We start from the raw sequence: 115,343 nt of genomic DNA, 5'->3' as shown, positions 1-115,343 counted from the left end.
GCCTGGTTGACGACCGCGCCCATCAGCTCGCCGCCGGCCGAGCCGCCGGAAGCGGAGATGCGGCCGGCCGCCGTGTAGCCGCGCTCCACCAGGCCGCGGGCGACGTCCACGAAATCGTTGAAGGTGTTTGTGCGCTTTTCCAGCCGGCCGTCATGGTGCCACTGCTGGCCGAGATCGTCACCGCCGCGGATGTGGGCGATGGCATAGGCAAAGCCGCGGTCGAGCAAGGACAGGCGCTCGGTCGAGAAGCCGGGCGGGATGGCATAGCCATAGGCGCCATAGGCGTAGAGGTGGAGCGGGCGGCTGCCGTCCAGCGGGAAGTCGGCGCGGTGAACGACGGACACCGGGATCGGCGTGCCGTCGCGCGCGGGGATGGTAAGGCGGGTGGTGCGGTATGCGGCCGCATCGTAGCCGGACGGGATCTCGTCCACCTTGAGGACGGTCTGCGTGCCGGACGCGACGTCATAGTCGGCAACGGTCGACGGCGTGACCATGGATTCATAATCGAGCCGCAGCCGGTCCACCGCCCATTCGGGATTGTCGCCGAGTCCGGCGGTGTAGCTGGTTTCGGGAAAGGCGATGCGCCGGCCCTCCGCAGGGCGATCGTAGCGGTGGAGCGCGATCTGATCGAGGCCGGCCTCGCGCCCTTCCACCACGAAGAAGTCGCGAAAGGCGGAGACGCCGGTCATGTAGAAGTCGGGCGAGGTCGCGATGAGTTCCCGCCAGGTGCCCGGATCCTCGACGGTGGCGGTCGCGAGGCGCCAGTTGGGGCCGGTGTCGTTGGTATGAATGAGGAGCGTGCCGTCATGCTCCTCCAGATCATATTCGCGCCCGTCCTGACGCGCGGACACCAGGATGGGCGTCGCGCGCGAGTTGTCGGCCGGGATCAGCCGCAGCTCCGACGTGTCGTGATTGCCGACGCCGAGCACGATGTAGCGGCGGCTGTGCGTCATCCCCACGCTGACGGAGAAGCGCTCGTCGGCCTCCTTGTAGATTTCGATGTCCTGATCCGCGGGCGTGCCGAGCAGGTGGAGCCGGGCATTGTCCGTGCGCCAGTTGGCGTTGGCGAGGCCGTAGAACAGGCTGCGGTTGTCGGCCGCCCACACGAGCGACGACAGCGTGCCGGGAATGACGTCGGGAAGCAGCTCCCCCGTTTCCAGGTCGCGGATGCGGACGGTGAAGCGTTCCGACCCGTTGTCGTCGACGGCATATGCGAGGAACCGCCCGTTGGGGCTGATGTCCATCGCGCCGATGCGGAAATACTCCTTGCCCTCGGCAATCGCGGGGCCATCCAGGATCAGCTGATCGGGGCCGCCCGCGACCGGCCGGCGCCAGTATTTGCGATACTGCCCGCCTTCGTCGAACGACGACCAGTAGAGCCAGTCGCCGTCCTTCTGCGGCACGGACGCGTCGGCTTCCTTGATGCGGCCGCGCATTTCCTGGAACAGCGTTTCCACCAGCGCCTGGTGCGGGGCCATGGCCTGTTCGAAATAGCTGTTTTCGGCGTTGAGGTAGGCGAGCACGTCCGGATCGTCGACGGTGGGATAGCTCGCATCCTTCAGCCAGGCATAGGGATCCTCCACGCGGATCCCATGGCGTTCAAAGCTGTGGGGGCGCTGTTCGGCGACGGGTGGCGTGAGCGTCATGCTGTGTCCTTGGGCAAGGGCGGGACCCGCGAGCAGGGCGGCAAGGCTGAGGACGAGGCGCATGGACACTCCGGCGTCTGGCCCCGCGAGCGCGAGGTCGGTGGGGCTGCTGGCCTCGCGCGGGCGGCGGGCCTATGGATCGGCACATTTCCTAGGCCCGAGGTTTCATCCATGTCCACCCACGCCGACCGTCTTCGCGCGCTTCGTGACCAGCTTTCCCAGCAATCGCTCGATGGGTTCGTGGTGCCGATCAGCGACGAGCATATGAGCGAATATGTCGGCGGCTATGCGCAGCGGCTCGGCTGGCTGACGGGGTTCGGCGGATCGGCCGGGACGGCGGTGGTGCTGCCGGCGGAAGCCGCGATCTTCACCGACGGGCGGTACACGCTGCAGGTGCGCGAGCAGGTGTCGGCCGACCATTGGAGCTATCAGCCAGTCCCGGAGGTGAGCGTCGCCGAGTGGCTGAGCGCCCATGCGCCGGCGGGTGCGCGGATCGGCTACGACCCATGGCTGCACACGGCCGACTGGGCGAAGGCAGCGGGCGACGCGCTGGCCGCCAAGGGCGCGACCCTGGTCGCGGTGGAGCGCAACCCCATCGACGCGATCTGGGCGGACCAGCCCGGCCGGTCGGACGCGCGGCTGAGCGTCCAGGCCGACGAACATGCCGGAGTCTCCTCCGCGGCCAAGCGCCAGGACATGGCCGACTGGCTGAAGACCGAGGGGGCTGATGCCGCCGTGCTGTCGGCGCTGGATTCTGTCGCCTGGACGTTCAACGTCCGCGGCAAGGACGTGGACCGGACGCCGGTCGCGCTGTCCTTTGCGCTGGTTCGCGACGACGGCACCGCCGACCTGTTCGTGGCGCCGGACAAGATCGGCGACGACGTGCGCCAGCATCTGGGCAACGGCGTCAGGGTGCATGACATCGCCCGGTTCGAGGCGCATCTGCGCGGGCTGGCGGGGCGCACGGTGGCGGTCGACCCCGAACGGTCGGTGGCGGCGATCTTCTCGGCGCTGGAGGCGGCGGGCGCGACCGTGCTGAGGCGGCGCGACCCGTCCGTGCTGCCGCGCGCGATCAAGAACGCGGCGGAGCAGGCCGGGCACCGGGCCGCGCAGGCCCGCGACGGCGCCGCGATGGCGAGGTTCCTGAAGTGGGCCGCCGAGACCCTGCCCGGCGGCGGTGAGACGGAGCTGTCGGCGGCGGCGCGACTGGAGGCGTTCCGCGCGGAAACGGGCCTGCTGGAGGATCTGAGCTTCGACAGCATCTCGGCAACGGGCGCGCACGGCGCATCGCCGCATTACCGCGTGACGGAGGAGTCGAACGCCCGGATCGAGCCGGGCACGCTCTACCTGATCGATTCAGGCGGGCAGTACCGCGACGGCACCACCGACATCACCCGCACGATCGCGGTTGGCACCCCGACGGCGGAGATGCGGGATCGCTTCACCCGCGTGCTGCAGGGCCATATCGCGATCGACCGCGCCGTCTTCCCGGACGGGGCGCGGGGCAGCCAGCTCGACAGCTTCGCCCGGGCCAAGCTGTGGGAAGCGGGGCTGGATTACGGCCATGGCACCGGGCACGGCGTCGGCAGCTTTCTGGGCGTGCATGAAGGCCCGCAGCGGATCGCGGCATCGACCTATCCGGGCGGCGGGCCGGCCGAGCCGCTGCGTGCGGGCATGATCCTGTCCAACGAGCCCGGCTACTACAAGGCAGGGCATTGGGGCATTCGCATCGAGAACCTGGTGCTAATCGAGCCGCGCGAGATCGACGGGGCAGAGGGACGCTTCCTCGGGTTCGAGACGCTGACCTTTGCGCCCATCGACCGCACGCTGATCGACGCGGACGCGCTGTCGGGTGACGAGCGGATGTGGCTGGACGCCTACCATGCAAAGGTGCTGCAGCGGATCGGCCCGCTGGTGGATGCGGACACGCGTGCGTGGCTGACCGCGCAGTGCGCGCCGATCAGCGGGGACGGGGCGGCGTAGGCGCGTCGCCCGCCTCGTCTGGCGACGCGTCCCGATCGTCGAGCACGCGGTCGGGCGCCTTGCGCCGCCGCAGGTTGGCGCGCAGCGCGGCGGCGAGGCGATCGGCGCGGTCGCTGTCTTTCGTCATCCGCGTGACGTGGCCGGTCCGCTTTCGGTTGACAAGGGCGGACCCGCATCGCCATAGGCCGCGCTCGTTCCGCTCGCCGGACCGTGCTGCCGTAGCTCAGTGGTAGAGCGCATCCTTGGTAAGGCTGAGGTCGTGAGTTCAATCCTCACCGGCAGCACCATTTCTCAGTTGCTTAGCCCCGCCTTCGTTGTGGTGGGGAGGTTTTGACATCACCGAGCCATCGCGGGTCGGTGCTTTCCGTAACTCGTCCCCGGCGACCAACCGCTTCATTTTGCCGCAAGCAGGCGACTGGACGGCGTTGTTTATGTGGCCGGCGGTCTATTTGGCTTGTTGTAGGCGTACTAAATAGTTTTCCCGTGCCCGCGCTCGTAGCGATGAGTTAACGCGCCGCACACGAAACGGCGAAACGTTTCCAGTCGATCCGGGACGCGAACGCCCGCATGTGACCGAACGTCCGGTCGTCCGCGCGCTCAGGACAATATAGATTTCCGTCCGTGCCTCACCAGAAGCGCAGACGGCCGCCCAGGATGCCTTTGAGAAGCAAGTGATGCAGCCGCGGACTGTCGCGACCGCTCAGCAGGTGCGCGCCCAATCAGCGTTGATCACAGCCGCCGTGGCCGACCAGCCCGGTCCACAGATCCAGCGTCTCGCGTCAGTAGCGGTTCATCGCCGTCGCGATGGCGGCCAGCTTGGCCTCGCCCGCGCAGTTCAGCAGACCGAGCCGGCTGAGAGCCGCCAGATACCGCATGCCCCGATCATCCCAATGCGTATCGCATCGCGTGTCCAATAGGGCGTCGCTGGGGTCGCCAGCTGAACGAGATCGTGCATGACGCCCGGCTTCGATGGTCGAGCACAGGCGATCCGGCGAGGCAGGCTGCGCCGCTACCGGCTGCGATCAGCTGGCGGCCCGCCGCCTTCCGCGTCATCGAAGACGATATGAGCACCTCGCGGTGTTCGGGGCACACGAGCACCGACGGGAGCTGATGCGCGCGCATTCACCAAGGATCCGGGTACCTCGGCAGCATGTCGTCGACAAACGATCTGCAGAACCGTAGCCTGTCAGGCGGCGGCACGGCCGCCCAGCTGCGCAGCACACGGTGATGAAGGTGGCCGAGAGGGAAGAGGTCGCCGCTCACGCGATGGAGTAGCACCATAGGCAAGACGATCACCGAGGCTTCCTGGATCGAGAAGGCCGCATACGAACTCGGTATCCTCACCGGCCAGGACGGGGCGTGGTGCTTCCGCGATGCATCTCGTCACGCCGCGCAGGCGAGGCGCGCGGTTCCGGGGCTCGCCGGATACGAACCGCGCGCCACCATGCGCGAACTCTACTCCGAGAAGAACATTCGCCGCTCGCCCGCTCGCGCCGTTCGCCTTTCACCTCAGGGGAACTCTTCACATTTCCGGGGTAAAACCACACCGCCTCGCCATCCGCTACGATACCGCGCCGGGGGCGGCCACCGGTTTAAGATGACCGCTCAAGGCCGCGCGGTCTTCGTCGCAGATCGCGCGCGCGACCTCTTGGATGAGCCAGTCGATAAGCCCCGAGCGCCAGGCAGGCGGGCCGGGAACGGTGCGATCTGATGCAATCGATCATCAAATGTGTGTATCTATAGCATATGTCGAGGCGAATAGCGTCCGAACCTCTTAAAACTAGGTTCGAAATCGCGGCATCGTCGGCTATGCGTGTCGGCGTGACCTACGATATCCTTATCATCGGCGGCGGAATCAATGGCTGTGCCATAGCTCGCGAAGCAGCGCTCAACGGCGCCACAACCCTGCTCGTCGAGCGTGACGATCTTGCCAGCCACACCTCATCCGCATCGACCAAGCTGATCCATGGCGGCCTACGCTATCTCGAACATCACGAATTTGGGCTGGTCCGGGAGGCGCTGATGGAGCGTGAGCGACTGATTGAGGCGGCGCCTCATCTCATCCGCCCGATGGCCTTCGTGCTGCCGCACGACGATCGCGTCCGCCCCTGGTGGCTGGTCCGCGCGGGACTGCATCTCTATGATGCGCTGGCGTGGGGAACGCGGCTGCCGCGGTCGAGGGGTTTGCGCAAGTCCGATATCGCGTACCGTGCGCCGCTTCGCGGTGACCGCGGGGGCTTTGTCTATTTCGACGCTTTCGTCGACGATTCTCGCCTAACGCTTGCCAATGCGATTGACGCCACGGAGAACGGGGCCGACATCTTGACCCGCACACAACTTGTCAACGCACGGCGCGAGGAGGGGCGGTGGCATGCCCTACTGTCCAGCGGGCAGCATGTCACGGCGCGAACCTTGGTCAATGCCGCCGGCCCATGGGTCACCGACGCGCTCGCCCGGCTTGGCATCGAGACCCGCGCGCGCGCGCGCCTCGTCAAGGGCAGCCACATCGCCGTACCCAAGTTGTACGAGGGCGATCATGCCTATATCATCCAGCTTGCCGACCGCCGGATCGTGTTTGCAGTGCCGTGGCAGGACGGCTTTACGCAGGTCGGCACCACCGACATCGCCGTTAACAGTCCAGAGGAAGCGCGCATCGATTCGGGCGAGATCGCGTATCTCTGTGCGGCGATCAACGCTCACTTCCGCGCACAGGTCACGCCGGGCGATATCGTCGATAGCTGGTCCGGCATTCGCCCGCTCTATGACGACGGTGCGAACGAGGCCACGGCAGTCACGCGCGACTTCGTCCTCGAACTCAATACCGCCGGTCCCGCGCTGCTCAGCGTGTTCGGTGGCAAGATCACCACGGCACGGCAGCTTGCCGAGAAAGCCATCGCAAAGCTCGCGCCTAGCTTGGCGATTACGCCGCGCCTGGTTACCCGAGACCGGCCGCTTCCGGGCGGGGACATGGCCAGTTTCGCGGCTTTTCTGGCAGAGGTCCGGGCGCGCTACTCCTTCCTCGGCGACGAACGGTCCGAGCGGATGGCGCGCGCTTACGGCACGCGGCTTTGGGCCATGCTGGACGGGATCGAGGACGAAAGCATGCTCGGCCCCGATTTCGGCGCTGGCCTGACCCAAGTGGAACTGGACTGGATGCGGACCTATGAATGGGCTGCGACCGCCGCGGACGTCCTTGATCGCCGCAGCAAGCTCCGCCTTACCGCCGATCCCGCGATAGGCCGGCGGGTCGAGGGGGAGATGGCGATGCAGCGCGAAGCGGCCGATCGCGACCAGCCATGCGATCTGGCGCACGTAACCCCGATCTAATCGCCGCACCTGCCGTCGATCAGGATAGGCAGGTAAATTGCCGCGTCGACAGCTCAACTGATCGGTTGAGCGAATCAAAAGTCCGCTTGTGGTTCAGACAATCCGTAAGACGTCGCTCTTACACCTGCCTATACCATGCTCCGTGGATAAGCGGCCACTCGCCTCCGTCAACCTGATTGCCGTCGCACCGGCACGCGACATCCATCACCGCTGGTCGTTGGTCGTGAACCGTGACTTGTTCGGCACGATTCTGGTCGAGACGTCCTGAGGTCGAATCGGCAGTCGTGGCCGCCAGCTTATAAAAACTTCCCAGACGAAGCCGCCGCGCCGCGTTACGTTCATGGGTTGCTTGCCCGGCGGCGCACGGCCGACCACCGGCTAGGCGTGGGCTATGTCGATCGTGCAGGGTAGGGTGCCGCTTTTGATCTGCGCCGTGATCAAGTGTCGGATTGTCGCACGCTAGTCCTTTCTTACGCGATCACGTCAGTCGCAGTTTGACCTTCATCGACCGCCAGCACGATGCCCTGTCGAGAGCCAGCGTCAATATCGCTCTTCGACGTCGCGACGTCGGGCAAAGCGGATCACCCCAGCGCACCGACGGCGACCAATGATCGCCGCTCGATATAGATGTTGTCGACCAGTTCGGCAGCTGGCGTATATTCGCCGACCGTGTCGCACATTATCTGTCTTACGGCGCCCGGGTTGCCGGCATCCATGGCACGGCGCATCTCGCGCAGCCGCTCGTCCAGAAAGGTCGCTGGCAGGAAGCTTTCCACGGCCTTGCGGATACGGGGATGGGCAGTCACCATCGGCGCATCCTCTATCAATAGCTCTTCGTATAGCTTCTCGCCTGGCCGCAGTCCGATGAACTGCAGTTCGATGTCGCCGAACGGATTGGAGGCGTCGCGCACCGTCAATCCGGATAGCTCGATCATGTTGCGAGCAAGATCGACGATCTTCACAGGCTCTCCCATGTCGAGCACGAACACGTCGCCGCCCGATGCCATGGTGCCTGCCTGGATGACCAGTTGCGCCGCTTCCGGTATGGTCATGAAGAACCGGGTGATGCGTTCGTCGGTGATCGTGACCGGTCCGCCGTTCAGGATCTGCTGGCGAAAGAGCGGTACGACCGATCCCGACGACCCGAGCACATTTCCGAACCGTACCATCGATAGGCAGGTCGAACTCTCCTCCGAGGCCAGTGCCTGCAGAACCATTTCGGCAAGCCGCTTGGTCGCCCCCATCACGTTGGTGGGACGTACTGCCTTGTCGGTGCTGACGAGAACAAAGTGGCTGACCTCGTGTCTGATGCAGAGACGCGCGACCGTTTGGGTGCCGAACACATTGTTCGCTACGCCCTGGATGGGATTATGCTCCACCAGGGGAACATGCTTGTAGGCAGCTGCGTGATAAACATGGGTCGGCCGCCAGCAGGCTATGATCTCATCGACGCGCTGTTCGTCCTGAACCGATCCGAGCAAAGCGACCAGCTCGGTGCGGCCGGCGCCGTTATCGCCCGGAAGGGACGCCAGTGCGAGTTCGAGTTCGCGATGGATGGCGTAAAGCGCGTATTCGCTGTTGTCGAGCAGCAGCAGCTTGCCAGGCGCGGCAGAAAGGATCTGTCGGCACAGTTCCGATCCGATCGATCCGCCCGCACCCGTCACCAGGATCGTCCGGCCACGCAGATGTGCGTTCATGGCGTTGGTATCGGGGGTGACCACATCCCGGCCGAGAAGGTCGTTGATGTCCAGATTCGTGATCCCGTCATTGGGCAGATCGCCCAGCGCGAGGTCGATGATATCGGGAAGCGTCCTAATCCTGACATGGAGCGAGCGAAGCTTGCCGAGGATCTCGTTTCGACGCTGCTGCGTAGCCGAGGGAATCGCCAGAAACACCTCGTCGATTGCCAGCTTGCTGACCAGTTCCACCACCTTGTCGGGGGAATGGACGCTGAAGCCGGCGATCGTGGCTCCCTGAAGGCCCCGGTTGTCGTCCAGGAACCCGACTACCTTCATTTCGCGGCGGCTCGAGATCGCGGCAGCAAGTTGGCGCCCCGACACGCCGGCACCGTAGATCAGGACGCGCTGCAGCACCCGTCCATCACCGCGATCCAGCAATTCGCCCAGAAGGTGACGAGCGCCGATGCGCGCCATAACCATGAATACGAACAGGAGAACGGGTTGGATGATGCCGACGGTGCGCGGGACACCCGGCACGCTCCACACGGTGAATACGGCGAAGTAAATAAGGGCATAGACAAGCGATGCCCGCAGGATTTGGTTAACGCCGGTACTGTCGGCATGACGGAAGATCGGTCGGTAAACGCCTAGGGCGAAGAAGACTGGCAACGCGAACGCCAGCGCGCCGGCCACTGCCCAGAACGGATCGCCATAGAGTGGGGTCCAGATGCTAAGACGCAGGAAATAGGCGACCCATACCGCAAGGATGCAAAGACCGAGGTCCACACCGACAAGGAGGGTGCGCTTTGCCCAGCGGGGCAAGCTGATGATGAGTTGGGCTACGCTAATCAATCGCATGTCGACCCGGCAACTTTGCGTTCTGGAACTGATGGGCCGTCCTTACCGGCGCGAAGCATACTTGACCAGTCAACGGTACCGTCCGTACCGGCCGGTGCCATGCAACAGGATTCGGTGGGTAGCGGCGGCAAGCGGATGTTCGACCTGACGCTGGCGCTGCTGCTGGCGATCCCGGCAGCGCTGGCGTGCGGTCTGGCGGCGTTGGTGATCTGGTTCGACGATCACGCCAACCCTTTCTTCGTGCAGACACGTCTTGGCCGTGACGAGCGGCCTTTTCGGTTGGTCAAGTTGCGGACGATGCGGATCGGGACTGGCGATCGCCCATCTCACGAAACGGCACGGGGCAACATCACGCGGACGGGCGCGCTCATGCGCCGCACAAAGCTGGATGAACTGCCGCAGCTCTGGAACGTGCTTTGCGGCGACATGAGCTTTGTCGGACCCCGGCCCGGATTGCCAAGCCAGATCGAGCTGGCTGAAAGCCGGCGCCGGTATGGCGTCGACCGCCTGCTGCCGGGAATCACAGGCGTGTCGCAGGTGCGAGGACTCGACATGTCGACACCCGAACTGCTCGCACGGACCGACGGCGACTATCTTGGAGACTGGTCGGCGATGCGCGACATCAAGCTGTTGATCCGCACTGGACTGGGAAGCGGGCGTGGGGACGCGGCTAAGCTGTAATGCCTTAATGCCGGTCAGTGGCGCGCTTGCCATCCGACCGCTTTGAAGAGCGCGTCACGATCCGCTTCCAATTGTCCCGCCGCGACCTTGCCCTCCAGCAGTCGATCGATGCCGGGCACTGGCAGAAGGCGAGTCCTGCTCTGACCCAGAGCCCGCGATAAGGCGGCAAGGCTACCGTGCCGCGCCTCGACCGGGACGAAGATCTGTCCGGCTGCACGACGGAACACGCCGTCGTTCGCCGTGCTCAGGTGGATGCACAGGTCCGCCAGCGCATCGAGCGAGAGAAACCGGCGCGGCGCACGCGCCAGCGCAAAGGGTAGGGGCCATCCCTTTTCCACCGTCCGCGCGATATGCCGGACCGCGCCGCGTGCGCCGGGGCCGTACAGCGGCGGCAGGCGCAGGATCAATGCCGGCGTGCCGGGCGCGGGGGCCATGCCGACGGCCTCCATCGCGCGCTTTGAACGGGCGTATCGATCATTCCGTTCGGTCCGTTCGGCATAGACCGAACTCGCGGCCACGATACGATCGATGCCAGCACGCGCAGTAGCGGCCCTGATAGCCGTGATGACCGCAGCGGCAGACCCGACGTCCTGTTCCTGATAGGATTTGCGGTCGGCGCGATCGGCGAAGTGAAAGACGATGCCGCATCCGTCCAGCGCTTCCACCAGCGCATCGGCGTCGGCAAGGTCTGGCACGGTACGGACCCGTTTTCCCGCACGATCAAGGGCCGCACTACGACTGATCCCGATGACCGTGTGCCCGGCCATGCGGAGCGCCTGTGCCACATGCCCGCCCGCCAGACCCGTAATGCCCGTAATCGCTATCGTCGCCATCCTCGCGCTGTAGCGGCACCGTGGCGGGTCGGCAACGACTTGGGCTGTTGGCACAGCTTTGAGCCTCGACAGGAGGCCTCTTCTGTAGCTAGGGGCTCGACGTTCGGCGTGGATCGGACAGAAAAATGAAGCCAAACTCCCGTGGTGCTGAAGCCCGACGTTCTTCGGGGAAGTCGATCGGTGCGAACGGCCGCACAAACACTGGCGATTATGATCCCGAAACAGATAAGGTGCTGTAGTGTTTATGTTTGATGCGGACCTAATTGCGAAGTTCAGCGACAAAACCGCGACGATTGGGATCGTCGGTTTGGGCTATGTCGGGCTGCCGCTGGCGCTACGCTTCTCCGAAATCGGCTATTCCGTGCTCGGGTTCGACATCCATCCGGGCAAGGTCACGCGCCTGAACGCCGGCGAGACGCTGATTGAGCATATTCCATCCCGTGCGATCGCGGATGCAAGAAGCCGAGGCTTCGAGGCGACCACGGACTTTGCCCGGGTCGGAGAGGCCGACGCGCTGATCCTGTGCGTTCCGACGCCGCTCACCAAGCACCGGGAGCCCGACCTGTCCTTCGTCCTCGACACGATGGCATCGCTTCTGCCTCATCTGCGCAAGGGGCAGGTCGTGTCGTTGGAGAGCACGACCTACCCCGGGACCACCGACGAAGAACTCGGGCCTCGCATTGAACGGCAGGGGTTCACCCTGGGCCAAGACACCTTCCTGGTCTACTCGCCCGAGCGCGAGGATCCGGGCAATCCCGATTTCACCACCCATACAATTCCGAAGATCGTCGGCGGCCGTACGCCAGCGTGTCTGGAGGTCGGCATGGCTCTGTACGGCCAGGTGATCGACAGGCTGGTGCCTGTGAGCTCGACCCGCGCGGCCGAGCTGACCAAGCTGCTTGAGAACATACACCGAGCGGTTAATATCGGTCTCGTGAACGAGATGAAGATTGTCGCCGACAAGCTCGACATCGACATCCATGAGGTTATCGCGGCCGCCGCCACGAAGCCGTTTGGCTTCACGGCCTATCAGCCCGGCCCGGGCCTGGGGGGGCACTGCATCCCAATTGACCCGTTTTACCTGACCTGGAAAGCGCGTGAGTACGGCGTCCACACCCGGTTCATCGAGTTGGCCGGGGAAGTTAATTCGGCGATGCCCGATTACGTCATGATGAAAACCGCTGCTGCGCTCAATGATCGGCGCAAGCCGCTGAAAGGCAGCAAGGTCTTGGTCCTCGGCATCGCCTACAAGAAGAACGTCGATGATATGCGGGAATCTCCATCGGTCATCCTGATGGAAAAGCTGCGCGATTCAGGCGCAGATGTCAGCTATTCGGATCCGCACGTTCCGGTCTTCCCCGAAACGAGACAGCATCATTTCGAACTGTCGAGCGTGGAACTGACCCAAGACAACATCGCCGAGTTTGACTGTATCCTGCTGGCCACGGATCATGATCGTTTTGATTATGACCTGATCGCCAGCAAGGCCGCACTCGTGATCGACAGTCGGGGACGCCTGCCGATGGCGGCGAATGTCGTAAAGGCCTGATCGCGATGCCCAGCTATACTCCTGTCACAAATCACAAGGTTCGCTTCGCACTCGTCGGATGCGGGCGAATCGCCAAAAATCATCTCGCCGCGCTTGCGACCCATGCCGATGACGCCGAGTTGGTGGATGTGTGCGATACCGATCCCGCGGCACTGGCGGCGGCGGTGGATCAAAGCGGCGTGACTGGGCACAATTCGCTCGACGCCATGCTGGCAACCACCACCGCCGACGCCGTCATCGTGGCGACACCGAGCGGCTTGCACCCGAACCACGCGATCGCGATTGCGCGCAGCGGGCGGCACGTCGTGTCGGAAAAGCCGATGGCAACGCGCTGGTCCGATGGTCTGCGAATGGTGCATGAATGCGACAAGGCGGGCGTACGTCTGTTTGTCGTCAAGCAGAACCGTCGCAACCCGACGCTGCAGATGCTGAAGCGAGCGGTGGAGAGCGGGCGGTTCGGCCGAATCCATCTCGTCACCCTTAATGTCTTTTGGACGCGACCTCAGGATTATTACGATGCCGCCAAGTGGCGGGGCACCTGGGAGTTCGACGGCGGCGCACTGATGAACCAAGCCAGCCACTATATTGACCTGCTTAGCTGGCTGGTCGGTCCGGTCGAGAGCGTTCAGGCCTATTCGGCGACACTGGAGCGCCGGATCGAGGCAGAGGATACCGCCGTCGCCAGCTTGCGCTGGCGCTCGGGCGCGCTTGGCAGCTTGAGCGTCACGATGCTGACCTATCCAAGGAATCTCGAAGGCAGCATCACCATCCTGGGCGAAAAGGGAACCGCGCGGATCGGCGGCGTCGCTGTCAACGAAGTCCAGCAATGGCAGTTCACCGAGCCGCATCCGGACGACGAGGCGATTGCCGAAGTCAGCTATCAGACGACGTCGGTCTATGGTTTTGGTCACCCGCTCTATTATCGCAACGTCATCGACGTGCTGCGCGGGCAGGCCGAACCCGAGACCGACGGGCGATCCGGGCTGAAGTCGCTCGAACTGCTGACCGCGATCTATCGGTCGGCGCGTGATGGCGTGCGCGTTCCGCTGCCGCTGGAACGCGAGGAATGATCGTCCACGACACGGCGATCGTCGACGCCGGGGCCATCATCGGCGAGGGGACGCGGATCTGGCATTGGGTGCATGTCTGCGCGGGTGCCCGGATCGGGTCGGGCTGCTCGCTCGGGCAGAACGTGTTTGTCGCTAACGACGTCGTCATAGGCGACAATGTAAAAGTTCAGAACAACGTATCGGTTTATGACGGGGTAACGCTCGAAGACGACGTGTTCTGCGGTCCCAGCATGGTCTTCACGAACGTCTACAATCCCCGTGCCGCCGTTGCGCGGAAGGACGAGTATCGGCCGACGCGGGTCAGGCGCGGTGCCACGCTCGGCGCGAACTGTACGATCGTCTGCGGCGTGACGATCGGTGAACATGCGTTCGTTGGCGCCGGCAGCGTCGTGAACCGCGATGTGCCCGCAAATGCGCTGATGGTCGGTGTGCCGGCCCGGCGGATCGGATGGATGTGCGCCTGTGGTGTGCGCCTGCAAGGCGAGGGAGAGGTCCGCTGCGACTGCGGCGACACCTACACGATCAATACAGGAAATTGCGTGCGACATGGCTGACACCATCGAACTCATCGACCTCAAGGCCCAGTATCGCGCCTTGAAGCCCGCCATCGATGCGCGGATCGCTGCGGTCCTCGACCATGGTCGGTATATCATGGGCCCCGAAATCGCCGAGCTTGAGGATCGGCTAGCAACCTATGTAGATGTGCCGCACTGCATCGGCGTCGCATCCGGGACCGAGGCGCTGCTGATCGCGCTCATGGCGCTCGATGTGGGGCCGGGTGACGAAATCATCACAACGCCGTTCACTTTCGCCTCTACGGCGGAGGTCATCGCCATAGTCGGCGCGACACCGGTTTTTGTCGATATCGATATCGCCGACTGCAACATCGACGCGAGCCTGATCGAAGCTGCGATCACGCCAAAAACTAAGGCGATCATCCCGGTTTCGCTCTACGGGCAGTGCGCGGATATGGACGCGATCAACGCGATCGCCGAGCGACACGACCTGATCGTGATCGAGGATGCCGCGCAAAGCTTCGGCGCGGCGTACAAAGGACGCCGAAGCTGCGGCGTGTCGATGATCGGCTGCACCAGCTTCTTTCCTAGCAAGCCGCTTGGCTGCTATGGTGACGGCGGTGCAATATTCACCACTGACGTCGGTCTGGCGCAGATCATGCGCGAGATACGCGTCCATGGCCAGGCGAAGCGCTACCAGCACGACCGCATCGGGGTAGGCGGTCGGCTCGATACCATTCAGGCCGCTGTTCTGCTCGCCAAGCTTGACAGTTTCGACGCCGAAGTAGCCGCACGCATTGCGATCGGTGATCGGTACCTCGAGATGCTAGGCGCGATGTCCGGCGTACGGACGATCCGCGTGGCGGAGGATCGCACGTCGGTGTGGGGACAGTTCACGGTTCTGATCGAGGACCGGCAGCGCGTGGCCGGCGCGCTTGCCGCTGCTTCCATCCCCACCGCGATCCATTATCCCATCCCGCTGCACCGGCAGACCGCTTATGCCGGCATCAGTCGGATTGCCGGCTCCCTCGAGAACAGTGAGCATGCGGCGGCGTCCGTCCTGAGCTTGCCGATGCATCCCTTTATCGCCGCAGACGTACAGGCGCGTATCGTGGATGTCCTCGGCGGGGCAACGGCGCGCTGACGCTTCATATCATGCTGCGAAGCAGTATCTGGCGAACCCGCGAACTGATCCGTTCACCCTTTACGCGCAGCGTCGGCAGCATGATGGCATATACTGCCATCGGACAAAGCGTATACCTTCTGACGGGGCCTCTGCTTGGCCGTTTCTTCACGCCGGCTGAGTTCGGCTTGTACGGACTATTCTATACGTTCGCGGTGACTGCTGCCGGACTGATGTTCCTCAATTATGATTTTGCGATCCCTGCCGCTGCAAACGAGGATGACGCACGGCGGCTGACGATCGCGTCCGGGGCCATCGTTTTGATCGCCGTGCCGCTGATTGGCATTCTGCTCGCTTTGTTATCGTGGCAAGAGATTGGCGGGTTCGGCGATCTGCCGCCCTCTTGCGCCCTGCTGCTGATCGCCCTGTTGTTCGCTCAGGCCATGGTGCAGCTTTGCCAGAACTGGATGATCCGCGAAGACCGCACGATCGTGATCGGAAAGGCCAGCGTCACCTTAAACCTTGCTCGCGGCATTACCCAGGTGGGCACAGGGTTGATCGGGGCGTCCTGGGGCGGGCTGGCATCGGGGGAACTGGCCGGACGTATCGCAAACCTCTGGCATCTTGCGCGCTATCGGAAATGGCAAGGGCTCTACCTGGCCTGCCGGCGCTATCCGCGCGCAGATCTGCGTGCGACGCTGCATCGCTATAACCAATTTCCCCTGTTGCTGCTGCCATCGCAGACGCTGGACAGTGGTGTGGGCTTTGCTCAATCGGCAGCGCTCGCATATTTTTTCGGCCCGAGCGGGCTCGGCATATTCTTCCTGATGCGGCGAACGCTCGATTTGCCGGTTGCGTTCGTCTTTCGCAGCCTCAGCGACATCTTTTACGCCCGGCAGGCACGCGACGTGCGGTTCGCTCCCGATCGGGTCCGGCCTTTCTTTATGCGAAGCGTGCTGTTGCTGGCGGGGGCAGGCACGCTGGTCGGCGTGCCGCTGATGATCGCCAGCCCGGCGCTGTTCGCATTGATCTTTGGCCCCGAATGGCGTCAGGCCGGCGTGCTGGCGGCGATCATGGCACCAGCGGCGATCATGAACCTCGCGGTCGCCCCGGTTGCACGCGTTTTCGCGCTGACGACGAAGCCGCATCTGCGCTTCTGGTTCAGCGCCGCGAATCTGGGGGGCACACTGTTGGCGCTGCTGTCGGTGAAGCTTCTGGCGCTCGATCTCGTCGGCGCAACGATCGCTCTGTCGATCGCCACGTTCGTCGCCTACGTCGTGTATTTCGTGGCTGGCTATGTCGCCAGCGCGGCCTTGCTGCCGCCAGAGCCAGTCGCCGAGCAATGATCGGCAGGTGCGCAGGCGTCGACCGCTAGCGGCGCGGCGCCAAGCGATTGACGGTGCACGTTTGTGATCTCGATCGTCCGCCGGGCGAGCCGATCATAACTCAGTAGCGTGCGCGTCACGGCTTCTGCGGCCGCCGACATGCCGGAAAGGATGCCGGGATCGTCATGGCAGGCGGACAGAAACGCGGCGATCTGCGGCGCCAATTCCTGGGCGGGATCGAGGACATGGATATTGCCGCGGTTCATATAGCCGACATCCTGCCGGGCCCGGCCCGAGCCGCTGCCTTCGCTGACGACCAAGGGCAGGCCCATCCCGGTTGATTGCTGCCATAGCACCGACTGGCTGGCGGGGAAGATCGCCAGATCGCTCGCAGCCTGGTGGCGATAGACGCCCAGCCTGTCCTGCCATCCCACGAAATGCACGGACTTTGCCGGGATTTCCCGCAGCAACGTTTGGTAGCCGGGGTTTCCGGTAACGCTGCCGACAACGATGACGTGGATACGGGGATTATCCAGCAAGGCGACCGCCCGCAGGACTTCTTCGGTGCGCTTCAAAGGGGTCAGCTTGCCGCCGGTGAAGACGACCAGTGCATCGTCGGGAATGCCGAGCGCACGACGGATCGTCGTGCGGGCGCCGCTTTCATGCGTCGCCGCGACCTCGAGCATGTCGACGCCGAGCGGGAAAAGTTCGGTTTCGGTTGCTGGAACGCCGTACAGGTCAGCCAGGAACCGCTGTGACCCGGGTACGATCGGCAGGATTGCCGACAGGTGGGAACGGATACGCGCCAATACGAGGCGGCGGGAAAGACGATGCAGGAGTAAGCGTGACAATCGTGTCGCACCGGAATTGGAGAAATCTGCATGATAGTCCATGATTGCGCAGACTTCCGGGTTCTTCCGTAAATAGCTCAACCCTTCCAGCATATTCGGAATTATATCATGGAAATATAGCAGATCGGGGCTCTCAATATCGATTATTTTCCGGACGCTTTGATAGATAACGATCTTTTTCATTACGGTCATGCGGATGGGCATGCGGTAGATCCGTGCATAGCGCCCCTCCTCTATCGTTTGGACGTGCGGACTACCTTTCCCGGACATATAATCGTAAACGGACGTCGTCGCGCCAGCAATCACGACGACTTCGTGACAGAGGCTGCGGTAGTATTTCGCGAGCATGACCTCCTGATAGTCGAGTTCCTCGTTATAGAACTCGCACAGCATGACAATTTTCATTGAAAGTTTCCGATTACTGTGCGGCCAACGCGCTTTGGATGTCCCGGGCGAACATTGCCGGATCAAGCCAGCGCTGCGGTGGAATGGGGGCGTAGCGTGCAAGCAAGCCAGTCTCGGCAACGAGATGGTCTTCATCCACCGCGCGGTACGGCAGCTCGCCGAAGCCGAGCAGGGCGCGCGATACGCCCAGCGCGTCTGCGATCGTCTCACAGACCTGTCGAACGGATACGCCCATGCCGGTCCCCACATTCACCAACGCCGGCATTTCGGCATGACGGGCCAGCGCAATTAGCGTCGTGCATACGTCGTCGACGTGAACGAAATCCCTGACCTGGGTACCTGCGCTGAGCGGTACGCGCTGCCCTGCCGTCAATTCCTTGACGACGTGGGGGATCAGCCGGCGCGGCGCCTCGCCAGCTCCATAGACGCCGAAGAGCCGCGCCACGCCGATCTTGCGGTCGGTGATTTGCCGCAAAGTCATGGCCCGGTCGGTGGCGGCAGCCTTGGCAACACCATAAGCGCTGTTGGGGCGGCAGACGACGCGCTCGTTGAACCGGCCGGCATAGCCGAATTCCGCCATGCTTCCGGTGTGCAGCAATCTGCAGTGGTCGGGCATCGAGGCGGCAAGGTTGGTGACCATGCCGACGGCATCGGCAACATAGCGCCAGTCAGCCGTTTCCGGCGCGGATGGCCCTGCCGCCAGGTGAACGATATGCGTCGGGGAGAGTGGCTCCAGGGCGCGCCGCACAGCGCAGGGGTCGGTAAGGTCGGCATCGGAACGACGCCATCCGACCACGGACAGGCCGCTCGCGGCGAGGGTCGCGACAAGACGCTGACCGATGAACCCCGCCGCGCCGGTGATCAGCCACCGCTCGGTCACGCCGCGACCGATGCGTCATATTCGCGCTCGAGCCGCCGAGCGACGTGGTCCCATGTATAGTTCTCGGCGAACAGTTGCCGGGCAGCGATGCCCATGCGTTCCCAGGCCTCGCGGTCCTGCCGCAAAAACCACCGCAGTCCATCGGCAAGCCCCGCGATCGTCGGCTCAACCACCATGCCGGCGCCGGCATCCGCGACGACGGGCATGTGACAATAGCGCGTGATGAGAAGCGGACGGGCGTTCGCCAATCCCTCGATCAACGACATGGAGAAACCCTCGGCCAGGGATGGCATGACGAACAGATCGCACGCCCGGTACAGGAATTGGCTGCTCGGGCCGGTCAGCTCCGTCGTAATGATCATGCGTTCGCGGATCGGGCTGGCCGCAATGGACGTGCGGAGCTTCCCCTCATACGCCTCGTTCTGACGCAACCCCGCGATCAGCAGACCCGCATCGGGAAAGTCCGGGGCGACGCGGTCAAAGGCGGCAAGCAACAGGTCGATGCCTTTTTCCGGATGGATCCGGCTGCGGCAAAGCAGCGTGCGTGTCCAGCCTCGCTGGGCCGGGGCGGCTTCGAACAGACGCGCACGGTCGGCGCGGTCGAGTTCGGCCAGTCCCAGGTCGTCCGGTGCGCCATTGGGCACGAAGATCTGTCGCATGCGCGGCGACGGTATCCAGCTTTCGGCCGCTTCGGCTTCGCTGCCGAAGACGACCCCCGCCGCATGGTCGAGGAAGCCGTAGATGCCCAGAAGGTGCATTGCGGCGCGCTTCTTCAGAAGCTTGCTTTTGACGCGCTGCATCGCGCGGCGATCGAACACGCCATGGACGGACACGAAGTAAGGGACGCCGATATCGCGCGCGATCCGCCCGAGGGCGATCAGCATGGGATGCCAGACGGCGTGGATGTGCACCACATCCGCGGCGCGCACGAGCCGTTCGAACACCGCCCGGCGCGCCTTGCCGACGGCCAGCGGGCTGGCGCGCTCGTCGACGTCGAACACCAGCGCGATCCCGTGTTCGTCGAGCGCGGGCCAGGTATGGCGGACCACCGCCTCGTCCTCTGGATTCGCGGTGGTCAGAATGGTGACCCGATGTCCGCGTTTCGCCAGCGCTACCGCCGACCCCACGACGACGACGGGCGGTCCGCCGCCTCGCGGGTGCATGCCGTCGATCGCCAGCAGAATATCGAGCGGCCGGCACGCCGCGTCAGGCATGTGCGGGTTCCGTTTCGATCCATGGAGCGTCATCGGAAAAATCCGCGATCTGAGCCAGCGTCAACGCACGAAGGTCGGCGCTACCCTCGTGCCACGCACGAAACCACTGGACCGTCTTGCGCATCATCGTCTCGCAAGACCAAGTCGGTTGCCAGCCCAGTTCCCCGATCGCCTTGTCGCAGTTCAACGACAGCATGGCGGCTTCTTTCGGATGCCGGCCTGGCGATGCGGTCCAATCGCTAGAGCCGCCCCATTCCCGTGCAGCCAGCGCGACCAGCGCGCTGACGGAGCGGACGTCCTGGGCCGCAGGTCCGAAGTTCCAGCCTTCGCACCAACGATCCGCTTCGGGTCCCATAAGCCGCGCGGCGAGCAGCAGATACCCTCCCAGGGGCTCGAGCACATGCTGCCATGGCCGAGTGGCGGCGGGATTGCGCAGTTCGACGCGCTCACCGCGCGCGAAGGAGCGAATACAATCGGGAATGATCCGGTCGTCTGCCCAGTCACCCCCTCCGATAACATTGCCCGCTCGTCCGGAGGCAAGCTTTACCGGGCTCAGGGGGCCAAAGAAGCTCTGCCGCCATGACGTGGTGACCAGTTCCGTGGCGCCCTTGCTCGCGCTATACGGATCGCTGCCGCCCATCGGGTCGTTTTCGCGATAACCCCAGACCCATGAGCGGTTCTCGTAACATTTGTCGGAGGAGACGACGACGACCGCGCAGGCGGCATCGAGGGCGCGGACCGCTTCGAGCACATGGGCGGTGCCCATGACGTTGGTCGCCATCGTCTCGATGGGATCGGCATAAGAGCGTCGCACGATCGGCTGAGCGGCAAGATGGAGAACGACATCCGGCCTGACTTCGAGGAACCGGCGACGCACGTCGTCGGCGTTGCGGATGTCGCCGATGCGATGGTCGACGATCGCCTCAACCCGGCAGGCCTCGAACATGGACGGAGCAGTCGGCGGCGGCAGTGCCAGCCCGTATATCTCGGCGCCAAGCTCGGCGAGCCACAGCGCAAGCCAGCTTCCCTTGAAACCGGTATGCCCGGTCAGCAGCACGCGCTTGCCAGCGAATGCCGCGCGCAGATCGGCGGTGGGCGAGATGCTCACCGCCACGGCACGTCCGCCTGCTTGGCGAGTCGGTTGAGCAGTTCCCAGTCGCGCATCGTGTCCATGCACTGCCAAAAGCCCTGATGCCGATACATCATGAGTTCGCCGTCCGCTGCCGCTTGTTCCAGCGGGGCGCGTTCCAGCATCGTTTCGTCCGCCAGCGGGCCGGCGCAGTAGCGATCGACGAACGCTCTTTCGAGAACCATGAATCCGCCGTTAATATAGCGGTCCGACTGATCGGGCTTTTCCATCATGCGAGTGATCTGATCGCCCTCGAGATGCAACTCGCCGAAACGTCCGGGCGGGATGACGCCGGTGATCGTCGCAAGCTTGCCGTGGGCGCGGTGGAAATCCAGCAGTGCCGACAGATTCACATCGGACAGCCCGTCGCCATAAGTGAGAAAGAACGGCGCATCGTCGTCGAGATAGCGCGTTACTCGCGAGATACGCCCTGCCGTCATGGTCTCGGCGCCGGTATCCGTCACGAGCACCGACCAGTCGTCGTGCTGCTCGCCGATCAATTCCACCGCGCCCGTTGCGGTATCGACGCGGATATCCGCCCCACGCATGCGGTAGTGGAAGAAATAGTCCTTGATACGTTCGCCCAGATGACCGACGCAGACCACGAAATCCCGGTGTCCCTGACGGGCGAAGCTGTCCATGATATGCCACAGGATCGGACGCCCATCGACAGGCACCAGGGGCTTCGGCAGGACCCCTTGCGTGACTTCGCCAATCCGGGTTCCTTGCCCACCACACAAAAGCACGGTTTTCAAACCACTTTCCCCGACGGTCCGTACGCGAGCCGCTTGCCTTGCCTTCTGACAGTCAGAACGGGGCAAATGGCATGTTCGCTTGATAACCCCGCAAACCCTGGATGACGAGGCGCTCTCGCGCATAATGAACGCCGGTCGTGCTGACCAGCCCCGTGTAACGACCGATTATCTGACGTCGGGAGGCCCCGGCCGGCGCCGCTTCGGGGCGCAGGCCGTACGTTTGCGATGACGGCAAACCTCATGACCCGGGTGCGGAAAGTTGCTAGGCGCGCGGTCGGCCGGTTTCGTTTTTGGCCTGCATCTTGGAAAGTGGCACCTGATGATGATCGATGCGCCAGTCGGGACTTGCGCTCCCGTTCCTCGCGGACGTTGGTGGCCGTGATCAACGAGCTGTCTCGCCGCGACACGCTGGGATTGGCTGCCGCTGTCCCATGCACGGGGGTCGCCGGTGCCTCATGCAGCTCGGCGCAAAACGTAAAGCCGGAGACGCCACGTGTATCGGTGACGGCGTTCGGAGCAAAGGGAGACGGGCTGAGTGATGACGCGCCCGCGTTCCAGGCTGCGCTTGATACCGGCGCCGACGTCTTCGTCCCGGCCGCGACGCGACATTATCGTCTCACGCGCACCCTTGCGACGGCGCGAGCCGGACAGCGCCTGTGCGGCGAGGGGGCCCGGTCCCACCTGGTCCAGACCGGATCGGGCGAGAACGCGACCGTGCTTGCACTCGCCCACGACCACGCCAGCGTTGTCGACATGCGGATCACGCCCGGCACAGCCACGCAAGTCCTGAACGAGGGCTGGGGCGTCACGATCGCGGGTGTGCGGCATTGCATGGTGGCGCGATGCCGGTTTGACGGCATGCGCCGTGGGGGCGTCCTGCTCTTGGACGGTGCGGCGTGCCTTGTCCATGATAACAGCTTCACCGACAGTGTCGTGCCCGCTGATGGAAACACGCTTCAACAGAATATGGGTTATGACATCCTGATCGCGGGAAGTTCGTCGCACAATGTCGTGCGCGACAATCTGTGCGTCAGCGGTTGCGGCACTGGAATCGGTTGCCAGACCGTTGCCGACGGCAAGACGCAAACTGGTAACGTGATCCGGTCCAACGTGATCAGGGATCACCCCTGCTACGGCATCATGGTCTATCTGAGCGGCAGCAAGGGAGGAATACGCGGCATCGTCGTTGCCGGAAACACGATCGACCGGATCTCGGGCTCCGTGCGGACACCCGAACGCACCATCTTTTATGGCGCCGGCATCTATATCCAGACCGCCAATGATTTTCTAATCGAAGGAAACCGCTTAAGCGCCACGAACACCGACCGGCGGCTGCCAATGTCGGGCAGCGCCGTGCCCGCTGCGATCGCAGTCAGCGGGTATGGCAACGGCATAGTCGCGAACAATATGATTCGCGACTGCTGGGACGGAGTCGCATCCATCCAGACGACAGTGCGCGTACCCGATGGCGAAGGAACGCTGATTACCGGAAATGTCATCAGCGACTGCGATCGCACCGGCATCAACCTTTCGGACTGCGCGGCCGCCAGCGTTTGCTCCAATCGCCTGACAGCCAGAGGGGATGCGGCAATGCATGGCATTTTTGTTCGTCGAACCAGCGCAGCCGCCCGCATGGGAGAGTTCATCATAAGCGATAACGTCGTACGAGACTTTCATGCCGGTATCGAGGTCGAGGGTGCGGCGATCGAGCAGACTTCCATCACCGGAAACACCGTCATGAACAATCGCGGCTACGGCATCGCTACCGCAGCAACCACCAGCATTGTCGCAACGAACATCGTTAGGGGCAGATACGGCGTGGCCATCTCCGCCAATGCGCGGCGAGGGTGGTGTCGTGACAACGTCCTGGAAGTGACTGATGTGGCCGTGATCGACGACTCCGGCAGCGGGGTGACAACGTTCGACAATCTCATCCCGTCTCGAACCGGCAGTGTAAGTACCGGATTGGCATTGCGCGAGAGTGCCGATCAATCGGCTGCCAAGCGGTGGACGTTCTGGCCCGCGAATACACCGATCCGTGATCTCGGCATCGGATATGAAGGACAGGAGCGGACAATTCTCGTCCAGGGCGCGGTCCAACTCGTTGACGGTCAGATCGTTTCTCGTGGACGTATTCCACGGACGCTCGTCGATGGAGAGGTTGTCAGCTTCGTCTACTTGGCTGGTCGATGGCGGGAGACGAGCTGACGTCCTTCATTCGGGGGCGGCGACTTATGTCTGGCAGTACTGCGCGTCAAGAGATCGATAAAATATGTACGATGCTAATTACAACGTGATCACTCCCCAAGCAACGCGTTGGCATCATAGTGCCTTGGCCAACTGTGTCGTCGGTGTGCTGTACTTGGTTACTTTTTCTCACATATACGAAACGTATATTAGCCCGACATGGGGATATACCGGCTTGGTGTACCGGCCATTAACCTATACCGAATTCCTTTTTCAGGTTGTTCTGGTCGCTATTACCTCGTTTTTCCTTCCCCCAAGAATCGACAAGCCTTCCGGATTAATCATCTGGCTTTTATATGCCTTTGTCTTCATGCCGACAACGGCAATGACGTTCATGATCGGATTTAATACGTCATCATTTTATGCTAGCGGATTGGTCGCCTTGGCGGCGTCAGTCATTGTGTGTTCTATTGTATCGACTAAATCTCCGGTACCATCCGTCGTATCGGAAAATATATCAGAAGCTTTCACTAATTTGATGCTATTCGGCTTCATTGTCGTCGCGCTGGTTTTGTTCGTCGTATACCGCGACATCCTGTCATTCGCAGCGATCGACGATGTGTACACGCAGCGATTTGCGGCATCCGATCTAGATAGCGGGGCGCTCGTCGGATATTTTAGGACTTACTTTACATATGTTTTCAGCCCTGCACTGATAGCCATCGGTATCACGCTGAAACGGAAACGCTGGATGATACTTGCAGGTGTTGGGGGATACATATTTTCGTATCTGATCGACGCCAGCAAGATATCGCTGGTGATACCGCTCGCGATTCTCGTCTTCAGTCTCATGAAATCTAGGGGTCTGGAAAGCACGGCATTCTTCACCGTAGGGATCGCAATACTTGCTGCAGTCGCGTCCCTGTTTACGGAATATTCCTCGCTCATAAGGTTTATCGTGGATCTCGTGCTTCTACGATCTATTGCCATTCCCGGACAGACATTCAGTCAATATTATGATCTGTTTTATAACAGAGGGTATACCTATTGGAGCAATACCAAAATCATAAACTTGGTCATTCCGCCGCCTGGTGATTTCAAACTGGACCCGATGTGGCCAAATTTGGGGACCATCGTCGGAGCTGAGTTCTATGGTGCCGATAGCCGTATGAACGCAAATGCCAATCTGTTCGTGGGCGAGGGGATTGCGGCCGCAGGTCCGATCGGCGTGCTGGTGATCGGACTTGTGCTCGCATACTGGCTACGCTCGCTCGACAACTTCAGCCAAAAATGGCCGGCCACAATTTCGATGACCGTGATGGTGCCTATCGGTCTAGGATTGACCAACGTGCACCTTACCACGTTGTTGCTATCCTTTGGCGGGCTGTTCTGGCTAGTGGCATTCAAGACAGGGCTGGCCAAAAGAAAACGCCTATAGGCATTCGGTTATCATTGGGGGCAACCCACCTGATTCCGCGGAATCTAATAGATTACAGTCGGAGAGTGTTATGATCGAAAGAATAAAGGCGGTAATCAGGCCTATCCTGCGCCCGCCTGTGCATGCCGTTGAAGTCAAGCGGCCTTACAAGGTGTACGGCACAGAATATGGTGGCTGGCCGCTGATAGACGGTTCTGTAAACGAGCGTTCGACGATCCTGTCCGTCGGCCTCGGCGAGGATATCTCGTTCGATCTTGAAGTCATCGATCGGTTTGGCTGTGTCGTTCATGGTTGCGATCCGACCCCCAAGTCGCTGGCGTGGCTGTCCTCCCAGAATCTACCCGCAAAGTTTCATGTGCACGCATTGGGGCTGGGCGAGGTGGACGGACCGGCCGCCTTCATTCCCCCTGCAAATGACGCGCACGTCTCTTTCTCGGCGACGCGTGGTAAGGGGCAAGCGGGGATGCGATCGAGATCGATGTCTGCACCCTTCCCACGATGACCGACCGGGTCGGGGTGGATCGTCTCGACGTATTGAAAATGGACATCGAGGGATTCGAATACGGCGTCATTCGTCAGATGGTGGCTTCGACCATTCGTCCAGCTCAGATACTGGTGGAGTTTCACCATCGCATGTACGGCTATCGCCCGGAAGATACCCGCCGTTCGGTGGAGATGCTGCAGGGAGCCGGATATCGCATTTTCTACGTATCGCCGGGGGGGCACGAATACGGCCTGGTGCTTATCGACGGCGCGTAGCGCGGGCACGGATCGGGCGAGGCCCAATCTGCGCGGCTACGCCGTTCCGCGTCGTCTAACGTATTTGCCATCGCGCGGACTGCGGCTATGGGATGCGCACAAGCTCGGATTCAAAGCGATCTTCTATATGACGCATGCCCCGTCGACGCGCCAATACCAGATCTGCGCGAACTGCATCATGGACACCAGCGACTCCGGCATCGTCTTCGACGATCGGGGATGGTGCGACTATTGCAACAACTACTACGACAACATCGTCCCCAACTGGCATCCCGACGCGCAGGGCGAGCGGGAGATCATGGCCCAGGTCGAGCAGATGAAGCGCGACGGCAAGGGGCGTGACCATGACTGCCTGATCGGTTTGAGCGGCGGCGTCGACAGTAGCTACGTCACGTATATCGCCAAGGAAAAGTTCGGGCTCCGCCCGCTCCTCTATCATGTCGATGCGGGATGGAACTCGCAGCAGGCCGTCAACAATATCGAGAAGCTGGTGGACGGCCTCGACCTGGATCTGTTTACCGAAGTCGTCGATTGGCCCGAGATGCGCGATCTGCAACTTGCCTTCTTCAAGGCGAACGTTCCGCATCTGGATACGCCCCAGGATCACGCGTTCTTTGCCGGCCTCTATAACTTCGCCGCAAAAAACAACGTGAAGTATATTCTTACCGGTGCTAATTATTCCACAGAGTGTGTGCGAGAGCCGCTCGAATGGCATTACCACGCCTCGGACCTGCGGCAGCTGAAGGATATTCATCGCCGTTTCGGCACGCGCCCACTCAAGAAGTTCCCGTTAGCCGGTATTTTCAAGTTCAAGGTCTGGTACCGCTTCGCCAAGGGCGTTCGCGTGGTCAAGCCGCTCAATTCGATCCCCTTTCACAAGGAAGAGGCAATGCAGGAGCTGGTCGATAAGTTCGGCTGGCAAAAATACGCGCACAAACATTATGAATCGCGATTTACGCGCTTCTATGAAAGCTATTGGCTGCCGACCAAATTTGGATACGACAAGCGTCGCGCGCACTTCTCCAGCCTAATCCTGACCGGCCAGCTGAGCCGGGATGATGCGCTCGCGAAGATTGCGATCCCGGCCTATGATCCTAATACGATTGCGGAGGATTTCGAATTTATCGCGACCAAGCTCGGGATCACGGTTGAAGAGTTGCGGTCCTATCATGGGGGTCCGAAGAAGACGTTCCGAGATTATAAAAACGACATGACGCTGATGGATCTTGGCGCGAAGGTGCTTCGTGCCGCCGGCGTGCAGCGAGCGATCATCCGTTGATCTCGATCATCGATTATGGGTTGGGGAACGTCGGCGCGTTCGTCAACATGTACAAGCGAATGAACGTGCCGGCCAAGGCCGTCCGCACTGCGGACGAGCTGGCCGACGCGACGCGCATCGTACTGCCCGGCGTCGGCGCGTTCGATCACGCGATGGATCTGCTTGGGCGATCGGGCATGCGTCCGCTGCTCGAGGAAAAGGTTATTGGCGACAAGGTGCCGGTGGTCGGCATTTGCGTGGGCATGCAGATCTTGGCCGACACCAGTGAAGAGGGGCAGGGGCGCGGTCTTGGGTGGGTGCCTGGCACGGTGCGTCACTTCCGCTCGATGCCGACACCCGCCGACTTGCCGCTGCCACATATGGGATGGAACGACGTCGCGCCGACGAACGACGGCGGTCTGTTCAACGGGCTGGAGCAGGACGCGCGCTTCTATTTCCTTCATTCCTTCTATTACGAACCCGCCGACTCAGCCGACAGCGCGGCGAGCGCGAGCTATGGCTCATCGTTCGCCTGCGCGGTGCGGCGCGACAATGTGTGGGGCGTGCAGTTCCACCCCGAGAAGAGCCATCACTTCGGTGCGATGCTTCTGAAGAATTTCGCGGAGCTTTGAGCCATGCTGCGTCCGCGCATTATACCCTGCCTGCTGATTCACGAAGGTGGGCTGGTGAAGACCGTCGGGTTCAAGGACCCGAAATACGTCGGTGACCCGGTCAACGCGGTCAAGATCTTCAATGAGAAGGAAAGCGACGAACTCGTCGTGCTCGATATCGATGCGACGGTGAACGGTGTCGAGCCCGATTTCGCGGTCATCGCGCATCTGGCCGCCGAATGCCGGATGCCGCTGTGTTATGGCGGCGGCGTGCGTAACGCGGCGCAGGCGAAACAGATCATCGGGCTTGGCGTCGAAAAGGTCGCGATCAGCGCCGCCGCGATCGAACGACCCGAACTGATCAGCGAGATTGCCGCCGAGATCGGTAGCCAGAGCGTGGTGGTCGTGATCGACGTCCGCAAGAAGATGATGGGCGGCCATGAGGTTCGCACACATAACGGAAAGAAGGCGCACAAGCTGGATCCCGTCATGTTCGCGCAGGAAGCGGTACGGCTCGGCGCTGGCGAGATCGTGGTCAATTCGATCGACCTCGACGGGACGATGAAGGGCTATGACCTGAAGCTCGCAAGACGCATCCGTGATGCGGTACGCGTGCCTGTGACGTTCCTGGGGGGCGCCGGCTCGCTGGCGGATATCGAAGCGCTTATCCGTGAAGTCGGCGTCGTCGGCGCGTCGGCCGGCAGCCTTTTCGTGTTCAAGGGCACCTATCGGGCTGTACTCATAAACTATCCTAATCCGGATACCAAGGAACAGATGGTGCGCGCCGCGCTCGCCGCCTGACAGAGGATCTTCATGTTTGACGACAAGACCCTGCTCATCACCGGTGGGACCGGTTCCTTTGGAAACGCCGTACTGCGGCGCTTTCTCAACTCGGGGCTGCGCGAGATCCGCATCTTCAGCCGCGACGAGAAGAAGCAGGACGATATGCGCAAGCTGTACAATAGCCCGCGGATCAAATTCTATCTGGGCGATGTGCGTGACGAGCGCAGCGTCGGGCCGGCGATGCGCGGCGTCGATTACCTGTTCCACGCGGCGGCGCTGAAGCAGGTGCCGAGTTGCGAATTCCACCCGATGCAGGCGGTTCGCACCAACGTGCTGGGTACCGAGAACGTCCTGTCCGCCGCGATCGCCGCCGGCGTCGAGCGGGTCGTCTGCCTGTCCACCGACAAGGCGGTCTATCCGATCAACGCCATGGGCATCAGCAAGGCGATGATGGAGAAGGTGATGGTCGCCTCGTCGCGCAATCTGGAGGGAACCTCGACGACGATCTGCGGCACGCGCTATGGCAATGTCATGGCGTCGCGCGGTTCGGTCATTCCGCTGTTCGTCGATCAGATGATCGCGGGTCGTCCGATCACGATCACGGACGGTGACATGACACGCTTCATGATGACGCTCGACGATGCGGTCGAACTCGTGCTGTTCGCGTTCGAAAACGGGTCCAACGGCGACATCTTCGTGCAGAAGGCGCCGGCGGCGACCGTCGATACGCTGGTCGCGGCGTTGAAGGACCTGCTGGGCAAGCCCGGGCACGACGTCCGCACGATCGGCACCCGCCATGGCGAGAAGCTTTTCGAAAGCTTGCTGAGCCGCGAGGAGCGCGCCGTCGCCGACGACATGGGCGACTATTTCCGAGTGCCGCCCGATGGCCGGGACCTCAACTATGACAAGTTCGTCGAGAAGGGCGAAGAGCGGCTGAGCCATGGCGAAGAGTATAATTCGCACAACACCCACCGCCTCGATGTCGAGGGGATGAAGGCGCTGCTGCTCAAGCTGCCGCTGATCCACAAGGTGATGAAGGGCGAAGCGGTCTCCGAGGATGCCTACGCATGAAGGTGCTGGTCACCGGCGCGCGGGGGTTCGTCGGCCAGAACCTGACGGTGCGGCTCGGCGAGCTGGGGCACGAGGTGCTCGCGATCGGCCGCGAGGCGGATGACGTGGCCTGGATGCTGGCGGCGCGGGATGCCGAGGCCGTCATCCACCTGGCCGGCACCAACCGCCCGCTCGATCCGATCGAGTTCGAAACCGGCAACGTCGGCCTGACGCAGCGGCTGTGCGACCTGCTTGCCGAAGCGGGCAACACCGCGCCGGTCGTGTATGCCTCCTCGATCCAGGCGGCGAACGACAATCCCTATGGCCGCAGCAAGGCGGCGGCCGAACAGGTGTTGCTCGAGCATGCGCAGGCGACGGGCGCGCGCGTGGCGGTGTTCCGCCTGCCGAACGTGTTCGGCAAATGGGCGCGGCCCGACTACAATTCCGCCGTCGCGACCTTCTGCCACCGCATCGCTCGCGGCGAACCGATCGAGATCCACGATCCCGCCGCGCCGCTGCGGCTCGTCTATGTCGATGATGTGATTGACGCGTTCCTGCCGCTGCTGGGCGGGGCGTTCGAGACGGGTCACAAGGACGTGACGCCGGTCTATGGAACGACCGTGGGCGAAGTCGCCGACCTGATCCGCGGCTTTCCCGCGAGCCGCGACACGATGGTCACGCCGCGGGTCGGCACGGGCCTCGTCCGGGCTCTCTATTCGACCTATCTCAGCTATCTGCCGGTCGATACGTTTCATTATGATGTGCCGATCCACGCCGATCCGCGCGGTCGTTTCGTGGAGATGCTGAAGACGCCTGACAGCGGGCAATTCTCCTACTTCACCGTCGGACCGGGGATCACGCGCGGCGATCATTATCATCACAGCAAGGTCGAAAAATTCCTCGTCATTTCCGGGAAGGCGCATTTCGGCTTTCGTCAGATCCAGACCGGGGAAACCCACGAGATCGTGGTCGATGGCAGTGAGGGGCGGATCGTCGAGACGATCCCGGGCTGGACGCACAACATTACCAATGTCGGCGATGGCGAGATGGTCGTCATGCTGTGGGCGAACGAGATTTTCGACCGCGCCCGCCCCGACACGATCGCCATGAAGGTTTGAGGCGCTCATGAAGAAATTGAAGGTCATGACGGTCGTCGGCACGCGGCCCGAGATCATCCGTTTGTCGCGCGTACTGGCGGCGCTCGACCGGACCTGCGACCATGTGCTCGTCCATACCGGTCAGAATTACGACTATGAACTGAGCCAGGTGTTCTTCGACGACCTGGAGTTGCGCAAGCCCGATCGGTTCCTGGAAGCCGCCAAGGGCAGCCCGTCGGCGACGATCGGCAACATCCTGATCGCGATGGACGAGGTGCTGGTGGCCGAGAAGCCCGACGCGCTGCTCGTGCTGGGCGACACGAACAGCTGCCTGTCGGTGATCCCGGCCAAGCGCCGGCGGGTTCCCATCTTCCACATGGAGGCGGGCAATCGCTGCTTCGACGCACGTGTGCCCGAGGAAACGAACCGCCGGATCGTCGACCACACCGCAGACATCAACCTGACCTACAGCACCATCGCACGCGACTATCTGCTTGCCGAAGGGTTGCCGCCCGATCGCGTCATCAAGACCGGTAGCCCGATGTTCGAGGTTCTCCATCACTATATGGACCGGATCGATGCGTCGGATGTGCTCGACCGCCTTGGCCTGACCGAAGGCGAATATTTCGTCGTCAGCGCGCACCGCGAGGAGAATATCGAGTCCGACCGTACGTTCTTCCGTCTGGTCGATATCGTCAACGATCTGGCCGAGCGCTACGACCGGCCGATCATCGTCTCGACCCACCCGCGCACCAAGAACCGGATCGACGCGGCGGGTGTCTCGTTTCACGCCAACGTCCAGCTCGGCAAGCCGCTTGGCTTCCACGATTATGTCCGGCTTCAGAAATCGGCCAGGGTCGTGCTGTCGGACAGCGGCACGATCACCGAGGAATCGTCGATCCTCAATTTCCCCGCGATCAACATCCGCGAGGCGCATGAGCGGCCCGAGGGAATGGAAGAAGGCACGGTGATGATGACCGGCCTCAGCCTCGAGCGCGTCCGTCAGGCGATGACGATCCTGGAAAGCCAGGCACGCGGCGACACCCGCGACCTGCGCCTCGTCGCCGACTATTCGATGCCGAACGTGTCCGAGAAGGTGGTGCGCATCCTGCACAGCTACACGGATTACGTGCGCCGCGTGGTGTGGCGCGACTACGCCTGACCCTGGATCCACACGATGCGCATCCTGATTGTCAGCCAGTACTTTTGGCCAGAGAATTTCCGGATCAATGATCTGGCCGAGGAGCTGTCGCGCCGCGGCCATGATGTGACCGTGTTGACCGGGCGGCCCAATTATCCCGAGGGTCGGGTCTTTGCCGACTATCGTGCCAATCCGCAGGACTATACCAGGTTGGGCGACGTGGCCGTAATCCGCGTGCCGATGCTCGCACGAGGATCCTCAAGCATTCAGTTGATACTCAACTATCTCAGTTTCGCGGTCAGCGCGACACTGCTGGGCATGTGGAAGCTGCGCGGGCAGCGCTTCGATGGGATCTTCGTCTTCCAGATCTCGCCGATCACCGCTGCGCTTCCCGCCATCGCGTTGCGCCGGGTCAAGCGCGCTCCGATGCTGATGTGGGTCCTCGATCTGTGGCCCGACACGCTAGCGGCGATCGGAGTCGTGCGTTCACCACGCCTGTTGTCCTTGGTCGGGCGATTGGTGCGTTACGTCTATGATCATTGCGATCGCATCCTGGTTCAATCGCGCGCCTTTACCGACAAGGTCGCGGCGCTTGCCGGCGGTGCGGAGCGAATTCGCTACTTTCCCGGTTGGGCGGAGAGCCTATTCGACGGCGAGACGGCCGCCGAGCGGGCACCGGAACTGGCCGCCTTTGACGATGATTTTAAGATCCTCTTCGCCGGCAACCTTGGAGAGGCGCAGGATTTTCCCGCGATCATCGCCGCCGCCGATGCCCTGCGCGATACGCCCGGTCTGCGCTGGCTGATCGTCGGCGACGGCCGCGCGGCGGTGCAAGTGCGCGAGGAAATCGCTCGGCGCGGGTTGCAGGACAAGATTGTGCTGCTCGGCCGGTTCAATCTTGAGCGGATGCCATCCTTCTTCGCAAGCGCGGATGCGCTGTTGGTCACGTTGCGTAAGGAGCCGATCTGGAGCCTGACCATTCCCGGCAAGGTCCAAAGCTATCTAGCCGCCGGAAAGCCATTGCTCGCGATGCTGGACGGTGAGGGAAGCAGGGTGATCGAGGAGGCAAAGGCCGGACTGGTCGCACCAGCCGGGGATGGTCAGGCACTCGCCGCGCAAGTCCGCCGCTTGATGGCGATGAACGAGGGCGAGCGCGCCGCGATCGGGCGCAACGGCATCGCCTATGGCCAGCGCGAGTTCGGCCGTCCGCAAATGGTCGACGCGCTCGAGAACTGGATTGTGGACTGTCGATTCGGATCGCCGCGTGCGTCTTCGTTTTCAGCGCGCTAGGGGTCGGTCTTGCCGTCGACATCGCGTCCGTCCGCCCGGTTCTAACCTAGTCTTGCCCTTGTATTGCTAGGACTGCTGCTCGCCGCGCTGTGAATTGCGGAGGCGCGTCGCGCGGCGACGTCCTCGGGCAGGTCGTTGTACGGACGGTCGCGTGGGCCATGCTGATTGCCTTTTGCGTATTTGGGAGCCAACGGTCGCCGATCGCGCGGCCAGTCGCCTGGATGCTGGGCGCGGCATTGATACTCAAGTTGGTGCAACTCATACCGCTACCGCCGGCTTTGTGGCATGCATTGCCGGGACGGCGCTGTTGTCACAGGCGACGGCGGTGAGCGAGCAGCCTCAACCGTGGCAGGTCACGCCCCGGGGCAGCGGCGAACGCGGCCGCCTCTTTGGTCATGCCTTTCGCGCTCTTGGCGGTAGTATCCGGGTAGGTCCACGGAGCAGTATTGGCTGCCGGGGTCCGAATGATGGATGAGCCCTTCGGGCGGACGCCGCATCACGATGGCCCTGCGCAAGGCGGTGAGCGCGAGGTCGCGATGCAGCCGGTGGCTGACCGCCCAGCCAATAACACGGCGGGAGAACAGATCGATGACCACCGCCAAATAGAGCCACCCCTTGCACGTCCAGACGTGCGAGATGTCCACGCCCCATTTCTGGTTGGGCGCCGTTGCAGCGGAATCCTGGTCGATGATATTGGGCGTGATCGGCCAGGCATGCTCGCTGTCGGTCGTCCGCTTGAACCGCCGCTTCTGGCGACCATGCGGGCCGTTCTCGCGCATCAGCCGCGCCGTCCGCCTTCGTTCGATGGCGAAGCCGTCATCCTGTAGCTCGCGTGTCATGCGCAGACTGCCATAGGTGCCGTTTGACAGCGCAAATGCCGAGCGGACATGTGCCAGCATCACCATGTCGTCGCGCCATCGGCCGCTGGCCGGCCGGTTCCGCCAGGCGAAATAGCCGCTCTGGCTGACACCGAGCATGTGACAAGGGCGGTCTACGGCGAAGTTCTTTTTCGCCTGATCGATGAGCTGGAACCTCATCGACTTCCCTCCCGGGCGAAAAAAGCGGTCGCCCGCTTCAGTATGTCGCGCTCCTGCCGCAGGATCTCGTTCTCCGGGCGAAGCCGCTTCAGTTCGGCAGCCAGATCTGCCTGCGGCGCTGCGTCGAGCATCGCCGCCAGCCGATCACGACAATGGCTGATTCAGTGCATCAGCGTCGACCGGCCGATGCCCAGGTCCTCCGCCACCGCACGCTGCGTGCGCCCGCTGGTCGCCACCAGCCGCACCGCCTCGTCCTCAAACTCCTTCGTGAACCGTCGCTGCTTCGTCATCGAGTTCGCCTTTCAGCTCAGGGGAACTCACCACTTTTCCGGGGTAAGTCCGTGGTGCGAACGTTTTCTATCTAAAGCCGCGCTTTGTTCGTGGACGACCTCCGCGTCCAGTGCTCAGCTTTGTGACGCGCGCGGCGCTGATGGGGCGGGGGGTGCGCTGCCGTCGAAGCCGCGGGCCCGGGCCCAGGCGGCGGCGGCGGTGCGGCGATTGACGCCGATCTTGGCGTAGATCCGCGCGACGTGGTTGCGCACGGTGTTGCCGGCGACGCCGAGCGTCCGCGCGATGGTCTTGTCGTCCAGCCCGCGGCAGACCAGCGCCAGCACCTCGCGTTCCCGCGCGGTGAGGTCTTCCAGCTGCGCGCCGCCGATCTCGTCCTGCGGCGCCCGCAGGCGGGCGAGCTTTTCCATGATCGAGCGGCTGAACCAGCTCGTGTCCTTCATGACCGCCTCGATCGCCTCGACGAGCTCGGATTCGGTCGCCTTGCGCTGCGTGATGTCGTGGAAGGCCCAGAGCACGCAATCGTCACCGCCGAGCGTGATGGCTTCCGTGGAAACCAGGCAATCGATCTGGTGGCCGTCATGGCCCGCCACCCGCGCCTCGTGCCCGCGCAGATCGCGCCCGTCGTCGATCGCGCGTTCGATGGCGGAGCGGGCACCTTCGTCCGCCCAGAGGCCGACGTCCGCCAGCGCGCGGCCGATGATGTCGGTCGACGAATAGCCCGTCATGGCGCTGAAGGCATCGTTGACCTCGCACAGGCGGTGTCCGTCGCGCGCGCCGATCGCCATCGCCACGGGCGCCATCTTGAAGGTGCGGGTGAAGCGTTCCTCGCTGTGCCGGAGAGCCGCTTCCGCCTTCCTGCGGGGCTCGAGGTCTGCGAAGGTGAACAGCATGCAGGGCTGGTCGCCGAGCTCGATCGGCTGACCGGCGACGATGACAAGCTTCGTCCCGCCATTCGGCAGCTCAAGCTCCGCTTCCATCTGCGGGATCGTTCCGCCCTCGCACAGACGCTCCTTGGCCAGATCGCGGCGGTCGGCGTTGCGCAAGACGTCGATGTCGTAGACCGTGCGGCAGAGCACCTGATCGCGGATGTGGCCGGTCATCTCCAGGAAGCCGTCGTTGACCTTCACGAAGCGAAGATCGGCAAGGCGGCAGATGATGGCGGGCGCGGGGTTGGCGTTGAACGACTGTTCAAAGCGGTCCTCCGCCTCGATCAGCGCCGACAGGTCCTGGATTATGAGAACGGCGCAGCAGCTGTCGTCGTTGTCATGATCGTCGAGCGACAGGCCGCGCACCTGGTGCACCCAGCGCGGCTCCGCTTCGCCGGCCACCGTGACCTCGACAATGACATCGGAGAAGCGCTCACCCCCGACGGCGCGCTCCATCGGGTAATCGGCGGGAAGCAGGCGGTGGTTGTTCCGGTACCGAAGCTTGAAGCGGTCGCGATAGTCGGCGGTGGTCCGGCCGAGCTCTTCCATCGTGGTGACGCCGTGCATGGCCAGCGCCGCGCGGTTGGCCCAGAGGAGGCTGCCGTCGGGGTCGATCAGGATCACGCCCTCATCGAGCCCCGAGACGATCTGGCTGAGGTGGCGGAGCTCAGGCGTCTCTCGGAGCGACTTGAGCGCGGTGGTCATGGGCATGCGGAACGCCGAGGCCGGTCAGGCGATCAGGGAAGCACGCCGCAGGCTGCCGCGGCGGCGCCGACCTGCACCGGAACCTCCGGATCGTTGATCTCCGATGCGACGCGCACGAGATCGCCAACCGTCAGGCGGGACGCATCGGGATCGTCACGGCGATAGGCGGCGGCGGCGCGGCCCAGCTGCTGCAGCTGACCGAGCGACAGGTTGCGTTGAAGGCGATCGCCCACGCACTCCGCGCGCACCGGCTCAATCCCGTAGCGCTGCAGGCCGGTCGAGATCTGCGTGGAAGGCGACGCGCAGGCCGCAAGCGCGACTGCGGCGGATGCGGCGAGCAGGATGTTTCGCAAGGCGTTCTCTCCCGGTGGCTCGCGGCTTTTTTGCCGACAGCCAAGCCGAGATAACCTCGATCAAGTCAGCCCGTTCCTGGTATCTTTGTCCGGTCCGACTGGTTGTCTTCTACCAGATAGGCTTCCGCCCGCAGCGCATAGAGCGTGGCGAACCGCTGATGGAGCGACCGCTTCGCCGGATCGTCGCACCGGCTGGCGAGAGCCGCGTGATCCGAACTCCGCCGCAGAAAATAGTCGCGCTCTTCGCCCGGCGTGCGGGTCACCCTGACTTCATAGTCGTCCATTCGCCGGGGATTAGGGCAGCCGGCAATGGTCGACCATGGTGCAAAAGCACCCATGATGTGGGTGAACGGCACCGGTCGCGGGCTGCGGCCGGTGCCGTTCGCACGGCCCCTGGTTCAGGTCGCCGGCTTCTTGCCCGCGACGGCCGCGAGCAGCGTGTCGAACGAGGCGACGAACGCCGCCACGCCTTCAACCGCCAGTGCCCCGGTGACGCTGGGCAGATCGAGCCCAAGGCGGTCGGCCTGGGCCATCACGTCGCGGGCATCGTCCACATCGGCGGTGAGCGTCGGGGCGACCGTGCCGCGCTCGCGGAAAGCGGCGAGCGTCGCCGGCGGCATGGTGTTGACCGTTTCCGGCCCGATCAGCTGATCGACATAGAGCGTGTCGGGGTAGGCCGGATCCTTGACGCCGGTGGAGGCCCACAGGAGGCGCTGCGGCTGCACGCCCTTTGCCACAAGCGCCTGCCAGCGATCGGACGCGATAAAGGTCTGATAGTCCGCATAGGCGAGCTTTGCATTGGCGACCGCCACCTTGCCGCGCAGCGACGACAGCGTGTCGGCATCCGCGTCGCCGGCGGCCACGCGCCGGTCGATCTCGCCATCGATGCGGGCATCGATGCGGCTGACGAAGAAGCTGGCGACCGACGCGACGCGGTCGCGCGGGCGCCCGGTACGGACGCGCTCTTCAAGGCCGGCGGCATAGGCCTCCAGCACGCGGGCATAGTCCTCGCGCGAGAAGAGAAGCGTGACGTTGACGTTGATGCCGTCGGCGATCGCGGCGGTGATCGCCGGAGCGCCCGCGCGCGTGCCGGGGATCTTCACCATCAGGTTCGGGCGGTCGACCGCCGCCCAGAGCTTGCGCGCCTCCGCGATGGTGCCGTCCGTGTCGTCGGCGAGGCTGGGGGACACCTCCAGGCTGACATAGCCGTCGCGCGCGTCCGTGCGGTCGTAGACCGGGCGAAGGATGTCGGCGACACGGACGATGTCGGCGACCGCCAGATGCTCGTAGCGATCGACGGTCGCGGCATCCGGGTTGGACCGGTCGAAGGCGGCGAGCGCATCGTCATAGGCGGTGCCGCCGCCGATCGCCTTTTCGAAGATCGACGGGTTGGACGTGACGCCGGTCACGCCGTCCTCATCGACCAATGCCTGGAGCTTGCCGTCCTCGACGAAGCGGCGCTCCACGAAATCGAGCCAGGGGGCGGTGCCGGCGGCGGCCAGCGCCTGAAGCCTGTTCATCACGTCGTCTCCAGAAGTTCGCGGGCGACCCTCAGCAGATTGTCGACCGTAAAGCCATATTTGTCCTGAAGCTTCGCGATCGGCGCGGACGCACCGAAGGTCTCCATCGTGATGGTGCGGCCGCCGAGGCCGACATAGCGGTGCCAGCCGAAGGACCCCGCCATTTCGATCGCGATCCGCCGTGTGACGCCGGCAGGCAGCACCGATTCGCGGTAGCCGGCATCCTGAAGCTCGAAACGGTAGATGCTGGGCATCGACACCACGCGTGCCTTGATTCCGTCCGCCGCCAGCCGCTCATAGGCGGCGACCGCCAGCGACAATTCACTGCCCGTCGCGATCAGGATGACGTCGGGCCGCTCGTCGCCGCCCGCCAGCACATAGCCGCCGCGGACAAGGCCGTCGGCGGGCGCATAGCGATCGCGATCGAGAGTCGGCAGCGCCTGGCGTGAGAGGATGAGCGCGGTGGGATGGTCGTTGCGCTCCAGCGCCGCGCGCCAGGCGGCGGCGACCTCGTTGGCGTCGCCGGGGCGGATCACGTCCAGACCGGGAATGGCGCGCAGCGTTGAGAGATGTTCGATCGGCTGGTGGGTCGGGCCGTCCTCCCCGACGCCGATCGAGTCGTGCGTGAACACCCAGACCGCAGCCAGCTGCATGATCGCCGACAGCCGGATCGGCGGGCGCATATAGTCTGCGAAGACGAGGAAGGTGGAGCCGTAGGGCCGCAGATGCGACAGCGCCATGCCGTTGGCGACCGCGCCCATGCCATGTTCGCGCACGCCGAAGTGCAGGTTGCGCCCGCCATAATTGCCAGCGGCAAAGGAGGGCTGACCTTTGATGTCGGTCTTGGTGGATGGCGACAGGTCCGCGGATCCGCCGACGAGCCATGGCAGGCGCGCGGCGATGGCGTTCAACACCTTGCCGCTGGCATCGCGGCTGGCGATGCCCTTCTCGTCCGCGGGGAAGGAGGGGATGTCCGCGTCCCAGCCGTCCGGCAGGCGATCAGCGAACAGCAGGTCGAGTTCGGCTGCAAGCTCCGGATGAGCAGACGCGTAGCGGCCACGAAGCGCGTCCCACGCCTCCCGGCCCGGGGCGCCACGATCGGCCATGCGGGCGCGAACATGGTCGGCCACGCCGTCCGGGATGTGGAAGTCGACATCCTCCGGCCAGCCGTAGGCGCGCTTCGTCGCGCGGACATTGTCGGGGCCGAGCGGTTCGCCATGCGCCTTTTCGGACCCGGCGCGCGGGCTGCCCCAGCCGATCACGGAGCGGACGATCACCAGCGTCGGGCGATCATCCGTCTTGCGGAACGTGGCAAAGGCGGCGTCGAGCGCGTCGACGTCGTTCGCATCCGCGACATGCAGCACCTGCCAGCCATGGCCTTCGAACCGCCTGGCCACGTCCTCGTCAAAGGCGAGCGCGGTGTCGCCTTCGATCGAGATCTGGTTGCTGTCATAGATCCAGCACAGGTTGGAGAGGCGCAGATGCCCGGCCAGGCTCGCCGCCTCGGCCGCGACACCCTCCATCAGGTCGCCGTCGCCGCACAGCGCATAGACGTCATGGTCGAAGATCGGGAAGCCGTCGCGATTGTAGCGCGCGGCCAGCCAGCGTTCGGCCAGCGCCATGCCGACCGCGTTGGCCACGCCCTGCCCGAGCGGGCCGGTGGTCGTTTCGACGCCGGTGGTGTGGCGATATTCGGGGTGGCCGGGCGTGCGCGACCCGAGCTGGCGGAACTGGCGCAGGTCATCGAGCGCGAGCGCGGGCTTGCCGGTCTTGGTGCCGTCGGCGTCGATCTCCTCAATGCCGGCCAGGTGGATGAGGCTGTAGAGCAGCATGGAGGCATGACCGACCGACAGCACGAAGCGGTCGCGATTGGGCCAGTCGGGCGTCGCCGGATCGAAGCGCAGGAACCGCGTCCACAGCGTGTAGGCGACCGGCGCCAGCGCCATGGGCGTGCCGGGATGGCCGGAGTTGGCGGCCTGCACCGCATCCATGGACAGGACGCGAATGGTGTCGATCGCCAGCGCGTCGAGATCGCGGTCGGGCATGGCGGGCTCCAATATTTGTGGGCCGCCCGCCACCGGAATGGCGGGCGGTAGGATGTCGTCAGCCGTTGAAGCGGTTGAGCAGGTTCTCGATCCGCTCCTGCCGGCCGGAACGCGGCTTCGCATCAAGGTTGCGGGTGATGGCGAGGTCGGCGATGCCGGCGAGGTCGAGGCCGGCGATTTCCTGCCCGATGCCGGCGTCCCAGCCGGCATAACGCTCCTGCTTCCACTGATCGAGGCGGCCATCCTCCACCAGCGCGGCGGCGTTGAGGAGGCCGCGCGCGACCACGTCGATGGCGCCGACATGACCGTAGAACAGGTCCACCGGATCGATCGACTGGCGGCGAACCTTTGCGTCGAAGTTGAAGCCGCCGGTGGTGAAGCCGCCCGCCCGAATGATCTCCAGATTGGCCAGCGTCATTTCCTCGACCGAGTTCGGAAACTGGTCCGTGTCCCAGCCATTCTGCGGGTCGCCGCGATTGGCGTCGATCGAGCCGAAGATGCCGAGCGCGCCGGCGGTGGCGATCTCATGCTCGAAGGTGTGGCTGGCTAGGGTCGCGTGGTTGGCCTCGATGTTGACCTTCACCTCGTCCTCGAGCCCGTAGCGCTTCAGGAAACCGTACACGGTGGCCGTGTCGAAGTCGTACTGGTGCTTGGTCGGCTCGAACGGCTTCGGCTCGATCAGGATGGTGCCGGTGAAGCCGATCTTGTGCTTGTGCTCCACCACCAGGCTGAGGAAGCGGCCGAAATTGTCGAGTTCGCGCTTCAGGTCGGTGTTGTGGAGCGACTCATACCCCTCGCGACCGCCCCACAGGACGTAGTTGGCGCCGCCCAGCCGGTGCGTCGCCTCGAGCGCGGCGCGGACCTGCATCGCGCCCCAGGCATAAACCTCGGGGAAGGGGCTGGTGGCCGCACCGGCCATGTAGCGCGGGTCGGAGAACAGATTGGCGGTGCCCCACAGGAGTTTCACGCCGGTGTCGCCCTGCAGCCGCTCCAGGTGGTCAACCGCCTCTCCGAAGTGACGGCCATAGTCGCTGACGTTGGTGGCGTGCGCCATCACGTCCACATCGTGGAAGCAGTAGTAGGGCACGCCCAGCCGCTGCACGAAATCGAACGCGGCCTCGCGCTTCACCGCCGCGCCGTCGGGCGTGTGCGCGTGGGCCGCCCAGGGGCGGTCGAACGTGCCCGGGCCGAACACGTCGGAGCCGGGCCAGCAGAAGGTGTGCCACATGCAGACGGCGAAGCGGAGATGGTCCTCCATCCGCTTGCCGAGCACGACCCGATCCTTGTCGTAGAAGCGGTAGGCGAGCTCGTTGGCGCTGTCCGGACCTTCGAACTGGATGGGCTGGATGTCGGAGAAATAGTTGGTGGCCATCAGGCGCTCCTCGGAGTGATGCGGGAATAGGCGTCGGCAAAGGCGGCCTGCTTGGCCGCGAGGCGGTCCACCAGCGCCGGATCCGGTGTGATGGTGCGCGACACGGGCGGAGGCGCGCAGACGGTTGCGGGGTCGCCGCCGTCGACGGCAAGCTGCGCCAGCCGCGCCGCGCCGAGTGCAGGCCCGACCTCACCGCCCTGGAGATAGACAAGCTCGACATCGAGCGCCGCGGCGATGATGCGCCCCCAGTAGCCCGACCGCGCACCGCCGCCGATCACCGACAGCCGGCGGACGTCCGTGCCGGCTTCGCGAAGGGCGCCGAGTCCGTCGGCGAACGCGAAGGCGACGCCTTCCAGCACCGCTGCGGCAAGCCGGTCGGCGTCCGTGTCGTTGTCGAGCCGGAGAAAGGCGCCGCGCACTTCCGGATCATTGTGCGGCGTGCGCTCCCCCGAAAGGTAGGGAAGGAACAGCTCCGGCCCGTTGCCCGGTCCGGCGCGCTCCGCCCGCTCGAACAACTCGGCCGCGCCGGCCGCGCCGGTGAGGCGCGCGACCCAGTCGATGCAGGATGCGGCCGACAGATGCACCGACATCTGGTGCCAGAGGCCGGGGAGGGCATGGCAGAAGCTGTGCACCGCACGATCGGGGTTGGCGCGGAATTGTTCGGTGGCGACGAAGATGACGCCGGACGTGCCGAGCGACAGCAGTGCATCGCCGTCGCGAACCACGCCGACGCCGACGGCGCCCGCCGCATTGTCGCCGCCGCCTGCCGCGACCGGCACCTGCGGCATGCCCCATAGGGCCGCCACATCGGCGGAAAGCGTCCCGGTAATCTCCGTGCCCTCGTAGAGGCGCGGCATCTGCGCTTCGGTCAGGTCGCAGGCGGCGAGCAGCTCCGGACTCCAGCGCCGGGCTGCGACGTCGAGCCAGATGGTGCCGGCGCTGTCGGAAAGGTCGGACGCGCGGTCACCGGTCATGCGGAGCCGGACATAATCCTTTGGCAGCAGCACGGTTGCGACGCGGTCGAAGACATCCGGCTCGTGCGCCTTCACCCACAGCAGCTTTGGCGCGGTGAAGCCCGGCATGGCGATGTTGCCGGCGATCTGCCGCAGCGCCGGCACCGCCTGTTCCATCGCGCGGCCTTCGGCGCCGCTGCGCCCGTCGTTCCAGAGGATGGCGGGGCGCAGCGGCACGTCGTCCGGACCAAGCAGCGTCGCGCCGTGCATCTGCCCGGCCAGCCCGACACCGCGCACCGATCGGCGGACGGCGGGATCGATCGCCTGCACGGCGGCCACTGTCGCCTTCCACCACGCCTCCGGATCCTGTTCGGACCAGAGCGGCTGGCGGCGCTGGACGGTCAGGGCGGCGGTTCCCTGGCCGACCACCGTGCCCGCCTCGTCCAGCACCACCGCCTTCACGCCGGAGGTGCCGATATCGATCCCCAGGAACATGGACCGTCAGTTCCGGAAGGGATTGACGGTCTGGATCGTGCCGTCGGCGTTGAAGCGCAGCTCCGTCATCTTGGCAGAGCGGAGGTGATTGCGCTGCGACAGCTGGGTGTCGTGGTAGAACAGCCACCAGCGGCCATCCCATTCGACGATGCTGTGATGGTTGGTCCAGCCCTGCACCGGCTCCAGCACGAAGCCGGTGAAGCGGAACGGACCATAGGGGCTGTCGCCGATCGCATAGGCGATGCGGTGCGTGTCGCCGGTTGAATAGGTGAAGTAATATTTGCCGCCGCGCTTGAAGGTCCAGGCGGCCTCGAAGAAGCGCCGTTCATGATCGCCGCCAAGGATCGGCTGGCCGGACTGATCGAGCAGCTGGATCTCGCGCGGGGCCTCCGCGAACTGCTTCATGTCCGGCGTCATGCGCGCGACGCGGGGCGCGATGGCGGGACGATCGTCCTGCCGCAGATCGGTGTCGCCGACAGATGCATCGTAGCGGTTGCCCTGCCAGCGCTGAAGCTGGCCGCCCCAGATGCCGCCGAAATACATGTAGCTGCCTCCGTCGGTGTCGGTGAACACCGACGGATCGATCGAGAAGCTGCCGCGGATCGGCTCCGCTTCCGGCGTGAAGGGGCCGGTCGGCGACTGCGACGTCGCGACGCCGATGCGGAACACGCCGTCGCGGTCGTGCGCCGGGAAATAAAGATAGTAGGTGCCGTTCTTGTACGCGGCATCGGGCGCCCACATGCGCGCCGACGCCCAAGGCACCTGCGCCACGTCGAGCGCGACCGGGTGCACCGTCACCGGGCCGCCGGGCCGATCCATGCTGAGCACATGATAATCGCGCATGGCGTATTGCGAGCCGAGATCGTCGTCCGGCACGCCCGTGTCGATGTCATGGCTGGGGTAGATGTAGAGCTTGCCGTTGAAGACGTGAGCCGACGGATCGGCGAAGAAGAGGTCGCGGACGAGCGGTTGCGCCAGATAGCCGCGCCCCGGCACCGCGGCCGGATCGCCGACGGCCGGCGTCGTCGCCGGTGCGGTCGCCGGTGCCGATCCGGCATCCGCCGTCATGGCGCAGCCCGCCAGGAGCATCGCGCAGCCCGACAGCGCGCCCAACAGATGTGACTTCATCGCCCTTCTCCTCTCCAGCCCTCATTGATCGGGGCAATTCCGCTTCGGCAGCGGTTCGTTAGCGCTACCTTTAAGCAGGCTTCCTCATCACGGCAAGCATGTCCCGTCGCTGCGCGGCTTTCAGGCTTGTGAAAACCGGCAGCCTTGCTGCACAGCGAGACATGACCGCCCGAACGTCGCGACGCCGCAGCACCAGCCCCCGCATCAGCGACGTGGCGCGCATGGCCGGCGTGTCGCCGATGACGGTGTCGCGGGTGATCAACGGCGAAGGCAGCGTCCGGCCGCAGACGCGCGAGGCCGTGAACGAGGCGATCGCGGCGCTGCGCTACACGCCCAATCCGGCGGCGCGCAGCCTGGCGGGCGGCGAGCAGCTGCGCATCGGGCTGTTCTACAGCAATCCCAGCCAGGGCTTTTTGAGCGAGTATCTGCTCGGCAGCCTCGACCAGGCGCGCACCAGCGACGTGCAGATCATCGTGGAGCGGTGCGACAGCGAGGACATGGCGCTGGATACCGCCCGCCACCTGGTGGGGGCGGGGGTCGACGGCGTGGTGCTGCCGCCGCCCTTGTGCGAGTGCCAGCCGCTGCTGTCCTTCCTGGCGGAAGCGGGCGTGCCGACGGTGACCGTCGCCACCGGCGGCACGGAAACGGGAGCCAAGGCCATCGGCATCGACGACCGCGCAGCGGCGGCGGCGATGACGCGCCATGTGCTGTCCCTGGGGCACCGGCGGATCGGCTTCATCTGCGGGGACCCCAATCTGACAGCGTCGGCGAACCGGTTTGAAGGCTTCAAGGACGGGCTGGCGGAAGCCGGGCTGGAGCTGGAGAGCGAACTGGTGGTGGAGGGCCTGTTCACCTACCGATCCGGGCTGGACGCGGCCGAGCGGCTGCTGGGGCTGGACGAGCCGCCGACCGCGATCATCTCGTCCAACGACGACATGGCGGCAGCCACGGTGGCGGTGGCGCACCGGCTGGGCATGGACGTGCCCGGCGACCTTACCATCAGCGGATTCGACGACACCACGCTGGCGACCGCGATCTGGCCCGAGCTGACCACCATCCGGCAGCCGATTGCGCACATGGCGCGGCTGGCCATCACATCGCTTGTCGCGCGGCTTCGCGACCGCACGGGCGACTGGGCGCAACCGCAAGAGCTGCTCGACTACACGCTGGTCCGGCGCCAGTCGGACGCGCCGCCACGGCGGCGACCGCGCACATCGGCTTGACCGCCCCCGGAAAGCTGATAGCGATACCATCTGCATAGCGGATCGGCCATCCTTCCAGGCTCGGAAGGCAGAACAGACCAGGCCGACCGTGACGAGGGAGAGAGTTCATGGATATGGCGCTGCAGGGCGGGCAATCACGCGTAAACTACGCCTTCATCACGCTGATCGTCATCGTGGCGACGATCGGCGGTTTCATGTTCGGCTATGACAGCGGCGTCATCAACGGCACGCAGAACGGGCTGGAAAGCGCGTTCGAGCTCGGCAGCCTCGGCATCGGCGTCAATGTCGGCGCCATCCTGGTGGGATCGGCGATCGGCGCGTTCGGCGCGGGACGGCTGGCCGACCTGATCGGACGGCGCAACGTGATGATGTGGTCGGCCGTGCTGTTCCTGGTCAGCGCGATCCTGGCCGGGGCGGCGGGAAGTTCCGCCGTCTTCATCATCGCCCGCATCATCGGCGGCCTTGGCGTCGGCGCGGCGAGCGTGATCTCCCCCGTCTATATCTCCGAAGTGACGCCGGCTTCGATCCGCGGGCGCCTGTCCAGCGTGCAGCAGGTGATGATCATCACCGGCCTGACCGGCGCCTTCGTCGCCAACTTCGCGCTCGCCCGGCTTGCCGGTGGGTCCACAGCCGACTTCTGGCTGGGTTACGAGGCGTGGCGCTGGATGTTCTGGCTGCAGGCGATCCCGGCAATCATCTATTTTGTGGCGCTGCTCTTCATCCCGGAAAGCCCGCGATACCTGGTGGTGAAGGGGCGCGAGGAGGAAGCCGAGCGTGTTCTGACCCGCCTGTTCGGCCGGGACGAGGCGGTTCGCAAGGTCGGCGAGATCCGCCAGTCGCTCGCTGCCGACCAGCACAAGCCGCGGCTGTCCGACCTGATCGACAAGACCACGGGCCGGATCCGGCCGATCCTGTGGGCGGGTATCGGCCTTGCCATCTTCCAGCAGTTCGTCGGCATCAACGTCGTCTTCTACTATGGCGCGGTGCTGTGGCAGGCCGTGGGGTTCAGCGAGGACAACGCGCTGCAGATCAACATCCTGTCCGGCGGCCTGTCGATCGCGGCGTGCCTCCTGACGATCGCGGTGGTCGACAAAGTCGGGCGCAAGCCGCTGCTGCTGATCGGGTCGGCGGGCATGGCGGTGACGCTGGCGGTGGTCGCCTACAGCTTTTCCACCGCGACCACGGCGGCCGACGGTTCGGTGTCGCTGCCCGGATCGTTCGGGCTGATCGCGCTGATCGCCGCCAATCTGTACGTCATCTTCTTCAACGTCAGCTGGGGCCCGATCATGTGGGTGATGCTGGGCGAGATGTTCCCCAACCAGATCCGCGGATCGGCGCTGGCGGTGGCGGGCTTTGCCCAGTGGATCGCCAACGCGCTGATCAGCGTCAGCTTCCCGACGCTGGTGACCTGGCCGGGGCTGGCAGTGACCTATCTTGGTTATGCGATCTTCGCCGCGATCTCCTTCTTCTTCGTGCGCGCGATGGTGCACGAGACCCGGGGACGCGAGCTGGAGCAGATGGTCGGCTGATCCCGCGATCCGTCGCAAACAGGAAGGCCGCGCCGGGCGACCGGCGCGGCCTTCATGCTGTTCGGCACGGGTGCGATTGCCGATCGATCAGCCACGCCGTCAGGCTGGCAGCGGCGCGGCGGCCTCCAGACTGGCGTTGATCGCGTCGCGGAGCGGCTTGGCGCGGAACTGCGCGTCATAAGGGCAGGGGCGGCGCGGCGCGCCATCGCTGCGGGCCTCGAAGCCCTCGATCCAGCTGTAGCGATCGCACATGCCCCAGGCGAGCACGTCGCGCAGCTGCGGGTAGGCGAGCATGACGTCGAGATAGGCGCGGGCATAGCCGGCGACGACCCTGTCCCGCACGGCCGGATCGGCGGGCAGGTTGTTGTCGCGCACGTCCAGCTCGGTGATCAGCAGCCGGTAATCCATGGCGACCACGGCATCGACGAAACGCCGCCAATCGTCCGTCAGCGCCGCCGCACCACCGTCCGCGGCGTCCGATTGCGTCACCAGATGCGACTGGATGCCGAGTGCGTCGACCGGCACGTCGCGCTCCCGAAAGCCGCGCAGGAGCCGCAGGACGCCGTCGCGGTGCGCGCCGTTGCCGGGCTCCCAGCTCATATAGTCGTTGTAGACGAGCTCGGCCTGCGGTGCAGCCGCGCGCGCGGTGCGGAAGGCGAGGTCGATGGTCGCCTCCGCGCTGCCGATCGCGCGGGACAGCGGCGTATCGTAGAGGCCGCCGTCGTCGGGGCGTACCGCCTCGTTCACCACGTCGTAGCTGGGGATGCGGGTGCCGTAGCGCGCGCAGACGGTGTCGATATGGTCGACGATCAGGCGACGCCCCTCGGCCGCCGGATCTGTCCCGAAGGAATGGCTGAACAGCCAGCGTGGCAGCCATTTGTCCTGATGCCAGAGAAGATTGTGGCCGCGCATCACCATGCCGCTGGCATCGGACCAGGCCATGATCGCGTCGAACCGATCAAAGGCGTAGCGGTCCGCGGCCGGGCGGAGCGCCTGCCACTTCATCTCGTTCTCCGCAACGAGCAGCGTGCAGTCCCGCTTCAATAGCGCGGCATAGGCGGGGTTCGCGAACGATCCGCGATCGGCACCGGGCCGCCCCCAGGCGACCGCGGAGCCGAAGCGGCGACCCCGCGCCGAGGCGGTGGCCGCCAGCGACCCGGGCGCGGCGGGAACAGGCCCCGCCGCGCCAGCGGGCGCGATGCCGCCGGCGGTCGCACATCCGGTCAGCGCCAGGCCGCCGAGGAACGCCAGACCCTGCCGCCGGTCGAGGAGCGGCAACGATGCGACGGTGGCGCCGTCCACGATCAGCCCCGCTTGCCGTCGACCAGCCGCTCAATCCCGAGCGGATTGGCCTCCTTCAGCGCGGGAGCGAGCAGATCATCCGGCAGGTCCTGATAGGCCACCGGGCGCAGGAAGCGGTCGATGGCGAGGCTGCCGACCGACGTGGTGCGCGGATCCGACGTGGCCGGGAAGGGACCGCCGTGGACCATGGCATGCGCCACCTCCACGCCCGTGCCGAAGCCGTTGACGAGGATGCGGCCCACCCGGCGCTCCAGCCGCGGCAGGAGCGTGCGGGCGGCATCATGGTCGCCTGCATCCATGTGGATGGCGGCGGTGAGCTGCCCTTCCAGCGCATCGATCACCGCGCGCATCTCGTGAAGGTCGGCGCAGCGCACGACGAGGGAGGCGGCGCCGAAGATCTCGTCCTGAAGCGCATGTTCGGCAAGGAAGCGGGGTGCGTCCGTGACGAACAGGGCCGCCTGGCAGCTGTGGGCGTGACCCTCCTGACCACGGGCGACCGTTTCGACAGCGTCCGACTTCGCGATGGCGGCGACGCCGGCGCGGTAGGCATCCGCGATGCCGGGCGTGAGCATGGTCGCGGCGGGGAGCGCGGACAGCGCCTCGGCGGCGGTCGAGACGAAGCGGTCGAGCGGCTCGCCGGCGAGCGCCAGCACCAAGCCGGGATTGGTGCAGAACTGACCGGCGCCGAGCGCGAGCGATTGTACGAAACCGCGGGCGATGGCGTCGGCGCGGGCGCCGAGCGCCTCGGGAAGCAGCAGGACCGGATTGATCGAGCTCATCTCACCATAGAAAGGGATCGGCTCCGGCCGATCCTGCGCCATGCGCCAGAGCGCCAGGCCGCCGCGGCGCGAGCCGGTGAAGCCGACCGCCTTGATGCGCGGATCGGTGACCAGCGCGCCGCCGATCTCGTACCCTGTGTCCATGACCAGGGAGAAGACGCCCTCCGGCAGGCCGGCGCCGGCGACCGCGTCGCGGACGGCACGGCCGACCAGCTCCGACGTGCCGGGATGCGCCGGGTGCGCCTTTGCGACCACCGGGCAGCCGGCAGCGAGCGCGGAGGCGGTGTCGCCGCCCGCCACGGAGAAGGCGAGCGGGAAGTTGGACGCGCCGAACACGGCGACCGGGCCGATCGCGATCTTGCGCAGGCGAAGGTCCGGGCGGGGCTGCGGCTGACGATCGGGCAGCGCCGGATCGATCCGCACGTCCAGATGCCGGCCATCGCGCACGACCTGAGCGAACAGCTTCAGCTGACCACAGGTGCGGCCGCGCTCGCCTTCCAGCCGCGGGCGGGGGAGCCCGGTTTCCGCCATGGCGCGCTCGATCAGCGCATCGCCGAGCGCCATGATGTTGTCGGCGATCGCCTCCAGGAAGGCCGCGCGCACGTCCGGTGCGGTCTCACGGTAGCTGTCGAAGGCATCGTCGGCGAGCGCGCAGGCGCGATCGAGCTGGTCGCGGGTGGCGCCGCGATAAACCGGATCGAGCGTCTGACCGCTGGCGGGATCGATGGCGTGGAGCTCGCCCGCGGTGCCGGCGACGGCATCGGCGCCGATGAACATGTCGCCCCTGATCTGAGTGTCCATGATGAAATCCTTTCGTCAGCGAGGGGGGCGGCGCTCGAACAGCGCCAGCGGGATGGCATCGGCGATCGCGCGGTAACCTTCGGCGGAGGGGTGGAGCCCGTCTCCCGAATCAAAACGCGCGAGCAGCCGGGTGGGGTCGGCGGGATCACGCATCAAGGCATCCAGGTCGACCACGGCATCGAACCGGCCGCTGGTGCGGATCCAGCGGTTGATCGCCTGGCGATCGGCCTCCGACGCGGGGCCCGGATGATAATAGGCGCTGGCGCCGTAGGGCGGGATGGTTGCGCCGATGACCTGGATGCCGTGGGCATGGGCACGATCGACGATCTGCCCGAAGCCGCCGATCAGGCCAGCGACCAGCGCCGCGTGCGCCTCTGCGGAGGCGGGAGCGTCGCGGGTCAGCGTGCCCAGATCGTTCACGCCTTGCAGCAGGATCAGATAGGCGGCGCCCGGTTGCGCGAGCACGTCGCGTTCAAGCCGCGCCAGCGCGCTTGGACCGAGCCCGTCACGCAAAAGCCGGTTGCCGCCGATCCCCATGTTGAGGACGGCCACGTCCCGGAGCGCGGGACGGGACTGGAGGCGTTCCGCAAGCCGGTCGGGCCAGCGTCCATTGCCGTCCGTGGTGGTGCCGTATCCGTCCGTGATGGAGTCGCCGAGCGTCACCACCGCCCGCGCGTTCGGCCCTGCATCGACCAGCAGGGCGGCGAGCTGATACCAGCGGGTGATGGTCCGCGCGTCCGGAAGGCGGGCGGCGGCGACATGGTTGCCGGACGCCAGATAGGATGTGGCGCGCGCACCGGGGTGGCCGGTCTGCCGCGCCGGCGGATCGGGCAGGTGCAGGCTGACGGCAAGGCTCGACAAGGCCTGGACCGGCATCGCCACGGGGTCAGACAGCATCTGCGCGCCGGCCGGGATCGTCACGCTCGGCCTGCCCGCGAAGAGGATCGGCTGACCGCCGGCCACGATCGCGCCGCCGGGCGCGGCGGGCGCGAGATGGGCGGCGCCGACCGTGAGCGGCGCGTTGCCGAAGCTGTTGGACAGGAGCACGCGGACGGCCCTCCCGCCGACAGTGACCCGGACCACCTGGCGCAGCGTCGCATCGTTCAGCAGCCGGGGTTCGAGCGCATTTTCCCCTTCCGGGATCATCTGCGCGCTCGCCCAGCCCGCGATCCAGCGGGCCTGCGCCTGCGCCGGAACGACAACGGCGAGCAGAAGGGCGGCGGCGGTCGCCAGCCTCCAGATGCTCATGATGCCGGCCATGCTGATGCGCCTCGCTGCCCGCTTTCCGGTAGCGCTAACGCTCATGATGCAGCGCGGGTGTCAAGCGCAGGGGCGGAGGCACGGAGGTAATCCACGAAGCGGTCGTGCGCCGGCATCGCCGCGGCGGTTCGCGAGTAAGCGTCGGCAAGGCCGGCGAGGGCTGCGAGCACACGCTGGTCGTCGAGCGAGTCGACCAGCGGGTCATGACCGCGCGGCCAGATCCCTTGGCCGGTGAGCACCGCCACCCAGCTCGCGACCGAGAACAGGTCGTCATCGTAGCGGAACAGGCGACCCTTTTCCCGGAAAAGGTTGATCCGGCTGGCGAGGCTGTCCGGGACGGCCATCGTCCGCAGCGCGTCCCAGAAGGGTTCGCCGACCCGGCCGTTCGCCTTGTAGTGGAGGATCACGAAATCGCGGACGGCATCGAACTGCGCCGTCATCAGCCGGTTGTACTCGTCCACCTCAACAGGCGCGAAGCCGCGGTCGGGGAACAGGGCCAGCAGCTTCTGGATGCCCGACTGGACGAGATGGATGCTGGTCGATTCGAGCGGTTCGAGGAAGCCGGCCGACAGGCCGATCGCAACCACATTGCGGTGCCAGAAGCGGGCGCGTCGACCGGTGCGGAACGACAGCGGACGGGGATCGCCGAGAGCCGGTCCGTCAAGGCCGGCCATGAGCATGCCGGCGGCCGCGTCCTCGTCCAGATGCGCGCTCGAATAGACGAGGCCGTTGCCCGTGCGATGCTGCAACGGAATGCGCCACTGCCAGCCCGCGGTCCGCGCAGTGCTGCGCGTGACGGGCAGCAGCGGATCGCGCCGCGCGCTCGGCACCGTCACCGCCCGGTCGCACGGGAGCCAGTGGGACCAGTCCTGGAACGGCACCGCCATGGTCCCGCCGAGCAGCAGGCTGCGAAAGCCGGAGCAGTCGATGAAGAGATCGCCGTCGATCAGTCGGCCGTCGGCGAGGCGGAGATACGTCACATGCCCGTTCTCCCCATGCTGATCGACGGCGGCGACACGCCCTTCCACGCGGCGGATCCCGCCTGCCTCCGCAACGCGACGCAGATGGGCGGCATAAAGGCCCGCATCGAAGTGATAGGCGTAGTTGAGCTGCGAAATGGGAAGCGAAGGGTCGGCACGCGGGCGATCGAACCGCGCGTCATCGGCGGCGACCGCCGACATCCAGTAGCGTTGAAGCGGCCCGACGTCCGGACGGTGGCGATGCTTCAGCCAAACCTGGTGGAAGGGCACCCCGCTGAAATCATGGCCGGGATCGCCAAAGGGGTGGAGATAGCGGCCGTCCCGGTCACCCCAGCCACGGAATTCGATGCCAAGCTTGAAGGTCGCGCCGGTCGCGGCGACGAAGCCAGCCTCGTCGACGCCGATGCGGGCGTTGAAGGCGCGGATCGGCGGAATGGTCGCTTCGCCGACGCCGATCGTGCCGATGTCGTCCGATTCGACGAGGGTGATGCGGCGCCGGCCGTTGGCGAGGACATGGGCGGTCGCCGCCGCCGTCATCCAGCCGGCGGTGCCCCCGCCGACGATGACAACATGGTCGATGGGGGCAGCCAGGGTCAGGGCCGATCCCCCGCCATCCACGCCGCCATCCAGGCGAGCGGCGCGTTCCAGTTGATCGCGACCTCGTTCATCGAAAAGGCGCGCGCATCGTCCCGCCAGCATTGCTGGGCGGCGCAGCGGCCGCGAAGCTCCTTTGCGACATCGTCGCTCATCGCCTGGTTATTGGGTCCGCCGGACAGGACGCCGGGCGGGGGCGGTGGATAGCTGGCGTCGAGCTGGCGCGCCCAGAAGCGGTGATGCGGGTTCTCCATCCGCCGCACACCGTAGCCGGTGACATAGGACATCCCGAGGGGGTTGGCGCCGAGCAGATAGTCCATGACCGCGATCGCCGGCCGCTCAAGCGCTTGATCGCCCGTCCAGCCCGCCGCCATGGCAAGGATCATCGCCCGGTTGAGCAGGTTGCTGTTCGATCCCCATTGATAACGGGTGCCGGCATAGGGGATGCCGACCGCGCTGGTCGGCGCCTCCGCTGCCCAGCGGCGCGCCGCGTCCACCAGCATCGTTCGCGCGGTCGCGGCGTCGCTGTCCGGCCCCGCAACGGCGATGCTGATCAGGCCGAGCGGGGCGACCGATGCCCAGCCGGGCTCCGCCGCGATCGGCTGTCGCCAGAAGGGCGATTGGCGCACGACGGCGGCGAAGCGCGCATCACCGGTGGTGGCGAAGAGTTCGGCCGCCGCCCAGAAGCGCTCGTCCGATAGATCGCCGTCGCCGTAGCTGCCGCTGCCGGCGAAATCATGCGCGAGGATGCGCGGATTGCGCTCGGCCGCATTCCAGGCGGCGACCGCGGCGGCGCGGCAGCGGGCAGCGAAGGTGGGATCGAGGTCACGCCACACCCGTGCACATTGTGCGGCGGTCGCCGCGAGGTTGAGCGTGGCCGCAGTCGATGGCGGATAGAGGAAGCGCGGCTGCGGATCGCGATCAGGACGCATTGGAAGCGCCGTCCAGGCGACATCCGCGACCTTGTGATGCGCCATCCCACCTGCTTCCACGGTGGAAAAGCGGAGCGGTGCGGTGCCGGGGGCCTGATCGACGGGCAGGCTCAACCGCGTGTCGGCCGGCACCTGCATCGCCAGCATGAACTCCATCTGCCAGCGCGCATGGTCCAGCAGGTCGGAGACGCCGTTTCCAGCCTCCGGCAGCGGCAGCGCGCCATCTGCGACGGGCAGCGCGCGGCCGCCCGCTTCGCTCCATTCATGCAGGTTCAGGAGCGTCCAGAGACTGATGCCACCGTTGACCACATATTTCCCGTGGTCGCCGGCATCATACCAGCCGCCGGTGACGTCGAGCGTGTATGCGCAACCGGGCCAGCGATTGCCGCGATCGTCGGTTCCGGAAAAGCAGGTCGCCCGCTCCGGCAGATGTCCGGCCGGGCGCGCCCATTCCGCCCCGCCGGCAAATGTCGCCTCGATCGGCGTACCGGCGCGATTCTGGTAGAAGAAGCCGAGCGCATCGCGGGCAAGCGGCGCGTAGAGCCTGGCGGGGCCGACCGCGAATGGTGCGCTCCGCTCCTCCCCAACCACCAGCCTGTAGTCGGCGCCCTCGATCGCGAGCGGGTCGAGGTCGATGCGGTGCAGCGGCACGCCCGCGGCCGCGTCGGGCGCAAGCGGAACGCTCTGCCCCGTCAGCACCGGCCGCCCGGCGTCGTCCACAACCGACCATCCGACCGGAGCAGTCGCGTCCGACTGCACAAACGCCCGCTTCGGAGCGTCTGCAATGTAGCCGAGCTGGTTGACGTGCAGCTGCGCTGCGGCGGGCGCGCACAGCAGCGATGCAGCGGCAAGGGCGAGCCCGGTTCTCACCGGGAAGCGCCGCTGTGCGCATAAACGCCGAAGACGGCACCCACGAAGCCGCCGGCATGCGCCGTGCTGAGGATGGTGGGGTCGATATCGTCGGCAAGCGTGCGCCATTCTGTTCCTGCCGCGCGCCACGCGAGCTGGTAGCGCCGGGCGTTGCCGGTGATACTGAGATCCACCGGTGTGCCGGGAGCGCCCGGGAGCGGGGCCGTCGCAAGAGTGCGGCCGGTTGCGGGATCGTCGCTGCCGTCGCGGAGAGCGGCGCGCAGCACGGGGCGGCCGCCGACATGGGCGATGGTCACCGAAAGCCAGTGATCGTCGCTCTGCAAGGCGACCAGGCCGGCCTCGTCGCCGTCACGCTCCGGCACGAAGCGCACCGTGGTTTCGGCAACGGCATCCCGGTGCTGCTGGCGACGCGCGAGGAAGGACGGGTTGCCGTTGTCGCCGAGCGCGGCGACGCGAGCCTGAAGATGCAAGGCGCCATCGCCGAGCCGGTACCAGCGTCCGTCGGGATTGCGCATCATCATCCACTCGGGCCCGAGTTCCGCATCCGCGAAGTCATAGGCGACGGTGAACGGGCCGTTCGTCGGGACGGAGCCTGCCGGGCTGCGCGGCAGGGCGGGGCGGGGGTGGACGGTGGCGATCGGCTCGCCCGGACGGGTGATGCGGGGCCACCCGTCGACCCATTGGACCGGCAGCAGGAAGGTCTCCCGCCCGGTGTTGTAGAAATCGCCCCGATAGGGCCGCACCGCCAGGAAGGTGGCCCACCAGTCGCCGTTCGGAAGCTGCACAAGATCCGCATGGCCGGCCGAGGTGATCGGGTTGGACCGGTCGGCCGCCAGATCCCTTTGCGTGAGGATCGGGTTTGCGGGGTTGGGCGTGTAGGGGCCGTCCGGACGGCGCGATCGAAGCGCCACCTGCGAATGGTTGACGGCCGTGCCGCCTTCCGCCGCGAGCAGGTAGTACCAGCCATCCTTCTTCAGGATGTGCGGGCCTTCGATCCAGATGGGGTTGGTGGAGGGGTCGACGCCGCCGTCGACCAGCACCTTGCGCGGCCCCGTCGTCTGCATCGTGGCAAGGTCGAACCGCTGGATCCAGATGGCGCGATGCCCTTCGTAGCGGGGCGTGCCTTCGGGCGGGCCGTTGTTCAGGATCCACGCGCTGCCGTCTTCGTCGAAGAAGAAGGATGGATCGATGCCGCCGCGCAGATCGGGCAGCCAGGTTGGATCGCTCCACGGCCCTGCCGGATCGGTTGCGGTCAGGACGAAATTGTCGCCGCAATCGACGCAGGTGTTGAGGATATAGAAGGTGCCGTTCCGGTGCTCGATGGTCGGCGCGAACACACCGCGCGACAGGCCCAGCCGGCCGAAATCAAGCTGGCCCGGACGGTCGATCGCATTGCCGATCTGCCGCCAGGTCACGAGATCGCGGCTGTGGAACACCGGGATGCCCGGAAAGTAGGAGAAGGTGGAGGTGACGAGGTAATAATCGTCTCCGACCCGGGTGATGCTGGGATCCGGGTAGAAGCCCTGGAGGATCGGATTGCGATAGTCGCCTGACCCAAGGGCCACCGTGTCGGTCGGATCGCTGCCGGAGTATGTGAAGCGGTCGAAGCTGGCGACCGGGCCGGGGCCTGCGGCATCGATCCCCGCGCGGTCGGCCGGAAGCGAGGCACAGCCGGCGGCGACAGACGCAAGCAGCCCGACACACAAAGATCTGAACATAATCCTCCCCGGGGCTCTGATGGCTCGGTATCGCTACCAATAGCGGCTGGGGACGATCGGTCCAGCGTTCACGTCGCCGCGCAGTTGGCGCGGATGAATTCGCGGTGGGGCGGCATGTAGTCGGCCGAGTTGTTGATCGCGTCGCGGATATGCGCCAGCCGCCGTTCCGTTTCGTCCCAGCTCATCATGTCGGCGACCGGATCATAGGCACGCGGCGCCAGCTGCTGCCCGAGCATCACGGCGAACCAGCTGGTGTCGTTGAACAGCTCTTCGTTCTCCCGGAACGTGCGGCCGTGGCTTTGGAAAACGCGCATCTTCTCGGCCAGTCGTTCCGGCACGGCCATGTTGCGGCAATGATCCCAGAAGGCGGAGTCGCGGCGCTCGGTCGCGTGGTAATGGAGGATCAGGAAGTCGCGGATCTCGGCATATTCGGTCGACAGGATCCGGTTGTAGCGATCGATCTCCGCAGGATCGAAGCGCCGATCCGGGAACATGGCGAGGAGGCGGGAGATGCCGCTCTGGATCAGCCAGAGGCTGGTCGATTCGAGCGGTTCCATGAAGCCGGCGGCGAGGCCCAGAGCGACGCAGTTGCGCACCCAGAAGGACGTGCGGTGCCCGGTGCGGAACGGCACCAGACGGGGATCGGCAAGCGGCTCCCCATCCAGGTTTTCGAGCAGCATGGCCGTTGCCTCGTCGTCGCTGAGGTAGCGGCTGCAATAGACATGGCCGTTGCCGACCCGATGCTGCAGCGGGATGCGCCATTGCCAGCCGGCCTTGCGCGCGGTGGAGCGCGTGAAGGGCGTCATCGCGTCGCTGCCGGCGCAGGGCACGGCGACGGCCCGGTCGCAGGGCAGCCAGTGCGACCAGTCCACAAAGCCGGTGCCGAGCGCCTTTCCGATCAGCAGCGCCCGGAAGCCGGAGCAGTCGATGAACAGATCGCCCCCGATCCGGGTGCCGTCGGCGAGCACCACAGCCTCCACAAAGCCGTCGCCGGGCCGCAGCGGCACATCGACGACGCGGCCTTCCTGCCGGACGACGCCGCGCGCCTCCGCGAACCGGCGCAGGTAGTTCGCGTAGAGGCCCGCATCGAAATGGTAGGCATAGGCGATCTCCGACAGCGGTGATCGGCCGGCGTCGATCGGGCGCATGAACTTGCCGCGGCTGGCAGCGGTCGCCTGCAGCGACCAGTCCTCGATCGGCCGGGTGTCGCCGTTGGCGCGTGCGCGCAGGTAGTAGGCGTGGAAGGACACGCCGCCCATGTTGACGCCGAAGCTGCCGAACGGGTGGAAGTAGCTGTGGCCGATGCGGGCCCAGTCGACGAACTCGATGCCGAGCTTGAAGCTGCCCTTGGTCTCCCGGATGAACTCGTCCTCGTCGATGCCGAGCATGCGGTTGAAGGTCGCCATCTGTGGGATGGTCGCCTCGCCGACCCCGACGGTGCCGATCTCGTCCGATTCCACGACGGTGACGTCGGCATAGTCCGGCCCCAGGATGCGGGCGAGGGTGGCGGCGGCCATCCATCCGGCGCTGCCGCCGCCGACGATGACGATGCGGCGGATACGATCGGGGGGAAGGGGCGCCTGGTTCATGGATCCTGTTCTCAATGGGTGGCCGCCACCGGCGGGAGATCGCGCACGGCCGCAACCAGGCGGTCCCGGACGCGGGCAAGATGCGCTTCGATCGCGGTCAGCGGAAGTGCCGCTGCGCGCGGCTCCTGCCGGCGGGGAGAGGCGGCGAACATGTCGAGGAGCCAGATCCAGTCGTCCTCGTCGACGGGCTCATCGTCGAGCATCGACACGCGGCCGCGGCTTTCGAACAGCGCGATCTTCGACAGCAGCGCATCGTCGGCGGGTGCCGCGCGGACCGCATCCCAGAATGGCTCGCCCCGCCGGCGGTTGAGCCGGTATGGCAGCTGAGAGAGGTCGCGCACCCGCGCATGCCGGCGGGATGCGACGCGGTTGAACTGGCTGGCCTCCGCCTGTCCGCCCGGCGTGGCGGGAAGCAGTGTCAGCAGCAGGTCGAGCGCATCAGCGGCGGTGGCGAGGGGAAGCGCGTGGAGCGGGTCCACCACCAAGGCGGCGGAGCCGAGCGCGACGACATTGCCCGACCAGGGACGGCGATGCGCGCCCGGGAGGAAGGGAGCCCCGTCCGCACCGAAGATGCTGGCGCCGATGCGCTGGGTCACCCAGCCATCGCCGGTCCATTGATCCACGGCCCAGCCGGCACCTTCCGCCCGGTGGATGGCGAAGGGTTGCGGCGCGCGGGGGGCGGCCGTGGTCCACGTCACCCGGTCGCACGGGAGGCGGTCGCGCCAGGGATCGAACCCGTCCCCGGCGACGCGATCGATCAGCCGGCGCTGTTCACCCGTGCAATCGACGTAAAGGTCGGCGCGAACCTCCGTTTCATCCTGGAGCCGGAGATGGTCGATCTGCCCGGTTTCGTCGATCCGAGCCTCCGCAAGCGGCGCCAGCAGCTCTACGGCTCGTGCCGTCGCGCGGGTGCGGAGCGCGGCTGCGAAGCGCGTCACCGACAGCATCACGCCAGGCGAGAGCGTTGACAGCGGAGAGCCGGGGTGCGGCGCAGGCGCGATGCCGCGCCCGGCGCGGGCGGCCAGCGCGGCCAGCGAGAAGTCGGCGCCCTGGGCCGGTCGGCCATCCGCCCGCCAGCGGGCGAGGATCTGATGAAAGGGGATGCCGTCGAGCGGTGCGCCGACATCGCCGAAGGACCAGAAGGCGGCGGTGCCGCGCCCCGACCAGTCGCGAAAGCCGATCCCCTGAACCCAGCCGGTGGCCGCTTCGCCCAGCGCATCGGCGACCGGACTGTCCGCCGCCAGCGCGCGTGCGGTCCACTGCGGAAGGGCGATGGCGCTGGGGCCGACCGGTCCAATCCCATGGTCGACGCTGCCAGCAGGAACGACGCGCACCCGGCTGCCGCCGACCGCAGCCGCCAGCCTGACCGCGGCCAGCCAGGCGAGAAGGCCGTCGCCGGCGATGATGATCGTGGGAGCGGCCGGCGCGATCATGCATCCGCCAGATGCGGAGGGAGGGAGGCAGCCTGGGCGACAAGCGCGCCGCGCCATGCCTGCGCCGACGCCGCGCTGTCCGGGACCGGGGTTCGGGCGGCGCGAGGGTCGACGGCATCGGGGATCATGCGCTGACCCAGGAAGACGGCCAGCCAGCTCGGTTCCAGGAACATGCCGTGGCGGTAGAGCGGAACAACACCGCGCGCGCGGAACAGCGAGATGGCTTCTGCCAGGCTGTGCGGCAGTTCCATGGTGCGGACATAGGACCAGAAGGCGGTGTCGTCCCGCTGCGTCGCGCAATAGTGAAGAATCAGGAAGTCGCGGATCCGATCATATTCGGCATCCATCAGCCGGTTGAATTCGGTCGCGTCGACCGGGTCGGGGCTTCCCGTCGGGAAAAGGTCGAGCAGCCGGCCGATCGCAAGCTGGACCAGATGGATGGAAGTGGACTCGAGCGGCTCCAGGAAGCCCGCGGCGAGACCGATCGCCACCGTGTTGCCGATCCACTGACGCCGGCGCTTGCCGGTGGTGAAGCGAAGCCGGCGCGGGTCGGCAAGCGGCGCCCCGTCAAGTTCAGCCAGCAGCGCCGCCTCCGCAGCGTCATCATCGGTGAAGCGGCTGGAATAGACATGGCCGTTGCCGGTGCGGTGGCGAAGCGGGATGCGCCATGCCCAGCCGGCGGCCAGGGCGGTGGCGCGCGTGTAGGGCGTGATGCCGCTGTCGGGCCGGCGCTCGCACGGGACGGCCACCGCCCGGTCGCAGGGCAGCCAGTGGCTCCAATCCTCATAGCCCGCGCCGAGCGCCCCTTCGATCAGGAGCCCGCGAAAGCCGGAGCAGTCGACAAAGAAGTCGGCGGCAAGCACGCGTCCGTCCGCCAGCCGCACGGCTGCGACATCGCCGCTGTCCTCGCTGCGGTCGACGGAGACCACGCGCCCTTCGGTCCGCCGCACGCCGCGACCTTCTGCATAGCGCCGGAGGTAACGGGCGTAGAGCAGCGCATCGAATTGATAGGCGTAGGAGAAGGTCGACAGCGGCGAGGCCGGATCGGTCGACGGATGCGCGAAGCGGCTGGTGCGCGCCATTTCGCACGGCAAGGAATAATGATCGAACGGGGCGGCCTGCCCGGCGTGGTGGAGCCGGACCCAGTGATGATGGAATTCGGCGCCATCGATCGGCGCGCCGAACACGCCGAACGGGTGGATATAGCTGTCGCCGATCCGCCCCCAGTTGCGAAACTCGATGCCGAGTTTGAAGGTCGCCTGCGTTTCCGACATGAAGTGGGCTTCGTCGAAGCCGAGGCTGGCGTTGAAGTGCCGGATGTGCGGCACGGTGGCTTCCCCCACGCCCACGGTGCCGATCTCCTCCGACTCGACGAGAGTGACGGCGATACCGGTATCAGCAAGCTTGTGAGCCAAGGCAGCCGCGGTCATCCAGCCGGCGGTGCCGCCGCCGACGATCAACACGGTCCTGATGCGATCCTGCTCCACGGGGCGCGAAACCTAGCGCACCGATGCACCCCGTCAACGGTCCCGAAATCGGGCGATGGTGTGAGTTCGGCAACAGTGCAGAAACTTTTCGCAGCGGGGCTTGATCGTCCGACCAGCTGGTTGGTAGCGTCACCATCAAATGCGCAACTCGGTGATGTTAGCGCTACAACGGGAGGGTGGATTGCTGAAGGCCGAACCTCGAGTCATGTCTCGTTCGCGCCGCGGCGCGATGTCCGGCCTGTGGTCGGGCTGTTCCGTGCTCGTCCTTGCGGGTGCTGGAGCCGGGACCCCCGCGCTTGCGCAGCAGGCGACCGCAGCCACCACCGCCCAGGCATCGCAGCCGCGCACGACGCCGCCGGCGCAGGGAACGACGGGCGCGAGCGGCGGATCGTCTGCCGAGGCGCTGGGGGTGACGCCGGCAACCTCGACGCCGCCGGCCGCGTTGACGGACGATGACGCCACCGCCTCCGAAGAGGACGTGATCGTCACCGGCTACCGGCAGTCGCTGCAGAACGCCCAGTCGATCAAGCGTGACTCCAACGTGATCGTGGATTCGGTCACGTCGGAAGACATCGGCGCGTTGCCCGACCGGTCGGTGGTCGAGACCCTGCAGCGCATCCCGGGCGTGTCGATCAGCCGCTTTGCCGCCGGCGTCGATCCCGACCACTTCTCCGTGGAAGGATCGCAGGCGACCGTGCGCGGCCTCACCTATGTGCGGTCGGAATTCAACGGCCGCGAGGCGTTCTCCGCCCTCAATGGCCGCTCGCTCGGCTTCCAGGACGTGCCGTCCGAGCTGCTCGGCGGCGTGGACGTGTTCAAGTCGCCGTCGGCGGACCGCATCGAGGGCGGCATTTCCGGCATCGTCAACCTGCGCACGCGCAAGCCCTTCGACAGCGCCAAGTCCTATCTCGCGGGATCGGCGGAGATCAATTACGGCGACTTCGTCAACAGGTCGGCCCCGACGCTGTCGCTGACCGGCAGCACGCGCTGGGAAACCGGCATCGGCGACATCGGCATCCTGGGCAGCATCGTCTACTCGCAGCTGTTCACGCGGAACGACCGCCTGCAGGTGTCCAGCTTCCGGACGCGCCCGGTGTACAGCAACGGCACGCGCACCGACGTGGTGCCGTTCGACGGCGCGACGCAGACCGGCAGCGGCATCTTCCCGCGCGGCGCCGTGATGGGCACGCAGGACTTCAACCGTGAGCGTTATGGCTATGCCGCCGCCGCGCAGTGGCGCAGCAACGACGGCTCGATGGAAGCGATCTTCCAGTTCCTCCGGTCGGACGCGCGCCAGTCCTGGACCGAGAACACCATCGAGATCGCGACGGACAACGTGACGGCAGCCGGCGACAGCCGCGCGCGCGCCGGCACCACCGTGTCGTTCGACGACGACGACCTGTTCGACCAGGGCCTGATCACCGGCCCGACCGGATGGCGCGCCGACCAGCAGACGGCACCCGGCACCGGCCCCAACCTGGCCGGCACGCGCACGCCCGCCTTCGGCCTCCAGTCGAACAACCAGTATCGCGGCCACGAGGAGCAGAGCGTCACCGACGACTATGGCTTCAACTTCCGCTGGGATCCGAGCGATCGGCTCGGCTTCGTGTTCGACTACAGCCATGTCGAATCGCGTGGCGAGGTTGTCGACAACGGATTGTGGACGTCGTCCTACCAGGACGTGTTCATCGACCTGCGCGGCAAGGACCTGCCCGAGGTGCGCTTCGTTGCGCCGCAGACCTGCGAGACGGTGGCGACCAACGCGCAGGGCCAGTGCATCGGAACACCGGGATCGTCGGCCAATTATCCCACCTATCTGGCAGGGACGAACGGCTTCCTTGATCCGGCCAGCACCTTCTGGCGCTCGGCGATGGACCATGTGGAGGAATCGTCGGGCAACTCCGACGCGTTTCGCTTCGATGCCGAACTGAGCTTCCCGGAAACCGGCTTCCTGCAGTCGATCCGCGCCGGCTATCGCTATGCCGATCGCGACCAGATCGCCCGCAACTCGACCTACAACTGGGGTGTGCTGTCGGAGCAGTGGGGCAATGGCGGTCCCGTCTGGCTGGACGAGCAGATCGGCGGCGCCGGCGCGGACCAGACCGGCCCCAACTCGCAGGTCGGATCCTACCGCTCCTTCATCTTCGGCGACTTCATGCGCGGGCAGGTGCCGTCACCGGCGCTCGGGCGGCTCTATTATTCCGGCCAGCCGGCGAAGGACTATGCGTCCTACATCGCCTTTGCGAAGAGCATCCGCGACGAGTGGCTGCCGGCGGGTTCGGTGCCGACCGGTGGAGCGACCGGCTGGGTTCCGCTTGCCGAGCGGCCGGGCGTGCTTGCGGGTTCGCCCTACCTGCCGGGCGAGGTGAACCCGATCGAGGAGATCAACAACGCCGCCTACATCATGGCGAACTTGGAGCAGGAGTTCGACAACGGCGTCCGCTTCACCGGCAACGTCGGCGTGCGGTACAGCAAGACCGAGCGGACCAGCGGCGGCTTCTTCCAGTTCGGCGGCACCGACCCGCTGACCGACGACGCGACCTGCCGCACGGCGATCCGGCAGATCGTGAATCCGCAGGCGGGCGAAACCCCGCCGACGACACCGACGGTGCCGGCGGGCTGCGCCTTCCTCTACAGCAATCCGCAGGCCCGTGCGGCGGCGCGCGCCTTCTCGAACGCGGCGGTCGAGCCGAACGATTTCGAGCTGAGCTACGACTATGTGCTGCCCGCGGTGAACCTGCGGCTTGAGGTCGGCGGCGGGGTGCAGTTCCGCGCGGCCTACTTCAAGGGGATCTCGCCGCCCAACACGACGCAGATCCGCAACTACTACCCGATCAGCATCGGCCCGCAGACGCCGCCGGGCGCGCAGCTGACGGTGACGCCGAACCTGGCGACGGACGATCCCAACGACGGGATCATCTCCGGCGAGGGCCAGGTGCGCATCGAGGGTGCGGGCATCCGCGCCGGGTCGCCCGACCTGTTGCCGGTGACTGCCGACAATTTCGACCTGACGGCCGAGTGGTATTTCGACGATGTCGGCTCGCTGACGCTCTCGGGCTTCTACAAGCGGGTGAAGGGCGTCGTCGTGTTCGCGACGGAGCGGCAGAGCTTCACCAACAACGGGCAGACCTTCGAAGGCGTGGTGACGCGCGAGATCAACTCGCCCGATACCGGAACCGTGAAGGGTGTGGAGATCGCGTACCAGCAGACCTACGACTTCCTGCCCGGCGCACTGGCGGGCCTGGGGTTGCAGGCGAACTACACCTATGTCGACAGCTCCGGCGTGCCGCAGCCGACGCTTGATCCGGGCGATCTCTCGGTCGCGGATGGCCTGGTGTCCAACGTCGACGTCTCGGGCTTCGGTCTTCAGGGCCTGTCCAAGCACACGGTGAACATCACGCCATTTTACGAATATGGCGGCGTGTCGCTGCGTGCGGCCTACAGCTGGCGGTCGCAGTATCTGCTGACCACCCGCGACGTGATCGTGCCCTACGACCCCGTGTTTCAGGAGGCGTACGGCCAGCTCGACGCATCGGTGTTCGTGCAGGTCACGCCGAACTTCCGCCTGGGTATCCAGGGCGTGAACCTGACCAACTCGATTACCAAGACCTCGGTCGCGGTGCAGGGGCCGGGCGGGGAGGACGACATCCGCATCATCCCGCGCGGCTGGTTCATGAACGACCGCCGCTTCTCGATGCTGGCGCGCTTCAACTTCTGAGGCGCGGCAGGGCACCTGCCCCCGGACGAAAAGATATGGGGCGTCGCCGAAGGGCGGCGCCCCATGTCGTTCAGGACGTGCCGCCGGCGGTCGCGTTCTGCCGCAGCGTCAGGAAGATGTTGGCGGTCAACCGCCCGCGCGCCGGATCTGCGGAGAGGCGTTCCGGCGATGCGATCACACCGGAATGCAGCAGCCGGCTGCGATAGACGGCGACGCGGTTGAAGGCCGCGTCGACCCGCCCGATCTCCTCGAACCAGCGGTCCGATCCCACCCGATACCCTTCCGGCGGATGGCCGCGCTGCTCGTCAGCCTGCGCGGTGTCGAACAGATCCTGCCGATCGGGCGCCAATGTCTCGAATCCGGTGGCACGATGTCGGAAGAAGGCGGTGCCGCCGAACTCCTCCCCACAAAGATAATGAAGGATTGCGAACTGAAGGGGATGATGCGTGTCGACATGCGGCACGCGCTGTGCGGGGACGAGCGTGTCCGGCGGCAGCGTCACCAGCGAGAGCGTGGCCTCGGCGCGACCCAGCCGCACGTCGCCCAGAGCAAAGACGTCCCGGATGAGCGGGAACAGGGCGAGAGCGACCGCCCGCACATAGGCAGGAGGCGCGGGCGCCCGGATGCCGGGATAGCCCCCGGCGGGACCATAAGCGGGCGTGTACCGCGCGACCGCCGCCGCCCGGATGAGCGGGGAAGGATCGGAAAGCAGCCGTTCGATCTTCAGCAGCTGCTCGCCTTCGCGACCAAGCCGAGTGCTGACCGGCGCAAGGGGAGCGATCGTCGTCAGACCCTGATCATCTTCCGCGTTGGACATGATCTTTCCCCGCTGCCACCATGCCCGGCCCTTGCGCGGGAGCGCTACCATGATAACGCTTTGACCAAGCGCGCAAAGGTCCGGCCGAGACCGGGGTGGCGCGGGAGGAGAGCCGTGGCAAGGCCGATCATCACACGGGTGCGACGATTGCTGATTGCGATGGCGGTGCTGTTGCTGCCTGCGGCCGCATCGGCGGAGGATGGCTTCCGCCTGTGGCTGCGCTACGCGCCGCTGGCCGAAGCCGAGGCTGCGGCTATTCGGCCGGCGCTGACCGCCATCATGCTGCCCCCGGAACCCGGGCCGGTCGCGGCCGTCGCTGCGGCCGAGCTGGAGCGAGGGCTGGCGGGCATGGTCGGTCGCGCGCCGATCCGCACCACGCGCCTGCAGGCGGGGACGATCCTGATGCTGCGGGAAGGCGATCCCAGGCTGCGCGAGGCCGGAGTCGACCTACGGGGACTTGGCGACGAAGGGTTCGTGCTGCGCTCCGCGAGCGTCGGCAGCGTGCCGGTGACCGTGATCGGGGCGCGAACGGAGCAGGGGCTGCTCTACGGCAGCTTCGGTCTTCTGCGTCACCTGGGGCAGGGGCGCGCGATCGACGTGCTGGACCTTCGATCGGCGCCGAAGGTGCGCCTCAGGGTCCTCAATCACTGGGACAACCTCGATGGGCATGTCGAGCGTGGCTATGCCGGCGATTCACTCTGGGACTGGTGGCTGCTTCCGGATTGGCGCGACCCGCGGCTGACGGATTACGCCCGCGCCAACGCATCGATCGGCATCAATGGGACGGTGCTGAACAACGTCAATGCCAGCGCCGAGATCCTGACGCCCCGCTATCTGGAGAAGGTCGCGGCGATTGCCGATATGCTGCGCCCGTACGGCATCAAGGTGTACCTCTCCGCGCGCTTTTCCGCGCCGATCGAGATCGGCGGACTGCAGAGCGCCGACCCTGTCGACCCCGCCGTCGGAAGATGGTGGGCGCAGACGGCGAATCGCATTTACGCCCGCATCCCTGATTTCGGCGGTTTTCTCGTCAAGGCCAACTCAGAGGGGCAGCCGGGCCCCGGCGATTATGGCCGCAGCCATGCCGAGGGCGCGAACATGCTCGCCCGGGCGCTCGCACCGCATGGCGGGGTCGTTATGTGGCGCGCCTTTGTATATTCGGAGACCGACGCGGCGGACCGTGCCAAGCAGGCCTATGCCGAGTTCCAGCCGCTCGACGGCCGGTTCGACGACAATGTCATCGTGCAGGTGAAGAACGGCGCGATCGACTTCCAGCCGCGCGAGCCGTTCCACCCGCTGTTCGGCGCCATGCCGCAGACGCCGCTGATGCTGGAGCTGCAGATCACCAAGGAGTATCTCGGCTTCGCGACGCACATCGCCTATCTCGGCACGCTGTTCGAGGAGGTGCTGGATACCGACACGGGCCACCCGGCGGGCACCGTCGCGGATGTGGTGGCGGGGAGCGGACAAGGCGATCGGCTGACCGGCATCGCAGGTGTCGCCAACATCGGCGACGACCGGGACTGGAGCGGATCGACCTTCAATCAGGCGAACTGGTACGCGTTCGGGCGGCTCGCCTGGGATGCGGCGCTGCCGGCCGACGAGATCGCCCGGGAGTGGGCGGCGCAGACCTTCTCACCGCGGGCCGAAGCAATCGCGCCGGTGACCGACATCCTGATGATGTCGCGGGAGGCGGTGGTTGATTACATGACGCCGCTGGGCTTGGCGCACCTGATGGCGACGGACCATCATTATGGACCGGGACCATGGGTCGGCGACCTGGCCAGGCCCGAGTGGAACCCGACCTACTACCATCGGGCAGACCGGGAGGGGATCGGCTTCGATCGCTCGGTGACCGGCAGCAACGCGGTGTCGCAATATGCACCGGCGGTCGCGCGGCGCTTCGGCGATCCGGCAACCACGCCGGACAACCTCCTCCTGTGGTTCCATCATCTTCCTTGGGATCATCGGCTGTCGACGGGAGAGACGCTGTGGGCCGGGCTGATCGCCCGCTACGATCGCGGGGTTGCACGCGTGGCGGAGATGGACCGCCTGTGGAGCCGGACAAGGCCGTTCGTCGATGCGGAACGCCATGCCAAGACGGCGACGTTCCTGGACATCCAGGCGAATGAAGCGCGGTGGTGGCGGGATGCGAGCGTCGCCTATTTCCAGTCGGTATCCGAACTGCCGCTGCCGCCCGGTGCGGCGCCGCCGGCGCACAACCTCGACCACTATAAGTCCCTGACCTTTCCGCACGCGCCCGGACGCGGCGATTGAGGAGCCGTCCATGACCCCCGCCAAGCCCTTCCGATCGCGCGACTGGTTCGCCGATCCCGTCCGGTCCGACATGACGGCGCTCTACCTGGAGCGCTTCATGAACTATGGCGTGACGCCCGAGGAACTGCGATCCGGACGGCCGATCATCGGCATCGCCCAGTCGGGAAGCGATCTCAGCCCGTGCAATCGGATCCACATCGACCTCGCACGGCGGGTCCGTGACGGCATCCGCGACGCAGGCGGGATCCCACTGGAATTCCCGACCCATCCGATCTTCGAGAATTGCCGCCGGCCGACGGCCGCGCTGGACCGCAACCTGTCGTACATGACGCTGGTCGAGATCCTCTACGGCTATCCGATCGATGCGGTGGTGCTGACCACCGGATGCGACAAGACAACGCCGGCCGGCGTGATGGCCGCATCCACGGTCGACATCCCGGCCATCGTGCTGTCGGGCGGACCGATGCTCGACGGCTGGCACGAGGGCGACCTGGTCGGGTCCGGCACCGTCATCTGGCGGTCACGGCGCAAGCTCGCCGCCGGGGAGATCGACGAGGAAGAGTTCCTGTCCCGCGCCACCGACAGCGCGCCATCGGCGGGGCATTGCAACACCATGGGCACCGCCTCCACGATGAACGCGGTCGCGGAGGCGCTGGGCCTGTCGCTGACCGGCTGTGCGGCCATCCCCGCGCCGTACCGGGAGCGCGGGCAGATGGCGTACCTGACGGGACGACGCATCGTGGAGATGGCGTACGAGGACCTGACCCCGTCGAAGATCCTGACGCGCGATGCTTTCCTGAACGCCATCCGCACCGTGTCCGCGATCGGTGGATCGTCCAACGCGCAGCCGCACATCATGGCGATGGCGCGCCATGCCGGCGTGGACCTGGCGCCGACCGACCTGACGGAGCACGGGCACAAGCTGCCGCTGCTGGTCAACATGCAGCCGGCGGGCAAATATCTGGGTGAGCGGTTCCACCGCGCGGGCGGGGTGCCGGCGGCGATGTGGGAGCTGTTGAACCAGGGGCTGCTGGCCGGCGACTGCCTGACGGTGACAGGCCGAACGATCGCCGAGAACCTGGAGGGACGGGAAACGCGCGATCGCGAGATGATCCGCCCCTATGCCGATCCGTTGATGGCGGATGCCGGCTTCCTGGGTCTGAGCGGGAACCTGTTCGACTTCGCGATCATGAAGACCAGCGTGATCTCGCCCGCGTTTCGCCAACGCTATCTGGAGCGGCCGGGCATGGAGGGCGTGTTCGAGGCGCGGGCCATCGTGTTCGACGGATCGGACGATTACCACCACCGCATCAATGACCCGGCATTGCAGATCGACGAGGATTGCATGCTGGTCATCCGCGGATCGGGTCCGATCGGGTGGCCCGGATCAGCCGAAGTGGTGAACATGCAGCCGCCCGACCATCTGGTGAGGCGCGGCGTCCAAGCCCTGCCGACGCTTGGCGACGGACGTCAGTCCGGAACGTCCGACAGTCCTTCGATCCTCAACGTGTCGCCGGAAAGCGCGGTCGGTGGCGGGCTCGCCTGGCTGAGGACCGGTGACATCATCCGCGTCGACCTCAATCGGGGGCGGTGCGACGCGCTGGTGGAGCCGGCGGAGATCGCGCGCCGGCAGGCGGAGGTGCCGCCGCCGATCCCACCCAGCCACACGCCCTGGGAGGAAATCTTCCGCGAGAAGACGGGCCAGCTTGCCAATGGCGGCGTGATGGACATGGCGGTGAAATATCGCGGCATTGCGCGCCAGACGCCGCGGCACAATCATTGATGATCTGGGGCAGGGCGGGTCCGGACCCGCCTTGCTCCGTTGGGTCGTCCAGTTCTAAGCGATCGCCAGTTCGGTCGATTGCAGCGCGGCGGAGCTGTTGCCGGTCATGATCTCGACCGTGCCGGGTTCCACGACTTCCTGCATGGCATCGTTCCAGATCGCGAACGTCTCCGGCCCGAGGCGGAAGCGCACCGTCCGGCGCTCACCGGGAGCCAGGGTGACCCGCTGGAATGCCTTAAGCGTCATTACCGGCTGCGTGACCGACGCGGTCCTGTGCCGAATGTAGAGCTGCACGACCTCATCGCCGGCGCGGCGTCCGACATTGGCGACGGGAACCGACACCTCCGCGGTCCCGTCCCGCCCGATCCGCGCGGCGGCGAGCGTCGGCGCGCCGAGATCGAAACGCGTGTAGCTGAGGCCGTGACCGAAGGGGAACAGCGGCGATCCGTCGCTGAACAGGTAGCCACGGCGCGCGCTCGGCTTGTGGTTGTAGAAGAAGGGCGCCTGACCCGCCTCACGCAGCACGGTGACGGGGAGCTTGGCGCCGGGATTGATGTCGCCGAACAGCGCCTCCGCCATTGCGGTGCCCCCTTCCTGGCCGAGATACCAGCATTCGAGGATCGCGGGGGCACGATCCGCAATATTGACCCAGCTTGGTGGGCGACCATTGATCGCGAGGACGACCAGCGGCTTGCCGAGGCCGGCAAGCGCATCGAACAGATCGTCCTGCTGCGCCAGGAGACCCAGCGTGGCGCGGTCTCCGAGATGGTTTCGCGCAAAGCCTTCGCGGCTGGTCTGTTCGGTGTCGCCGATCGCCAGCAGGATCAGGTCGCTGTCGCGCGCGACGGCAACCGCCTCCTCGATGAGCCTGCGGTTGCGGACCGGGTCGGCCAGTTCGACCTCGTCGGCGGAGCGGTCTTCGCTGGTCGTGATGAAGACACCTTGCGCGTGGACGACTTCGGCGACGCCGTTCAGCCGCGCGCGGACCCCGTCAAGGAGGCTGGTTTCGACTTTCGGCACGGACGAATAGCCGCCGAGCCGCGTGACGGCGGCGTTGGGGCCGATCACGGCGACGCGGGAATGCGCGCCGGCGCGCAGCGGCAGGGTTCCGTCGTTCTTCAGGAGGCAGATGGAACGCCGCGCCGCCTCCAGCGCCAAGGCCCGCGCCTCGACGTCGCCGGTAAGGCGGGCGGCCAGCGCGGCATCGCCCATCGGCTGTTCGAACAGCCCGGCGCGGAACTTGAGTGCAAGCATGCGGCCCACCGCAGCGTCGATCTGGGCCATCGGCACGCGGCCGGCGCGGACCTGCTGGACCAACGTGCGGTAAGCGATGCCATCGGGGAGGTTCGAGTCGACCCCGGCCGCAAGCGCCAGTCGGGCGGCGGCGGGGCCATCGGCCGCGATGCCGTGGATCGTCTCCAGCTCCTCCACCGCGCCATAATCACTGACGATGAGTCCGTCGAAACCCCACTCGCCACGCAGCACATCGCCCAGCAGCCAGCGGTTGGCATGGCTCGGCATGCCGTCGATCTCGTTGTACGACGGCATCACCGCCGCCGCATGGGCGCGGCGGATGACCTCGCGGAACGGGGGAAAGAACGCCTCCCGCAGGTCGCGTTGCCCGCCGATCAGCGCAGGCGCGATGTTCTCGCCGGCCTGCGGCTGACCATGGCCGGTCATGTGCTTCAGCGTGGCGAAGACCTTGTCGGCGGCGAGACGGTCGATGCGGCCGACGCCCTGCAGGCCCTCCACCGCGGCGACACCCATTTCGGCGCACAGGTGCGGATCCTCGCCAAAGGTTTCCTCGATGCGGCCCCAGCGCGGATCGCGCGCAATGTCGACGACGGGCGACAGCACGAGCGGGATGCCGCGGGCGCGGACCTCGCGCGCGATCACCGCCTGCACGCGCCGCATCAGATCGGGATCGAAGCTGCCGGCGAGCGCGATCGCCTGCGGGAACATGGTCGCTTCGGTCGCCATGTAGCCGTGGAGCGACTCCTCGTGGAACAGGACGGGGATGCCCAGCCGCGTGTCCTCACGCGCCCAGCGCTGCACGGCGTTGACGAAGGCGACCGTTTCCGCCGGGGTGCGCCAACGCGCCGCCGTGCCGCCGGCTGCGGCACCGACGCCCGGGCCGCCGCGCTTGTCCGACGGCCGGGTGAGGTGGCCGATGCCGTGCGGCTGGCTGGCGGAGGCGCGCGCGGGATCGAAGTCGAGCCCGTCCATGATGTCGGCCTTGCCGGCCCACAAGGCCGTGAGCTGCGCGACCTTCTCTTCCAGCGTCATCCGCCCGAGCAGATCGGCCACCCGATCAGGCACGGGTGCATTGGGATTGCGATAGAGGGGCGGGCCGGCCTGTGCGCTGGCGGGAAGGGTGGGCGCGATCATCGCGATCGCGGAGACCGATGCCAGCTGCCGCAAGGCGCCGCGGCGCGTGTGTCCGACGCTCACGATGCGGGATGCCCGGATGATCCGGTGTCGGTCATGGTCGCTCCTTCGCGGATGCGTGGCGTGGGCAGGCCGGCGACGCCGGCGTCGAACGCGAACAGGTGCCCGGCATCCGGCTGCGCGGCGAGGGCGCTGTCATCGAGCCCCTTTCGCGCCGTGGTGACAAAGGCGGTCCGCAGGCCATCGCCGCCGAAGACGAGCTTCGTGACGTTGGCGGTCGGCAGCGGGACATGACCGATGAGCTGGCCGTCGGGTGAGTAGCGGCGCACCGCCCAGCCGCCGAACAGACCCGTCCACAGGCAGCCTTCGGCATCCACCGTCGGCCCGTCGGGATAGCCGGCCCCCTCTTCGATCTCCGTGAAGAGTTCGGGCGGGCCGAGCTGATTCGCTCCGCCGATCGGAACGCACCAGATGCGGCGGCCCAGCGTATCGGTGACGTAGAGGGTCCGACCGTCGGGCGAGACGGCCGGGCCGTTGGTGATCACCACAGGCGCAAGGCCGCTGTCGACCGGGGCGCCCCCATCGAGGCGGTAGATGCGTCCGCTGTGCTCGACCTCCCCATCGTCCATCGTGCCGAACCACAGCGTGCCGTCAGGAGCGACGGTGGCATCGTTCAGGCGATTGCCCGGTCGGTCGTCCTCGACGGGCGTGAGGAGGGTGAAGTCGCCGCCGGCGGGGTCGAAGCGGTGGATCGCCCCCTTTGTGCCGACCAGCAGGTGGCCTGCCTCCGACCGCAGCACCCAGCCGGGGGCGGTCGGCGCGGACCAGCGCGCCACGCTGTTGTGCGCGGGATCGAAGGAGAAGATCGCATCGCCCTTGATGTCCACGAACCACAGGCGGGCGGTGACATCGTCCCAGAAGGGCCCTTCGCCGAGCGTGGCGTCGACGGAAGCGACAACGGCGGGCCGGCCAAGCATGGCTCAGCGCCAGCCCGCGTCCACGAAGTAGTCGTGGCCGGTGCACATCCGGGCATCGTCGGAGGCGAGGAACAGCGCAAGCGCGGCCACGTCGGCAGGCTGGATGCGGCCATCCAGGCATTGACCGGCGACGATCTCCGCCTCGCCCTCCGGCGTGTACCATTTCATCTGGCGCGGGGTCTGCACATTGCCCGGGATGATCGAGTTCACGCGGATGTTGTCGCGGCCGAGGTCGCGCGCCATCGCCCGGGTCATGCCTTCGATGGCGGCCTTTGCCGTCTGATAGAGCACGAGGTCGGGAAGGCCGAGATGCCAGCTGATCGACCCGAAGTTGATCACCACACCGCCCCCGGCGCGGCGGATGGCGGGAAGCGCGGCCTGCGTGACGAAGAAGAGGTGGCGCAGGTTGACCGCCATGCGCTGATCCCAATAGTCGGGCGTCACCTCTTCCAGCGTGTGCCGGTCGTCGTTGGCGGCGTTGTTGACCAGGATGTCGATGCCGCCGAGACTCGTGTCCAGTTCGGCGATCGCCGGGGCGATGCCGTTGACGTCGGTGAGGTCGAGCGGGCGGAACACGGGCTCGTGCCGCGCGCGCGGCGACAGCCGCTCCACCAGGGCCTTGCTGTCCGCCTCCGCCACATCGACGAAGGCGACGCGCGCGCCCTGCGCCACGAAAGCCTCGACCAGGGCTGCGCCGATGCCGCTGCCGCCGCCGGTGATGACGACCCGGCGGTCCGCGAGGCTGGGATAGATGGCGGTCCGGGCGGACGGGGTGGGATCGAGCACGATGGTCTCCGGGGAAAGAGCGGTGTGGTGTCAGCCGGCGGGGAGCAGGCCGCGCGCGGCAAGGTTCCGCATCAGGTCGCCGATGCCCGACGTCCACGGCGCGGCGGCCTTCGACGTGGTCACCCGGTTCATCAGCGTGCCGAGCTGCAGGGTGGAGATGGTGACGACATCGCCGCGCTTGTGGGTGAAGCCGCGCCCGGGTTCGCCGCGGTCCTGCGTCGGCGCGAACAGCGTGCCCAGGAACAGCGCGAAGCCGTCGGGATACTGGTGCTCGCTGAGGCTCTGGCGGAGCAGATCTTGGGGCGGGCGGCTGATCTGGCTCATGCTGCTGGAGCCGGTCAGGACATAGCCGTCCTCACCTTCGATCCGGAGATCGACCTCAGCCGCCGCGACGTCGTCGAGCGAGAAGCCGTCATCGAACAGCCGCACGAAGGGGCCGATCGCGCAGGACGCGTTGTTGTCCTTGGCCTTGGACAGCAGGAGCGCGGACCGGCCCTCGAAATCGCGCAGGTTGACGTCGTTGCCGAGCGTCGCACCGACGGCACTGCCCTGGCTGTCGGCGAGCAGCACGACCTCCGGCTCCGGATTGTTCCAGGTGGAGTCGGAGCGTACGCCGACATCATCGCCCCAGCCGACCGAGGCGAGGACGGGCGCCTTGGTGAAGATCTCCGCATCCGGGCCGATCGCGACCTCCAGATACTGCGACCACATGCCGTCCTCGATGAGCTGCGCCTTCAGCGCCTGCGCCGCATCGGAGCCCGGCTTGACGGACGCGAGGTTGCCGCCGATCGCCTGCTCAAGCCGTGCGCGCACGGCGGCTGCAGCGCCCGCGTCGCCGCGCGCCTGCTCCTCGATCACGCGCTCCACCGCCGAGACGGCGAAGGTCACGCCGGCCGCCTTGATGCATTGAAGGTCTACCGGAGCAAGGAGGCGAAGGGCCGCGCCGTCGCCGGCGGCCAGCGGCAGATGCTCGAGCGGGCCGAGCAGCCGTCCCTGTGCCGGATCGAAAGCGCGCGCCTCCACCAGCATCGACAGCGTGGGGGCAGCGACGCTCATGTCGAACAGCTCGCCGCCGTCCACCAGCACGGGTGACGGGCCCTGCGCCGTCGCGATGCGCCCCAGGAAACGCGCCTGCCGCCAGTCGGCCGGAAGCTGATCGATCGAGAAGGCGGGCATCAGCGCCGCCCCGCATACAGGGCCGGAGACATGCCCGTCAGCATCGTCGCGCTCGCGACGCACCGCCAATCATCCATCATCCCCTCCATGGTCGTTAGCGCTAACCTAAGCTGATGCCGTCGGTGCCGTCCAGAGTGCAAATGAGCATGGCTCACGGTTGTGCCTGCCGTTCGGCCTCCAGCCGGTGCGCCGCATTGGCGAGCGCGATGTACATGGCGCCTTCGGGCACGACATATTCGTTCTCGCCCCAGAAGAAGGGCCAGTCGTCGCGGTTTTCTGGATAGTCCGGCTTCAGGATCAGCACGCCCGGGACAACCCCGCCCGGGATGAAGGAGAAGTCGGCGCGATTGCTGCCATAGGCGATCTCCTTCGACACCGCACCGACGCCGGATACGAAGGAGCGGTCTGACGCCGGATGATGGCCGTGGATGAAGTCGAGCGCGCGGGTGACGGGGCCCGCATCGACGATGTCGGGGAAGGCGCGGTGAAGCGCATATCCGGTGAGCCCGAAGCCGAGCACGCTGCCGCTGCCCGCCCAGCTGCCGTCCGTGATCGGAACGCCGAATGGATTGGCCTGCCTGAACGCCTCCGCACTCGCAGCCCAGCGGCGGGCTGCCGTCTCGACAAGCGCGCGGTAGTCGGCCGGCATGTGCGGCAGAGCCCGGACCATGGTGGTCGCGGTCATTCCGAAGGCTTCCGCCATGCCAGGGGCGAGCGCGCCGACGCGCTCCGCATAGCGACGGTCGCGCGTGGCGAGCAGCAGCTCAACAGCGGCGGTGAACTCCTCGACCTCCAGCGGACCTCCCGTGGTGTTGCCGTGGCGGAAGACGACGGGCCCGCGCGCATGCTCCTCGTCCCAGATCCGGCGCGCACGATCGAGGCAGCGGTCCGCGAAAGCGTCGTCGCGCCCGCGCCAGGCCCGCGCGGTCGCTGCGAGCGCGGCGGCGGAGCCATAGTCCAGAGCGGTGGACTTGCTGGTGAACGCCCAGCGGTCGTCCGGCGTCCCGCTGCGCGCGCCGCCCGCATCGACCACACGCTGGTAGGGTGCCAGCGCCGCGTCATAGACGAGGCCGTCGGTCTTGCTCGCTGCGTCGCCGAGATGGGTATACTGAGCGACGTCGGGCTCGACGATGCCGTTGATGGCGTGGCCGACCGCGTCATATTGCGCGAGCAGCTGCATGCTGCCGTGGCGGATCTGCTGAAGGATGTCGGGCGTGCCATCGGGCACGTGCAGCTCCACCCGACGGGTGTTCCAATCCACCGCGACCGTATCGCGATCGATGCCGAACTCTTCCCAGGTGTCCACCAGCTGGCGGATCACCTGATACTGCGTCTGGGTGCGGATGTCGAAGTCGCCGGCGTCCAGCCAGCCGCCGACCGCAAGGCCCGGAATGTGCTCACCCGGCGAGAAGCGTGTGTCGGTCGTCGGACCCTGACGGTAGAGGTCGATATGTTCGTGGTTGACGGGCGCCTGCCGCGCATCGTCGCGGTGCGGATCGCCATGCCACACGCGATACGCCTCGTTGACCGTCATATGGTCCATTGCAACCGGCAGGTAGACGTCGTTGCTGAGGTGCCACGAGGTGCCGGTCAGGCCGGAGGCGATCGGGAAGGGCGCGGTGCGCACGCCGCCATATTCCAGCATGTAGACGCCCGGCTGCGTCACCCGGCTGAAATCCACCGTCAGATAGCGGTAGCGCAGGTAATCGCCCCAGCGCGTCGCCGCCGGGATGGTCACCGGCGCGGTGCGCCCGTCGGCATCGACGCGCAGCAGGCGCGCCTCGCCCAAACGACTGTCGTCGCGGTCGAGCTCAACCGTCGCAATCTTCGTCGCGCCGGGTGCGTAGCCGACCTGCGAATGCGCGATCACGGGCGGTCGCAGCCATCCGGGCACGCTGTTGGCGTCGAGCGTCCATTGCAGCACGGTGCCGGTGCGGTCCGCCGGGATCAGCTGCCGAACGACATACCAGCCGTTGTCGGCTTGGTTGCGGCCGTCGAACATCATCAGTTCACCGTCAGCAGTCGAGATGCTGACATGGCGGGCCGGGTCCTCCGGCGCGAGCACGAGCCGGCGGCCGCTCGCAAAGGGGAGCGGCTCGGCGCCGGGACCGTCAGCGCGACCGCTGGCCGGGTTCCGCTCCGCGGTCAGCTGCATCGCGTCGGCGGGGTGGCGCGGGAACAGGCCGGCGCGACCATCCGCCAGGAAGCTGTGGTGCCAGTAGGCGGAGGGTACGAATTCCAGGTTGAGGCCGGCCCTGCCGACCATGGCGGCGGGAAGCGGCCGGTCGAGCACCACCGAGAGGCGGATGGCGGCGCCCTGCCGCTCCGCCCGGACGGTGTAGCTGAAGTCCGGATAGGCCATGACCGCCTCGATCAGGCCGGCGGCCTTGTCCACCCGGCGGCTGACGAAGCGGGCGGACGGATCCCACTGGCCAGGCGTCGCCGCCAGACGGACGTCGCCGTTGGTGGCGGTCCTCACCCCCTGCTGGATCAGCTCGACGCCGCTGATCTTGGCATCGGCGAAGAGGCCTTCGTTGACGTTCGAGAAGATCAGCCAGTTGACGCCCGGTGCCTCGAAATAGTCGCTTCGGTCGAGCCTGAGGCCGCCGTCCTGCGCCTGGGCGGGAAGGGCGACGGCGGCCAGAAGGGTGGCCAGCAGCAGGTGGCGAGCGGGCATGACGGTCTTCCCCATGCTGTTGATCAACTCTGTCGGTGGTGGCGCGCGTCAGGCGGCGGGCGCAAGATACCCGTGCATGCCCAGCCAGCGGGCGAACGCGTCGAACCAGCCGGTGCTGGTCGTGGTCTTCGGATACATGCCGAAGCCGTGGCCGCCCTGTTCATAGAGATGGAACTCGACGGGGCGCTCAGCCGCCTTCCAGCTGTCGATGAGTCCAAAGCCGCTGTTTGCGAAGAAGGGGTCATCCGCCGCAAGCGCGATGAACAGCGGCGGCGCATCGGCCGGCACCTCCATCGCGCCGATCGGACCATAGATGTTGCCGATGAACGCAGGACGGGCGTCCTCACCCCGGAGCGTCGTCGCCAGCGTGAGCATGGCGCCGGCGGAAAAGCCGACCATGCCGATCCGGTCGGGATCGACGCGCCATTCACCGGCGCGGCGCCGCACCAGCGCAAAGGCCGCGCGCGCGTCGGCGATCTGCGGCGCGAGGCCCGCCATTGCCGCCTGTGGATCGGGGCGCGGGCGCGGCGCGGCGGCGGAAAACATCTCCTGCATGGACCGCTCAAAGCCCGCCATGTCGGCCGGCGTCTGGTTGAGGCGGTATTTGAGCACGAAGGCCGCCACGCCGCGCGCCGCCAGGGCCCGCGCCACGTCCCAGCCCTCATTCTCCATGGAGAGCGTGCGAAAGCCGCCGCCCGGCGCGACGATCACCGCGGCGCCGGTGGCACGGGCGGGATCGGGCAGGAAGGGCGTCAGCGTTGCAACCGTCACGTTGCGGGCAAAGCGGCTGCCATATTGCTGGTGCCACGACTCGTTGGCGGTGGCGCCGGGCAGCGGCCCGGTGCCGAGCTCGATCGCTTGCGGCTGCGCGGGGATCGCGATCGGCGTCATGCGATCGTCCTGCGCCATTGCGGGAACAGCTGCCGCACCGATCATGGCGGCGATCAGAAGATGCCTCAGACCCATCAATCCTCTCCCGAACTTATCTTTTCGTGAGCGCTAACATGAACCTGCAACCGCCGGTCGCGCAAGCCGGCAATCCGATCACTTCGATCATCTCGGCGCGGCGACGCCAAGCTCCGTCTGCTCCACCGGTTCCATCAGACCGTCGGGGCGATAGCGCAGCCGTTCGACCGTCACCGCGCGCCGGCCAATGGCGCCGTTGAGGTCGCCGATCGTAAGCGTCGCGTTGTGGAGGAACAGGTACCAGTCGCCCTTGAACTGGACGATGCCCGGATGGATCGTGAAGCTATACCGGCCGGAGCCCGTCAGCTCGCCGCGGTGGGTCCAAGGGCCCTGGATGCTCGGCGCGGTGGAATAGGATACGCGCTCGTCCCGGTGGCGGCTGCGATCGAGCGATGCATAGGTGAGGTAGTAGAGCGGCCCGCGCTTGTGCAGCCAGGGACCTTCCTCGAAGTTCGGCGGCGTGATCTCGGTGATCTCACCGTCGATCTCGATCATGTTGGGCTTCAGCCTGGCGATGTAGCACTGGCGATTGCCCCACGCGATCCAGGTGGTGCCGTCATCGTCGGTGAAGACGGTGGGGTCGATATCCTCCCAGCTGTGGGTTCCCTTGGGCGTCATGCTGTTGGTGATCAGCGCCGATCCCTTGGCATCGACGAAGGGGCCGGTCGGGCTGTCCGAGACTGCCACGGCGATCGCCTTGCCCGGATTGGTGTCGTCATGCTCCACCGCCGCATAGAACCAGTAGCGGCCGTTCTTCTCGATCGCCTGCGAGGCCCACGCATCCTGCTTCGCCCAGCGGAAATCGGCCACCCGCATGATCGGACCATGATCCGTCCAGGTGCGCATGTCGGTGGTGGAATAGACGAGCCATTCGCGCATGTTGAACATCTCGTCTCGCTGCGCTTCGTCATGTCCGACATAAAGGTAGAGGCGATCACCAACCACGAGCGGTGCAGGATCGGCCGTGAACTTGTCGCGGATGATCGGATTGGATCCCGGAGCGGTCGGCAGGGGCGAACCCTGAGCATCCAGTGCAGCGCCGCCAAGGGGCGTTGCGAGCGTCGTGCAGGCCAGTGACGCGAGAAGAAGGTGGCGCAGGATCATGAAGCGACTCTCCCGATCGGCATCGCGTGGAGCCCGCGACGTCCGGAACATAAGCACTTGTAGGACAAGTTGACGTCCCGTCAATCTCGGCCATAAGGTGCGTCGATGCCATGCGCGGCAATGTCGCAGGCGAGAGGGAGGAGCGGCCGGGATGTCGACCATGCGATCCGCGATCCTGCGGCTTGTGCTCGCAGGCGTCGTTCTTGCACCTGCTCCGCTTCACGCGCAGCAGGTCCCGGCGGTGCCGCCCCTGTCCGATTATTTTCGCCCCGCCACGTCCACGCCGGCGCGCCCGGACGAGCAGGGGTTCATCCGGCGCTGGCTGCTGCTGGAGCCGATCAGCCGCCCAAACCCGACCAACACCGTGTTCACCGGCAGCTATGTCCGCCGGGCACTGGATCCGGCCGGCTACCCCGGCGACTTGGGTGCCTTGCCGCGTGACGGGCAAGTTGCGGCAGGAACGGAGGGCCTGCGCTGGCACGCGCTCGATTCCACGCTGTGGGACGTGAAGCTGTTCAATTTCGCTCAGGCGCTCGGCAAGCCGAAATATGGCGTCGTCTTCTGGGCCGTGACGGTGGTGAACAGCCCGCGCGAGCACCGGAACGTTCGCCTGGCCGTCGGGTCCAATTCGGCATCGATGTGGTGGGTGAACGGCGAAGAGGCCGCCAGCCTGTTCGATGACCGGCGAATGGTGATGGACGATGTGCTGTCCGACAGGATGGTGCTGCGCGCGGGGCGCAACGTCATCCGCGGCGCGGTGATCAACGGGCCGGGCCTCAGCGATTTCTGCCTGCGCTTCGTGGACGAGACCGGTGCCCCGATCCGCGATCTCAGCATCGAGGTGCAATGAGCATGACGCACAGCCGCGCCATCCGGCACATCCTTCTCGCGCTCTCGACCGGGCTGACGCTGACGGTGGGCGGCACTGCGTCCGCACAGCTCGCCGGTGACGTCCTGATCCACGATCCATCCACGATCGTGCAGTCGGACGGCAAGTGGTACACGTTCGGCACGCGCGGCGGCGGCCTGGTGTCGGAGGACGGCTGGACGTGGGCGAGCGGCCCGGTGCGGCCGGGCGGCGGCGTCGCGCCCGACGTGATCAAGATTGGCGATCGCTATTATGTGGCCTGGGCGGTCGGTGGCGGCGGCATGTCCGGCGGGCATGCCAGCGATGTTAAGATCATGTGGACGCGCTCGCTCGACCCGAACTCGCCGCAGTTCGGCTACCACGAGGTCGGCACGGTGGTGTCGAGCAACGGGGTCGAGAACAACGATGCGATCGACCCGGCCTTCCTCTACCATGATGGGCGCCTTTGGCTGAGCTACGGCACCTATTTCGGCTCGATCCGCCTGATCGAGCTTGATCCCGCGACAGGGCTGCGGGTGGAGGGCAACGAGCCGGTCGACATCGCCATCGACATGGAAGCCACCGCGCTGATGCACCGCGATGGCTGGTTCTATCTGCTGGGCACGCACGGGACCTGCTGCGACGGGCCCAATTCCACATACAACATCCGCGTCGGCCGGTCGCGCAACGTGCTTGGTCCATACCTCGACAACATGGGCGTGCCGCTGCTGCAGGGCGGGGGCAAGCTGGTGGCGGCAGCCCACGGGCGGATGATCGGCGCGGGCCATTTCGGGCTTCTCGATTTCGGCGGCGACCTGCAGAAATTCTCGCTCCACTACGAAGCCGACATGGATCGAAGCGGGCGCAGCGTGCTGGCCATCGAGCCGCTGCTGTGGCGCGACGGCTGGCCGGTCGGCGGCAGCAACCTGCGGCCCGGCACCTATGAGATCAGGTCGGAGCGAAGCGGCAACGTGCTGCAGATGAAGGTGGATTTCGTCCGCATCCCCTTTGACGCGCGGCGTAGCTGGACGGCGCCGCGCGATGCGCCGGTGCGACCGATTGCGGACCAGACGCTGGGCGACGTGGAGGCGGGTTGGCCCGACGGTCCCGTCCGGGTGGAGCTGTCCGCAGACATGATCCGGCCCAACCAGCGCTGGACGATCACGCCGGCGGCGGACGCAGGCGGATGGTTCGGTGCGCCCTATTACCGCATCGTCATCGCCGGCACGGACCGGGCACTTGCCACAACGGCAGCCGGCGAGGTCGAGGCGACCGCACGTGCCGAGGAAGACCGGCAGCTGTGGCGCATCGATCAGCTGACCGACGGCAGCTATCGCATCACGCCCAAGGACGGCGGCGAGGGCGATCTCGCGCTGATGGCGATCGGCACCAGCACGCCCACGCTCGCGCGGTTCGATGCGCGCAGCGATGCCGGGCGCTGGCGCTTCGTGGAGCCATGACCAGCGCCGTCGGCGATGCGGCTGGCGGGCCTGACCATTCATCTGGAGGAAGTGTGAGCGTGACCAAAGGTGCAGCGACAGCGATGATCCCGCAGAACGGTCAGGAATCCAGCCGTCGCCCCGGAGCGAGGCGCCGGCGGCGTGGCGGGATGGTTGCGGGGTTGCTGATGTTCGCCGGCGCGCTTGCAACGCCGGTGGCCTCCGTCGCGCAAACCGCGGCGGCGGAGACGGCAGCGCGTGCGACCGTGCGTGCCGATCAGCCGGGTGCGCAGATCCACCGCGATGTGTTCGGACAGTTCATGGAGCATCTGGGCACGGGCATCTACGGCGGCATCTGGGTTGGCGAGCGATCGTCGATCCCCAACATCCGCGGCTATCGCCGCGATGTGGTGGAGGCGCTGCGCGCGATCGAAGTGCCGATGGTGCGCTGGCCGGGCGGATGTTTTGCCGACGAGTATCACTGGCGCGACGGCATCGGGCCGCGCGCGCGCCGCCCGGTGAAGGTCAACACCAACTGGGGCGGGGTGAACGAGGACAACAGCTTCGGCACGCACGAGTTCATGGGCTTCGCCGAGCTGATCGGCGCGCGCACCTATGTCTCCGCCAATGTCGGCAGCGGCACGCCCGCCGAGACGTCGCAGTGGGTGGAGTATCTGACCGCTCCGCGCGATTCCACGATGCTGGCGCGCGAGCGGGCGGAGAACGGGCATCCCGAGCCCTGGACCGTCAACTATCTCGGCATCGGCAACGAGCTGTGGGGCTGCGGCGGCAACATGCGCGCCGAATATGCATCCGACCTGACGAACCGCTTCATCACCTTCGCCAAGGCCGGGCGCGACCATGGCCCGATGCTGAAGATCGCCAGCGGGCCGTCCGACGCCAATTACGAGTGGACGGAAACGATGATGCGGCTGTCGGCCAAGCACATCGACGGGCTCGCGCTTCACTTCTACACTCGCCCGCGCGACGCGGTGTGGGAGGACAAGGGCGCCGCGCTGGGCTTTCCGGAGCGGGAGTGGGCGACCACCATCGAGCACACGCTGCAGATGGACGAATATGTCACCAAGCATTCCGCCATCATGGATCGCTACGATCCCGAAAAGCGCGTGATGCTGGCGGTGGACGAGTGGGGCACCTGGTATGACCCGGCTCCGGGATCGAACCCGGGCTTCCTGCAGCAGCAGAACAGCCTGCGTGACGCGATGGTGGCCGCGCTCAACATCCACATCTTCTCCCGCCATGCGGAGCGCGTGAAGATGGCCGCGATCGCGCAGATGGTGAACGTGCTGCAGGCCATGCTGCTGACCGACGGGCCGCGGATGGTGCGGACGCCGACCTATTGGGTGTTCGACCTCTACAAGCCGTGGCAGGGCGCGACGAGCCTGCCGGTCACGCTGGAGTCCCCCTGGTATCATCGCGACGAGGTGGCGGTGCCAGCGATCAGCGTGTCTGCCGTGCGCGACCGGACCGGTGCGGTGCATGTCGCGCTGGTGAACGTGGATCCCAACCGTGCGCATCCGATCAGCGTCGATCTGCAGGGGCTGCAGGCGCAGGCGGCGAGCGGCCGGATCATCACGGCAGCCGCGATGGACGCGCACAACAGCTTCGACGCGCCGGAAGTGGTGCAGCCCGCCGCCTTCGACGGCGCCAGCCTGTCCGGATCGACGCTGTCGGCGACGCTGCCGGCCAAGTCGATCGTGGTGCTGAAGCTGCAGTGACCCGCTGATCGGGCGCGGCGCGATCAAGCCTTGGTCGCGGCCGCGTCCGGTTCGGGCGCCAGACGGGTCATGGCGTCCTGCGTGTCGTCGACGGCGAGTTCGACGAGCATGCGCATGGCCGCCGACGCGCCGTCGACATCCCCTGCGCTGATCGCGTCGAACACGCGCGCGTGATCCGGGATCGGATCGCGGGGGAGTGCACGGGTTCGCTGCTTGAAAAGCGTGGTCCAGGCCACCGCCGCGCCGATGGAGGCGCTGATCACCACGAACGCATCGTTGTTGGTCGCGCGCAGCAGCGCATCGTGAAAGTCGCGGTCGGCGGCGCGTCCTTCAGGCGTCGCCAGCGAATGGCGCCGCATGCCGTTCAGGGCGTCGCGCATCCGCTTGATGTCGGCCTTGTCGCGGCGACCGGCGGCGAGGGCGGCGGCGGCCGGTTCGATCACCAGGCGCAGTTCGAACAGGCTGCGGACCAGCCGGGCGTCCGGTTCCCCATTGAAGGCCCAGCCGAGCACCTCGGGATCAAGGAGGTTCCAGCGTTCGCGGGGCAGGACGCGTGTCCCGGTCTTCGGGCGGCTTTCAACGAGGCCCTTCGCAGCGAGCGCCTGCATCGCTTCGCGATAAGCGCTTCGGGACACCTGCAGAGCCTCCGCCGCCGCGATCTCCCCGGGCAGGATGTCGCCGGGCTGGTACTCGCCGGAAAGAATGGCCGTGCCCAGCCGGTTGGCGACGGCGCCGCGCAGCCGCCGCCCGGGGCTGCGGGTGCGTGCCGACCGGTCGCCTTCAACGGTCGTGGCTATGGCGTCGTCATTCATTGACGGGATCAAGGCCATGGCGCGTGGCAAGTCAATCGTCATCGCCGGCCCGGCACCGGACCGGCGCCGCCGTCAGCGCAGCAATGCGGCATTTCCCCAGGTCACAGGAGACGGCGCGAGCGTCGCCCCGTCAGCAGAGCGCGCGACCAGCTCGACGATCCGACGCCCGGCGACATCGGCCGCGAGCCGAGCGGCGGGATCGCCAAAGCCCATCGGCTCAGACCGTGCCAGCAGAACGCCGTCGCCCCACACCTCGAAGGTGACCGGGGACGAACCCTGACGGCCGGAATCGTTGACGCCGACGTCCGCTTCGAAGGCGCGAAAGCCGCTGTTGCGCACTTCCAGGCGTGAATTGGCAAGAATGCCGATGCCCGTGTCGAACGCGCGCCCGGCGATCCTCAGCAGCTTGCGATAAGGCGCACGGTCTGCGTCCGCGCCGCCCCAGCCGGCATATTGGGCGTGCTCGCCGGACCCCCGCGTCCCCATCCAGGGCGTGATCGACCTCTCGATGGTCGGATCAGCCTCTGGCTGGGGCACGCCGTCCTCGGCCGGGTTTACGGAGCCGGGCATCTCCGACAGGTAGAGGCCGCCGGGCAGTCGGCGCGTGCCCGATGCGCGGAACACGCGCGTCTCGTGCGGTGCCAGCTCCAGCGGGAGCTCGCCGCGGAAGCTCTGCTGCCGACCGGACCAGAGATCGCGCAGCGCGACATCGGCGTCAGGACGCAGCTTCAGCTGATCGGCGGAGACAAGCGCCTGCACCGGCGATGCCGTGCGGTTGAAGAGCGCCACCGCCTTCGACCCATCGGCAAGCATCTTCACGAACCCCTGGACCTGATCGGAATCATAAGCGAGCACGGCCTGGTTGCCGGCCGCATCCTGGTTGAGCGCGACGAGTTCCGCATTGCCGAAGACCGCGCGGAGGGCCGGTGTCATGCGGCGAAGGTCGTAGCCGATGATCAGCGGTGCATTGAGCATCGCCCAGAGCGAGAAGTGCGAGCGTGCCTGCGTCAGATGCCGGTCGTCAAAGTCGCCGGTCCCCACGAACAGCATGTCCGGATCGTTCCAGGCGCCCGGCCCGGCATAGAGCGCCCGCGTGACCACGGTATCCAGGTTGGTGAGCATCCGGGCCCAGCTCGGCTGGATGTCGTCGCTGGTGCGCGACATGTTGCCGACGTCCTTGCCCCATTGCCGCACGTCGGCGGCACCCCACAGGCAGATAGAGTAGACATAGGGCCGGCCGCGGCTGTGGGTGCGGATCGCCTCCCCAACCTCCTGGTAGAGCGCGCGCACGGCCGCAACATCGGTGACGCCGAGCGACTGCATGTCCACAAGCGGCGTCAGCGCCCGGTACATGCCGGAGCGGACGTGCGGCGCATCGGCGGGAAGGCCGCGGATGCCGCAGCCGTCGACCTTGATGAAGTCGAAGTTCCAGTCGGCGAAGAACAGCCGGATGTCGCGATCAACATGGCCGTAGAGACCGACCTCGCGCTCCGCCACGGTGCCTTCGGGCTGGTTGCTGAAATCGGGCGTGTAGATCTGCCCGCAGCTGTTGCGGCCGATATCCGAATAGATCCCGGCCTTCAGCCCCATCGCGTGCAGCCGATCGGTGAGCGGCCGGAAGCTCGGATCCGCCCCGATCGCAGCCGAGGGGAAGCGGTCGGTGCGGATGATCAGCCGGCCGTCCGCCCGCCGGCGCAGCCACCAGCCATCGTCGATGTTGACGTACCGATAGCCGAGCGAGGCGAGGCCGGAGTCCACCAGCGCCTGGGCGGAGGCGAGGATCTTCTCCTCGTCGATGTCGCTGTTAAAGGCGTTCCACGATGCCCAGCCCATCGGCGGCAAAGGCGCCTGACCCGCAGTGTTCGCGCTCCAGCGCCCGGTCGGCGCGAGCGGATCGGCGGCAGCGGCAGCAGGCACGCTCATCACCGCCAACGACGCGCCGAGAAGCGCGTGAAGCAGGGCCCTCATGCCGGGCGCTCAGCGGACCGGCACGTCGAACGTGCCGACCGGAAGCAGCGCATCATCGCTGAGGTTGGTGCTGGGTGCATCGCCAAAGGCGTAGCGGACATGGGTGACGGGGCGGCCGTCGCCGGGCAGGAACACGTCCGATCCCTGCACCCGTCCGCTGGCCCAACGGCAGCTTCCCGCTTCGGCGCCGCACAGTTCAAAGCCGATCGCGACCGCGGCGCTGCGCGGGTGAAGCGCGCCGTCGACGCCTTCGAAGCGCAGGCGGACACCGTCGCCCTCGGCGAACGCGCTCGCGATCGCGGGGCCGGCGCGGCTGGCGGCGCCGGCCATCGCCGCCGTCATCGCGCGGGCGAGGCGAAGGCCAACCTGATATTTCTCGCCGGGATGGATGTCGGTAAAGTCGCCGATGTCATGCGTTACCGCGAGCCCGCCATGAGCGTCTTCCGCCGCGACCCGGCGCTGCGCGTCGCGTACGATGCCCCAGCCGCTGTCCGACGGCGTCGCCGGTGGCGTGCCGTAGGCGGACAGCTGTGCAACCGCAAAGGCGGTCTGCGGCGTGCCGAAGCGCTGCCGCCAGTCGGCGATCAGCGCCGTCAGACGTCGGTCATAACCCGGGAGGCCGGTATCCGATTCCCCCTGATACCAGGCGATGCCCGCGATGCGCGTCGAGCGCAGCGGCGCGATCATCGCGTTGAAGAGCGTGCCGGCGCCGTTGATGTCTCCCCACGGCGTGCGCGGGGCGGCACCGGGCACGGGGCGAGCGACGGCATAGCGCCAGCCGTCGCCCAGCCGAACCGATGAGCCGTCCGCAAATGTCAGCTGCATCGCCTCCGCCGGGCCAAGCATGCCGCCGTTTGCGTACACGTCGTCGACGTTCACGGTGACGGTGTTGGTGCCGGGGCGCAGCGTGCCGGGCGGAAGCGCGTAGACGCGCAGTTCCGAGGCAAGGCTGCTGCCGCCGACCGCGACGCCGTTGACCCAGCTCTGGTCGGCATCGTCGATGCGGCCGAGCGAGAGCACGGCCGGGCCACGCGCCTGCGCCGCACTCACCTGCACCTCACGCTGAAACCAGAGCATGCCGTTGAAGGTCGCAAGGGCAGGGACGCCCCAGCCTTCGAAGTTGGTGATCGCGGGCACGGGCTGCCAATCGAGCGCGGCACCCGGCTGCCACGGCTCCGCACCGTCGCGATCGCCGGTGCGATCGCGCCACCACTCCTCCCACGTCGCCAGTGCGCGCTGCCGCGCGGCGGCGGGATCGCGCGCGAACAGCGCGATCAGGTCGGCATCGGCGCCCAAGCCGCCCGTGCGCAGGGCAGGATCGCTCATCCAGGCGCTGATCCGGGATCCGCCCCAGCTCGAATGGATCGCGCCCACCGGGACGCCCGATCGACGGCGCAGATCCTGCGCCATGTAGAAACACGCGGCCGAGAAGCCGGGGATGCTGTCCGGACCCGCAAGCTGCCAGCGCGGCTGCTGGGCAAACCGCTCCTGCGGAGCCACGGCCGTCGCCTTCTGGATGGTCACGAGCCGAAGACCGGGATCGACGGGCGCGTTGGCGGCGGCGATCATCGACTGCGCGTCGCTGACGCTCATCTCCATGTTGCTCTGGCCGGAGCACAGGAAGAGGTCGCCGACCATGACATCGTCAACGACAAGCGCGCCGCTGGGTGCGGCGACCGTTAGCGTGTAGGGCCCCCCCGCGGCCATTGCTGGCAGGCGCGCTTCGAAGCGGCCGCGGCGGTCCGCGGTCGCCTGCGCGCTGCTGCCGCCGAAGTTGACGAGGACGGTCTCGCCGGGCTGCGCATCGCCGCTGACGGTCAGCGGCTGATCGCGCTGAACCAGCGCGTGGTCACCGAACAGCCCGTCGAGGCGCGGCGCGGCGAGGGCGGGTGCGGCCGTTACCAGCAGCGCCGCGGCCACTGCAACGGTGCGTCCGGTGTACCGGACAGCGGCACGCATCATATCGGTTGCATCCCATGTTCGGCGATCTTGTTGAGCAGATCGCGGTGCCGCGGAAGCGCGCTCATCATCCGCGCCGTCTGCGCCTTGTTGTCGCGCCATGCCCGCCGCGCGAGCTCCGCTTCCGCATCATGGGCGCCGGGCAGCGCGGCCGTCCGGTGTCCCATGCCGTAGAGGACATATTGATAGCTGGCGGCCGGGAACACCTCCTCGGCTCGGTCGAACTCATCGTGCAGCCATGGCGATTGGTATCGCCACAGCTCCATCAGGTCGCGCAGGCGATCGGGGATCGTCTCCGGCCGCTGATTGTCCCGCCAGAAGTCGCTGTCGGTGCGCCGGGTGAGCGAATAATGCAGCTTCAGGAAATCAACGATGCGGCCCCAGCGATAATGGCTGGTTTCGTTGTACCGGCGCGCGACGACGTCCATCACCTCGCGACAGGCGGGCATCTGCTCCGCGATCATCTTGGCGGACAGCTCGATCAGGACGATCGCGGATGCCTCGAGGGGTTCGAGGAAACCCGCCGCCAGGCCCACCGCGACGACGTTGTTCTTCCAAAAGGTCTCCCGGTGCCCGGACCGGATCGGGATGCGGCGCACGGTGAGGCCGTCCGCCTTTGGGCCGATATAGGCGCGCAGCTCGCGCTCGGCCTCGTCTGCGGAGATATGGCTGCTTGAAAACACATGGCCGACGCCGCGGCGGGTGGGCAGGCCGATGTCCCAGATCCATCCGGCCGTCTGCGCGGTCGAGATCGTGTGGCAGGCGACGGGGTCGGTCGGGTCGTCATGGGGGACCTGCACGGCCAGCGCCGTGTCGCAGAACAGCGTGTCGGTCAGTGAGCGGAACGGCACCTTCATCGCCCCGTCGATCAGCAGCGCCTTGAACCCCGTGCAATCGATGAACAGGTCGCCCTCGATCATGCCCGCCTGCGCCGTGTCGACGGCGGCGACGTCGCCATTGTCGGCCATCCGCACGTCCGTCACGTCGGCGAGGACATGGCGGACGCCAAGCGTGTCGCAGCAGTGCGCCTGCAGGAAGCTGGAGAACTTCCCGGCATCCAGATGGTAGGCGTAGTTGGCCGGCCCCTCATATTCCGGGGTGGCGATCGTCTTGGGCGCCAGCCCCTCATCGCAGAGCCGCCCTTGCGGCGTCACGGCGTCGCAGAAGCTGCCGCTCGCGTCGAGCAGCCAATGCGGCACCAGGTTCAGGCGCGCGAACCCGTGCGGCAGCATCAGCGGGTGGTAGTAGCCGTCATCCACCGCACCGGTTGTCCAGCGGTTGAAGCGCGCGCCCTGCTTGAAGGCGGCATCGCATTGCCGGAAGAAGTCGGTTTCGGACACGCCGATGGTGCGCAGCGTCGTGCGCAGCGTCGGCCATGTGCCTTCGCCGACGCCGATGATGGGGACGTTCGGCGATTCGATCAGGGTAACGGAAAAGCCGTGCGGCTGCCGCCCGCGATGGCGCGCGGCGATCACTCCGGCTGTCAGCCAGCCGGCGGTTCCGCCCCCGACGATGACGATGTTGTTGACCGGTTTCATGTCACCCGATCGTGATCAAAAAAGAGGCGAGGTGCAATCGCGTCGCACCCCGCCTCAGGGAGGAACCTCAGTAGCGGGCGCGGATGCCCAGCGTGTAGCGGCGACCATAGTCGAACACATCGAGCAGCTGGTTCGAGAAGCGGCCGTGCGTGCTCTGCTGGTTGTTGTTGATGTTCAGGATTTCACCAAACACGCTGAAGTTCTCGTTGAAGTCGTAGCTGGAGCTCAGGTCGACCTGGAAGCTCTGGTCCACGAAGGTCGGCTCGGCACCGAACGATCCCGTGTTCTGGTTCTGGCCGAACTGCAGCAGATACTCGTCGCGCCAGTTGAGCGCGGCGCGGATCTGGAAGCCGTCCTTGTCGTAGAAACCGACGAAGTTGGCGGAGTTGGCCAGGCCCGTCACCGCAAAGCCGGTCTGCGAAATATCCGAGGAATCGTAGGGACGGTTGGTGTCGACGAAGGTGGCGTTGGCCTGGAAGCCGAAGCCGGAGTCGCCGAACACGTTCTGCCAGGCGATTTCAACGCCGCGCACCGTGGCGTCCGGTCCGTTCACCTGCTGCGTCACCGCAAAGACGGCGGGCTGTCCGGTGGTCGGATCGATAACCCCGTTGATCTGCTGGTTGGTCACGCCGCCGACGATGAAGTTGCTGACGTTCTTCAGGAAGGCGTTCACCGACAGATACGAGTTGCGCTGGTAATACCATTCCAGCGCGACATCGAAGTTGTCTGCGAGATAGGGCAGCAGGTTGGGGTTGCCGCCCGCGGCGCTGAGCGCACCCACGCGCTGGCCGGTGCCGACGTTGAGCTGCGGGTAGAGCAGGTTGAGCGTCGGGCGGGTGAGGGTGCGCGACGCGCTGAACCGCGCCAGCAGCTCCGGCGTGATCTCAAGCCGGGCATCGAGGCTCGGCAGCAGGTAGTTGTAGTTCGACCGCGACTGCAGCGCCTGCGGGTCGGACAAGACCACCGTCAGCAGCGTCGGATCCGCCGTGCTGGGCAGGATCTGGATCGGCACCGTGCCGTTGCCATTGGCCGTGATGTGCGTGTTCTCGTTTCGCACGCCGGCGCTGAAGAAGAACGGCATGCCGGCGATGTCGGCTTCGAAGTTGACGCGCAGGAACAGCGACCAGGTTTCTTCAGTGATGTCGCGGATGCTGCCGGCATCCAGCGCCTGGTCGAACGTCCCGGTTAAGCCCCTGACCTCGTTATAGTTGAAGCCGGGGATGTTCTGCGTCTGCGGATTGCCGAGGCTGGTCAGATATTGCTGATAGGCAACCGGGCTGAAGACGAACACCGACGGCGGCAGCGACCCGTTGAAGCCGGGGATGAAGTCGTTGAGGCCGATGCTGCCGGAATAGAGGTTGGCCGGCAGCGGCGCGATGCCGGTGGTGCGGCCCGATGGCGCCCCGTAGCCGGCATAGGCCTGCCAGAAGTTGTTCACGAAGGTGCTGAAGTTCGCGAACTCGAACTTGTCGCGATAATATTGGCCGCCGAACCGGATGGTCAGGTTGTCCTGCTGCCACTGGCCGGTAGCGCGGAACTGCCACAGCTCGTCCGTGTTGCGCTGCGTCTGGTTGACGGTGACGTGCGATCCGATGAGGGCCGTGTTCGCCCAGTTTGCGGCGTTGCCGGCGGGACCAAAATTCCCGAGCGACGGGAATGCGCCGCTGCTGTCGCCGTCAACGGTGAAGCGCACGTTGCTGCCGAGCGCGCCGCCATAGCCGATGTCGGCGTTGAGGCTGCCGATCACGTCGCCGGGGTTGAGCTGGCTCTTGGCATAGGCGCCGTCGACGTCGAAGCTGAAGCTGTCCGACAGCTCGTAGCGTGCGTTGAGGCCGATCTGGTTGGTTTCCAGGATCTGCTTGTTGAGCGCTGAGGTGAAATCGGTGGGCGTGCCGACCTGCGTGAAGTCGACAGCGGTGCCGTTCTCATCCAGCGAGACGTTGCGCAGGTCGGTCTGGTTGAACCAGACGCCGAACGCATAGTTGTTCGACGTGATCTCCTGGCGTGAGTAATTGTCATCCAGGGTGATCATCAGCCCGTCGGTGGGCTGCCACTGCAGCGCGATGCGGGCGTCGATGCGCTCGTCGTCGACGCGCTGCTGCTCCGCGCCATATTGCTGCGGGAACCAGCCCGGGATCGTGCGCTGGTTCGAGGCCGGAACCGACGGATCAAGCGTCGCGGCCGTCGGCGCGCAGGTGGCGGCGGTGCTGCCGGCGAGCTGGCACGGCGCGAAGTTGCCGCCCGGCCAGCCGCTCACATAGACGCGGTTCGTGTCGGTATCCCGGCGGGTGTAGATGACGTTGGCGAGCACGCCGAACTGGTCATTCCACGTGTTGCTGACCAGCAGGCCGACCGTGGGGACCACGTTGCCGGCCCGATCCTGGATCGATCCCGAGGCGGTCGCGGCCGCGCGGAAGCCGGGGCGGTCGAAGGGCTTGGGGAACTGAATGTCGACAGTCGCGCCGATCGAGTTGGACGACAGCGTGACGTCTGGCGTCTTCAGGACGCTCAACTGCCCGATGAAGTCGACGCCGACAGTGCTGAAGTCGATCTGGCGCCCGCCGGTCGCGCTTGAAATGCGGCGCCCGTCATAGAGCGTGGTGTTGAAGTCGCCGCCGAAACCGCGAACCGTGATGCCGGTCGGCTCGCCGCGCGATCCGCTGCGCTGGATGGAGACACCGGGAAGCCGCTGCAGCGATGCCGCAACGTTCGAATCCGGGAACTTGCCGATGTCCTCGGCCGAGATCACGTCCACCACGCCGGCGGAGTTGCGCTTGATGTCGAGGTTGCGCTGGAGCGATCCGCGCAGACCGGTGATGACGATGTCCTGCGTCGGATCGTCGCTGTAGGTGCCGGCCGGTCCGGGCTGGCTCTGCGTATCGGTGGTGACGCCGGGATCGGCGGGGTTGGGCGCGGTCTGCGTGGTGGCCTGCTGCGCGCTGTCGGCCAGGTCCGGCGCGTCGGCCGCGAGCGACGGCGATGCCCACGCGAGCGCCACAAGGCTGGTCGCGCAGCCGAAACGCCGCCCGAGCCCCGAGGTGGCGCACGCACGACGATTGATCCTCGAAGAACGCATCCCTTCAATCCCCCTCCAAGCCGCCTCATTGTTCGAGGCTGGCGTTTGCCGACGACCTGCGTCGCCGGTCTTCTGGACAGCCAGGCTGCTCAGAAGGTAGCGCTCACACTATGCCGCAGCAAATCCGATTGCAAGCATTTGTCGGAGTTACTCGGCCCAGGTTGGCATGCCGTTCGTCGCATGCCATGCTGATCGCAACGAAATAACGGGGAGTGAGCAGAGGCCATGGCGCTCGAACTGCTGGAGAGAACGCGTCATTCCGGGCTCCGCATCGACATCGGCAATGCCGGCGATCGCCATTTCGTCCAGCTGGTCGTCGACGAGTTTCTGCCCGCCTCGCTCGACTATCCCATCCTGTTCACCAAGCATCCGCAATCCGGCGCCTTTTATCCCGGGGCCGTGATGGGGCTTGAAGCCGGGAGGAACCTGCTGACGCAGGGAGGGCGGCTTTCCGGTTATCGCCCCGCCGATCTCGTCCGGCAGGGCGTCTTCCTGACCGCGGACGGGATCGCCGTCGATCCGGAAGATCCGGTGTGGTCACCGGCCGGCGACCCCTTGTTCGATCCGCAGGGGGAAGCCACCGCCGCGTTGAAGCGCGTGCAGGCGGCGATGCATATGCTGAAGACCGGGCTGCCGGAAACGGAAGCCTTCATCGCGCGGCTTCTCGCCAATCAGCTGCTCGAACCGATCGACATCGCGCTCGACTTCGATGACGGCGGGCGACTGCGGCTCAACGGCCTTTATTCGATCAGCCTGGATCGGCTTCACGCCTTGTCGGACGCGGCCGCGCTCGCCTTCTTCCGGCAGGGCGACCTGCAGCTCATCTATGCACAGACCAATTCTGTGCGTCACCTTCGAAGGCTGGCGGCGATCCGCAATGCCCGGCTGCTGGAGGGCCAATGACGCAGGAGGTGCCGGTCGTCGAGGCCGATGCGCTGCGGAGCGACGCGGCCTTTCGCGAACAGGTGATGGTGCCCGGACGGCCGGTGGTTCTTGCCGGCGCGGCGCGCGAATGGCCGCTCCTGAAGGGCGGCCAAGCGGGCGTTCTCGATGCGCTGCGTACCCATGATGCCGGCAATGTGGCGGAGCTGTTCGTGGGGAAACCGGCGATCGCGGGCCGCTTCCACTATGGCGACGGGCCGCAGGGCTTCAACTTCGATCGCGAGGCGGTGCCCTTCGCCGAAGCGCTTGAGCGGATCAGCGCGACGGCGGGCCAAGCCGGCGCGGACAGCCTCTACATGGGGTCGCTGCCGGCGGAACGTTACCTGCCGGGGATCGAGACGCTCACCGCTTTGCCTTTCCTGCCCGCCGGCGTGCGCCCGCGCATCTGGATCGGCCATGCGTCCCAGGTCGCGTGCCATTACGACGTTCTGGACAATGTCGCCTGCGTGGCCGCGGGGCGGCGGCGCTTCACCCTGTATCCGCCGGAAGCGATCCGGGACCTCTACGTCGGGCCGATCGACCATACGATGGCCGGGCAGCCGGTCAGCCTTGCGGCGGACAGTGCGCCGGGGGACGAGCGCTATCCCCGGTTCGAGCGTGTTCGGGATCGCGCGATGGTGGTGGAACTCGGCCCCGGCGATGCGATCTACATCCCCAAGCTCTGGTGGCATAAGGTCGAGGCGCTGGAGCCGCTGAACGTCCTCGCCAATTTCTGGTGGGACGGGTTCGCCGCGGGGCCCGACCAGCCCTACGCCGCCATGCTGCTGGCCATGATCGCGATTGCCGAGCGGCCCCCGGCGGAGCGGATGGCCTGGCGCGCCTGGTTCGACCATTATGCCTTTCGCCCCAACGGTCATCCGCTGGCCTTCCTGCCGGAAAGCGAACGCGGCGTGCTCGGGCCCTTGGCCGACGGAAACTATCAGCGGCTTCGCGTCTCCATCATGCGGATGCTGCGCGGCGCCTGACGATCACCAGTCGAAGGCGTCGACTTCCGTGCGACGCGCAACCAGATGGATGTCGGCGACAAGCGTGAGCGGCGCGAGGTCCATATCCACCTCGCGCGCCGGCACGATCTCGGCGAAGCGGCGATAGAGCCCGGCATATTCGCCGTGCAGCGCGTCCGCGACGGACAGGCTGTCGCCGTTGATCGACAGCGCCGCGCCCCCGTCGGACAGAAGCAGGTCGCCATCGTTTGTACGGACGGCGATGTCCCAGCGCTGGCGGCCCCGTTGCAGGAAATCGAGCCGCGCATGAACCGGTGCGCCCGCCGCGGTCCGCAGAGAGACGTCGGCGGCGATCGCAGCGCCCCGGTTCGACGGCACGTCGATCGCTGCGCCTTCGACGAACAAGGCCTGCGGCAGGATCTGGGTCGCGATCGACAGCGCGTTGATCGCAGGGTCGAACACGCCGAAGCCGCCGGGTTCGAAGATCCAGTCCTGACCCGGATGCCACTGCCGGACATCTTCCGCCCAGATAATTGAGGCATCGAGGACCTGTCGGTCGGCAAGCCAGACGCGCGCGGGTTCAACCGCCGGTGCGTGGCGCGAGTGCCAGCTTGCGAACAGGCCGGTGCCCCGCGCGCGGGCATGATCGCGAAGGGCAATCGCCTCCGAAACCGTTGCGGCAGGAGGCTTTTCCAGGAAGACGGCCCAGCCTTGGTCGATCGCGCTGTGCGCGATGGCGCGGCGCACCTGCGGCGGGGTGCACAGGGAGACAGCGTCGACGGCGACGCCGCTGGCTGCAAGTGCCTCCAGCGACGCAAAGGCCGGCAGGTCATCCACGCTGCCGCCCGACGTGCTGACCGTCGCGACCAGCTGAAAGACCGGATCCTGTTGGATGGTCGGCACATGCTGATCGCGTGCGATCTTGCCCATTCCAACGAGGGCGATGCGGATCGGCGTGGTCACAGTGCGGTGACTTCGACGGTGTCGTGAGGCGCGATTGCCAGGCTGTTGCGCAGCGGCAGCCGGAAGGGCGGCGCCGCGATCTCGAACCGGTCGCCCGCCTGCGCCCGGATGCCATCGGCGAAGGACAAGGTGGCCGTGCCGAAGAAGTGGACGTGGATGTCGCCCGGACGGCGAAACTGCGCATATTTGAAGTGGTGCGCCTCCAGGTTGCGGAGGTGGTGCGACATGTTGGCTTCGCCAGTCCAGAACGGCTTTTCCCAGATCACGTCCTCGCCGCGCCGCAGCCTGCTGGTGCCGCGGATGTCGGCGGGCGGATCGCCCAGCAGCAGCTCCGCCCCGATCGCGGCAGGGCGCAGCTTGGAATGTGCAAGCCACAGATAGTTGTGGCGTTCGGTGACATGGTCGCTGAATTCATTGGCAAGCGCGATCCCGAGGCGGCGCGGGCGTCCGGCATCGTCGATCAGGTAGATGCCGGCGAGTTCGGGCTCCTCGCCGCCATCCTGCGCAAAGGCCGGCGAGGCGAGCGGCTGTTCCGGGCCGGTCAGCTGCTGCCCGTCACCCTTGTAGAACCATTCGGGCTGCTGCCCGGTGCGGCCGGGAGCGGGCTTTCCGCCCTCGACCCCCTCCAGAAACATCCGCATCGAATCGGTCTGCTGCGCCGCGTCGATCGCGGCCTTGTGCATCTTGTCCCGCCCCTCGGCCGAGCCGAGGTGGGTGAGGCCGGTGCCCGACATGATCAGCCGCGCCGTGTCCGGGTGATCGATGGACGACAGCAGGGTCCCGGCGGCGAGCGCCTCGTCCAGGTCGATCCGGTCTGCAGAGCGCCGCTGCCGGGCCGCGTCGGCGAGCGTCACGCCGTCCTTCAGCGCGGCCTGCGCGAGCTCAAGCGTGGTGGACGGCCCGTCGATGAAGACGGCCTCGTCGCCGTCCGCCAGGATGACGCGGCGCCGGCCGTCGGCGTCGCGGTGTTGAAGCAGGCGTGTGCTGGTCAAGGCGGGCTCCTGGGGAGGAAAGGGCGGGGGCGCCTGTGCGCTCAGCCGCGCGCCGGCTCGTCGGCCAACGCGGACGGCGAGGGGCGGGCGCCCCACAGGGCATAGAAGAGCACGTAGAGCTCGCACGCCGCCGTCAGCAGGAAGGACAGCTGCAGCCCATAGGCGTCGGCGATCATGCCCTGAACGAAGACGAGTGCGCCGCCCGCGATCGCCATGATCAGCAGGCCGGAGCCTTCCTCCGTCAGCGGGCCGAGGCCGCGGATCGCCAGGGTGAAGATCGTCGGGAACATGATGGAGTGGAAAAACCCGACGAGGATCAGCGACCACATGGCGGTCGGCCCGTCCGCGAACACCGTCACCAGCATCACCAGGAAGGCACCGATCGAGAACACGGCAAGCACGGTTTCCGCCCGGATGCGCTGCATGAGCGCCGCCCCCAGGAAACGCCCGACCATCATCCCGCCCCACAGGAGAGTGAGATAGTGGCCTGCACGTTCATTGGTCATGTTGCCGATGTCCGGGCGGCTGACGAAGTTCACGAACAGGTTGCCGACGCCGATCTCGGCGATGAGGTAGATGAAGATCGCCGGCACGCCGAGAACGAGGTTGCGGTGCCGCCAGAGCGAGTGGCCGCGGCGTTCCTCCTTGGCGAGGCGGCTGGTCGCCTGACCCATCGCCGGCAGCGGAAAGCGCGCGATGATGATCGCAAGCACGATCAGCACGGCCGCCACGATGCCATAGGGAAGGATCACCGATTGCGCGTCCGCGATGCGCTCCGCTTCCGTCAGGATCGTGCCCTGCGCGGCGGTGCCGCCCCTGGACCGGCCGAGGATGAGGTAGGCGCCGAACAGCGGGGCCAGCATCGTACCGGCCGAGTTCATGGCCTGGACGAGGTTCAGGCGCGACGACGCGGTCTCCTCCGGCCCGACCACGGCGACATACGGGTTCGCCGCCACCTGAAGAAGCGTGATGCCGCTGGCGATCACGAACAGCATGAACAGCGTGACGCCATAGGACGGAAGCCAGGCCGCCAGCATCATTCCACCTGAGCCCGCCGCCATGATTAGCAGGCCGCACACGAGCGACCGTTGATAGCCGATCCGCTCGATGAGCTTGGCCGAGGGCAAGGAGGCAAAGAAATAGGCGATGAACCAGACGCTCTCGATCAGCGTGGCCTCGAAATAGCTGAGGTCGAAAACGCTTCTGAGATGCGGCAGCAGGGTGCCGTTGATGACGGTAATGAAGCCCCACATGAAGAACAGCGACGCAAGCAGCGTCAGTGCCGAACGGTAGGTCGCCGCCGGCCGTGCCGAAGCAGCGGCACCCGCGACGGAGGCTGTTGGACCCGCCATCCGATTCTCCCTCAAACGCGCCGGCTGGTCCGGCTTGCACTGGTTTCATTTGTCGGACTACATGCCGGACGAGCGCCCCGTCAACGTGGAGGCTGCCGATCGGGAGAAGGTGATGGTGCTGACGCGGCTTTCGATCTTTGCGGCCGTGCTGCTCGCACCCGCCGCCGCCGATGCCGCAACCGCGGAGCGCAGCCGGTTCGGTACCATGCCGGACGGCACCGTGATCGAGGCGGTCACCCTGACCGGTGAGAACGGCGTCAGCGCCCGCATCATCGCACTTGGTGCGACGCTGCAGTCCCTGAATGCGCCCGACCGGGAGGGGCGGGTCGCCGACGTGACGCTCGGCTACGACGATCTCGAAAGCTATGTCGGCAAGCCGAACTATTGGGGGCAGACCATCGGTCGTTACGCCAATCGGATCGCCGGCGGTCGGTTCGTGCTGGATGGCCGGACCTACCAGTTGCAGCAGAATGACGGCACGAATTCGCTGCACGGTGGCGCAGACGGCTTCGACAAGCGGGTGTGGCGCATCACCAACGTGGCGAGCGGCCCGCGTGCGAGCGTCACCCTGGCGCTGACCAGCCCGGATGGTGACCAGGGCTATCCCGGCACGCTGCAGGCGACGGTGACATACACGCTCGACGATGCCGGTTCACTGGCGATCGATTATGCCGCGACCAGCGATCGGCCGACGATCGTCAACCTGACCAATCACGCGCTGTTCAACATGGCGGGGGAGGGGTCACCCACCAGCACGCTGTCGCAACGGCTGACGATCCCCGCGGCGCGCTACCTGCCCGTCGACGAGAAGTTGATCCCGACGGGGGAACTGCGCCCGGTGGCGGGAACCGTGTTCGACTTCCAGCAGGGGCGCCTGCTCGGCGACGGGCTGCGCGACGGGCGCGATCCGCAGATCGTGGTTGGGCATGGCTGGGATCATAACTGGGTGCTGGACAAGGGCACCACGGCGCAGCCGGAGCTGGCGGCGCGGCTGGAGGATCCCGCATCCGGCCGTGTGCTGGAGGTGTTGACCACGGAGCCGGGGCTCCAGTTCTACTCGGGCAATTTCCTCGACGGATCGCTGGTCGGCAAGCAGGGCCATGTCTACCGGATGACCGACGGCCTGGCGTTCGAGCCGCAGAAGTTTCCGGACACGCCGAACCAGCCGGCGTTCGGATCGGCACGGGTGGAGCCGGGCCGCCCGTACCGGCACAGCATGATCTACCGTGTGAGCGTGGCACCGGCCGAGGCGGCGCGATGAGCGAAGCCCGGCCTCTGCGCAGCCGCGCCTGGTTCGATAATCCCGACAACATCGACATGACCGCGCTCTACCTTGAGCGCTACCTGAACTTCGGGCTCAGCCTGGACGAGCTGCAGTCGGGCCGGCCGATCATCGGCATCGCCCAGTCCGGCAGCGATCTCAGTCCCTGCAACCGCCATCATCTCGTGCTCGCCGAACGCGTGCGCGAGGGTATTCGCGAGATGGGTGGCGTGGTCCTCGAATTTCCGGTTCACCCGATCCAGGAAACCGGCAAGCGTCCTACCGCCGGCCTGGATCGCAACCTCTCCTACCTCGGTCTCGTTGAGGTCCTGTACGGCTATCCGCTCGACGGCGTGGTGCTGACGATCGGCTGCGACAAGACGACGCCAGCCGCGTTGATGGCGGCCGCGACCGTCAACATCCCCGCCATCGCACTGTCGGTCGGACCCATGCTCAATGGGTGGCACAAGGGAGAACGAACCGGATCCGGCACGATCGTGTGGAAGGCGCGCCAGCAGCTGGCGGCCGGCGAGATCGACAAGGCCGACTTCATCAGGCTCGTCGCGTCGTCGGCACCCTCGACCGGCTATTGCAACACGATGGGAACGGCGACGACGATGAACTCGCTGACCGAGGCGTTGGGCATGTCTCTGCCCGGGTCGGCGGCGATCCCCGCTCCCTACCGCGACCGGCAGGAATGCGCATACCACAGCGGCAAGCGCATCGTGGAGATGGTGCACGAGGACCTGAAGCCGTCGGATATCCTGACCCGAGACGCCTTCCACAATGCCATCCGCGTCAACTCTGCCATCGGCGGGTCGACCAACGCCCCCATCCACCTTGCGGCGATCGCGCGGCATGCGGGTGTCGAGCTGCCGCTCACCGACTGGCAGGAGGTTGGCCACGATGTGCCTCTGCTCGTCAACCTGCAGCCGGCAGGCGAGTATCTGGGGGAGGATTTCTACCGCGCGGGCGGTGTTCCCGCCGTTGTGTCCCAGCTGATGTCGGCCGGTCTGATCCACGAGGATGCCCGGACCGTCAACGGCCGCACCATCGGCGACAATTGCGCGCACGCCGTGATCGAGGACGAGGCGGTGATCCGCCGATTGGAGCAGCCGCTGCGCCCGCGCGCCGGTTTCATCGTGCTCAGCGGAAACCTGTTCAACTCCGCGATCATGAAGACGAGTGTCATTTCCGACGAGTTCCGCGCCCGCTATCTGAGCGACTCGAATGACCCGGACGCATTCGAAGGGCCGGTCGTGGTGTTCGATGGACCCGAGGACTATCACGCGCGCATCGACGATCCGTCGCTGGGCATCACGGCGCGCACGTTGCTGTTCATGCGCGGCGCCGGGCCGATCGGTTATCCGGGTGCGGCCGAAGTGGTGAACATGCGGCCGCCTGCGCATCTGATCACCCAGGGCATCACGGCATTGCCCTGCATCGGCGATGGCCGGCAGTCGGGTACGAGCGGGAGCCCGTCGATCCTCAACGCAAGCCCCGAAGCGGCGGCGGGCGGCATGCTGGCCCTGTTGCGCACCGGCGATCATGTCCGGATCGACATCGGCCGCGGAACGGCGAACATCCTTGTGCCCGACGACGAGATCGCGAAGCGTCGGGACGCGCTCGAGGCGTCCGGCGGCTACCGATACCCGCCCTCGCAGACACCCTGGCAACAGATCCAGCGGGAACGGGTCGGGCAGCTGGAAACCGGGGCCATCCTGGAAGGCGCCGAGGCGTTCCAGCGGATCGCGCAGGAGCAGGGCATCCCCCGCGACAACCATTGATCGCGAGGGACGGCCATGATGGTCGTGGTTCCGGCCGCAGCGCCGAACCAGGCCGTCACCTCTTGATCGCGCCCTTCACGGCGTCGGCAGCCTTCTCGAGCAGGCCTTTCTCGGCCTCTTCCGCTTCTTCCTTGGTCCGGAAAGCCGCGCCCTCCGGCTCGGCAGGCGGGGTGTAGACGGAGAAGAGCTTCAAGGGATCTGATCCCTTGGCGACGATGTTGTGCTTCGACCCCTTGGGCACGACCACCATGTGGTTGGGACCAGCCTTCGTGCCGTGACCGTCGATGCTGATCTGCGCCTCGCCCGAGACAATGAAGGTCGCTTGGTCGGCGGGATGGGTCTCGACGCCGATCTCCTCGCCAGCCGGAATGCTCATCAGAACGATCTGCAGCTTGGCGTCGCGGTAGACTTCCTTCTGCCAAAGGTCGTTGCCCTTCGCGAGTTCCACCATGTCCTTGTTGAAGTTCGCCACGTTCTTCTCCGTTCCTGGAGCGCAATGAACGTCAGGAACGCAGAAGGGATGCAGAACGCTAGGCTGCTGACGATCAGATCAGGACCGAAGGCTGGGCAGCCCGCCGATATCCCGCATCGGCGGCTGCGCAATCAGGTCGCGGATCGGCATCCCGCCAGCCACCGCCGGCGTGCTCGCCTCACGAGAGCTGGACGTGGCGTCGTCATCGACAAGCGGGCTCAGGTCACGCGCTGTCATCGCGAGCTTGGCAGTCGCCACATAGGAAAGGAGCAGGATCAGAACGGACATGATGCTCTCGGTTCCGATAAAGGCATGCATGACCGCGATCGCCGTCAGACCGGCCACCTGGAACCCGACCAGGCTAGAAACCTCGGCATCCCGGATCACCTTGTTACGGACCGCCAACAGCCGGCTGTAGGCGAAGAAGAGCATGGCCGCGAAAAGCGCGAGGCCGATTCCGCCAGCCAGAAGGCCGATGTAGAGATAGCCGTTCACGAAATCGACAATGCCCTCGCCCTGGACCATGTCCTGCATGTCCGCGAGGACCGCAGCCACGGGGCGACCAATGATTGGGCTTTTCCAAAATTCCTCCATACCGCGGTAGAAGAGAGATGTGCGGTAATCCTCTCCACCAAGGCCGGGTTCTGACATGAAGGGGATCGGGTTCTTTCCCGTCGCAACCTGCATCACCGCATACAGGCCGCCGCCGACGACGCCGAGCTTGGCCAGCGTTGCGAATTGTCCACGATAGAGGAAGTAGACGGTCACGGCGATCGCCAGACCCAAAACGGCATTGCGCGACTGCGGCATCAGCATGCCGTACGCAGCGATCCCGACCAGCCCCAACCAATGGATCGGAGAACGGAAGGCGGCACGTGTCGCAAGGCATGCGATGGTGCCGGCCAGCATGTAGACCGACATCGGCATCGGCTCACCGACCGGCCCGGCCGCCCGCAGCATGCCGCCGCGCATCTTCGCCGTGGAGGCTGCAGCGATCTCCGTCGTTGCTTGAATGTGGTCGGCATAAAGCGGCCAGTGCCGCGCAGATTCGAAGATCAAGACAATGCCGATGACGACGCCAGCACAGGCGAGGTGCAGAAGAACCCGCGAGGCGTCATCGCGTGATCGGATGGCGCGGCTCACCACCAGATAGGGAATGATGAGCGATACGGTGAGCGAAAACACGCCGCGCAGCATGCCGGTGGCGGTGTCGGCCCGCAGCGTCATCAAGGCGATCGCGGACAACAGAAGAAGGAATGGCAGATCGTACGGGCGCGAGCTCAGCCGTTTGTCGCCCTTCGACATGGTCACGAGGATCGCCGACAGTCCGAACAAGAGGTGCGTGCTGACATTCGTGATGTACGCGCCAGCGACCGACAGATTGAAGTTCACGCTGGGCATCATCATCGCGCCCATGACGTAGAGGCCGGCCGCCTGAGCGGGCGTCCTTGCGAGCATGGGGATCATGAGGGCGCTGAGTGCGAGCACGGCGTAGAGGCCGGGCGCGAGGAAGAAGATGACGGGCGTGGCGAGCGCGAAGGCGATCGGCGCGCGGCCGAACTCCGCGCGGGTCGCCGGCTTCAGGCAATTGTAGAAAATGAACAGGCCGATGCCCGACAGGGCAAAGACCACCACCACGCTCTTGATCTGACTCAGCATGATCCGCCCTTAACCCAAGTGCATCGTGGTGGAAGGGTTGTCCCTCAAGTTGTCCCTAACAGACAGCGTCTAACAAGTTTCTGAACAGATGGAGAGGGCTTCACCAACGCTGTCGTCACGACGGTTGAGGGGAGCGGCTCAGCCGGCGCGACCGCGCGTCCTGCCCGGGAAAGGTCCGAAGCGGACTGATCAGGAGGAAGCCTAGTGAGCAAGACTTTCTAAACCGAACGGCTGTTTTCGCCGACATTGTCAGGTTCTCGAATAGCCAAGAGAGCAGCGCAGAGGATTTAAGTGAAACTTACATCAGGTTTCGCCGCAGTGCAGGACCCGTTTGTCGAATAAGATCTTGTCCGCTCTCGATCCATGCTATTGCACAAGAGTCCGCGTTCGAGGACGTTGCGCCGCAACGGAGGTGGATTTTCATGGCGTTCGACGTGTACGTGCCGGCGGAGATCCCGACCGATGAAGCGGCGCGCATGCGGAGCCTGGAGACATCGGGGCTGCTGAACGTCGGCGCCATGCCGGCCATCCAGAACATCGTGTGGGCCGCGGCATTGTGCACGGGCCTGCCCATCGTCGGCGTGTCCATCATCGATGGCGCGCTTCAGCGTCTGGTCGCGACGATCGGGATCGAAAACCTGACGACGCTGCGGTCGACGTCCTTCTGCGCGCACGCCATCAACACGCCCGACGAGATCTTCTGCGTGCCCGACACGCATGAGGACAGCCGCTTTGCCGGGAATCCGTCGGTGATCTTCGATCCAGCGATCCGCTTCTATGCGGCGGCGCCCCTCATCATGCTGGATGGTCGGGCAGGCGGCGCCCTGTGCGTGCTGGGCAAGGTGCCGCGCGAATGCCTGTCAGACGAAGAAGAAGGCCGGCTGCGCCAGCTGGCGCGGCAGATCGTGAAGCTTGCCGCTGGCGGATCTGCCATGAGGGCGACCCCGCAGGACGAGCGCATCCAGGCGGTGCCGACGGATGGTCGGGCAGGGATGGTGCGGACGGCGGGACTCGAACCCGCACTCTCCTCGAGAAGCGGATTTTAAGTCCGCCGCGTCTACCGGTTTCGCCACGTCCGCCGAAGCCCTCCCACCATAGGCAAGCCAGGCGGACGGCGCCATGCAATCGACGGCCGGAGCGCCTGCGGCTCACACGTTGAGACGGGCGCGCATTTCCTTGCCGGGCTTGAAGTAAGGGACGCGCTTGGCATCCACGTCAACCGTCTCACCCGTCCGCGGATTGCGACCGGTGCGCGCGTCGCGGGCCCGGGTCGAGAAGGCGCCGAAGCCGCGCAGCTCCACGCGTCCGCCCGCGACGAGGCGGGCGGAGATCTCGTCGAAGAAGATGGAGACGATCCGCTCCACTTCCCGCGCCGAAAGGTCCGGATGCTGTTCAGCCAGATGTTGGACAAGCTCCGAGCGTATCATGGACACTCTCCCCCGATCATGCCGGCGCGACGACGTTCCTGCGTTGTCGAGACCGTTCCGTGGACGCGCCCCCCGGCTGATCCACATCAATCCCCTTGAACGAAGATGGTCGCCGCGTCGAGACGGTCGATCTTCACTTCGTCGGAAAGGAGGGTGCCGGCCAGTCAGCCGGCCGGCACCCTGCCTTCGGCTCAGCGGCCTTCGCGCGCCTTGAGCGCCTCGCCCAGGATGTCGCCGAGCGACGCACCCGAGTCGGACGAACCATACTGCGCCACGGCCTGCTTCTCCTCGGCGAGCTGCATCGCCTTGATGGAGAAGTTCGGCTTCTTGGAGCGGTCGAAGCCGATCACCATGGCGTCGAACTTCTGGCCGACCTGGAAGCGCTCCGGACGCTGCTCGTCACGGTCGCGGCCAAGGTCGGACCGCTTGATGAAGCCGGTCGCGCCGTCGTCACCGGCCTGAACCTCAAGCCCGCCGTCACGCACCTCGAGCACGGTGACGGTCTGGATGCTGTTCTTGCCCATCCGGTCGCCGCCGCCGGCAGATCCGCCGACCGCCGGCGCGCCGCGCTCGATCTGCTTCATGCCGAGCGAGATGCGCTCCTTGTCCGGATCGATGTCGAGCACCACGGCCTTCACCGTCTCGCCCTTGTGGTGCAGGCCGAGCGCATCCTCGCCATTCACGCCCCAGGCGATGTCCGACATGTGGACCATGCCGTCGACGTCGCCGTCCAGGCCGATGAACAGGCCGAACTCGGTGGCGTTCTTGACCTCGCCCTCGACCACGGAGCCGATCGGATGCTCGTCCGCGAAGCGCTCCCACGGGTTCGCCTGAGCCTGCTTCAGACCCAGCGAGATGCGGCGCTTCTCCTCGTCGACCTCCAGGATGACGACATCGACTTCCTGGCTGGTGGACACGATCTTGCCCGGGTGGACGTTCTTCTTGGTCCAGCTCATCTCCGAGACGTGGACCAGGCCTTCGATGCCGGCTTCCAGCTCGACGAACGCACCATATTCGGTGATGTTGGTCACGCGGCCCGACAGCTTGGCACCGACCGGATACTTGGCCGACGCGCCCTCCCACGGATCGCTCTCAAGCTGCTTCATGCCGAGCGAGATGCGCTGGGTGTCGCGGTTGATGCGGATGATCTGCACGCGCACCGTGTCGCCGATGTTGATCATCTCGGACGGGTGCTGGACGCGCTTGTAGCTGAGGTCGGTGACGTGCAGCAGCCCGTCGATGCCGCCCAGGTCGACGAAGGCGCCGTAGTCGGTGATGTTCTTGACGACGCCGTCGATCACCTGGCCCTCGGCCAGCGACTGGATCAGGCCCGAACGCTGCTCGGCGCGGGTTTCCTCCAGCACCGCGCGGCGCGACACGACGATGTTGCCGCGACGGCGATCCATCTTCAGGATCTGGAACGGCTGCGGCAGATCCATCAGCGGCGTGACGTCGCGGACGGGGCGGATGTCCACCTGGCTGCCGGGCAGGAAGGCTACGGCACCGCCCAGATCGACGGTGAAGCCGCCCTTCACGCGGCCGTAGATCACGCCCTCGACGCGCTTTTCCTGCGCGAAATCGGCTTCCAGCTTGTCCCAGGCGGCCTCGCGGCGGGCGCGGTCGCGCGACAGCATCGCCTCGCCGTGGATGTTCTCCACGCGGTCGACATAAACCTCGACCTCGTCACCAACCTTCAGATCGGCCTTCTGGCCCGGCGCTGCAAACTCGCGCAGCGGCACGCGGCCTTCCGACTTCAGGCCGACGTCGATGACGGCCAGGTCGTTCTCGATGCCGGTGACGGTGCCCTTGACGACGCGGCCTTCAAAGGCCTCGTTCTCGCCGCCAAGCGTTTCGTTGAGGAGCGCCGCGAAATCATCGCGGGTGGGATTTGCCGCAGTGGCCAAATGGATTTCCTAACCTTCACGTCGTTGCTGGCCAGCCGGTTGTCTCCGGCGGTCTTGGCCAAGGTGCCGCGGCGGCCGGGTGCCGGTCGCGACATCCCGCCGGTCGGGGGCTGAAACGGCGAAAAGCGCCCGTGCTCATCCGCCCGAACGGGAAGCTGGCCTGGTCTGCGCTGATCTCCGCGAGTCGCCCGACCCACAGGATGGGCGGCGCCATAGCGCATCGCCACGGATTCAACAACATGGGCGAAAGCAGCTTTGCCGTTGATTGTTCGCGCCGGTCGGGCAAGCTGTCCGAACCCACGGGGAGGATGAGCATGGCGGCGCTGCGGAACAAAACCGAACGCTACAACATGGTGGCGGTGGTGCTGCACTGGCTGATCGCCGCTCTGCTGCTGTGGCAGATCTGGCTGGGCTTCAACCGGTCGGAGGGGAACGCGTTCGACTGGCACAAGACGATCGGGATTCTGATCCTGGTGCTGAGCGTGGCGCGCCTCGTCTGGCGCCTGGTGAACCCGCCGCCGTCGCTCAGCGGCGAGGTGGCGGGTTGGGAGCGGTTCGCCGCCGGGCTGAACCATGCGCTGTTCTACGTCGTGCTGATCGGCCTGCCGCTGACCGGCTGGGCGGCCGTCTCCACCGGGCGCGCCGCGCGGGAAGGAGCGACCAGCACGTCGATGGTGGGCGGGCTTGACCTGCCGCTGCTGCCGCTGGGGCAGGGGCTGCACGACCCCGCGGAGTCAGCGCATGTCCTGATGGTCTGGATGACGTTCGTGCTGCTGGCCATCCATGTGGCAGCGGCGCTGAAGCATCAGTTCGTGGATCGCACGGCCGCGGCGAACCGCATGCCGCCCTTCGGCGTCCGCAACCCCCGCTAGGGGATTTTTGCCGAGCGACAGCGTTCCACGATCTCGATGGCGTGGCTGATCGCGCTTTCAACCGACAGGAAGCTGGTGTCGAGCGCGACGGCATCTGGCGCCTGACGAAGCGGGGCGGCCGCGCGCGTCGTGTCCCGCAGGTCCCGGGCCTTCAGATCGGCGAGCACCCGGTCGTAGCTGAGCGCGGAGCCGGCCTTGCGAAGCTCATCATGGCGTCGGCGCGCGCGGATGGCCGATGTTGCCCGCACGAACAGCTTGGCATCGGCATCCGGCGCGATCACCGTTCCGATGTCGCGGCCGTCCAGAACCGCGCCGCCATCCTGCCGGGCGAACCGCTTCTGCCGCTCGATCAGCGCGGCGCGCACCGCCGGATGCGCGGACACGATGGAGGCGACCTTGCCGGCATCGTCCGCCTTCAACCGCGGATCGCCAAGCAGCGCATCGTCGAAGTCGCAGGCCGCTGCGGCGGCGTCCTGGTCCGCCGGATCGCTTCCGTCGTCGAGCAGGCGGCGGGCGACCGCCCGGTACAGGAGGCCGGTGTCGAGGTGCGGCAGGGCGTAGTGGCGCGCCAGCGCGCGGGCGATGGTGCCCTTGCCCGACGCCGCGGGCCCGTCAACGGCGATGATCATGTGCTTGTTCTAAGCGAGTCGAGCAGCCGGGTGAAAGCGGGAAAGCTGGTCGCGACCGGCGCCATGTCGTCGATCTCGATCGCGGCGCGGCTGTGGAGGCCCGCCACCGCCATGCTCATGGCGATGCGGTGGTCGAGGCGCGTGGCGACGGTCGCGCCGCCGGGCAGCGGCTCTCCACTGGTGCCTTCGATGACGAGGCCATCCTCCGTCTCGCGCACCCCGGCGCCCGCAGCGACCAGCGCGGCGGCCATGGTTGCCAGCCGATCCGATTCCTTCACCCGCAGCTCCTCCAAGCCGCACGTGCGGGTGGTGCCGGTGGCAAAGGCGGCCGCCACGAAAAAAGCCGGAAACTCGTCGATCATCGACGGCGCGACCTCGGGCGGCACGTCGATGCCGGTCAGGCGAGAGTGACGGATGTGGAGGTCCGCCACGGGCTCGCCGCCGACCGCGCGCTCGTTCGCCGCGCTGATGTCGGCGCCCATGTCCTTGAGCACGCGGATCAGCCCGGCGCGGGTGGCATTGAGGCCGACCCCTTCCACCACCACGTCGGAGCCGGGCACGATCAAGGCGGCGACGATGAAGAAGGCGGCGGACGACGGGTCGCCCGGAACCACGATGTCCTGCGGCTGGAGCTCCGCCTCGCCGCGGAGCACGATCACTCTGGCGCCATCCTCCTCGGTGACCGACAGGTCGGCGCCGAAGCCGCGCAGCATCCGTTCGCTGTGGTCGCGCGTGGGCACGGGCTCGATCACCCGGGTCACGCCGGGCGTGTTGAGCCCGGCCAGCAGCAGCGCCGATTTGACCTGCGCGGAGGCGACGGGAAGGCGGTAGCTGAGCGCAACCGCGGGCACGAGGCCGCGCACGGAGAGCGGCAGGCGGCCGCCGGGGCTCGCGACGATGTCCGCGCCCATCAGGGACAGCGGATCGATGACGCGGGCCATGGGGCGGGCCGACAGAGACGCGTCGCCGATGAAGGTGGCGGTGATGCCATGGCTCGCCACCAGCCCCATCAGCAGCCGGGTCGAGGTTCCCGAATTGCCCATGTCGAGCGCCTGGCGCGGCTGGAGCAGGCCGCCCACGCCGACGCCGTCGACATGCCAGGTGCCGTCGTCCTGCCGTTCGATCGACGCCCCCATCGCGCGCATGGCGGCGGCGGTCGCGAGCACATCCTCTCCCTCAAGCAGGCCGGCGATGCGGCTGGTGCCGACCGCAAGGGCGGAAAACATGATGGCGCGGTGGCTGATCGACTTGTCGCCCGGCGTGCGGATGCGGCCGGACAGCGGCCCGGACATGGCAAAGCGCGCGGGCGAGGGCGGGGCGGCGGCGGACATCAACACCTTGGGTCGGAGGACGGCGGCGGTTTTTGACAGCGGCACCCGCATCTGGCAAGGCGCGCGCCGATCAGGCGGAGGGCGTTCGCCCTGCCGCCGCCATCCCTTTTCGTTGAACCGGAGACGACCGAAACATGGTCAAGCCTGAATGGGGCGCCAAGCGCACCTGTCCCAAGTGCGGCACGCGCTTCTATGATCTGGGCAAGGACGATCCCGTGACCTGCATCAATTGCGGCAACGCGTGGGAACCCGAGTCCGTCCTGAAGTCGAAGCAGCCGCTGCCCTTCGATGCGCCCAAGAAGAAGGACGAGAAGAAGGAAGCCGACAGCGATCTCGGCGACAACGAGCTGGAGATCGACGAGGACGGCGAGGAGAGCCCGGACGACGAGGTGGATCTGGGCGGCGACGACGATCTGGGCGTTGCGACCAGCGACGACGACGACGACAGCTGACGCTTGCAATCGCCGCCGGCCTTTGCTTTAGGACGGCGGCGCTGCCCACCAGCGGGCGGCTTGATGGTTTCGGGGACGTAGCTCAGCTGGGAGAGCGACGCGATGGCATTGCGTAGGTCAGGGGTTCGATCCCCCTCGTCTCCACCACCTCCAGAAAGCCCGGCCTCCGCCGGGCTTTTTCTTTGCGCATCAGGTCCGGCGCGCCGCGGCCGACCTCAGTGCGACGCGACCGGCTGACCTTCTGCAGCCAGCCGCTGTTCGGTCAGGACCTGCCACCCGGTCAGGAACAGTGCCGCCACTAGCGGCCCGACGACGATCCCGGACAGACCCAGAAGGCTGATGCCGCCGAGCGTCGTCACCAGCACCAGCCAGTCGGGCAGGCCGGTATCGCGGCCCACCAGGATCGGTCTGAGGAGGTTGTCGGCCAGCCCGATCACGGCCACGCCCGACGCGACCACGACGATCGCAGGAACGACCGATCCGATCGCGAACAGGTAGAGCGCGACGGGCGTCCAGATGATCGCGGGGCCGACCGCGGGCAGCAGGGCGGCGATCGCCATCAGCACGCCCCACAGCAACGCCGCCGGCATGCCGACCAGCCAGAAGGTGATGGCACCCAGCGCGCCCTGAACCAGGGCGACGACGCCCGATCCCTTGATGGTCGCACGCACCACCGACACGAACTTGTCCGAAAGGCGACGCGCCACGTCGGGCCGGAGCGGAAGCGCCCGCACCACCGCTGGTCCGACGAATTCGCCGTCCCGCACCAGGAAGAAGGTGACGTAGAAGGCGACGCCGAACGCCAGCAGGAAGGCCGCGGCGTCGGCACCGATGGAAAAGGCGCGGCTGGCCAGCGTGCTCGCCGAACTGCTGACGGCCGCGGCGATGCTGGCCTGCGCGCGTTCGAAACTGCCGAAGCCCGCGCTGTCCAGCATCTGCTGCAGGCGACGCGGAAGCGCATCGTGCATCTGTTCGAAATAGGCGGCGAAGCTGATGTTGCCGCTGCGGATCTGCGCGTAGACGCCCGTTGCCTGATCCACCACCAGGGTCGCGACGATCAGCGCGGGGATAACCACGGCGACCGTGATGATCAGAAGCGTCACGGCCGCCGCGCGGTTGCGCTTGCCGGGCCAGCGGCGAAGCAGGCGGTGGAAGAGCGACTGGAACAGCAAGGCGGCCAGTGCGGACCAGAGCAGCGCGTTGAGGAAGGTGCTGACGACGAGCCCCAGCGCGACCGTGATCAGAACAAGAAAGACGATCAGGCCGCCCTGTTCCAGGCGCCGCGAGGGTGGGAAAGGGCCGGGAGCCGGTTCGCTGACCTGCGGCCGCTCGGCTGCCTCACGCATGTCTGTCACGTCTTTCCTCCCAGCGATGCGGCCAACGCCCGCGCGCCGCCGCCGATCCCTCGCGGCGAACTGGCGCATGTCATCGAACCGTCATCAGAACTCAATCTATGTTTAATCGCGCGATCCTAGGGCGGCCTCCATGCATCTCGCAGCGCAGCAATTTGCACATGGCAGCCGGGCTCTTCACGGTGAGCGAGGAGGGTCACGCATTGCGATCGATCTGGCGGCACCGCTGGCAGACCTGCTGGCGATGTTCAGAAACGATCCCGACCTGCGCCTTGTCACGGTCGTGGATGGCGACCGACGGCCGTCCGGCATCGTCCGTGAGATCGATGTTCGCGCGCTGCTGCTGAACCCATTCGGCCATGCGTTGATGCAGAACCCGGCCTTTGGTCGCGGGATCGCAAAGCTGGTGCGGCCCTGCGCGACGATCGGCGCGGGGCGGGCGGTCGACGAGCTGCTTGCCGCCTTCCACGTCAACGGGGGCAGCGATGGCATCCTGCTGGTCGACGAGGACGGGCGGTTCCGCGAGTCGCTAGATGCGATCCAGATCGCGCGGCTGGCGCTCGCGCAGGATCAGGCAAAGGTCGCGCTGAGAGGCGAGCAGGTCGACCGCATCCAGGCAGCAGCGATGGCCTTTCGCAACGACGTCGCCATCCTGTCGCGGGACCTGTCGGAAGCGGCGGGGCAGGTGCAGACGCTTTCCGCCGAACTTGCCGCACGGGCGCGGGCCACCCGGTCGGGCGCAGCATCGGTGTCCCAGGTGACGGAGGAAAGCGTCGTGGGGCTGGAGGAGGTCGCGCTGCGGGGGCGCGGGCTGGCGGATGCGATCAAGAGCATTACCTGCGGGACGGCGGATGCCCGCGAGATCCGCATGCGGGCGCAGGACCGGGTGGCAGAGGCGGGAGCGCGAACCCGGGCGCTGGGCGAAACCGCGTCAGCCATCGATGCCATGCTGAGCCTGATCCAGCAGATGGCGCGGCAGACCAACCTGCTGGCGCTGAACGCAGGGATCGAGGCGGCGCGGGCGGGTGAGGCCGGTCGCGGGTTCGCGGTGGTCGCGGCAGAGGTGAAGTCGCTGGCCGACCAGACGCGGCGCGCGGCGGGAGACATTGCGGAGCATGTGGCGCGCGTGCACGACGTGGTGGACGGAGTGACGGAGAGCCAGGAGGGGATCGCCAGGGCGATCGCCGCGATCGCCGACATCGCCGGCACAATGGATGCCGCCATCGAGCGGCAGGGAAGCGCCACCATCGCGATCGCCACCAATGTCGAGCAGGCGCTTCTTGCCGGCCGCGACATCGGACAGCGCGCAGGTGCGATCACGTCCGGTGCCACGGCGGTGGAAAAGGATGCAGCGACGCTCGGCACGCTGTCGATCAGCGTCAATGAAGCCGCAACGCGCCTTCAAGGCAGGGCCGAAAGCTTCATTGCCGCCGCGCTCGCCTGACGCGATGTAGCTCTGGAAGGCAGGTCAGGCGCGCGCGCTTCTCGGCGCGGCATCGTCGGCGGGAGCGGTGCTCCACCCCAACAGCGGCAGCGTCGCCGTCCGGCGCCCGCTATAGTCCGTTGCGAAGGTCACGGCGCCCCGGGTTTCCATGAAGCCCAGCAATCGACGCAGCCGGCCCAGCGAGGCGGTGCCGTAGGCGGCGGCAAGATCCTCGTCGGTGGGGCAGGGGCGCCCGTCGCGCGCGGCGCGTGCGATGCGCAGGAAGACGCCGAGCAGATCGTCCGGAAGGTCGCCCGCGATGCGCATCGCATGCTGCCATTCGGGGTCGGTCTCCGCCGGTGAAAAGAGGCCGGCCTCGGCCATGGTGATGCGCCGTGTGAAGGTCGGCAGGTCGAGCGCGGCGTCGGAAGCGCCCGCCAGCCGGCAACGGAGCGCGAAATCGCTGTAGCGTGCCGCGATCGGCCGGTCCGCGGCGCCATCGTCCGCCACCATCGCGCCCAAGATCTCGTCGACCTGGTCCGGGGCGAGCCGGGCGGCTTCGGTCGCGGACGCGGCAAGTGCCGGTTTGTCGTCGCGCGCGAACAGTTCGGCCAGGGGAACGGGCGCAGCGCGCGGCGCCGGCGCGAGCCGCGCGGGTTCAAGCGCGTCGAACAGCAGCGCGCGGGCATCTTCGCCGGTGCGCGTCGGAAGCGGCGCGAGCGCGGCGCCCGTGGCATGCGATCCGGTGGCGACCGCGCCGATCCGGACGAGCCGCGGACGTCGGCAGATCGCGGGCCCGAGCGCCAGGAACTGCCCCCGTTCCAGGTCGCGGATCTGTTCCGCCTGGCGGCGCTCCATGCCGAGCAGGTCGGCCGCGCGTGCCATGTCGATGTCCAGGAACGTGCGCCCCATCATGAAGTTGGACGCCTCCGCCGCCACGTTCTTGGCAAGCTTTGCCAGCCGTTGCGTCGCGATCACGCCGGCGAGCCCGGGCTTGCGCCCGCGGCACATCAGGTTGGTCATGGCCGACAGGGACGCGCGCCTCGCCTCCTCGCCCACCTCGCCGCCGCCGGCCGGCGCAAACAGCTGCGCTTCGTCCACGACCACCAAGACGGGCAGCCACTGCTCGCGCGGCGCATCGAACAGGCCGTTCAGGAAGGTGGCGGCACAGCGAAGCTGCGCATCCGCCTCAAGCCCGTCCAGGTTGAGCACGATCGACAACCGATGGGCACGCGCACGCTGGGCAATCGCCAGGATTTCGCCGGAGCCGTAATCAACGGTCTCGACGACCAGATGGCCGAATCGGTCGGAAAGGGTCGCGAAGTCACCTTCAGGATCGATCACGACCTGCTGGACATGGGGGGCGCTCTCCTCGAGCAGGCGCCGCAGCAGGTGCGACTTGCCCGAGCCGCTGTTGCCCTGGACGAGGAGCCGGGTGGCGAGCAGCTCGGCCAGGTCGAGCGCAGCCGGCTGGCGGTGGTCGTCCAGCCCCATGTCGATTTGGACGGTCATCCGGCGTCCTTGGCGCAGTCATCCCGCCGGCGGCAAGCGGATGCGCCAAGGTTCCACGCCGAGCCGTGACAGATTCACCAAAGAGTCATTCTTTTGCGTCAGGGCCAACGGTGCGAGCGTTGCCACCGGGACACAGGTGAAAGCGTTTGTCGCAGCTGGATTTCGGCCAGCCGGTTTGGGGGTTGCAACTCTGCAAGGGCGCTGCCAAAGCTGCGATGGGTTTGAAGAGTGTGCCAAAAAGGGAGTTTATCATGACGTTCAAGAAGGCGATGATGGCAGCGGTTGCTGCGACCTCGATCGTCGCGATGCCGGCTTCGGCCGTTGCCGCCACGGCTTCGAACGCCGCTCGCTCGGCTCCGGTGGCGCGCGCGTCCGCGTCGACCGACGGCCAGAACGAGCTGGGCGGTGGCAGCGTGATCGTTGCCATCCTGGCCGCTGCTGCGGTGATCGCGGCCATCGTGATCGTTGCCGACGGCGACGACGATGAGGCGGTTTCCGCCTAAGGCTTTTGGCACTGCCAAGACGAAAGGGCGGCCCTCGGGTCGCCCTTTTTCGTTTCGGCTCGCGAAACACCGCTCCTTCCGACGTCCCTTGTTGATCGCTCGCGGCCTGCCCAGATGGGGTCTGCACAGACATGGGATGAATGAAGATGACGACGGAGACTGCGATCCTCGCCGGAGGGTGCTTCTGGTGCACGGAAGCCGTTTTTGACGACGTGATCGGCGTGGCGGCGGTTGAGAGCGGCTACATCGGCGGCCATGTCGACAGCCCCAGCTACAAGGCGGTCTGCGACGGCACGACGGGGCATGCGGAAGCGGTGAAGATCGACTTCGATCCGGCCGTGATCTCCTACGCCGACCTGCTCGACATCTTCTTCCACACCCATGATCCGACCCAGCTGAACCGGCAGGGGAACGATGTCGGCACGCAGTACCGATCGGCGATCTTCCCGCAGTCCGACGCGCAGGAAGCAGAAGCGCGCGCGGCGATTGAACGGGCGGCGGCCGAGAACAGCGCGCCCGTGGTGACCACCATCGAGCATGCCGACACCTGGTGGACGGCAGAAGACTACCACCAGGAATATTTCGAGCGTGTCGGCAACGCCAATCCCTACTGCATGGCGGTGGTCGCGCCCAAGCTTCGCAAGTTCCGCAAGAGCTATGCCGAGCGCCTGAAGCGCTGATCCGGGCTTGGCCTCGCGCGCCGCGGCGAATAGGGGCGGGGCGACACGCAAGAACAGGGGATCATCTGCATGAAGCCGCT

Annotated in this window: 88 protein-coding genes, 3 tRNA genes and 1 pseudogene (2 of these 92 running past the window's edge); 40 read left to right on the top strand and 52 right to left on the bottom strand. The window is 66.5% G+C overall.

The genetic code is table 11. The annotated features are described in order from the left end of the window. Positions 1-1,646, bottom strand: the 5' portion of a protein-coding gene (locus GGR88_RS08410) for a S9 family peptidase (protein ID WP_167954455.1). It extends 412 nt beyond the left edge of the window; the window shows 1,646 of its 2,058 coding nt (coding positions 1-1,646); its start codon is at positions 1,644-1,646; the stop codon falls past the left edge of the window. A 171-nt stretch (positions 1,647-1,817) separates the two neighbouring features. Between GGR88_RS08410 and GGR88_RS08405 the strand changes: the two genes are divergently transcribed. After that, a complete protein-coding gene (locus GGR88_RS08405; protein ID WP_167954068.1) occupies positions 1,818-3,629 on the top strand; it encodes an aminopeptidase P family protein in 1,812 nt (603 codons plus the stop codon). On the opposite strand, the gene GGR88_RS08400 is transcribed toward GGR88_RS08405, so the two are convergent. Further along, positions 3,607-3,756, bottom strand: a complete 150-nt coding sequence (locus GGR88_RS08400) for a hypothetical protein (RefSeq protein ID WP_167954067.1) — start codon at positions 3,754-3,756, stop codon at positions 3,607-3,609. The two genes, GGR88_RS08405 and GGR88_RS08400, sit on opposite strands and share 23 nt — an antisense overlap. Before the next feature lie 85 nt (positions 3,757-3,841). Here GGR88_RS08400 and GGR88_RS08395 point away from each other — a divergent pair. The 3 genes from GGR88_RS08395 (at position 3,842) to GGR88_RS15500 (ending at position 7,224) form a co-directional block, all read left to right on the top strand. After that, positions 3,842-3,916, top strand: a tRNA-Thr gene (locus GGR88_RS08395). 1,534 nt (positions 3,917-5,450) lie between these two features. Further along, entirely contained in the window at positions 5,451-6,956 is a 1,506-nt protein-coding gene (gene glpD, locus GGR88_RS08390; protein WP_167954066.1) for a glycerol-3-phosphate dehydrogenase, read from the top strand. Between the two features lie 142 nt (positions 6,957-7,098). Then, positions 7,099-7,224 carry a hypothetical protein gene (locus tag GGR88_RS15500; RefSeq protein WP_280742260.1) on the top strand — a complete coding sequence of 42 codons (126 nt, stop codon included), beginning with the start codon at positions 7,099-7,101 and terminating at the stop codon, positions 7,222-7,224. A 313-nt stretch (positions 7,225-7,537) separates the two neighbouring features. Here GGR88_RS15500 and GGR88_RS08385 read toward each other — a convergent pair whose 3' ends face one another. Beyond that, on the bottom strand, positions 7,538-9,421 hold the full coding sequence (locus tag GGR88_RS08385) for a polysaccharide biosynthesis protein (RefSeq protein ID WP_209023217.1): 1,884 nt from the start codon (positions 9,419-9,421) through the stop codon (positions 7,538-7,540). A 207-nt stretch (positions 9,422-9,628) separates the two neighbouring features. Here GGR88_RS08385 and GGR88_RS08380 point away from each other — a divergent pair, with 207 nt between their 5' ends. Beyond that, the gene (locus tag GGR88_RS08380) at positions 9,629-10,174 is read left to right on the top strand and encodes a sugar transferase (protein ID WP_209023216.1); all 546 of its coding nucleotides are present in this window, start codon (positions 9,629-9,631) and stop codon (positions 10,172-10,174) included. A gap of 14 nt (positions 10,175-10,188) precedes the next feature. Here the strand turns inward: GGR88_RS08380 and GGR88_RS08375 are convergent, their stop codons facing one another. Further along, the gene (locus tag GGR88_RS08375; RefSeq protein WP_167954064.1) at positions 10,189-11,007 is read right to left on the bottom strand and encodes an NAD-dependent epimerase/dehydratase family protein; all 819 of its coding nucleotides are present in this window, start codon (positions 11,005-11,007) and stop codon (positions 10,189-10,191) included. 244 nt (positions 11,008-11,251) lie between these two features. On the opposite strand from GGR88_RS08375, the gene GGR88_RS08370 reads away from it, so the two are divergent. From GGR88_RS08370 to GGR88_RS08350, 5 genes are read left to right on the top strand one after another with little or no spacing between them, the layout of a single operon-like run. Next, positions 11,252-12,556, top strand: coding sequence for a nucleotide sugar dehydrogenase (locus tag GGR88_RS08370; protein ID WP_167954063.1), 1,305 nt, complete (start codon positions 11,252-11,254; stop codon positions 12,554-12,556). 5 nt (positions 12,557-12,561) lie between these two features. After that, on the top strand, positions 12,562-13,626 hold the full coding sequence (locus GGR88_RS08365; RefSeq protein ID WP_167954062.1) for a Gfo/Idh/MocA family protein: 1,065 nt from the start codon (positions 12,562-12,564) through the stop codon (positions 13,624-13,626). After that, positions 13,623-14,180, top strand: a complete 558-nt coding sequence (locus tag GGR88_RS08360) for a DapH/DapD/GlmU-related protein (protein WP_167954061.1) — start codon at positions 13,623-13,625, stop codon at positions 14,178-14,180. The genes GGR88_RS08365 and GGR88_RS08360 overlap by 4 nt, the downstream gene beginning before the upstream one ends. Beyond that, on the top strand, positions 14,173-15,285 hold the full coding sequence (locus GGR88_RS08355; protein WP_209023215.1) for a DegT/DnrJ/EryC1/StrS family aminotransferase: 1,113 nt from the start codon (positions 14,173-14,175) through the stop codon (positions 15,283-15,285). The genes GGR88_RS08360 and GGR88_RS08355 overlap by 8 nt, the downstream gene beginning before the upstream one ends. Before the next feature lie 11 nt (positions 15,286-15,296). Next, entirely contained in the window at positions 15,297-16,610 is a 1,314-nt protein-coding gene (locus GGR88_RS08350) for a lipopolysaccharide biosynthesis protein (protein ID WP_167954060.1), read from the top strand. Here GGR88_RS08350 and GGR88_RS08345 read toward each other — a convergent pair. From GGR88_RS08345 to GGR88_RS08325, 5 genes are read right to left on the bottom strand one after another with little or no spacing between them, the layout of a single operon-like run. Next, positions 16,559-17,845, bottom strand: a complete 1,287-nt coding sequence (locus tag GGR88_RS08345) for a glycosyltransferase family 4 protein (RefSeq protein ID WP_167954059.1) — start codon at positions 17,843-17,845, stop codon at positions 16,559-16,561. The genes GGR88_RS08350 and GGR88_RS08345 overlap by 52 nt on opposite strands. Before the next feature lie 13 nt (positions 17,846-17,858). Further along, positions 17,859-18,725, bottom strand: a complete 867-nt coding sequence (locus GGR88_RS08340) for an NAD-dependent epimerase/dehydratase family protein (RefSeq protein WP_167954058.1) — start codon at positions 18,723-18,725, stop codon at positions 17,859-17,861. Next, a complete protein-coding gene (locus GGR88_RS08335) occupies positions 18,722-19,939 on the bottom strand; it encodes a glycosyltransferase (RefSeq protein WP_167954057.1) in 1,218 nt (405 codons plus the stop codon). The genes GGR88_RS08340 and GGR88_RS08335 overlap by 4 nt, the downstream gene beginning before the upstream one ends. After that, positions 19,932-21,053 carry a CDP-glucose 4,6-dehydratase gene (gene rfbG, locus GGR88_RS08330; protein ID WP_342449754.1) on the bottom strand — a complete coding sequence of 374 codons (1,122 nt, stop codon included), beginning with the start codon at positions 21,051-21,053 and terminating at the stop codon, positions 19,932-19,934. Before rfbG ends, GGR88_RS08335 begins: the two co-directional genes overlap by 8 nt. Continuing rightward, positions 21,044-21,814 (bottom strand): sugar phosphate nucleotidyltransferase, encoded by a 771-nt coding sequence (locus GGR88_RS08325; RefSeq protein ID WP_342449767.1) that lies wholly within the window; start codon positions 21,812-21,814, stop codon positions 21,044-21,046. Before GGR88_RS08325 ends, rfbG begins: the two co-directional genes overlap by 10 nt. A gap of 387 nt (positions 21,815-22,201) precedes the next feature. On the opposite strand from GGR88_RS08325, the gene GGR88_RS08320 reads away from it, so the two are divergent. From GGR88_RS08320 to GGR88_RS08270, 11 genes are all read left to right on the top strand, one after another. Beyond that, positions 22,202-24,031: a right-handed parallel beta-helix repeat-containing protein gene (locus GGR88_RS08320; RefSeq protein ID WP_167954055.1), complete on the top strand. Its 1,830-nt coding sequence runs from the start codon at positions 22,202-22,204 to the stop codon at positions 24,029-24,031. An 85-nt stretch (positions 24,032-24,116) separates the two neighbouring features. Next, on the top strand, positions 24,117-25,448 hold the full coding sequence (locus GGR88_RS08315) for a hypothetical protein (RefSeq protein ID WP_167954054.1): 1,332 nt from the start codon (positions 24,117-24,119) through the stop codon (positions 25,446-25,448). Positions 25,449-25,518: 70 nt separating this feature from the next. Further along, entirely contained in the window at positions 25,519-25,950 is a 432-nt protein-coding gene (locus GGR88_RS08310) for a hypothetical protein (RefSeq protein WP_167954053.1), read from the top strand. Next, the gene (locus GGR88_RS08305) at positions 25,947-26,207 is read left to right on the top strand and encodes an FkbM family methyltransferase (protein ID WP_167954052.1); all 261 of its coding nucleotides are present in this window, start codon (positions 25,947-25,949) and stop codon (positions 26,205-26,207) included. The genes GGR88_RS08310 and GGR88_RS08305 overlap by 4 nt, the downstream gene beginning before the upstream one ends. A gap of 127 nt (positions 26,208-26,334) precedes the next feature. Next, positions 26,335-27,486 (top strand): N-acetyl sugar amidotransferase, encoded by a 1,152-nt coding sequence (locus GGR88_RS08300; protein WP_167954051.1) that lies wholly within the window; start codon positions 26,335-26,337, stop codon positions 27,484-27,486. Further along, a complete protein-coding gene (hisH, locus tag GGR88_RS08295; protein WP_167954050.1) occupies positions 27,483-28,097 on the top strand; it encodes an imidazole glycerol phosphate synthase subunit HisH in 615 nt (204 codons plus the stop codon). Before GGR88_RS08300 ends, hisH begins: the two co-directional genes overlap by 4 nt. Before the next feature lie 3 nt (positions 28,098-28,100). Next, on the top strand, positions 28,101-28,877 hold the full coding sequence (locus GGR88_RS08290) for an AglZ/HisF2 family acetamidino modification protein (protein ID WP_167954049.1): 777 nt from the start codon (positions 28,101-28,103) through the stop codon (positions 28,875-28,877). Positions 28,878-28,889: 12 nt separating this feature from the next. Beyond that, positions 28,890-29,930 (top strand): polysaccharide biosynthesis protein, encoded by a 1,041-nt coding sequence (locus GGR88_RS08285; protein ID WP_167954048.1) that lies wholly within the window; start codon positions 28,890-28,892, stop codon positions 29,928-29,930. Beyond that, positions 29,927-31,027 (top strand): UDP-2-acetamido-2,6-beta-L-arabino-hexul-4-ose reductase, encoded by a 1,101-nt coding sequence (gene wbjC, locus GGR88_RS08280; RefSeq protein ID WP_167954047.1) that lies wholly within the window; start codon positions 29,927-29,929, stop codon positions 31,025-31,027. Before GGR88_RS08285 ends, wbjC begins: the two co-directional genes overlap by 4 nt. A 7-nt stretch (positions 31,028-31,034) precedes the next feature. Beyond that, positions 31,035-32,168, top strand: coding sequence for a non-hydrolyzing UDP-N-acetylglucosamine 2-epimerase (gene wecB, locus GGR88_RS08275; RefSeq protein WP_167954046.1), 1,134 nt, complete (start codon positions 31,035-31,037; stop codon positions 32,166-32,168). A 15-nt stretch (positions 32,169-32,183) separates the two neighbouring features. After that, positions 32,184-33,437, top strand: coding sequence for a glycosyltransferase family 4 protein (locus GGR88_RS08270; protein WP_167954045.1), 1,254 nt, complete (start codon positions 32,184-32,186; stop codon positions 33,435-33,437). Positions 33,438-33,874: 437 nt separating this feature from the next. Here the strand turns inward: GGR88_RS08270 and GGR88_RS08265 are convergent. From GGR88_RS08265 to GGR88_RS08220, 9 genes and pseudogenes are all read right to left on the bottom strand, one after another. Continuing rightward, positions 33,875-34,764 (bottom strand): annotated as a pseudogene (locus tag GGR88_RS08265) (IS3 family transposase); the annotation flags it as partial. Positions 34,765-34,878: 114 nt separating this feature from the next. Beyond that, on the bottom strand, positions 34,879-36,396 hold the full coding sequence (locus tag GGR88_RS08255; RefSeq protein WP_167954042.1) for a PAS domain S-box protein: 1,518 nt from the start codon (positions 36,394-36,396) through the stop codon (positions 34,879-34,881). A 32-nt stretch (positions 36,397-36,428) separates the two neighbouring features. Further along, a complete protein-coding gene (locus GGR88_RS08250) occupies positions 36,429-36,749 on the bottom strand; it encodes a hypothetical protein (protein WP_167954041.1) in 321 nt (106 codons plus the stop codon). A 65-nt stretch (positions 36,750-36,814) separates the two neighbouring features. Then, positions 36,815-37,033: a hypothetical protein gene (locus tag GGR88_RS08245; protein WP_167954040.1), complete on the bottom strand. Its 219-nt coding sequence runs from the start codon at positions 37,031-37,033 to the stop codon at positions 36,815-36,817. Between the two features lie 114 nt (positions 37,034-37,147). Next, entirely contained in the window at positions 37,148-38,269 is a 1,122-nt protein-coding gene (gene tal / locus GGR88_RS08240; RefSeq protein WP_167954039.1) for a transaldolase, read from the bottom strand. Continuing rightward, positions 38,269-40,314 (bottom strand): transketolase, encoded by a 2,046-nt coding sequence (tkt, locus tag GGR88_RS08235; RefSeq protein ID WP_167954038.1) that lies wholly within the window; start codon positions 40,312-40,314, stop codon positions 38,269-38,271. Before tkt ends, tal begins: the two co-directional genes overlap by 1 nt. A 58-nt stretch (positions 40,315-40,372) precedes the next feature. After that, entirely contained in the window at positions 40,373-41,686 is a 1,314-nt protein-coding gene (gene xylA, locus GGR88_RS08230; RefSeq protein WP_167954037.1) for a xylose isomerase, read from the bottom strand. Then, positions 41,686-43,134: a xylulokinase gene (xylB, locus tag GGR88_RS08225; protein ID WP_167954036.1), complete on the bottom strand. Its 1,449-nt coding sequence runs from the start codon at positions 43,132-43,134 to the stop codon at positions 41,686-41,688. The genes xylA and xylB (GGR88_RS08225) overlap by 1 nt, the downstream gene beginning before the upstream one ends. Positions 43,135-43,140: 6 nt before the next feature. Further along, positions 43,141-44,262 (bottom strand): glycoside hydrolase family 43 protein, encoded by a 1,122-nt coding sequence (locus tag GGR88_RS08220; RefSeq protein WP_245196471.1) that lies wholly within the window; start codon positions 44,260-44,262, stop codon positions 43,141-43,143. Positions 44,263-44,423: 161 nt separating this feature from the next. On the opposite strand from GGR88_RS08220, the gene GGR88_RS08215 reads away from it, so the two are divergent. Together GGR88_RS08215 and GGR88_RS08210 are read left to right on the top strand one after the other, a co-directional pair. Next, positions 44,424-45,485, top strand: a complete 1,062-nt coding sequence (locus GGR88_RS08215) for a LacI family DNA-binding transcriptional regulator (protein ID WP_167954035.1) — start codon at positions 44,424-44,426, stop codon at positions 45,483-45,485. A 113-nt stretch (positions 45,486-45,598) separates the two neighbouring features. Continuing rightward, positions 45,599-47,014, top strand: a complete 1,416-nt coding sequence (locus GGR88_RS08210) for a sugar porter family MFS transporter (RefSeq protein WP_167954450.1) — start codon at positions 45,599-45,601, stop codon at positions 47,012-47,014. A gap of 99 nt (positions 47,015-47,113) precedes the next feature. On the opposite strand, the gene GGR88_RS08205 is transcribed toward GGR88_RS08210, so the two are convergent. From GGR88_RS08205 to GGR88_RS08165, 9 genes are all read right to left on the bottom strand, one after another. Next, positions 47,114-48,316, bottom strand: a complete 1,203-nt coding sequence (locus GGR88_RS08205; RefSeq protein ID WP_342449753.1) for an endo-1,4-beta-xylanase — start codon at positions 48,314-48,316, stop codon at positions 47,114-47,116. Between the two features lie 2 nt (positions 48,317-48,318). Next, positions 48,319-49,896: an aldehyde dehydrogenase (NADP(+)) gene (locus GGR88_RS08200; RefSeq protein ID WP_167954034.1), complete on the bottom strand. Its 1,578-nt coding sequence runs from the start codon at positions 49,894-49,896 to the stop codon at positions 48,319-48,321. A 15-nt stretch (positions 49,897-49,911) separates the two neighbouring features. After that, entirely contained in the window at positions 49,912-51,144 is a 1,233-nt protein-coding gene (locus GGR88_RS08195; protein WP_167954033.1) for an SGNH/GDSL hydrolase family protein, read from the bottom strand. A 53-nt stretch (positions 51,145-51,197) separates the two neighbouring features. Beyond that, on the bottom strand, positions 51,198-52,754 hold the full coding sequence (locus GGR88_RS08190) for a tryptophan halogenase family protein (protein ID WP_342449752.1): 1,557 nt from the start codon (positions 52,752-52,754) through the stop codon (positions 51,198-51,200). Beyond that, positions 52,730-54,532 (bottom strand): glycoside hydrolase family 9 protein, encoded by a 1,803-nt coding sequence (locus GGR88_RS08185; RefSeq protein WP_342449751.1) that lies wholly within the window; start codon positions 54,530-54,532, stop codon positions 52,730-52,732. The genes GGR88_RS08190 and GGR88_RS08185 overlap by 25 nt, the downstream gene beginning before the upstream one ends. After that, positions 54,529-56,250, bottom strand: coding sequence for a glycoside hydrolase family 43 protein (locus tag GGR88_RS08180; protein WP_167954030.1), 1,722 nt, complete (start codon positions 56,248-56,250; stop codon positions 54,529-54,531). The genes GGR88_RS08185 and GGR88_RS08180 overlap by 4 nt, the downstream gene beginning before the upstream one ends. 68 nt (positions 56,251-56,318) lie before the next feature. Further along, positions 56,319-57,839, bottom strand: a complete 1,521-nt coding sequence (locus GGR88_RS08175; protein WP_167954029.1) for a tryptophan halogenase family protein — start codon at positions 57,837-57,839, stop codon at positions 56,319-56,321. 11 nt (positions 57,840-57,850) lie between these two features. After that, on the bottom strand, positions 57,851-59,272 hold the full coding sequence (locus GGR88_RS08170) for a tryptophan 7-halogenase (RefSeq protein WP_167954028.1): 1,422 nt from the start codon (positions 59,270-59,272) through the stop codon (positions 57,851-57,853). Then, positions 59,269-60,759, bottom strand: a complete 1,491-nt coding sequence (locus tag GGR88_RS08165; RefSeq protein WP_342449750.1) for a tryptophan halogenase family protein — start codon at positions 60,757-60,759, stop codon at positions 59,269-59,271. The genes GGR88_RS08170 and GGR88_RS08165 overlap by 4 nt, the downstream gene beginning before the upstream one ends. Positions 60,760-60,964: 205 nt before the next feature. Here GGR88_RS08165 and GGR88_RS08160 point away from each other — a divergent pair, with 205 nt between their 5' ends. Beyond that, positions 60,965-64,477 (top strand): TonB-dependent receptor, encoded by a 3,513-nt coding sequence (locus tag GGR88_RS08160; RefSeq protein ID WP_167954027.1) that lies wholly within the window; start codon positions 60,965-60,967, stop codon positions 64,475-64,477. A gap of 70 nt (positions 64,478-64,547) precedes the next feature. On the opposite strand, the gene GGR88_RS08155 is transcribed toward GGR88_RS08160, so the two are convergent. After that, positions 64,548-65,294 (bottom strand): DUF6445 family protein, encoded by a 747-nt coding sequence (locus tag GGR88_RS08155; protein WP_167954026.1) that lies wholly within the window; start codon positions 65,292-65,294, stop codon positions 64,548-64,550. A 126-nt stretch (positions 65,295-65,420) separates the two neighbouring features. Here GGR88_RS08155 and GGR88_RS08150 point away from each other — a divergent pair, with 126 nt between their 5' ends. Both GGR88_RS08150 and GGR88_RS08145 read left to right on the top strand, forming a co-directional pair. Further along, positions 65,421-67,571 (top strand): alpha-glucuronidase family glycosyl hydrolase, encoded by a 2,151-nt coding sequence (locus GGR88_RS08150; protein ID WP_425338478.1) that lies wholly within the window; start codon positions 65,421-65,423, stop codon positions 67,569-67,571. 10 nt (positions 67,572-67,581) lie between these two features. Next, positions 67,582-69,354, top strand: a complete 1,773-nt coding sequence (locus tag GGR88_RS08145) for an IlvD/Edd family dehydratase (protein WP_167954025.1) — start codon at positions 67,582-67,584, stop codon at positions 69,352-69,354. 54 nt (positions 69,355-69,408) lie between these two features. On the opposite strand, the gene GGR88_RS08140 is transcribed toward GGR88_RS08145, so the two are convergent. The 7 genes from GGR88_RS08140 to GGR88_RS08110 form a co-directional block, all read right to left on the bottom strand. Continuing rightward, positions 69,409-71,742, bottom strand: a complete 2,334-nt coding sequence (locus tag GGR88_RS08140; RefSeq protein ID WP_167954446.1) for a glycoside hydrolase family 3 N-terminal domain-containing protein — start codon at positions 71,740-71,742, stop codon at positions 69,409-69,411. Positions 71,743-71,801: 59 nt separating this feature from the next. Next, positions 71,802-72,719, bottom strand: coding sequence for an SMP-30/gluconolactonase/LRE family protein (locus GGR88_RS08135; protein ID WP_167954024.1), 918 nt, complete (start codon positions 72,717-72,719; stop codon positions 71,802-71,804). A 3-nt stretch (positions 72,720-72,722) separates the two neighbouring features. After that, positions 72,723-73,505 carry a D-xylose 1-dehydrogenase gene (gene xylB / locus GGR88_RS08130; RefSeq protein ID WP_167954023.1) on the bottom strand — a complete coding sequence of 261 codons (783 nt, stop codon included), beginning with the start codon at positions 73,503-73,505 and terminating at the stop codon, positions 72,723-72,725. A 30-nt stretch (positions 73,506-73,535) separates the two neighbouring features. After that, positions 73,536-74,681, bottom strand: coding sequence for a fumarylacetoacetate hydrolase family protein (locus tag GGR88_RS08125; RefSeq protein WP_167954445.1), 1,146 nt, complete (start codon positions 74,679-74,681; stop codon positions 73,536-73,538). 151 nt (positions 74,682-74,832) lie between these two features. Then, positions 74,833-77,358 carry a glycoside hydrolase family 9 protein gene (locus GGR88_RS08120; RefSeq protein WP_167954022.1) on the bottom strand — a complete coding sequence of 842 codons (2,526 nt, stop codon included), beginning with the start codon at positions 77,356-77,358 and terminating at the stop codon, positions 74,833-74,835. A gap of 48 nt (positions 77,359-77,406) precedes the next feature. Continuing rightward, a complete protein-coding gene (locus GGR88_RS08115) occupies positions 77,407-78,324 on the bottom strand; it encodes an alpha/beta hydrolase (RefSeq protein ID WP_167954021.1) in 918 nt (305 codons plus the stop codon). An 87-nt stretch (positions 78,325-78,411) separates the two neighbouring features. Beyond that, entirely contained in the window at positions 78,412-79,428 is a 1,017-nt protein-coding gene (locus GGR88_RS08110; protein WP_167954020.1) for a glycoside hydrolase family 43 protein, read from the bottom strand. A 151-nt stretch (positions 79,429-79,579) separates the two neighbouring features. Between GGR88_RS08110 and GGR88_RS08105 the strand changes: the two genes are divergently transcribed. The 3 genes from GGR88_RS08105 to GGR88_RS08095 all read left to right on the top strand — a co-directional run bounded on the left by GGR88_RS08105 (position 79,580) and on the right by GGR88_RS08095 (position 83,453). Next, the gene (locus tag GGR88_RS08105) at positions 79,580-80,278 is read left to right on the top strand and encodes an acetylxylan esterase (RefSeq protein ID WP_245196469.1); all 699 of its coding nucleotides are present in this window, start codon (positions 79,580-79,582) and stop codon (positions 80,276-80,278) included. A 2-nt stretch (positions 80,279-80,280) separates the two neighbouring features. Continuing rightward, positions 80,281-81,735 carry a family 43 glycosylhydrolase gene (locus GGR88_RS08100; RefSeq protein ID WP_245196468.1) on the top strand — a complete coding sequence of 485 codons (1,455 nt, stop codon included), beginning with the start codon at positions 80,281-80,283 and terminating at the stop codon, positions 81,733-81,735. A 149-nt stretch (positions 81,736-81,884) separates the two neighbouring features. After that, positions 81,885-83,453: an alpha-N-arabinofuranosidase gene (locus GGR88_RS08095; protein WP_167954018.1), complete on the top strand. Its 1,569-nt coding sequence runs from the start codon at positions 81,885-81,887 to the stop codon at positions 83,451-83,453. A gap of 23 nt (positions 83,454-83,476) precedes the next feature. Here GGR88_RS08095 and GGR88_RS08090 read toward each other — a convergent pair whose 3' ends face one another. The 5 genes from GGR88_RS08090 to GGR88_RS08070 form a co-directional block, all read right to left on the bottom strand. Further along, entirely contained in the window at positions 83,477-84,265 is a 789-nt protein-coding gene (locus GGR88_RS08090) for a FadR/GntR family transcriptional regulator (protein ID WP_167954017.1), read from the bottom strand. Positions 84,266-84,337: 72 nt separating this feature from the next. After that, on the bottom strand, positions 84,338-86,233 hold the full coding sequence (locus GGR88_RS08085; protein ID WP_167954016.1) for an NPCBM/NEW2 domain-containing protein: 1,896 nt from the start codon (positions 86,231-86,233) through the stop codon (positions 84,338-84,340). Positions 86,234-86,242: 9 nt separating this feature from the next. Next, on the bottom strand, positions 86,243-88,195 hold the full coding sequence (locus tag GGR88_RS08080; protein ID WP_342449749.1) for a sialate O-acetylesterase: 1,953 nt from the start codon (positions 88,193-88,195) through the stop codon (positions 86,243-86,245). Continuing rightward, positions 88,192-89,730: a tryptophan halogenase family protein gene (locus GGR88_RS08075; RefSeq protein WP_167954015.1), complete on the bottom strand. Its 1,539-nt coding sequence runs from the start codon at positions 89,728-89,730 to the stop codon at positions 88,192-88,194. The genes GGR88_RS08080 and GGR88_RS08075 overlap by 4 nt, the downstream gene beginning before the upstream one ends. A gap of 67 nt (positions 89,731-89,797) precedes the next feature. Then, positions 89,798-92,806: a TonB-dependent receptor gene (locus GGR88_RS08070; protein ID WP_167954014.1), complete on the bottom strand. Its 3,009-nt coding sequence runs from the start codon at positions 92,804-92,806 to the stop codon at positions 89,798-89,800. A gap of 225 nt (positions 92,807-93,031) precedes the next feature. On the opposite strand from GGR88_RS08070, the gene GGR88_RS08065 reads away from it, so the two are divergent. Beyond that, the gene (locus GGR88_RS08065; protein WP_167954013.1) at positions 93,032-93,709 is read left to right on the top strand and encodes a SapC family protein; all 678 of its coding nucleotides are present in this window, start codon (positions 93,032-93,034) and stop codon (positions 93,707-93,709) included. After that, the gene (locus GGR88_RS08060) at positions 93,706-94,713 is read left to right on the top strand and encodes a cupin-like domain-containing protein (protein WP_167954012.1); all 1,008 of its coding nucleotides are present in this window, start codon (positions 93,706-93,708) and stop codon (positions 94,711-94,713) included. The genes GGR88_RS08065 and GGR88_RS08060 overlap by 4 nt, the downstream gene beginning before the upstream one ends. Positions 94,714-94,716: 3 nt before the next feature. On the opposite strand, the gene GGR88_RS08055 is transcribed toward GGR88_RS08060, so the two are convergent. Genes GGR88_RS08055 through GGR88_RS08045 form a run of 3 tightly spaced genes read right to left on the bottom strand, consistent with a single transcriptional unit; the run spans position 94,717 to position 97,999 of the window. Continuing rightward, positions 94,717-95,655, bottom strand: coding sequence for a Gfo/Idh/MocA family oxidoreductase (locus tag GGR88_RS08055; protein ID WP_167954011.1), 939 nt, complete (start codon positions 95,653-95,655; stop codon positions 94,717-94,719). After that, complete coding sequence (gene araD1 / locus GGR88_RS08050; RefSeq protein WP_167954010.1) at positions 95,652-96,647, bottom strand: AraD1 family protein; 996 nt, start codon at positions 96,645-96,647, stop codon at positions 95,652-95,654. The genes GGR88_RS08055 and araD1 overlap by 4 nt, the downstream gene beginning before the upstream one ends. Positions 96,648-96,688: 41 nt before the next feature. Then, complete coding sequence (locus GGR88_RS08045; protein ID WP_167954009.1) at positions 96,689-97,999, bottom strand: sugar MFS transporter; 1,311 nt, start codon at positions 97,997-97,999, stop codon at positions 96,689-96,691. A gap of 112 nt (positions 98,000-98,111) precedes the next feature. Between GGR88_RS08045 and GGR88_RS08040 the strand changes: the two genes are divergently transcribed. Together GGR88_RS08040 and GGR88_RS08035 are read left to right on the top strand one after the other, a co-directional pair. Then, positions 98,112-99,260 (top strand): aldose epimerase family protein, encoded by a 1,149-nt coding sequence (locus GGR88_RS08040; RefSeq protein WP_167954442.1) that lies wholly within the window; start codon positions 98,112-98,114, stop codon positions 99,258-99,260. Next, positions 99,257-101,047 carry an IlvD/Edd family dehydratase gene (locus tag GGR88_RS08035; protein WP_167954008.1) on the top strand — a complete coding sequence of 597 codons (1,791 nt, stop codon included), beginning with the start codon at positions 99,257-99,259 and terminating at the stop codon, positions 101,045-101,047. Before GGR88_RS08040 ends, GGR88_RS08035 begins: the two co-directional genes overlap by 4 nt. A gap of 55 nt (positions 101,048-101,102) precedes the next feature. Here the strand turns inward: GGR88_RS08035 and GGR88_RS08030 are convergent, their stop codons facing one another. The 5 genes from GGR88_RS08030 to rpsA all read right to left on the bottom strand — a co-directional run bounded on the left by GGR88_RS08030 (position 101,103) and on the right by rpsA (position 106,509). After that, positions 101,103-101,519 carry a cupin domain-containing protein gene (locus tag GGR88_RS08030; protein WP_167954007.1) on the bottom strand — a complete coding sequence of 139 codons (417 nt, stop codon included), beginning with the start codon at positions 101,517-101,519 and terminating at the stop codon, positions 101,103-101,105. A gap of 78 nt (positions 101,520-101,597) precedes the next feature. Continuing rightward, on the bottom strand, positions 101,598-103,178 hold the full coding sequence (locus tag GGR88_RS08025) for an O-antigen ligase family protein (RefSeq protein ID WP_167954006.1): 1,581 nt from the start codon (positions 103,176-103,178) through the stop codon (positions 101,598-101,600). A gap of 993 nt (positions 103,179-104,171) precedes the next feature. Next, positions 104,172-104,257 (bottom strand) — tRNA-Leu (locus GGR88_RS08020). A 69-nt stretch (positions 104,258-104,326) separates the two neighbouring features. Next, positions 104,327-104,605 carry an integration host factor subunit beta gene (locus tag GGR88_RS08015; RefSeq protein WP_167954005.1) on the bottom strand — a complete coding sequence of 93 codons (279 nt, stop codon included), beginning with the start codon at positions 104,603-104,605 and terminating at the stop codon, positions 104,327-104,329. Between the two features lie 191 nt (positions 104,606-104,796). Beyond that, positions 104,797-106,509 (bottom strand): 30S ribosomal protein S1, encoded by a 1,713-nt coding sequence (gene rpsA / locus GGR88_RS08010; RefSeq protein ID WP_167954004.1) that lies wholly within the window; start codon positions 106,507-106,509, stop codon positions 104,797-104,799. Between the two features lie 314 nt (positions 106,510-106,823). Between rpsA and GGR88_RS08005 the strand changes: the two genes are divergently transcribed. Next, positions 106,824-107,381: a cytochrome b gene (locus tag GGR88_RS08005; RefSeq protein WP_167954003.1), complete on the top strand. Its 558-nt coding sequence runs from the start codon at positions 106,824-106,826 to the stop codon at positions 107,379-107,381. Here the strand turns inward: GGR88_RS08005 and GGR88_RS08000 are convergent. Together GGR88_RS08000 and aroA are read right to left on the bottom strand one after the other, a co-directional pair. Then, on the bottom strand, positions 107,378-108,010 hold the full coding sequence (locus GGR88_RS08000) for a (d)CMP kinase (protein WP_167954002.1): 633 nt from the start codon (positions 108,008-108,010) through the stop codon (positions 107,378-107,380). The genes GGR88_RS08005 and GGR88_RS08000 overlap by 4 nt on opposite strands. After that, entirely contained in the window at positions 108,007-109,341 is a 1,335-nt protein-coding gene (aroA, locus tag GGR88_RS07995; protein ID WP_167954001.1) for a 3-phosphoshikimate 1-carboxyvinyltransferase, read from the bottom strand. Before aroA ends, GGR88_RS08000 begins: the two co-directional genes overlap by 4 nt. Positions 109,342-109,475: 134 nt before the next feature. On the opposite strand from aroA, the gene GGR88_RS07990 reads away from it, so the two are divergent. Both GGR88_RS07990 and GGR88_RS07985 read left to right on the top strand, forming a co-directional pair. Beyond that, on the top strand, positions 109,476-109,793 hold the full coding sequence (locus tag GGR88_RS07990; protein ID WP_167954000.1) for a TIGR02300 family protein: 318 nt from the start codon (positions 109,476-109,478) through the stop codon (positions 109,791-109,793). 71 nt (positions 109,794-109,864) lie between these two features. Then, positions 109,865-109,940 (top strand) — tRNA-Ala (locus tag GGR88_RS07985). Positions 109,941-110,008: 68 nt separating this feature from the next. Here the strand turns inward: GGR88_RS07985 and GGR88_RS07980 are convergent. Continuing rightward, positions 110,009-111,139 (bottom strand): AI-2E family transporter, encoded by a 1,131-nt coding sequence (locus GGR88_RS07980; protein ID WP_167953999.1) that lies wholly within the window; start codon positions 111,137-111,139, stop codon positions 110,009-110,011. 139 nt (positions 111,140-111,278) lie between these two features. Between GGR88_RS07980 and GGR88_RS07975 the strand changes: the two genes are divergently transcribed. Then, the gene (locus GGR88_RS07975; RefSeq protein WP_167953998.1) at positions 111,279-112,589 is read left to right on the top strand and encodes a methyl-accepting chemotaxis protein; all 1,311 of its coding nucleotides are present in this window, start codon (positions 111,279-111,281) and stop codon (positions 112,587-112,589) included. 24 nt (positions 112,590-112,613) lie between these two features. Here the strand turns inward: GGR88_RS07975 and GGR88_RS07970 are convergent, their stop codons facing one another. Beyond that, on the bottom strand, positions 112,614-114,080 hold the full coding sequence (locus GGR88_RS07970) for a helicase HerA domain-containing protein (protein ID WP_167953997.1): 1,467 nt from the start codon (positions 114,078-114,080) through the stop codon (positions 112,614-112,616). 146 nt (positions 114,081-114,226) lie between these two features. Here GGR88_RS07970 and GGR88_RS07965 point away from each other — a divergent pair, with 146 nt between their 5' ends. The 3 genes from GGR88_RS07965 to galU all read left to right on the top strand — a co-directional run. Continuing rightward, positions 114,227-114,583: a hypothetical protein gene (locus GGR88_RS07965; RefSeq protein WP_245196467.1), complete on the top strand. Its 357-nt coding sequence runs from the start codon at positions 114,227-114,229 to the stop codon at positions 114,581-114,583. Positions 114,584-114,729: 146 nt separating this feature from the next. Beyond that, a complete protein-coding gene (msrA, locus tag GGR88_RS07960) occupies positions 114,730-115,263 on the top strand; it encodes a peptide-methionine (S)-S-oxide reductase MsrA (protein ID WP_167953996.1) in 534 nt (177 codons plus the stop codon). Positions 115,264-115,332: 69 nt separating this feature from the next. After that, a protein-coding gene (gene galU, locus GGR88_RS07955; RefSeq protein WP_167953995.1) for a UTP--glucose-1-phosphate uridylyltransferase GalU crosses the window boundary here: on the top strand, positions 115,333-115,343 show its start. Its footprint extends 856 nt past the window's final position; only the first 11 of its 867 coding nucleotides appear in the window; its start codon is at positions 115,333-115,335; its stop codon lies off the right edge, out of view.

Origin of the sequence: Sphingomonas jejuensis (assembly GCF_011927695.1) — a bacterium.
In the GTDB taxonomy this organism is placed as follows: Bacteria; Pseudomonadota; Alphaproteobacteria; order Sphingomonadales; family Sphingomonadaceae; genus Sphingomonas_K; species Sphingomonas_K jejuensis.
The sequence above is the reverse complement of the archived record's forward strand: the minus strand, read 5'-3'. Positions and strand labels throughout refer to the sequence as shown.

Coding starts and splice junctions, on each gene's coding strand:
- GGR88_RS08405 (WP_167954068.1), top strand. CDS start 1,818: ATGTCCACCCACGCCGACCGTCTTCGCGCGCTTCGTGACCAGCTTTCC.
- GGR88_RS08400 (WP_167954067.1), bottom strand. CDS start 3,756: ATGACGAAAGACAGCGACCGCGCCGATCGCCTCGCCGCCGCGCTGCGC.
- GGR88_RS08380 (WP_209023216.1), top strand. CDS start 9,629: ATGTTCGACCTGACGCTGGCGCTGCTGCTGGCGATCCCGGCAGCGCTG.
- GGR88_RS08375 (WP_167954064.1), bottom strand. CDS start 11,007: ATGGCGACGATAGCGATTACGGGCATTACGGGTCTGGCGGGCGGGCAT.
- GGR88_RS08370 (WP_167954063.1), top strand. CDS start 11,252: ATGTTTGATGCGGACCTAATTGCGAAGTTCAGCGACAAAACCGCGACG.
- GGR88_RS08365 (WP_167954062.1), top strand. CDS start 12,562: ATGCCCAGCTATACTCCTGTCACAAATCACAAGGTTCGCTTCGCACTC.
- GGR88_RS08360 (WP_167954061.1), top strand. CDS start 13,623: ATGATCGTCCACGACACGGCGATCGTCGACGCCGGGGCCATCATCGGC.
- GGR88_RS08355 (WP_209023215.1), top strand. CDS start 14,173: ATGGCTGACACCATCGAACTCATCGACCTCAAGGCCCAGTATCGCGCC.
- GGR88_RS08350 (WP_167954060.1), top strand. CDS start 15,297: ATGCTGCGAAGCAGTATCTGGCGAACCCGCGAACTGATCCGTTCACCC.
- GGR88_RS08345 (WP_167954059.1), bottom strand. CDS start 17,845: ATGAAAATTGTCATGCTGTGCGAGTTCTATAACGAGGAACTCGACTAT.
- GGR88_RS08335 (WP_167954057.1), bottom strand. CDS start 19,939: ATGCCTGACGCGGCGTGCCGGCCGCTCGATATTCTGCTGGCGATCGAC.
- GGR88_RS08310 (WP_167954053.1), top strand. CDS start 25,519: ATGATCGAAAGAATAAAGGCGGTAATCAGGCCTATCCTGCGCCCGCCT.
- GGR88_RS08305 (WP_167954052.1), top strand. CDS start 25,947: ATGACCGACCGGGTCGGGGTGGATCGTCTCGACGTATTGAAAATGGAC.
- GGR88_RS08300 (WP_167954051.1), top strand. CDS start 26,335: ATGACGCATGCCCCGTCGACGCGCCAATACCAGATCTGCGCGAACTGC.
- GGR88_RS08290 (WP_167954049.1), top strand. CDS start 28,101: ATGCTGCGTCCGCGCATTATACCCTGCCTGCTGATTCACGAAGGTGGG.
- GGR88_RS08285 (WP_167954048.1), top strand. CDS start 28,890: ATGTTTGACGACAAGACCCTGCTCATCACCGGTGGGACCGGTTCCTTT.
- wbjC (WP_167954047.1), top strand. CDS start 29,927: ATGAAGGTGCTGGTCACCGGCGCGCGGGGGTTCGTCGGCCAGAACCTG.
- wecB (WP_167954046.1), top strand. CDS start 31,035: ATGAAGAAATTGAAGGTCATGACGGTCGTCGGCACGCGGCCCGAGATC.
- GGR88_RS08270 (WP_167954045.1), top strand. CDS start 32,184: ATGCGCATCCTGATTGTCAGCCAGTACTTTTGGCCAGAGAATTTCCGG.
- GGR88_RS08255 (WP_167954042.1), bottom strand. CDS start 36,396: ATGACCACCGCGCTCAAGTCGCTCCGAGAGACGCCTGAGCTCCGCCAC.
- GGR88_RS08245 (WP_167954040.1), bottom strand. CDS start 37,033: ATGGACGACTATGAAGTCAGGGTGACCCGCACGCCGGGCGAAGAGCGC.
- tal (WP_167954039.1), bottom strand. CDS start 38,269: ATGAACAGGCTTCAGGCGCTGGCCGCCGCCGGCACCGCCCCCTGGCTC.
- tkt (WP_167954038.1), bottom strand. CDS start 40,314: ATGCCCGACCGCGATCTCGACGCGCTGGCGATCGACACCATTCGCGTC.
- xylA (WP_167954037.1), bottom strand. CDS start 41,686: ATGGCCACCAACTATTTCTCCGACATCCAGCCCATCCAGTTCGAAGGT.
- xylB (WP_167954036.1), bottom strand. CDS start 43,134: ATGTTCCTGGGGATCGATATCGGCACCTCCGGCGTGAAGGCGGTGGTG.
- GGR88_RS08220 (WP_245196471.1), bottom strand. CDS start 44,262: ATGAAGTCACATCTGTTGGGCGCGCTGTCGGGCTGCGCGATGCTCCTG.
- GGR88_RS08215 (WP_167954035.1), top strand. CDS start 44,424: ATGACCGCCCGAACGTCGCGACGCCGCAGCACCAGCCCCCGCATCAGC.
- GGR88_RS08210 (WP_167954450.1), top strand. CDS start 45,599: ATGGCGCTGCAGGGCGGGCAATCACGCGTAAACTACGCCTTCATCACG.
- GGR88_RS08200 (WP_167954034.1), bottom strand. CDS start 49,896: ATGGACACTCAGATCAGGGGCGACATGTTCATCGGCGCCGATGCCGTC.
- GGR88_RS08195 (WP_167954033.1), bottom strand. CDS start 51,144: ATGAGCATCTGGAGGCTGGCGACCGCCGCCGCCCTTCTGCTCGCCGTT.
- GGR88_RS08180 (WP_167954030.1), bottom strand. CDS start 56,250: ATGTTCAGATCTTTGTGTGTCGGGCTGCTTGCGTCTGTCGCCGCCGGC.
- GGR88_RS08175 (WP_167954029.1), bottom strand. CDS start 57,839: ATGAACCAGGCGCCCCTTCCCCCCGATCGTATCCGCCGCATCGTCATC.
- GGR88_RS08170 (WP_167954028.1), bottom strand. CDS start 59,272: ATGATCGCGCCGGCCGCTCCCACGATCATCATCGCCGGCGACGGCCTT.
- GGR88_RS08160 (WP_167954027.1), top strand. CDS start 60,965: ATGTCTCGTTCGCGCCGCGGCGCGATGTCCGGCCTGTGGTCGGGCTGT.
- GGR88_RS08155 (WP_167954026.1), bottom strand. CDS start 65,294: ATGTCCAACGCGGAAGATGATCAGGGTCTGACGACGATCGCTCCCCTT.
- GGR88_RS08145 (WP_167954025.1), top strand. CDS start 67,582: ATGACCCCCGCCAAGCCCTTCCGATCGCGCGACTGGTTCGCCGATCCC.
- GGR88_RS08140 (WP_167954446.1), bottom strand. CDS start 71,742: ATGATCGCGCCCACCCTTCCCGCCAGCGCACAGGCCGGCCCGCCCCTC.
- GGR88_RS08135 (WP_167954024.1), bottom strand. CDS start 72,719: ATGCTTGGCCGGCCCGCCGTTGTCGCTTCCGTCGACGCCACGCTCGGC.
- GGR88_RS08125 (WP_167954445.1), bottom strand. CDS start 74,681: ATGCCCGCCTTCTCGATCGATCAGCTTCCGGCCGACTGGCGGCAGGCG.
- GGR88_RS08120 (WP_167954022.1), bottom strand. CDS start 77,358: ATGCCCGCTCGCCACCTGCTGCTGGCCACCCTTCTGGCCGCCGTCGCC.
- GGR88_RS08115 (WP_167954021.1), bottom strand. CDS start 78,324: ATGGGTCTGAGGCATCTTCTGATCGCCGCCATGATCGGTGCGGCAGCT.
- GGR88_RS08110 (WP_167954020.1), bottom strand. CDS start 79,428: ATGATCCTGCGCCACCTTCTTCTCGCGTCACTGGCCTGCACGACGCTC.
- GGR88_RS08105 (WP_245196469.1), top strand. CDS start 79,580: ATGTCGACCATGCGATCCGCGATCCTGCGGCTTGTGCTCGCAGGCGTC.
- GGR88_RS08100 (WP_245196468.1), top strand. CDS start 80,281: ATGACGCACAGCCGCGCCATCCGGCACATCCTTCTCGCGCTCTCGACC.
- GGR88_RS08095 (WP_167954018.1), top strand. CDS start 81,885: ATGGTTGCGGGGTTGCTGATGTTCGCCGGCGCGCTTGCAACGCCGGTG.
- GGR88_RS08090 (WP_167954017.1), bottom strand. CDS start 84,265: ATGAATGACGACGCCATAGCCACGACCGTTGAAGGCGACCGGTCGGCA.
- GGR88_RS08085 (WP_167954016.1), bottom strand. CDS start 86,233: ATGAGGGCCCTGCTTCACGCGCTTCTCGGCGCGTCGTTGGCGGTGATG.
- GGR88_RS08080 (WP_342449749.1), bottom strand. CDS start 88,195: ATGATGCGTGCCGCTGTCCGGTACACCGGACGCACCGTTGCAGTGGCC.
- GGR88_RS08075 (WP_167954015.1), bottom strand. CDS start 89,730: ATGAAACCGGTCAACAACATCGTCATCGTCGGGGGCGGAACCGCCGGC.
- GGR88_RS08070 (WP_167954014.1), bottom strand. CDS start 92,806: ATGCGTTCTTCGAGGATCAATCGTCGTGCGTGCGCCACCTCGGGGCTC.
- GGR88_RS08065 (WP_167954013.1), top strand. CDS start 93,032: ATGGCGCTCGAACTGCTGGAGAGAACGCGTCATTCCGGGCTCCGCATC.
- GGR88_RS08060 (WP_167954012.1), top strand. CDS start 93,706: ATGACGCAGGAGGTGCCGGTCGTCGAGGCCGATGCGCTGCGGAGCGAC.
- GGR88_RS08045 (WP_167954009.1), bottom strand. CDS start 97,999: ATGGCGGGTCCAACAGCCTCCGTCGCGGGTGCCGCTGCTTCGGCACGG.
- GGR88_RS08040 (WP_167954442.1), top strand. CDS start 98,112: ATGGTGCTGACGCGGCTTTCGATCTTTGCGGCCGTGCTGCTCGCACCC.
- GGR88_RS08035 (WP_167954008.1), top strand. CDS start 99,257: ATGAGCGAAGCCCGGCCTCTGCGCAGCCGCGCCTGGTTCGATAATCCC.
- GGR88_RS08025 (WP_167954006.1), bottom strand. CDS start 103,178: ATGCTGAGTCAGATCAAGAGCGTGGTGGTGGTCTTTGCCCTGTCGGGC.
- GGR88_RS08015 (WP_167954005.1), bottom strand. CDS start 104,605: ATGATACGCTCGGAGCTTGTCCAACATCTGGCTGAACAGCATCCGGAC.
- GGR88_RS08005 (WP_167954003.1), top strand. CDS start 106,824: ATGGCGGCGCTGCGGAACAAAACCGAACGCTACAACATGGTGGCGGTG.
- GGR88_RS08000 (WP_167954002.1), bottom strand. CDS start 108,010: ATGATCATCGCCGTTGACGGGCCCGCGGCGTCGGGCAAGGGCACCATC.
- aroA (WP_167954001.1), bottom strand. CDS start 109,341: ATGTCCGCCGCCGCCCCGCCCTCGCCCGCGCGCTTTGCCATGTCCGGG.
- GGR88_RS07990 (WP_167954000.1), top strand. CDS start 109,476: ATGGTCAAGCCTGAATGGGGCGCCAAGCGCACCTGTCCCAAGTGCGGC.
- GGR88_RS07980 (WP_167953999.1), bottom strand. CDS start 111,139: ATGCGTGAGGCAGCCGAGCGGCCGCAGGTCAGCGAACCGGCTCCCGGC.
- GGR88_RS07975 (WP_167953998.1), top strand. CDS start 111,279: ATGCATCTCGCAGCGCAGCAATTTGCACATGGCAGCCGGGCTCTTCAC.
- GGR88_RS07970 (WP_167953997.1), bottom strand. CDS start 114,080: ATGACCGTCCAAATCGACATGGGGCTGGACGACCACCGCCAGCCGGCT.
- msrA (WP_167953996.1), top strand. CDS start 114,730: ATGACGACGGAGACTGCGATCCTCGCCGGAGGGTGCTTCTGGTGCACG.